Genomic DNA, 114,080 nt, shown 5'->3' with positions numbered 1-114,080 from the left:
GGGAGGCCGGGAAGTCGGACCGGGTGACGGCGGGTGCGTGGCTGGAGGTCGAGATGCCGGCGCCGCCGGCGCCGGTGCGGATCGTCGCCGAGCCGGTGCCCGGGATGACCGTCGTCTACGACGACGACCACGTGGTCGTCGTGGACAAGCCCGTCGGCGTCGCCGCCCACCCCAGCCCCGGCTGGAGCGGCCCCACGGTCGTCGGCGGCCTGGCCGCCGCGGGGTTCGCCATCTCCACCTCCGGCGCCGCCGAGCGGCAGGGCGTGGTGCACCGGCTGGACGTCGGCACCTCGGGGCTGATGGCGGTGGCCAAGTCGGAGCGCGCGTACACGCTGCTGAAGCAGCAGTTCCGGGAGCGTACGGTCGACAAGCGCTACCACGCGCTGGTCCAGGGCCACCCCGACCCGCTCAGCGGCACCATCGACGCCCCCGTGGGCCGCCACCCCGTGCACGACTACAAGTGGGCCGTCGTCGCCGACGGCAAGCCCAGCGTCACGCACTACGACCTCGTGGAGGCGTTCCGCGCCGCCAGCCTGCTCGACATCAAGCTGGAGACCGGCCGCACCCACCAGATCCGCGTGCACATGTCCGCCCACCGCCACCCGTGCGTCGGCGACCTCACCTACGGCGCCGACCCCACGCTCGCCAAGCGGCTCGGCCTGGACCGGCAGTGGCTGCACGCCGTACGGCTGGGCTTCGAGCACCCCGAGGACGGCCGGTGGGTGGAGTTCGAGTCGGGCTACCCCGAGGATCTGCGGCGGGCCCTGGACACCGTCACCGCGGACAGCGCCTGACGGCCGCGCCCGGGCGACCGCGATGGACCAGCTCACGCTGCTGCTGACCCTGGTGCTGGGCGCCATCGTCACCGTCCCGGTGGCCCAGCGCCTCGGGCTGCCGTCGCCGGTGCTGATGACGCTGCTCGGCGGGGTGCTGGCGCTGCTGCCCTTCGTTCCGAACGTCGAGATCCCGCCCGACTACATCCTGCCGCTGGTGCTGCCGCCGCTGCTCTACGCCGCCGTGCAGCGCACCTCCTGGCGGCAGTTCACCGCCAACGTACGCCCCATCCTGCTGCTCGCCGTCGCGCTGGTCTTCGTCACCACCGCCGCCGTCGCGGCCACCGTGCACGCCGTGGTCCCCGGGCTGCCGCTGGCCGCCGCCGTGGCGCTGGGCGCGCTGGTCGCCCCGCCCGACCCGATCGCCGCCACGTCCATCGCCGGGTCGCTGGGGCTGCCGCGCCGGCTGGTGTCGATCCTGGCGGGGGAGGGGCTCTTCAACGACGTCGCCGCGATCGTGCTGTACCACGTCGCGATCGCCGCGACGGTCACCGGCACCTTCTCGGTGGCCGGCGCCGCGGGCACGCTGGCGCTCTCCGCGGTGGTGGCGCTGGCGGTCGGCTTCGCGCTCGGCTGGGCCGCGGAGCGGCTGATGCGGCTGCTCGACGACCCCACGCTGAAGATCGGCTGCACGGTGGTGGTGCCGTTCGCCGCGTACGTGATCGCCGACGAGTTCGAGGGCTCGGGGGTGCTGGCGGTGCTCGTCACCGCGCTGTACCTGTCGGAGTACGCCACGGACCCCGACGACGTCCTCGGCCGGCTCGCCGAGCGCAGCTTCTGGGACGTCGTGGACACCCTCGTCACCGGCATCGCCTTCGGCCTGATCGGGCTGGAGCTGCACACGGTCGTCGGCTCCGGCGACTTCGACGGGGCGCTGGTGGGCGCCGCCGCGGCCGTCGTGGGCGTGGTGGTGGGCGTACGGCTGCTGTGGCTGCTGCCCGCCTCCTGGCTGGCGCAGCGGCTGCACCAGCGCGGCGGGCACCCGGACGACGCCGAGGAGATCCCCACCACCTGGCGGGAGACCGTCGTCATGTGGTGGTCGGGGATGCGGGGCGTGGCCTCGGTGGCGCTGGTGCTCGCGATCCCGGTCACCGTGGACGGCGGCGACCCGTTCCCGCACCGCGCCGACCTGCTGTTCATCGCCTTCGCCGTGGTCCTGGCCACCCTGGTCTGCCAGGGCCTGACGCTGCCCTGGCTGGTCCGGCGGCTCGGCGTCGGCGCCGACACCGAGGCCGAGCGGCAGTTGGAACGCCAGTTGGCGCTGCGGGCCGCGAAGGCGGCGCGGGCGCGGCTGGCGGAGATCGAGCAGGTGCAGGAGCTGCCGGAGGACATGGCGGAGCAGTTGCAGCGGGCCGCGTACGGCATCGCCACCCGCCTCTACCCCGACCTCGTCGACGAGGACCGCCGCGAGGCGCACGCCCAGCGCATGGAGCGGCTGCGCACCGGCCGGAAGATCACCGGCGAGCTGCTGTCCGCGGCCCGGCACGAACTGCTCGCCGCCCGCAGCGAGGGCTACGACCCCGAGATCGTCGACCGGGTCCTACGGCAGCTTGACGTCCGGAGCGTGCGCGGCGCCGTTTAGCGGCGCCTGCGCCGTCATCACCTTCGGCAGCGCGTACGGGTGCTTCTCCCGCAGCCAGGTGATCAGCTCCTCGCGCACCAGGCAGCGCAGGTCCCACAGCGCGTCCGCGTCCCGTGCGGTGGCCAGCGCCCGCACCTCCATCGTGGTCGGCGTGGTGTCCGTGACCACCAGGCTCCAGCCGCGCCCGTCCCAGTGCGCGCAGCCGAGCAGCACCTCGTGCAGCCGCTCGCGCAGCGCGGGCACCGGCGTGGAGTGGTCCAGGTGGAAGTAGACCGTGCCGGTCAGCTCCGGGCCGCCGCGCGACCAGTTCTCGAACGGCTGGCTGGTGAAGTACGACACGGGGATGGTGATGCGGCGCTCGTCCCAGGTCTTCACGGTCAGGAACGTCAGCGTGATCTCCTCGACCGTCCCCCACTCGCCCTCGACCACGACCGTGTCGCCGATGCGCACCAGGTCGCCGAAGGCGATCTGGAGCCCCGCGAACAGGTTGCCCAGCGTCGACTGGGCGGCGATGCCCGCGATGATGCCGATCACGCCGGCGGACGCGAGCATCGACGTGCCCACCGCCCGCATCTGCGGGAACGTCAGCAGCATGGCCGCCACCGCGACCGTGCAGATGACGAACATCACCACGCGCTGGATCAACGTGAGCTGCGTACGCACCCGCCTGCGGCGGGCGGAGTCGCGGGCCCTGGTCTTGTAGCGGTGGTACGTCAGCTCCACGGCCGCCGCGAGCACCTTCGTCACCAGCCAGGCCACGGACGCGATCAGCAGCAGCGTCAGGGCGTGGCCGAGGCCCGTACGGCTGCCGTCGCCGTGGGTCAGCTCCGTGCGCTTGTACGTGCCCAGCAGGATCGACGTCAGGATGACGAGCTGGAGCGGCACCCGGCAACTGCGCAGCAGGCCCCATATCGGGGTCTCGGGGTGCCGGGCGTCGGCACGGCGCAGCAGCAGATCGACCACGATGCCGGCGATCGCGGTGACCGCCACGGCGCCGCCGACGACCAGGACGGGCCGGAGCACCTCCTCGGTGGACACGTGAGCCTCCTTCGAACGCGGGTCTCCCCGACCGTATCTGTCACGATGGGCGCATGACGATTCTGCTTTTCCACTCCGTCTACGGAGTGCGTCCGGCCGTGCACGCGACGGCGGAGCGCTGGCGCGCCGCCGGGCACGAGGTGGTCGTCCCCGACCTCTTCGACGGACGCACGCCGGCGACGGTCGAGGAAGGCAGGGGGGTCAGGGACGAGATCGGCACGGACGAGCTGCTGGCGCGGGCCGTGAAGGCCGCGGCGCCGCACTCCGCGGGCGGGGTGCTGTACGCGGGCCTCTCGCTCGGCGGCGCGCTGGCGCAGAACCTGGCGCTCGCCGACGAGCACGCGCGGGGACTGCTGCTGATGCACGGCACGTCCGACGTCGCCGACGGGGCCACGGCCGCCTCCGGCGAGCTGCCGGTGCAACTGCACGTGGCCGACCCCGACCCGTTCGAGACGCACGACTGGCTGACGGCCTGGTACCTGCGGATGGGCCGGGCCGGCGCCGACGTGGAGGTCTTCCGTTACCGGGGCGCGGGGCACCTGTTCACCGACCCCGGCCTGGCGGACCACGACGCGGAAGCGGCGCGGTCCGCCTGGCGGGTGGCGGATGCTTTCGTGGCGGAGCTGGACGGGCGCTCCGCCACGTAGCACGGCGTGACCGGGCTCTTACGCGCCCAGCTTGTCCAGCTCGGTCGGGAGCACGTTGGTCTCGACCTTCTTGCCGTCGATCTTGATCGTCGGCGTGCCCTCGATGCCCGCGTCCTCGAAGCTGCTGATCATCTCCAGGGCCCACTTGTCGAACGTGCCCTTGTTGACGTTCTTCTGGAACTGCTTGTTGCCCTTCAGCTCGTCGACGTTCGCGGCGACGTCGAGCAGGTACTCGTTGTCGGCGAACTTGTCCTCGTTCTCCGGCGGGTGGTGCTCGGCCGAGTAGAGCAGCCCGTGGTACTCCTTGAACGCCTCCGGGCTGACGTCCAGGGCCGCGCCCAGCGCGCTGGCGGCGTTCTTCGAGCCGTCGCCGCCGAAGTTGCCGTCGATGATCGCGCCGAGGTGGACGCGCAGTTGGTACTTGTCGTCCTCGGCGCCCTTCTTGATCCGCTCGCCCAACTGCTGCTCGAACTGCGCGCACGCCGGGCAGCGCAGGTCCTCGTAGACGTCGACGGTCTTCTCGGCGTCCTTGCCGCCGAGCACGACGGTGGTGCCCTTCTCGCCCTCGGCGTTCGCGGGCTGGACGAGCTTGGCGTTCTTCGCCGCGCCCCAGTCCTTGTCGCTGCCGTCGTCGCCGCCCAGGGTGGTGACCGCGAAGGCGACGCCGCCGACGACGGCCAGCAGGCCGACGACGGCACCGCCGACGAAGAGCTGCCGGCGCACCTTCTCCTTCTTGGCCTGCTTCTCGCGCTCGGCGCGCAGCCGCTCGCGCGCGGCCCGCTTGGCTTCCTGGCTGTTTCGCTTGCTCATGGTGGGAGGTCCTCGTGTGTGGTCGGTGTGGCCGTGTCCGTGCTTCCGGGACGTGCTTCCGGGGCGTGCTGCCAGGATCAGGCAGCGGCCGGGCACGGCGGGCCACGCCGCAGGACCGAGTGCAGCAGGTGCGGCTGCGGGCGGACGGCGCGGGTACGGTCCCACCGGCGGCCGGGGCGGCCGGTGTTCCGTACCGGGGCGACGGTGACGGTCGCGACGGCCAGCAGCAGCGGCCGGAAGGCGACGGCCGCGGCGGCGCGCAGCAGTCCGGCGAGCGCCGCCTCGCCGCGGCGCAGCCAGGCGGCGGCGGCCAGGCCGACGCCGACGTGGCCGGCGAGCAGCAGCCACGGGCTGGCGGCGGTGCCCGCAAGGGCCTCGCCGCGGGCGGTCATCCGGGCCAGCGGGGTGCCGAACTCGCCGGAGCAGAGCAGGTCGAGCCCCAGGGAGCGCATGGAGCCGGCGACGGGGCCGCCGGACTGGCCGTAGCAGGTGTGCTGGCCGGTGGTGAAGACGGTGTCGGCCGCCAGCTCCAGCGGCACGAGCAGGGCCGCGATACTCCAGTAGCCGCGCTCGCGGCGGCCGGCGAGCAGGTAGGCGACGGCGAAGACGCCGGCGGAGAGCGCGGCGAGCATGCCGAGCGGCAGGGGGTTGGCGGACAGGAGCACGTGGGCGCCCGCGGACAGGCTGATGCACAGCGCGGTGAAGACCGCCGCGCGCATCACCCTGATCGTTACGGCTCCATGTTCCATCGGGCGTGATTCTGCCATGGCGGACGGTAAACCGCGGCTAAAGGGGAGGCCCGGCTTCGGGACGGCCGGGGCCCGTGGTGTCAGTGGCGCGTCCTAGACTTCCCAGCGTCCTGCCCGAGCCCTCGCGCCCGCCGTCTGCTGGAGGTCCTCCGTCGTGGCCAAGCCGCCTTTTACGCATCTGCATGTGCACACGCAGTATTCGCTGCTGGATGGGGCGGCGCGGTTGAAGGATATGTTCGCGGCGTGTCGTGAGATGGGGATGTCGCATATCGCGATGACGGATCATGGGAATCTGCACGGTGCCTATGATTTTTTTGCGCAGGCGTCGGCGGCGGGGGTGACGCCGATCATCGGGATCGAGGCGTATGTGGCGCCGGAGTCGCGGCGGAACAAGCGGAAGGTGCAGTGGGGGCAGCCGCATCAGAAGCGTGATGACGTGTCGGGTTCGGGTGGGTATACGCACAAGACGATCTGGGCGTCGTCTCGTACGGGTTTGCATAATTTGTTCCGGTTGTCGTCGGATGCGTACAAGGAGGGGTGGCTTCAGAAGTGGCCGCGGATGGACAAGGAGGTGATCGCCGAGCATGCGGAGGGGCTGATCGCTTCTACGGGGTGTCCGTCGGGTGAGGTGCAGACGCGGTTGCGGCTGGGGCAGTTCGACGAGGCGCTGGCGGCGGCGGCGTGGTATCAGGAGGTGTTCGGGAAGCAGCGGTATTTCCTGGAGCTGATGGATCACGGGATCGAGATCGAGCGGCGGGTGCGGGACGGGCTGCTGGAGATCGGGCGGAAGCTGGGGATTCCGCCGCTGGTGACGAACGATTCGCATTACACGTATGCGCAGGAGGCGGGGGCGCATGATGCGTTGCTGTGTATTCAGACGGGGAAGAACCTGTCGGATCCGGACCGGTTCAAGTTCGACGGGACGGGTTATTACCTGAAGTCGACCGAGGAGATGTATGCGGTCGATTCTTCGGATGCCTGGCAGGAGGGGTGTGCGAACACGCTGCTGGTGGCGGAGCAGATCGACACCGACGGGTGGTTCCAGAAGCGGGACCTGATGCCCAGGTTCGAGGTCCCCGACGGCTACACCGAAGTCACCTGGTTCCAGGAGGAGGTCCGCCGCGGCATGGCCCGCCGCTATCCCGGCGGCGTTCCCGAGGACCGCCAGAAGCAGGCGGAGTACGAGATGGACGTCATCATCCAGATGGGGTTCCCGGGGTACTTCCTGGTGGTCGCGGACTTCATCATGTGGGCGAAGAACAACGGGATCGCGGTGGGTCCCGGGCGTGGTTCGGCGGCGGGTTCGATCGTGTCGTACGCGATGGGGATCACGGACCTGGATCCGATCGAGCACGGGCTGATCTTCGAGCGGTTCCTGAATCCGGAGCGGGTCTCGATGCCGGATGTGGACATCGACTTCGACGAGCGCAGGCGGGCGGAGGTGATCCGCTATGTCACGGAGAAGTACGGTGCCGACAAGGTCGCGATGATCGGTACGTACGGCACGATCAAGGCGAAGAACGCGATCAAGGACTCCGCGCGGGTGCTGGGGTATCCCTACGCGATGGGCGACCGCATCACCAAGGCCATGCCCGCCGACGTGCTCGGCAAGGGCATCCCGCTGTCCGGCATCACCGACCCCGACCACCCCCGGTACTCCGAGGCCGGCGAGGTCCGCGGGCTCTACGAGAACGAGCCGGACGTGAGGAAGGTGATCGACACCGCGCGGGGGGTCGAGGGCCTGGTGCGGCAGATGGGCGTGCACGCCGCGGGCGTGATCATGTCCAGCGAGCCGATCGTGGACCACGTCCCGGTGTGGGTGCGGCACAGCGACCAGGTGACCATCACGCAGTGGGACTACCCCACGTGCGAATCGCTCGGCCTGCTGAAGATGGACTTCCTCGGCCTGCGCAACCTCACCATCATGGACGACGCCGTCAAGATGGTGAAGCAGAACAAGGGCAGGGACATCGAGCTGCTGTCGCTGCCGCTCGACGATCCCACGACCTTCGAACTCCTCGGCCGCGGCGACACCCTCGGCGTCTTCCAGTTCGACGGCGGGCCGATGCGCTCCCTGCTGCGCATGATGAAGCCCGACAACTTCGAGGACATCTCCGCGGTCTCGGCGCTCTACCGCCCGGGCCCCATGGGCATGAACTCGCATATCAACTACGCGCTCCGCAAGAACGGGCAGCAGGAGATCACCCCGATCCACCCGGAGCTGGAGGAACCGCTCAAGGAAGTCCTCGACATCACCTACGGCCTGATCGTCTATCAGGAGCAGGTGCAGAAGGCCGCGCAGGTCCTCGCCGGCTATTCGCTGGGCCAGGCGGACCTGCTGCGCCGGGCGATGGGCAAGAAGAAGCAGGAAGTCCTCGACAGGGAGTTCATCCCCTTCCAGAAGGGCGCCCGCGAGAAGGGCTACAGCGACCAGGCCATCCAGGCCGTCTGGGACGTCCTGGTCCCCTTCGCCGGTTACGCGTTCAACAAGGCGCACTCCTCCGCGTACGGCCTCGTCTCCTACTGGACGGCGTATCTCAAGGCGAACTATCCCGCCGAGTACATGGCCGCGCTGCTGACGTCCGTCCGCGACGACAAGGACAAGTCCGCGGTCTACCTCAACGAGTGCCGGAAGATGGGCATCAAGGTGCTCCCGCCGGATGTCAACGAGTCCGACGCGAACTTCACCCCCCGCGGTGATGACACGATCGTGTTCGGTCTGACGGCCGTGCGCAACGTCGGGCAGAACGTGGTGGAGTCGATCGTTCGCAACCGCAAGGCCAAGGGGCGCTACGCGTCCTTCCCCGACTTCCTCGACAAGGTCGACGCCGTCGTGTGCAACAAGCGCACCGTCGAGTCGCTGATCAAGGCGGGCGCGTTCGACGCCCTGGGCCACACCCGCAAGGGCCTCACCGCGCACTACGAGCCGATGATCGACAACGTCGTGTCGGTCAAGCGCAAGGAGGCCGAGGGGCAGTTCGACCTCTTCGGGGGGATGGGTGACGAGGCCGCGGCGGACGAGCCGGGTTTCGGGCTCGACGTGCAGTTCACGGACGAGGAGTGGGAGAAGTCGTATCTCCTCGCGCAGGAGCGGGAGATGCTCGGCCTGTACGTGTCCGACCATCCGCTGTTCGGTGTCGAGCACGTGCTCAACGACAGGGCCGACGCCACGATCGCCGCGCTCAACGGCGGTGACCACTCCGACGGCACGATCGTCACCATCGGCGGCATCATCTCCGGGCTCCAGCGCAAGATGACCAAGCAGGGCAACGCCTGGGCCATCGCCACCGTCGAGGACCTCGGTGGGTCCATCGACTGCATGTTCTTCCCCGCCACCTACCAGTTGGTCTCCACCCAACTCGTCGAGGACGCCATCGTCTTCGTCAAGGGCCGCCTCGACAAGCGCGAGGACGTCCCCCGGCTGGTCGCCATGGAACTCGCCGTCCCCGACCTGTCCGAGGTGTCCGCGAACGCGCCGGTGACGATCACCATCCCCACCGTCAAGGTCACGCCGCCGCTGGTGGAGAAGCTGGGCGAGGTGCTGTCGCAGCACCGCGGCGGCACGGAGGTGCGCGTGAAGCTCCAGGGCTCCCGCACCACCACCGTGCTCCGCCTCGACCGCCACCGGGTGACGTCGGACCCGGCGCTCTTCGGCGATCTGAAGGCCCTGCTCGGGCCGTCCTGCCTGGCGGGGTGACGCGCGGCGGGGCCGCCGGCCGGGGCAGACCCCGGTCCGGCGGCCGCGCCGGCGTGCGCGGGCGCGCCCGCAAGGGGTGCGCCCGCGGCGCCGCGCTCAGTTGTGCCCGAAGCGCTTTTCCTTGTGCTTCTGGGTCTTGTGGCTGCCGGATCCGGGGTTCACGGCCTCGCTGACCTGGTCGGCCGGCGCCCCGCCGGCGGGAGCGGAGGAGTCCTGCTCCACGCCGCGTTCTTCCTGCGGGGCGGCGACGCGTTCGCTCTGGCGGTTCCTGTTCTTACGGCTCATGGCGGCTCACCGCTCCCCGAGCCGGGGGCGCTGGTCGAGGTCGCCCGCGGGCACGTCGGCCCGGGCGTCGTCTCGCGGCGGGATCTCGTCGGGGGACTGCCGCCGGCCGCGGTCCGGTATGCCCGCGGGCGACCCGGCGTACTTGTCCCGGTGGGAATGCTGTTGCTGCTTTTTCTCGCGGTTCTTGCGCTTACCCATCACTGATCCTTTTCAGCAGCGGTCCCCCGCGGAGATCACCTTCGCACGGCCTGAGATGCCTCGCATGTCGGATAATTACCGTGCGTAGTACGCGCTGTTCATGGCCGGGCATCGGTGTCCGCCACGCCGATGATCGATGCCCTGCTGTTAACCACCCCTCAGTGGGGCAGACTCGAAGGCAACCCGACATGAACTCCGCGGCACGGGCCCGGAACCGGCTGAGAAGAGGGTGAATCGTGGACCGCTGCGTCGTTCTGGTGGACGCCGGCTACCTGCTGGGCGCCGCCGCGAGCCTGCTCGCCGGAGAACCCGCGCGCTCCCGCATCACCGTCGACCACCCCGCCCTCATCCAGGGGCTGCGGGAGCAGGCCGAGGCGGACACCGGGCAGCGGCTGCTGCGTATCTACTGGTTCGACGGCGCCCCCGACCGCGTACCGCAGCCGGAGCACCGGCGGCTGCGCGTGATGTCCCGCGTCACCGTCCGCCTCGGCGCGCTCACCCGCAGCGACGGCCGCTGGGCGCAGAAGGGCGTCGACGCCGCGATGCACGCGGAGCTGACCGAGCTGGCCCGTAACCGCGCCTGCGCCGACGTCGTGCTCGTCACCGGGGACGGCGACCTGCTGCCGGGGATGATGTCCGCGAAGGAGCACGGCGTCGCCGTGCACCTGTGGGCGGTCCAGGCCGCCGACGGCGACTACAACCAGTCCGAGGACCTGGTCGCCGAGGCCGACGAGCGGCGCGTGCTCGACCGGGTCTGGATCACCCGCGCCATGCAGGCCAAGGACCTCACCGGCATCTGCGCCCCCAGCCCCGTGCCGCGGCCCGAGATCGCCGCGATCCTCTCCGCCCCGCCCTCGGAGAACTCCGTCGCCGGCAAGCAGACCGTCGCCAACGGCAGCGCGCCGGCCGACCCGGTCACCGAGCGCCGCCACGACGACGCGGGTACGGCGCCCGACGCCGTACCCGAAGACGAGGACGACCCCGGCGGCAAGGGCGGCGTACCCACCCCGAAGGACCTCGCGAGCCTGGGCCGCCCCGCCGCGCCCGACGGCCGCCACGGGCCCCCCGTGGGCAGCGCCACCCTGCGATGGTCGTCCGACCGCGGCTGGGTGGAGCGGCCGGGCGCGGAGCCGCCGGACATCGCCGGGCTGCCCACGCTGGCCCAGCTCACCACGGCCGAGCAGCGCTGGGCGGACCGCGAGGAGGACATCACCGTCATCGGCGGCGACCCCTTCGAGGTGGGCCAGGTCTTCGCCCGGCGCTGGATGGAGCGGCTGGCGGACCAGGCGAAGCTGCGGCTGCTGGCCGGCCAGTACCCGCGCATCCCGCACCGCATCGACGGCGAGCTGCTGCGCTACGCCGCCCGCTTCGGGCTGCTGGCGCACAAGGACGACCAGATCGACGAGCGCGACCGGTATGCGATCCGGGCCGGGTTCTGGCGCGAGGTGGACGTCAGCTCGGCCGCGGAGCACGCGCAGGCGGCCGAGCCGGAGGCGTAGCGCCTCCGGGACAGACGGCGTTCTCCGGGCGCGCGGCGGCGGACCTGCCCGAGGGTGTCGTACGCGGCCGTGAGGCCGTCGTACGCGCCGGAGCGCCGCCCGGCTCAGCGGGTCGGCGAGCCCCAGCCCTGCCAGCCGCCCGTCGGCGGCGGGGGCACCTGCGGCTCGGGGTCGCGCGGCCCGAACAGCCCGGTCAGCACCAGGTGCACCGCCATCGCCGCCCCCGGCCACGCCAGCAGCGCGCCCTTGGCCTTCAGCTCCAGCGGCGCGTCGAGGCCGCCGCCGTCGCCGATCTCCCTGGCCCGCTGCGACACGTTCTCCGGCGGCCCCAGCCAGATGCCGAACTGCCAGGCCAGCACCGCCCCGAGCAGCGCGCCCAGGGCCAGCCCCAGCACCAGCGGCCACCCGCCGCGCCGCCGCCACAGGAACACCGCCAGCGCCGTCACCGCGCCGAAGGCCAGCCCGAGCAGCGCGAACGTGCCGTCGATGGAGATGGCGTCCTCGCTCTCGCTCTCCTTCAGCCACGCCTCGCCCCCGCGGACGACCAGCGGCACCCGCGGCGCCAGCCGCTCCCACAGGAAACCCAGCAGCAGGCCCAGCGCCGCCACCCCCACCAGGAGCAGGAACGCCTGCCACAGCTCCCCGGCGAAGTCGGTGTCGTCCTTCGCCCTGCGTCCGCCCTTCTGGTCCGCCACCCCGTCGGCGGCGCCGGATGCGGACGGGTACTGCCAGGGGTTGTGGGCCGGCCGCTCGGGCGGCGGCTGCTCGTGCGGTGTCAGGGGAGCGGTCACCCTGCCATCGTGCCAGGGGCGGGGCCTGCTGCCGTAGCCAGGACGGTCGTTCGGAATGTCGCCGTGACCGCCGCGGCTCACGAGCGCAGCGCCGCCCTGCGGTACGCCCACGTCGCCGCCGCCAGCGCCGGCACCCCGACGCCGGCGCAAACCCCCAGGTGGGCGAGGACCGCGAGCCAGTCGGGATCGGGCGCGAACGTCTCCATCAGCGCCTCTACGCCGTACGTGGACGGCAGCAGGTCGCGGGCGAAGGACACCGGCCCCGGCATCCGCTCGGCGGGCAGCACCCCCAGCAGCAGCGCGGCCGACATGCCGAGCTGGCCGCAGAGCGTGGCCAGCTCCGGCCGCGGCGCCAGCAGCCCGCACACCGCCCCGAGCCCGGCCAGCGCGGCTCCGGACAGCGGTACGACGGCGACGAGGATCCACAGGTGCGTCAGCGGCAGCCCGAACAGCAGGCTGCCCGTCACGGCCGTGACGACCGTGCCGGGCACCGTGAACGAGGCGTACGCGCCGGCCGCGCCGAGCACCACCGCGGCCGGCGGCACCGGGAGCGTCGCGTAGTGGTCGAGGCCGCCGGTGGCGCGCAACTGGCCGAAGTACTGGGCGAGCAGGTTCAGCGCCACGAACGCCACGATCAGCACCGTCGACCCGGCGACCACGGCGTGGGCCTCGGAGCTGCGGGCCTCGGCATCGACCACGCCGCGCATCAGGACCATGATCCCGATGGACTGGAAGGTGGCGACGAACAGCAGCGGCAGCCGGGCCACCCGGGCGCGGGAGAGCTGGGCGCGGTAGACGGCGGCGAGGGCCGGGAAGAGCGGTACGCGGGGCGCGAGCGGGACGGAGGCGGGTGCGGCGGGCGGGTGCGGGGCGGTCCCGTGCGACGCGGCGGTGCCGTTCGCCCGGGCGGACCCGGCCGCCGGTCCAGCCGGAGATCCCGTCACCGTTCCCGTCACCGATCCCGTCGCCGCCCGGCCCGTCGCAGGCGGTCCCGCCGGCGGCCCGGAGCCGTCGGGCGGGGCCTGCGCGAGGCCGAGATGTCCGTCCGTCATGCCTTCACCAGTCCCTCGTCCCGCCCGCCGAGGGCCAGGTACACGTCCTCCAGGCTCGGCGTCGTCAGCGTGAAGTCGTCCAGTGCGGCGAACGCCGGCCCGCCCGTGACCGCGGCGACCGCGGCGCGCGCAGCGTCCTCCGGCAGCCGCAGCGTCCAGCGCCGGCCGGTGCGCCGGGCGGTGCGGGCCAGCTCCGCGATCTGGGGCACGTCGAGCGGCGGCCGGTCGCGCCAGACCAGGTCCACCCGGACCTCCCCGCCCACCAGGGCCTTCAGCCCGGCGGGGGAGTCGCAGGCGATGACCCGGCCGCGGTCGAGCACGGCGACCCGGTCGAGCACGGTCTCGGCCTCGATGACGTTGTGGGTGACGAGCAGCACCGTGGCGCCGCGCTCGGCCCGGCGCCGGTCGATCGCCGCCCACACGGCGCGGCGGGCCACCGGGTCCATCGCGGTGGTCGGCTCGTCCAGCACCAGCAGGGGTCGCTCGCCGACCAGCGCCGCCGCCACGCACGCCAGTCGCCGCTCGCCGCCGGAGAGCCGGCGCAGCGGGCGGTCGGCGAGGCGGGCCAGGCCGAGTTCGTCGAGCACCGCGTCGCGCTCGGCGCGCGCCCCGGCCGCGGGCAGGCCGCGCAGCCGGGCGGTGGTCTCGGCGGCCAGCGCCACCGTCAGGTCGTCGAGCGCCGTGGACTCCTGGCCGAGGTACGCCAGCAGCCGCGCGGCCAGCTCGGGGCGGCGTACGAGGTCGTGGCCGAACAGCTCGATGCCGCCGGAGTCGGGCCGCAGCAGGCCGGTGAGCTGGCGTACGAGGGTGGACTTGCCGGCGCCGTTGGGGCCGAGGAGGCCGAAGATCTCGCCGGCGTGGATGTCGAGGCCGACGCCGTCGCAGGCGCGTACGGGCCCGGCGGGAGGCGCACCGGCGGCGGGCGTCTCCTTGCCCCGGCGGCCCGCCCTGCGCCGCATCCGCTTCTCGCGGGGGGCGGGGTAGGTCTTCACGAGATCGCGCACGGCGCACACCACCGCGCCCGGCGGGGTGGCGGTCCCGGCCGCGGCAGGACCCGCCGCTTCACTGCGCGTACTCACGAACTACGAGGGTACGCGGTGCCGAACGGCCCGGCCGTCGGGGGGAGGGCTGCGCGGAGCCTGGACGGATACCGTGCACTCCGGTATGACCTGGACATGTCGAAGAAAACGCGCAAGCGCAAGTGGCGTACCCGCAAGGGCAAGGCCAACCACGGCCGCCGCCCCGCCTAGCCGACAGCGGCCCGGATCGGCCGGCCCGGACCGCCCGGTCCGGATCGCCCCCGCGTCAGCGGCCGTCGCGCGCGATGGGCGCCACCACGGCGCCCGTCAGCTCCGCCAGCACCGTCGGCGACAGCTCCACCTCCAGCCCGCGCCGGCCCGCGGAGACGCAGACCGTCGGCCGCCCGGCGGCCGAGGAGTCCAGCACCGTCGGCAGCCGCCTGCGCTGGCCCAGCGGGGAGATGCCGCCGCGGACGTAGCCCGTGGTGCGCTCGGCGTGCGCCGGGTCCGCCATCACGGCCCGCTTGGCGCCGACCGCCGCGGCCAGCGCCTTGAGGTCCAGGGCGCCGGAGACCGGCACGATCGCGACGGTCAGCGCGCCGTCGACCTCGGCGACGAGGGTCTTGAATACCTGCCCCGGGTCGACGCCGAGGGCCTGGGCCGCCTCCTCGCCGTACGACGCGGCGGCGGGGTCGTGGGCGTACGCGTGCACGGTGAACTCGGCGCCGGCCTTCGTCAGCGCCACCGTGGCCGGGGTGGACCCGGTCTGCTTCTTCTTGGCCATGGGGAGAGGAGCGGGGCTCAGTTGGGGCTCGTCGGGGTCCGCGTCAGGTCGACCGCGGGCAGCGACGGGAGCTTACCCAGCACCGCGCTCTCGCGCCGCAGGATTTTCAGCTCCGCCGACAGCCGCGCCGCCGTGTCCCGCGCCTGGAGGAGCTGCTGCTTCGCGGGGGTGTCCAGCACCGCCGCGGCGGCGACGAGGTAGGACAGCACCGACGGCTCGTCCGGCAGCTCCGTGGCGGCGCCGAGCGTGCGCTCGCGGGCGCCGGCCAGCCGCTTCTGGTACGTCCTGAAGGCCCGTACGACCGCCGCGGACAGCACGCCCGCACCCTCGCCCGACCGCTCCGGCAGCGCCTCGACCTCGCCGGTCAGATACTCGCCCGTGGCGTCCACCGACAGCAGCCGGAACCGGCGGGTGCCGGTGACCAGCACCTCGTACCCGCCGTTGTCCTTCTCCCGGATCGTCGCCGCGTCCGCGACGACCCCCACGCCGTAGAACGCCTGCATCGGGTCGGTGCCGAAGCCGGCCGCCGGGCCGCGCTCGGGCAGCGACGTCGGGTCCGGCAGGCCGGGCCCCGTGGGCGCGACCTCGCGGCCGTCCCGGATCGCCACCACGCCGAACCGCCGCTCCGACTCGGGCAGCTTGCGCAGGTCGCGCATCATCGCCCGGTACCGCTCCTCGAACACGTTCAAGGGCATGACGAGGCCCGGGAACAGCACCGCGTTCAGCGGGAAGAGGGGAAGGCGCGCGGTGGTCACAGGCGGATCCTAACGGTCCCGGCCGGTACCTCACTGGCGGCGCAGCGCACGGGAGACGCCGGCCGCCACCGTGGTGGCGAGGACCCAGCCGGCGAGCACGAGCACCGTGGCCGTCCACTGGTAATGCCCCGACTGATGCCAGGCGTTGTCCTGCCCCAGGTCTATGACGGGCAGCAGCAGATCGAGCACGTAGAGCGGGGGGTTCCACTCGGGCCCCTCGCCGGGGCGCAGCGCGCGCGGCTCCTGCTGCCCGAAGTACAGGCTGCCCACCGCCCACAGCACCGCCATCCACACCACGGCGCGGGTGGGGCGGTAGCCGTAGGCGACCGTCCAGTCCTGGAGCAGACCCCACGCCTTGCCGGTCAGCGGCAGCGTCTCGCGCTGCCTGCGGTGCTTGGCGAGCATGACCTCGCGGGCCTCGTGGTCCTCGCCCGCGTTGCGCAGGACGGCGGCCAGCAGCTCGTACGGCTCGGGGGCGAACTCCGGGGTGGCGGCCTCCACCCACTCCAGCCGGTGCACCAGCGGGAAGGCGCCCACCGGTATCAGATGCTCGTAGAAGAAGCCGGCCATCGCCAGCCGGCCCGGTCCCGGCCAGCTCGTGTACTTGTCGCGGAGGTTGACGACCCGGGCGCCCGAGAGCACCACCTTGCCGCCCTCCGGCTCGCGCCCCATGAACCGCAGCTCCGGCGTCTGGATCCGGCGCATGGACATCTCCTGCTCCGGGTCCATCACGAAGCGCGCGCCGTCGAGGTCGACGGAGTCGCCGAAGCGGCCGTCGTCCAGCCGCAGCCCGCCGTGGCACTCGAAGCGCTGCATCCGCGTGCCGCGCGGCGGGGTGTGGCCGCTGATGCCGTACGGGGGCGTGGCCCCGCCCGTCGCGGCCTCGGGCACCGCCTCCGCGCCCATGTGCAGCGAGCGCTCCACGGTGAGCTGCGGCGCGTTGAGCGCGCGCTTGCCGTACGGGTTGCGCAGGACGCTGCCGCTCAGGTTCAGCGAGACGCCGACCGTCGCGCCGCGCATCCGCACCTCGCCGTGCGCCTGGAGCAGGTCGGCCTGGAGGTCCTGGCCGACGTTGATGCCGTCCGCGGCGATGGCCACGCCGCGCCGGTCACGGCCGACCGTGAGCTGGCTGAGCAGCAGATCCGTGCCTATCTGGGCGTCGGTGAGCCGGATGCCGCCGTCGAGGGTGCAGCGGGGCATGTGCATGTCGCCGCTGGTGGTCAGCCGGGCGGCCTCCAGCCGCGGGATGGAGCACTCCACCAGCCGCAGCGTGGCGAAGGAGCACTCGGGCAGCAGCATCTCGTTCTCGAAGCGGCAGTTGCGCAGCTCCACGTACGGATCGACGCGGCCGCCGGAGAGGTCGAGCGTGCCGGTGACGAGCGCGCCGGCCAGCTTCAGCGACGACACCCGGCCGGGCCGGGCCGGCGGGCCGTGCAGCAGGAGCCGGGCGAGTAAGGAGGCGCGCACGCTGCGCTCCGGCCCCCAGACGTGCAGTCCCGCCGGGTCGTTCTGCCCGGGGTCGCGCGAACGCAGATCGTATGTGGCTCCCTCCTGGAAGGCATCCCACAGCCCTCGCTCCGTCGCCGAAAGGTCCTCGGGCGCCTCCGCCCGGTCGTGCTGTACAGCGGTCAACGACACGCTCCCTGGTCTGCCCGCGTCCGTCCCGTACGGCTCTGATTCCCCTCGGGACGGCACACTGAACGCTAGTACCACGTACTGACAGTGACGAGTTTGCGGTCCAGCCTGTGGACAACCGGGCCGGGGGGCCGGGCCGTCTGAGAGACTTGGGCATGTGATCTCCCGAATCGATCTGCGCGGCTCCGCCGCCGCTTCCGACGCAGGCGGCGGCATCGACCGCGACCTGCTGCCCCGTGCCGAGCTGGACGTCGAGGCCGCCCTGGAGAAGGTGCGGCCCCTGTGCGAGGACGTCCGGCATCGCGGCACGGCGGCGGTGATCGAGATCACAGAGCGTTTCGACGGCGTGACCCTGGAGCGGCTGCGGGTGCCCGCGGAGGCGCTGGAGCGCGCGCTGGCCGAGCTGGACCCGAAGGTGCGCGCCGCGCTGGAGGAGTCGATCCGCCGTGCCCGCCTCGTCCACCGCGAGCAGCGCAGGAGCGACACCACCGTGCGGGTCGTCCCGGGCGGGACGGTCACGGAGCGCTGGCTGCCGGTCGCCCGCGTCGGGCTGTACGTGCCCGGCGGCCAGGCCGTGTATCCGTCGTCCGTGGTGATGAACGTGGTGCCGGCCCAGGAGGCGGGCGTGCCGTCGCTGGCGGTCTCCTCGCCGCCGCAGAAGGACGTGCCGAACTCGTGGGGCGCCGGCCTGCCGCACCCGACGATCCTCGCCGCCTGCGCGCTGCTCGGCGTGGACGAGGTGTACGCCGCGGGAGGTGCCCAGGCCGTCGCCATGTTCGCGTACGGGACCGAGGAGTGCGCCCCCGCCGACCTCGTCACCGGCCCGGGGAACGTGTACGTGGCCGCCGCCAAGCGGCTGTTGAAGGGCCGTATCGGCATCGACGCCGAGGCCGGCCCCACCGAGATCGCCGTCCTCGCCGACGACACCGCCGACGCCGCGCACGTCGCCGCGGACCTCATCAGCCAGGCCGAGCACGACGAGCTGGCCGCCGCCGTCCTCGTCACGCCCTCCGAGCGGCTCGCCGAGGCCGTCGAGGCCGAGCTGAAGACACAGGTGGCCGCGACCCGGCACGTCGCGCGGATCAGCGCCGCGCTGGGCGGCCGGCAGTCCGGCATCGTGCTCGTGGACGACCTGGAGGCCGGCCTGCGCGTCGTCGACGCCTACGCCGCGGAGCACCTGGAGATCCAGACCGCCGACGCCGCCGCGCTCGCCGCCCGGGTGCGCAACGCGGGCGCGATCTTCATCGGCCCGTACGCCCCGGTCTCGCTCGGTGACTACTGCGCCGGCTCCAACCACGTGCTGCCCACCGGCGGCTGCGCCTGCCACTCCTCGGGCCTGTCCGTGCAGTCCTTCCTCAAGGGCATCCACGTCGTGGACTACACGCGCGACGCCCTCGCCGAGGTCACCGCGCACGTGGTCACCCTCGCGGAGGCCGAGGACCTGCCCGCCCACGGCGCCGCGCTGAAGGCAAGGTTCGACTGGAAGGTGCCGCAGCCGTGACCAGCCGGCCGACCCCGACCCCGACTCCGCCCCCCGGCTCCGCGCCCGTCCCGGCCCCGGGACCGGCGCCGACCGCGATCGACGACCTGCCGATCCGCGCGGAGCTGCGCGGCAAGACCCCGTACGGTGCGCCCCAGCTCGACGTGCCCGTCCGGCTGAACACCAACGAGAACCCCTACCCGCTGCCCGAGCCTCTGGTCCGGCGCATCGCCGAGCGCGTCACCGAGGCCGCCCGCGACCTCAACCGCTACCCCGACCGGGACGCGGTCGAGCTGCGCACCGAGCTGGCGCGCTACCTGTCGCGCACCGCCGGGCACGAGGTCGGCACCGCCCACGTGTGGGCGGCCAACGGCTCCAACGAGGTCATCCAGCAGCTGCTCCAGACCTTCGGCGGCCCCGGCCGCACGGCCATCGGCTTCGAGCCGTCGTACTCGATGCACGGCCTCATCTCCCGCGGCACGGGCACCGGCTGGATCTCCGGCCCGCGGCGCGCCGACTTCACCATCGACGTCGACGCCGCCGAGCGCACCATCGCCGAGCGCCGTCCCGACGTGGTGTTCGTCTGCTCGCCGAACAACCCCACCGGCACCGCGGTCGCCCGCGAGACCGTCCTGCGGCTGTACGAGGCCGCGCAGGCGGCGGGTCCCTCGATGCTCGTGGTGGACGAGGCGTACGGCGAGTTCAGCCACCGCCCGTCGCTGCTGCCGCTGATCGAGGGCCGCCCGCGGCTCGTCCTCACCCGCACCATGTCCAAGGCGTTCGGCGCCGCCGGCCTGCGGCTCGGCTATCTCGCCGCCGACCCCGCGGTGGTCGACGCCGTCCAGCTCGTCCGGCTGCCGTACCACCTGTCCGCCGTCACCCAGGCCACCGCGCTCGCCGCCCTGGAGCACACCGATACGCTTCTCCAGTACGTCGAACAGCTCAAGCAGGAGCGGGACCGGCTGGTGTCGGAGCTGACCGCGCTCGGCTGCGAGGTCACCGAGTCCGACGCCAACTTCGTCCAGTTCGGCCGGTTCCCCGACGCGCACGCCGCGTGGGAACGGCTGCTGGACAAGGGCGTGCTGGTCCGGGACAACGGCGTGCCCGGCTTCCTGCGCGTCAGCGCAGGCACACCGGCGGAGAACGACGCGTTCCTCGATGCGGTGCGCGCGCTGAAGAAGGAGAGCAACTCATGACCCGCGTGGGCCGCGTCGAGCGCACCACGAAGGAGACCTCGGTCGTCGTCGAGCTGAACCTCGACGGCCGGGGCGAGGTCTCAGTGTCGACAGGCGTCGGCTTCTTCGACCACATGCTCGACCAGTTGGGCCGCCACGGCCTCTTCGACCTCACCGTCAAGACCGACGGCGACCTGCACATCGACAGCCACCACACCATGGAGGACACGTCGCTGGCCCTGGGCGCCGCCTTCCGGCAGGCCCTCGGCGACAAGCGCGGCATCGTGCGGTTCGCCGACGCCTCCGTGCCGCTGGACGAGGCGCTGGCCCAGGTCACCGTGGACCTGTCCGGCCGCCCCTACCTGGTGCACTCCGAGCCCGCGGGCATGGCCCCGATGATCGGCGCGGACTACGACACGACGATGACCCGGCACATCCTGGAGTCGTTCGTCGCCCAGGCGCAGGTCGCCCTGCACGTCCACGTCCCGTACGGGCGCAACGCGCACCACATCGTGGAGTGCCAGTTCAAGGCGCTCGCCCGCGCGCTGCGCTACGCCTCGGAGATCGACCCGCGGCAGACCGGTATCCCCTCGACCAAGGGCGCCCTGTAATGAACGGCCTGTCGATTCTGCTGATCTTCGTCGGGCTCTTCCTGCTCGGCGGCGTGATCTCCTTCGTCAAGCAGGGCCAGTCCAAGAACGTGACCGCCGTGCTCGCCATCGGCGCCGCGATGGCGCTCGCCGCCGGCATCCTGCGGCTGGGGGTGTGGGGTTGAGCGACAGCGCCGCGTCCAGCGCCTCCGCCGGCCCCGGGGCCACGGCGGCGCCGGCCGCCGTGCCCGCCGCCCGCCGCGGCGCGCAGCCGGGCGGGCGCAAGAGCGTCGTCGTCTTCGACTACGGCTTCGGCAATGTCCGCTCCGCCGAGCGCGCCGTCGCCCGGGCCGGCGCGGAGGTGGAGATCACCGGTGACTACGACCGGGCGATGGCCGCAGACGGCCTGCTGGTGCCCGGCGTCGGCGCCTTCGCCGCCTGCATGGGCGGCCTGAAGGAGGCCCGCGGCGACTGGGTCGTCGAGCGCCGGCTCGCCGGCGGGCGGCCCGTGCTGGGCATCTGCGTCGGTATGCAGATCCTCTTCGAGCGCGGCGTCGAGCACGGCGTGCGGACCGAGGGCATGGGCGAGTGGCCCGGCACGGTCGAGGCGCTGAAGGCCGACGTCGTGCCCCACATGGGCTGGAACACGCTCGACATCGCCGACGGCTCCCGGATGTTCGCGGGCGTCGACCCCGCGGAGCGCTTCTACTTCGTGCACTCCTACGCCGCCCGCCGCTGGGAGCTGGAGGTGCACAACCCGCGCATCAACCCGCCCGCCGTCACCTGGAGCACCCACGGCGAGCCGTTCGTCGCAGCCGTCGAGAACGGACCCCTGTGGGCCGCCCAGTTCCACCCCGAGAAGTCCGGCGACGCCGGTGCCCTCCTCCTCAAGAACTGGATCGAGACCCTCTGATGACGCCCCGCGAGATGACCACAGCCCTGGAGCTGCTGCCCGCCGTCGACGTCCGGGACGGCCAGGCCGTACGCCTCGTGCACGGCGAGTCCGGCACCGAGACCGGCTACGGCGACCCGCTGGAGGCCGCGCTCACCTGGCAGCGTGCCGGCGCCGAGTGGCTGCACCTCGTCGACCTCGACGCCGCCTTCGGCACCGGCGACAACCGCGCCCGTATCGGCGAGGTCGTCCGGGCGATGGACCTCAAGGTCGAGCTGTCCGGCGGCATCCGCGACGACGCCTCGCTCGCCGCCGCCCTGGCCACCGGCTGCACCCGCGTCAACCTCGGCACCGCCGCCCTGGAGTCCCCCGAGTGGGTCGCGCGGATCATCGCCGAGCACGGCGACCGCGTCGCCGTCGGCCTGGACGTGCGCGGCACCACGCTGCGCGGGCGCGGCTGGACCCGCGACGGCGGCGACCTCTTCGAGACGCTGGCCCGGCTCGACGCCGAGGGCTGCGCGCGCTACGTGGTCACCGACATCGACAAGGACGGCACCCTGCGCGGGCCCAACCTGCAACTGCTGCGCGACGTCTGCGCCGCCACCGACCGGCCGGTCGTCGCGTCCGGCGGCGTCTCCTCCCTCGACGACCTGCGGGCCATCGCCACGCTGGTTCCCGAAGGTGTCGAGGGCGCGATCGTGGGCAAGGCCCTCTACGCGAAGGCGTTCACCATGGAAGAGGCGTTGGAGGCGGTGTCCTGATGGCCGGTGGCGGCGTACGCCGAATCTCGTCCGGTGCCCCCTGGGAGGAGGAGTTCGGCTACTCGCGCGCGGTGGAGCTGCCCAACGGCCTCGTGCTGGTGGCCGGCTGCACCTCCGTCGTGGACGGCGTGGTCGTCGGCGAGGGCGATCCGCACACCCAGGCCATGACCTCCTTCGGCGTCGCGTTCGAGGCGCTGAAGAAAGTCGGCCTGGAGCGCGAGGACATCGTGCGCACCCGGATGTACCTCACCCACGCGCGCGACGTCGAGGCGGTCGGCGGGGCGCACAAGGAGCTGTTCGACGCCATCCGTCCGGCCGCGTCGCTGATCATCGTCTCCGGCTTCGTCGACTCGCGGCTGGTCGTGGAGATCGAGGTCGAGGCGTACCGCCCCGGCGGCTCCCGGGAAGCGGCCGGCGCATGACCCTGGCGGTACGGGTCATCCCCTGCCTCGACGTGGACGGCGGCAGGGTCGTCAAGGGCGTCAACTTCCGCAATCTGCGCGACGCGGGCGACCCCGTCGAGATGGCCAGGGTGTACGACGCGGAGGGCGCCGACGAGCTGACGTTCCTCGACATCACCGCGTCCTCCGGCGACCGCGAGACGACGTACGAGATGGTGCGGCGCACGGCGGAGCAGGTCTTCATCCCGCTGACGGTCGGCGGCGGCGTGCGTACGGTGGCGGACGTGGACCGGCTGCTGCGCGCGGGCGCCGACAAGGTCGGCGTCAACACCGCGGCGATCGCCCGGCCGGAGCTGATCCGCGAGATCGCCGAGCGCTTCGGCAGCCAGGTGCTGGTGCTGTCGGCGGACGCGCGGCGGTGCGGCGACGGCGCGGCGACGCCCTCGGGCTTCGAGGTGACGACGCACGGCGGGCGGCGCGGCACGGGCATCGACGCCGTCGAGTGGGCGCAGCGGGCCGCGGAGCTGGGGGCGGGGGAGATCCTGCTCAACTCCATGGACGCCGACGGCACCAAGGACGGCTACGACACGGAGATGATCGCCGCGGTGCGCAAGCACGTGACGGTCCCCGTCGTCGCCAGCGGCGGCGCGGGGCGGCTCGGCCACTTCCCGCCGGCGGTCGACGCGGGCGCGGACGCGGTGCTGGCGGCGTCGGTGTTCCACTTCGGGGATCTGCGGATCGGCGAGGTGAAGGAGACGCTGCGCGCGGCGGGCCACGCGGTACGGGGCGGGCCGGCCAAGGCCTGAGCGGCGCCTGCCGGGTGCCGCCTCAGCCGGCGCGCAGGACCCGGAAGCGGCCGGGCTCGGCCGGGTCCCGGTCGACGACCTGGACCGGCGGCCAGGCCCACTGCCACACGTCTATCCCGGGCACGCGCGAGAACCGGATCGGCCCGCGGGTCCCGTCGACCGCGACGTCCGCCCAGGCCGGGTCGGTACGCGCCGCGTCCGCACCCCGGCGGCGCAGCACGTCGGCGAGGACGGCGACGGTGTCGTAGCCCTCGAAGGCGACGAACGAGGGCGCCTCGGCGAGCCGTTCGCGCAGGGCCGCCTCGACGCGTACGCCCAGCGGCGTGGGGCTTTCGGGCAGGTAGCGCAGGAACGGGACCGCCGCGCCCTCGGCGCCCAGCAGCGCCGCCCACTCCGCGAACTCCGGCTGTCCGGCCGGGGCGCCGATCAGCATCCCGGCCAGGCGCGGGTCGCGGCGTACGGACCGGACGAGCGGGACCGCGGGCTCCGGGTGGCCGACGAGCAGCAGCAGGGCGGTCGCGCCGCTGCCGGCGAGTGCATCGCACACGGCCGCGGGGGTGAGCGCGCCCACGTCGAGTTCGGTCAGGGAGCCGCCGCGCGGGGCGAGATGGTCGTGCAGGATACGGGTCCCGGACGCCCAGTACACGCTCGGCTGGGCCGCCACGGCGAGCCGGCGGTGGCCGGCGTCGAGGAGGTGGTCCGCGTAGAGCCGCCAGCCGTGGGACTGCGCCGGGGCGATCCGCGCGACGCCGTCCGCCGGCTGCTCGGTGAGCGCGTCGAGGACCGCCGACGAGCACAGGAACGGCACGCCGAGGTTGTCGGCCCGGGCGGCGGCGGCGCGGGCGACGACGCTGTGGTACTCGCCGGCCAGCGCGGCGACGCCCAGCCCGGCCAGTTCGTCCACGGCCGCCGCGGCCCGCCGCGGGTCGGCCGCGGTGTCGCGTACCAGCAGCTCAAGGGGCCTGCCGGCGATCCCGCCGGCGTCGTTGACCTCGTCGGCGCCCAGTTCCAGACCGGCGATCAGATGCCGCCCGGCCTCGGTCCAGCCGGGCGGGGTGAGCGGGGCGAGGGCGCCGATGCGTACGGGCTCGTCGTCGCGCCGCGGGCGCGCCTGGGTGACCATGGCGGCCATTGGACCGGTCGAGGGACCGGGCGGCAACCGATTATCGGTCCGCGGACCGTTCACCCGGCGCGGGCCGCCGCCGCGCCGGGCAGCGCCGCCACCAGCCGGTCCACCTGCCGCAGCGACGCCGCGAGCACCGCGTCCGGGTCCGGCGCGTGCGCCACCGCCATCGCGCACTCGCACAGCGCCCCGAAGACCACCGACGCCATCGCGTCCAACTCCACCGCCGGCACGGAGCTTTCGCCGCCGGCGTGCACCGCCTGCTCCACCCCGCGCCGCGTCATCGCCCGGCAGTCCGCCTGCACCTCGCGCATCACCGCCCAGCCCAGCGCCCCCGGGGCGTCGAGCAGCGTGATCCGCTGCGTGCCGGGCTCGATGGAGCCGGTGAGGAACGCGCGCTGGCCCGCGCGCAGCCCGTCCCAAGGGTCCTGGCAGGCGCGGAAGGCGTCGGCGATGGCGTCGCGCAGCCGGTGCTGCTCGGCCTCGTAGACGGCGCGGAAGAGGGTCTGCTTGTTGCGGAAGTGGTGGTAGAGCGCGCCCTTCGTGATGCCCGCCTGCGCGCAGATCGCGTCGAGGGAGGCGGCGGCGTAGCCGGTCCGGGCGAAGTGCGCGCGGGCGGCGCCGACCAGGTCCTTCGTCGTCGCCGCCGTGCGCTCCTGCTGCGTTCTGCGGGTCTTCATGCGCGCATTCTAGGCGGGGCGTACCCTGTACATACGTACTCCCGGTATGTAACTCTTCGGTAGCCCGGTCGGGACGGGAACCTGCCGAGCAGAGCAGCGAGAGAGGGGCGTACGCCCATGACCACCACCGCAGTCGTCGTCGACGCCGTCCGCACCGCCTCCGGCAGGGGCAAGCCCGGCGGCGCCCTGTCCGGCGTCCACTCCGTCGACCTGCTGGCCGAGGTGCTGCGCGCGCTCGCCGACCGCAACGGCCTCGACCCCGCGCGGCTCGACGACGTGATCGCCGGCTGCGTCACCCAGGCCGCCGACCAGTCGTTCAACGTCGCCCGCAACGCCGTGCTCGCCGCCGGGTTCCCCGAGTCCGTGCCCGGCACCACCGTCGACCGGCAGTGCGGCTCCTCGCAGCAGGCCGCGCACTTCGCGGCGCAGGGGGTGATGGCCGGGGCGTACGACATCGCCGTGGCCGCCGGCGTCGAGTCGATGAGCCGGGTGCCGATGGGCACGGCCGCCGTCGGCCGGGACCCCTTCGGCGACCGCCTCGCCGCCCGCTACCCCGGCGGGCTGATCGCCCAGGGCCACTCCGCGGAGCTGATCGCGGCGCGGTGGGGCCTGGGGCGTACGGAGCTGGACGCCTTCTCGGAGCGCTCGCACCGGCTGGCGGTACGGGCGTGGGAGCAGGGCGTCTTCGACGCGGACGTGGTGCCGGTGGGGGAGCACCGCAGGGACGAGACCGTACGGCCGTCGACCACCCTGGACGGCCTCGCCGCGCTCAAGCCGTCCTTCTACGACCCGGCCGTCGCCGAGCGCTTCCCCGAGATCGGCTGGCACATCACCCCGGGCAACTCCTCGCCGCTCACGGACGGGGCCTCCGCCGTGCTGATCATGAGCGAGGAGCGGGCCGCGGACCTGGGCCTCAAGCCGCGTGCGCGGTTCCACTCCTTCGCGGTGACCGGCGACGACCCGGTGCTGATGCTGATGGGCGTCGTACCGGCGACCCGGAAGGTGCTGTCGAAGGCCGGCCTCACGGTGGCCGACATCGACGCCTTCGAGGTGAACGAGGCGTTCGCGCCGGTGCCGCTGGCGTGGCAGCGCGACGTGGGCGCCGACCCGGAGCGGGTCAACGTCCACGGCGGCGCGATCGCCCTGGGCCACGCGCTGGGCGCGTCGGGCACGCGGCTGCTGGGCACGCTGCTCGGCGCGCTGGACGCGGTGGACGGCCGCTACGGGCTCCAGGTGATGTGCGAGGCGGGCGGCCTGGCGAACGCGACGATCGTGGAACGGCTGAACTAGCCTCCGCCGCCCGGACCTTCGCCGTGTCGACCCTCACGCGGGTCGGCAACGCCCGTGGCCGATGCGCCTAGGTCCGGCAGGCGGTGATCGCGCGGATGAGTTCGTCCGTGTCCGGGCCGGCGAGCCCGTACCCGCCGTCGATCACCACCGTCGGCACCCCCGTGACCCCCAGTTCGCGGGCACGGGCCAGGTCGGCGGCGACGTCCGCCGCGTAGGCGGCGCCGGGCGGCAGGGCGGGCAGGCCCGCCTCCGACGCGATGGCGGCCAGGGTGGCGGGGTCGCCGATCCAGCGGCCCTCGACGGCGTACGCACGCATGAGCCGGTCGACGACGTCGTCGGCCGCACCCCGGGTCGCCGCGTGGTGGACGAGCCGGTGGGCGTCGAAGGTGTTCGCGACGAGGGCCCGGTCGAGTCGGTACTCCAGCCCCTCCCGGGCGGCCAGGGCGGTGACCATGGCCAGGCGGCGATCGTTCTCGGCACGGCTCACGCCGTAGCGGTTGAGGTGCGCCTCGGGCAGCGTCCACCGGACGCCGCCGGGGTAGTCGGGGTCGAGCTGGAAGCTGCGCCAGACGACGTCGGCCGGCTCACCCAGCCGTTCGAGCGCGGACCGGAGGCGGCGCTTCCCGATGTAGCACCACGGACAGACCATGTCGGAGAAGACTTCGATCTTCATGGAAAGCGAGGCTAGGCAGGTAACTCACCATCGGAAAGGACGTACCTTCGGGTAAGCCGTGCACCCCCGGGTACGCCTCCACGTCCGCGCGCCGCGGCGCGTGGACGATGTGTCACACGTCACTCGGTGGTCATGCGCCGGCGTCGTCGTCGTAACGCTCCTGCGCCCTCAGGATGTCGGGCGTGCAGCGGGTGACCCACCCCACCAGGGCCTGCACATGCCCGGCCAGCTCCGTCCCGAGCGGGGTGAGGGAGTACGTGACCTTCGGCGGGGAACTGGGCTCCACCTCGCGGGCGACCAGGCCGTCGCGGCAGAGCAGCCGCAGGTTCTGCGCGAGCATCTTCTCGCTGATGCCGCCGATGTGGTCGCGCAGCGCGTGGAAGCGCATCGGGCCGCTGCCCAGTGAGGTGATGATCAACGTGCCCCAGCGGCTGGCCACATGGTGGAGGACGACCCGGCTCGGACAGTCGTCGTCGAACGGCCCCCGCACCACGCGGGCTGCGGCCCCGCCCATCCCTCGCCCCTTCGTCCGGCCGGCCTGCCACGGCCCGGCCCGGTCGGACGACCGTCGGCGGCACCCTGCTCCGCACCGCGCCGAGCCCCGAGCCCGGACCCGTGCACGACTCTACCCACCCGTCCCGTCCGCGACCTTCCCCGGAGCCGGGCTCCTCTGCGGTAGGTGAAGGCGGTCGCGCCGGTCACCTGCCGGTGATCCCGGGCCGGCGACCGCCCCGCGGGGGCGTGGCGCCGCGGCGCCACGCCCTCCGGTGCCCGCCGCTAGGCGCCGAGCGCCTCCGCCGTGCGCAGGGCGCCCGTGGCCTCCTCGTCGCGGCCCTGGCGCTGGAGCGTACGGCCCAGCATCAGGTGGGCGTAGTGCTCGACCGGGTCGCGGTCGAGGACCGCGCGCAGCTCCGTCTCGGCGCGGCGCAACTGCGCGGAGTGGTAGTACGCCCGGGCCAGCAGCAGCCGCGGCGCGACCTGCTCGGGGTACTCCTCGACCACCGCGGCCAGCAGCTTCGCCGCGCCCGCGTAGTCCTTCGCGTCGAAGAGCGTCCCGGCCCGCTCCCAGCGGGACGCCGCGTCCGCCGCGTCCGGCGCCGAGAAGAGGGTCAGCGCGTCGCTCCAGCGGCTCGCCGCCGGCTCGCCGTCCGGGCCGTAGGCGTTGAAGCCCCGGAACTCCTCGGTCATGTCACTCCTTCCGGATGTCCGGCCGCAGTGCGGCCAGTTGCTGCTCGAACGGGACCACCTGCTCGGCGCCGCCGCCCGCCGGGCGGGGCTGGCGGCCGTGCATCAGCTCGGCCAGCTCGCCCGCCGCCCGGGCGATACGGGTGGGCAGGGTGTCGGTCAGCGGGTCGCCGCTGCCGCCCCAGTCGTCGGCCGCCGCGTAGACCCCGGTCGGCACGACGACGGACCGCAGGTAGGCGAAGAGCGGGCGCATCGCGTGCTCCAGCACCAGCGAGTGCCGCGCCGTCCCGCCGGTCGCCGCGACGAGCACCGGCTTCCCGGTCAGCGCGCCGTCGTCCGCCGCCCCGATCACGTCGAAGAACGACTTGAACAGCCCGCTGTACGAACCGGAGAAGACCGGCGTCACGGCGATCAGGCCGTCGGCGCCCGCGACCGCGTCGATCGCCTTGCCGAGGGCCGCGGACGGGAAGCCGGTGACCGTGTTGTTGGCGATGTCCGACGCCAGGTCGCGCAGCTCGACCACCTGCACCTCGACCTGCCGGCCGTCGTCGGCCGGCTGCCGCCGTACCGCCTCGGCCAGCCGGTCGGCGAGCAGCCGGGTGGACGACGGCACGCTCAGCCCGGCCGAGACCACGGTCAGCTTCAGCGCGGTCACTTCGCCACCTCCTCCTTCGCCTTGCCCTGCTCGTTCCTGTCGCTCTGCTCGCTCCTGCTGCTCTTCTCGGCCGCCGCCACGCGGGCCGCGTGGGTGGGGGCCTCCGGCACGCCCGCCGGGCGGTTCTTCGCGAACTCCTCGCGCAGCACCGGCACGACCTCCTCGCCGAGCAGGTCGAGCTGCTCCAGGACCGTCTTCAGCGGGAGCCCCGCGTGGTCGAGCAGGAAGAGCTGGCGCTGGTAGTCCCCGAAGGACTCGCGGAACGTCAGCGTCTTGTCGATGACCTCCTGCGGGCTGCCCACGGTCAGCGGCGTCTGCTCGGTGAACTCCTCCAGCGAGGGCCCGTGCCCGTACACCGGCGCGTTGTCGAAGTACGGCCGGAACTCGCGTACCGCGTCCTGCGAGTTCTTCCGCATGAACACCTGCCCGCCGAGGCCGACGACCGCCTGTTCGGGGGTGCCGTGCCCGTAGTGGGCGTAGCGCGTGCGGTACAGCTCGATCAGCCGCTGGAAGTGCTCCTTCGGCCAGAAGATGTTGTTGGCGAAGAAGCCGTCGCCGTAGTACGCGGCCTGCTCGGCGATCTCCGGCGAGCGGATGGAGCCGTGCCAGACGAACGGCGGCACGCCGTCCAGCGGGCGCGGGGTGGAGGTGAAGCCCTGGAGCGGGGTGCGGAAGCGGCCCTCCCAGTCGACGACGTCCTCGCGCCACAGCCGGTACAGCAGCGCGTAGTTCTCCACGGCCAGCGGGATGCCCTGCCGGATGTCCTGGCCGAACCAGGGATAGACGGGACCGGTGTTGCCCCGGCCCATCATCACGTCCACCCGGCCGTCCGCGAGGTGCTGGAGCATCGCGAAGTCCTCGGCGATCTTCACCGGGTCGTTCGTGGTGATCAGCGTGGTGGACGTGGACAGGATCAGCCGCTCGGTACGCGCCGCGATCCAGCCCAGCATGGTGGTGGGGGACGAGGGGACGAACGGCGGGTTGTGGTGTTCGCCGGTGGCGAAGACGTCGAGGCCGACCTCCTCGGCCTTCAGCGCGATCGCGGTCATCGACGTGATCCGCTCGTGCTCGCTGGGCACCCGACCCGTGGTGGGGTCCTGGGTGACGTCACCGACACTGAAGATCCCGAACTGCACCGGACTCACCCTCTCCGTGGTTGAAAGCTCAATCACACCGGAGAACGCGTGTCGGCGCAACCCTATTCCCCCGCCGTGTTACGGCAGGATCCCGGCAGGTCGGAGCCCCGGTACGGGTCCGCGCGGGGTCAGGGACGAAGGCCCGTACCGGGGCGTAGCGGGCGGCCGGGCCCGGCCTCCCGCACCGGGCCCGACCGGCGCCGGCGAGCCGGCCGGCGGCCCCGCGGTGCGGGGCCGGGTCCCGGCCGGCTCACCGCGTCAGGCGGACGGGAACAGCTCGGCGTACACCGCGAAGGCGATCGCCAGCCCCGCCTGCGCCCAGAAGCGGTGGTACGTGAACTCCGGCGCCGGCCCGCCGTCCAGGTGGGCCTGCACCTTCGGCCAGTCCGGGTCGTCGCGGTACCAGGAGCGCAGCTCGATGAACGTGACGCCCGGCTCGATGGTGTCGCCGTTCGGCATCGTCCCCGACCAGCCGTCCGGGACGTACACCTCGTCGGTGAAGCGCCCGTAGTCGGCGCGCGTCTCCGGCACCGCGATGCCCAGGCCGTCGGCGTTCGCGGCCAGCGCGTCCAGCAGCCGCTTGGCCACGTCGGCCGTCGCGGTGTCGCCGGCCTTGGCCGCGTAGTACGTCAGCGTCTTGGCCAGCGCCGAGGCGACGCCCACGTCCGTGCCGTACTCCGCGACCGAGACGTGCAGCCCGGCGTTGTCGCCCGGGCTCGCCGGGTCCCAGGTGTCCGGTGCGCCGTCCCACGACAGCGTCGCCGGGATCCGGAACGTGCCGTCGGCCTCCGCGGTGATCTCCGGGGTGACCCAGGCGACCCACTTCTCCAGCAGCTCCTGCGCCGTGGCGTTGCCCGAGGCGTAGTACAGCTCCGCGACCCGCTCCATGCCCCAGCACTGCATGCCGAACCAGTTGTTGCTGGGCGGGTCGTGGTAGACGGGCTGCCAGTCGTAGGCCATGCCGTAGAAGGTGGGCGTGCCGGCGGGCGGGGCGCCGTACTGGCCCTCCCAACTGTTGGTGCAGCCGCCGGCGATCCCGCCCTCCGTGGACTGGAGCCAGCGCAGGAACTCCAGTTGCCGGGTCAGGCTCGTCGACCAGTCGCTCTTCGCGGTGGGGGACTTGGGGGTCAGCTCGGGCACGGTGGACAGCGCCCAGGCGGCGAAGGGGTTCTGGTAGCCTTGGTGGGAGGCGCCGTCGCCGATGCGCCACGCCCAGCCGCCGCCACCGCCCGCGGCCCCGCCCCAGGCGTAGTACCAGGACAGCAGGTAGTGCTGCGAGCTGCGGCCGGAGCCGGCCGGGCAGCCGGTGGGGCTGGTGCAGTCGCCGATCTGCTTGAAGTACTTGTCGAACATCGAGTAGCGCAGGTAGTCGCCCATCTTCGCGGCGCGCTCCACCGACGCGGAGATCTGGCCCTCGTTGCCCTGCGCCGTGGCCCAGGTCAGCGCCCAGTACGCGGCCTGCACGGCGCGCGCGTCGGCGTCCGGGGCGTTGGTGTACTTCCACTGGCGCGCGTAGGAGGCGTCGCCGACGAAGAGGTCGAGGTAGCCGTTGGGGCCGCCGAACTCGAAGAGGTCCGTCGTCGGCTGCGGGATCGTCTCCCAGACGGACTCCTGGGAGCCGCGCTGGTAGCTGTTGATGTACGACGGGCCGGGGCCCGGGCCGTTCTGGCCGCCGGTGCCGGGCGTGTTGCCGTAGCCGTACGTGTTGTCGACATCCATCAGCCAGTGCATGCCGTAGATGTTCATCGTCCCGTGGGCGGAGGCCAGTTCGGCGGCGAGCGGGTCCTGGCCGACGGAGACGGACTGGTCGAGCTGGGCGGGGTAGTCCGCCGGGTCCGGGTGCTCGGGCGCATAGGTGGCGGGCGCGCTCGGGTTGTACGAGCTGTTGGTGGGCTGGTCGGCCTGGGTCGGGATGATGTACTGCTCGGCCGCCTCCCAGGAGGTGTTGAACGGGCCCCAGTCGCCGGTGACCCTGCCGTACACGGCCTCCAGCCACATCCAGTAGCTGAACGCCTCGGACGTTGTCTCGTGCCCGTGGTCGGGCGCCTCGACGATCAGCGTCTCGACGCTGTGGTACGGGATGCCGTCCGGGCTGAAGTACCCGTTGGCGGGGTCCTTGATCTTCTCGTACTGCGCGAGGAAGAGATCGTCGTACGGACCCTGCGGGGCCGCGACGGTGCTCTGCTCGGGGGCCGTGCCGGCCCGGGCGGCGGTGGGCGCTCCGACGGCCGTCGCGAAGGCGGCGCCGCCGGCCGCGGCGGTGAACCGCCGGCGGGACAGTGACTTGGACATGGGGGGTCTCCTCGGGGAGCCCGCGGGCGCGTGGCCCGGCGGGAGGGGTGGAGGGTGTGGGGATGCGCGGCTGCGGGGGTGGGGGGTGATGAACCCGGGGCCGGGCGGGCCGCACGGGGTCCGGCGGACGGCCGGTGGCCGCCCGGCGGACGGCCCGGCGGATGGCCGGTGGCCGGCCGGTGTACGGCCGGCGGAACGGCCGGTGTACGGGCCCGGACCGCCGGCGGTCGGACTGGCGGACGGGGCCGGCGGTCGTACCGGCGGTCGGGCCTGTGGATGCCCGGTGGCGGCCGTCCCGGGGGCCGCCACCGGGCCGCTCCGCCGCCGGGATCCGGCGGCCGGCGGCGGAGGGTGGGAGGGAACCCGCGCGTGCTAGTTCACCGGCGGGTTGGCGTTGGCCAGCAGCTCCTCGAACTGGGCCTGGAACCAGTGGCCGGAGATCGGAGCGCCGTCCAGGGCGCCCGACATGTTGTACTGGTTGCGGGCGTTGCCCTCGTACGTCGGGTCGCACATCCGGTCGAAGCCCTTGTCGTCGTCCGGGATCTCCTCGCTGGCGCCGTCCGACTCACCCGGGGGCTTGATCCAGGCGTAGGCGTGGATGTTGGGCGCGGGCGAAGCGGTCGGCCGCTCGCCGAGACCGGCACCGGACTGGTTGCACCAGTTGCCGAGGTGGATCCGGCGGTCGGTGCGGCTGTCGTTGACGTAGTCCTCACCGGGCCCGGAGATGTCGCCGGGGCCGGTGGGCCGGTCGGCGCCGCCCCAGCCGTTGCGCGAGGTGTCGATGATCGCGCCCATGCCGGACGGGAACCCGGCGTCCGGTATCGCCTCGGTCACGAACGCCTGCGCGAAGGACTGCTCGTCCACGTAGCGGTTCCAGTCCACCCACGAGCTGTGCCCCTCGCGGATGGGACCGTCGCCCGCCCTGTCGTCGATCGAGAAGTACGGCTCCACCGTGGCGCCGTAGTTCGCGGTGTTGGCGGCGAAGCCGGTGACGTCCTCGGGCGAGGCGCCCTCGGTGTTGGCGGCCTCGTAGAGCAGGTCGGCGGTCGCCTGGAAGTTGTCGTCCCAGCCGATCCAGCCGTGGTGGCCGATGTCGATGTAGTTGTAGACGTTGCCGTTGTCGCCCGTCGTGGCCAGGTTGTAGCCCACGCCCTTGACGTAGTTGCCGTTCGCCTTCATCACGTCGCACTCGGGCGTCCCCGTCGGGCGGCCGCTGACGTTGGTGATGAGGTTGGGCAGCGAGTCGATCTCGACGATGTTGATGATCTTGAGGCCCTCGTACGCCGGGTCGTCGAGGATCTCGTCGATCGGGTCGATGAACTCGTTCTTGTACCGGTCGATCTCCTCCGGGCCCAGCTCGCCCCGGGAGGCGAGCGCGGCGCAGTCACGGCCGGGCAGGTTGTAGGTGACGATCTGGATGGCGTCGGCACCCTGCGCCAGCGCCTCGTCCATGTGCTCGCGCAGACCCATGGTGTTGGAGCCCGCGGAGCCGCCCGTGATCGCCTCGATGCTGTCGAGCCACACGGCGGTCGGGGTGTCGGCGATGGCCGAACCGCCGCCCTCGGTGGCCGCGGCCGACCAGTCGGGGTTCACGTAGAGCTGGCTGCCCTCGTACGGGTTGTCGCCCGGGGCGGCGACCTCGGCCGCCGCGGGGGGTGCGGACAGCGAGTACACCAGCAGGGTGCCGGTGGCGGCCAGCGCGGCGGCGCTGACGCCGGTGATCTGGAGGCGTGACTTTCTCATCGGCTCTCCTTCCACGCCCGTGAGGGCGTTGGCTGTGGGGGGAGTGGGGGGTTGTGTGGGGGGCGGTGCAGGAGCGCGCGTTACTGACGAGTACATGTCAATACTTGACCTTCCCTCCGCGCGTCCCTCGCGGTGGTGTGTGAAGGGTGGGAGCGCTCCCATATCGCGTTGCGAGGCTAACAGCTCAAATAAGTGTTGTGAAGGGTCCGCCCGCGAGGACGGACGTCTTCACTGGTCGTAGGCGCACAACGGGCAGGCGGGGCAGGGTGCTTCGGCGCCGCGGCCCCGCCGTGTGCGCTACGTGCCCTCCGGGTGCCGGGCGTCCGCCGCGCTACCCGGCCGCCCGGGCCCCGATCTCCGCGACCAGCCGCTCCGCCACCGGCGCCGCGATCCCGTGCGTCCGCGCGCCGCGCAGCAGCGCGCCGCCGATGGCGTCGAGTTCGAGAGGGCGGCCCGCCTCCGCGTCGCGGAGCATCGAGGACTTCGTACGGGCCGGGAAGGTGTCGTACATCGCCGCGACCGCGTCCGCGTCCACCCGCGCCCCGCACGCGCCGGCGACCGCGGCGGTCTCCGCCAGCAGCGCCAGCATCTCGTCCCGGTGCGCGGTGCGTACGCCGCCGACGGGCAGGCCGTGGCGGGTGGTGAGCAGCGCCATGGGGGCGAGGAAGGCCATCTTCGTCCACAGGACGCTCGCCTCGTCGTCGAACACCTGCGTCTCCACCCCGGCGGCGGCCAGCACGCGCGCCACCGCCTCCAGCCGCTCGCGCGGCGCCGTCGCCGAGGCGAGCGAGACCTTCGTGAACGGGCTGCCGTGCTCGATCAGCCCGGGCGCGATCCGGGTGGACTCCACGGTGATGGTGCCGGCGGCGATCTGCCCGGGGCGGTAGCGCTCGCGCAGGGCGGCCATGTGGTCGACGCCGTTGAGCAGGGGCACCACGAGGCCGTCGCCGAGCACCGCGGGCGGCACCCGCTCCAGCGCGGCCTCGAAGGCGGTGGCCTTGACCGCGACGACGCACAGGTCCACCGGTGCGCGCAGCTCGGTGTCACCCGCCACGTGGGTGGCGAAGTCACCGAACTGCCTGCTGTTGACGGTGACCCCGTCCGCCTGGAGGGCGCTGGCGGTCCCGGTGCCGGCCAGCGCGGTCACCCGGTGCCCGGCCCGGGCCAGCAGCCCGGCGAGCAGCCCGCCGACCCCGCCGGGGCCGAGGACGGCAGCGTTCATCGTGTCCATGCGGAGCAGTAAAGGCCACCTGGCCGGTGGCGTCCACACCGCCCGCGGTCAGCTCCGCGGCGCCGCCGCGACGAGCTGGGCGAGGTGCACGGCGGCGTCGCGCAGCGGGGTGTCGTCCGCGGTCACCCGGGTCAGCAGCTCGGCGCCCTCCAGGGTGGCGATGACCGTACCGGCCAGCGAGCGGGCCGCCGCGGGATCGATGCCGCTCCGGGTGAGCTTCACCATGATCAGGTCACGCCAGTCGGTGAGCGCCCGGGTCGCGGCCTCCTGGAGCCCGGGGACGCGGCCGATGGTCTCCAGGGCGGTCACCGCGACCGGGCAGCCGTCGGTCCACTCCGACCGCCTGAGGTCCTCGGCGAGCAGCAGCGCGCAGGCGGCCGTGGCCTCCGCCGGGTCGGCGGCGGAGGCGAGGCCCCGCGCCAGCAGCTCGCCGAACTCGCGGGCGCCGTGACGCATCGCCTCGACGGCCAGCTCCTGCTTGCCGCCGGGGAAGAAGTGGTAGACGGAGCTGGGCGAGGCGTGGGCGGCGGTGGCGATGCGCTTGACCGACGTGCTCTCGTACCCCTGCTGCTGGAGCAGCAGGGACGTGGCCTGGATGATCCGGCGCCGGGTGCCGGCGTCGATCGCGCGGTCGCGCGGTGCGGTGGCTGCCATGGCGCCGAGTCTACTGGGTGGAACGTTCGATCCAATTGTGCCGTATGCTGTGGAACGAACGTTCCAACCAGAGTGATGGACGGTTATCGATGACAGCAGCAGCACCGGCGTCCTCGTGGGTGACCCACCCCGGCTACGGGCGCATGTTCGCCCCCGGCGAGCTGACCGTGGGACTCTTCCTGCCCCTGTGGCCCTACACCGGGGACATGGCGGGACTGCGCGGCCAGACGAAGATCGTCGAGGCGGCCGAGCGTGGGGACTTCGCCGCCGCGTGGGTACGGGACGTACCGCTGGCCGACCCCAACTTCGGCGACGTGGGGCAGGTGTACGACCCGTGGACCGCCCTGACCTGGCTCGCGGCGCACACCTCCCGGATCTCCCTGGCCGCGGGCAGCGTGATCTTCCCGCTGCGCCACCCCATCGACCTCGCCAAGCAGGCGGCCTCCGTGGACCACCTCAGCGGCGGCCGGCTCGTGCTCGGCGTGGCCTCCGGCGACCGCCCGGTGGAGTTCCCGGCCTACGGCCTGGACCACGCCGCGCGCGGCGCCCGCTACCGCGAGGCGGTCGGCTCCTTCCGCGAACTGCTGGGCGACGGCGTCCCGGACGGCGCGGGCGGCGCCCGCCTGCTGCCGAAGCCGGTGCACGGCGGCGTACCGCTGCTGGTCACCGGCTCCTCGCAGCAGTCTCCCGAGTGGATCGCCGAGTACGCGGACGGGTGGCTGGTCTATCCGTCCGCCACGGCCGACCCCGAGGGCCCCCGGCGCCTGGGGCGCAAACTCGCGGACTGGCGGGCCCTGGTCCCCGGCGGGGAGTTCCGCCCGGTCGCGACCAACGAGTGGATCGACCTGGTCGAGGACCCCGGCCACCCGCCCACCCCGCTGCGCGGCGGCTTCGTCCTGCGTACGGGCACGCGCGCTCTCGTCGAACTCCTCGGCCGCTGGCGGGACGCCGGGGTCAACCACGCCGCCCTCGGCGTCCAGCACGGCCGCCGCCCGGCGGCGGAGGCGGTGGCCCAGCTCGCCGAGGAGGTCCTGCCGCACTTCCCCGCCCTGGCGGCCCCGGCGCCGCTCGAACCCGCGTGGTAGTCCCGCTCCGCCCCGCGGACTCCGGCACGCCGGAGTCCGGGGCGGACCCCGGCGCGTACCGCGAGGCGATGCGCCACTGGGCGACGGGGATCGCGGTGGTCACGACGCGGGGTGCGCGGGGCGCGTACGACGCGGGAGGCGCTTGCGACGCCCGCGTCGTTTGCAGCACCCCGGCCGCCCGCGGACCGCACGGGATGACCGCCAACTCGCTGCTGTCGGTCTCGCTGCACCCGCCGACCCTGCTGATCTCGCTCCAGCGCGGCAGCCGCACGCGGGACCTCATCCGGGAGACGTGCGCCTTCACCGTGAACATCCTGGCCGCCGACCAGCGCGCACTGGCCGACCACTTCGCCCGGCGCGACGCCGTCGGCGACGAGTTCGCCGGGGTCGACCACCGGCCTTCGCCGCACGGCGGCGGACCGGAACTGGCCGGGAGCGCGGCGGTCCTGGCGTGCCGTACGACCGGCCACGTCGAGGTCGCCGACCACACGCTGATCATCGCGGAGGTCACCGCGGTCCGCTCCGGGGGGCCGGGGGAGCCGCTGCTCTATCTGGACCGGCGCTACCGCAGACTCGGCGCCGACCCCGGCTAGGGCGGGTGGTGCTGAGTGCCGGCCACCGGCCGAGGGCGGCGCGCGGTTCGCGGGCGAATCGCGCGCCGCTCGTCCGCGACCTGTCGAGCGCCACCATGATTACCCGCGCATCATGCGTCTCCGGCCCCGCCTACGCTTGGCCGGTGATCTGTTCGCGTTTCCGGTCCTTCAGCCTGCCCGTCGTCGCCGTGCTGCTCACCGCCGCCGGCTGTTCCTCAGACGATGACAGCGCCGCAGTGACGCCTCCCAGCCCGCACAAGGCGGTCACGAAGCTCTGCCGGAACCTGGACAAGGCGCTGCCCAAAACGGTGGACGGGCTGGCCCGCCGGGACCCGGCCCCCGCCTCCGCACTGACCGCGGGCTGGGGGAGCCCAGCGGTCATACTGCGCTGCGGTGTCCAGCGTCCGCCGAAGATGACCGACCCCGACGTCCCCCAGGGCAAGGACCCCGATGCGCTGGCCGGCGAGGTGAACGGCGTCGGCTGGCTGATGGAGAAACAGGGCGACGGCGCGCACCGCTTCACCACCGCGAACCGGGCCGGGTACGTCGAGATCCGGGTGCCCGGAGACCGGGACAGCTCCGCCGCCCTGGTCGATCTGGCCGCAGCCGTCAAGAAGACGATCCCCGAAGGAATCGCCGACTAGCAGCGGCTGTCAGACCGCGGTGCGGCTGCCGTCGTGCACGGCCTGCCGCTGCTGCTCGCCGAGGCCGGAGCGTCGGGCAACTGCGTGATGGGGTCGACGCATTCCGACCGGCCCGGGGCCCCGGATCGCGGCCGGCTCCCCGGACCCAAGCCGAATGAAGGCGGGCCTAGCGGGTGGTGGGGAAGGCGCCGGTTTTCACGTCGGCGATGAATGCCGCCCAGGCGTCGGCCGTGAAAGTGAGGGCGGGTCCGTCCGGGTTCTTGGAGTCCCGGACGGGCACGATGCCGGACGCGGCGAAGTCGGGCGCCCACTCGACGCAGTTACCGCCGTCACCGTTGCTGTGACTGGACCTGACCCAGCGGGCGCGGGACAAGTGAGGAGTGGTGCTCATGGGGAAAGCGCCTCCATAGCGGATCGGATCACCGCCGCCGTGTCTCGTGGCGACAGGGCGTAGGCCCTGAGTAGATCGTAGGCCCGTCGTCGCTTGCGAGCGCCTTCGGATGTCTCGATCAAGTGACCGGTCGTGATGCCCTCTTCGTAGGCCACCGGCAGATCGTCGATGGTGAGCAGCGTCAACGACCCGCCCATCAGGCCGTGTTCCCCATGTGCGAAGGGGAGAACCTGCACGACGGTGTTCAGGGTGTCAGCGAGCGGCAGCAACCCGGCGAGCTGGGCGCGCATCACGTCCGGGCCGCCGATCGGGCGTCGGATCACCGCTTCGTCAAGGATCACCGAGAGGTAGGGCGGGGCTGCCGACTTCAGGATCTGTTGGCGGCTCAGGCGCGCCGAGACCTTGTCCTCGATCTCGTCGTCACTCATCTCCGGGTTGGACGCGCGGAAGACCGCGCACGCGTACTCCTCGGTCTGGACCAGGCCGGGAACGATGTGGCCCGAGTACTCCTCGATGATTCGGGCCCGCTCTTCAAGCTGCATTCGGCGCTTGTACTTGTCGGGGTGCACCTCGTGCCGCGCAACGCCGTACAGGCGGCCGAAGTGCCCGTCCGTGCCGAAGCAGGCGTCCAGTTTCTCGCTCAGGTCCGGCGGCGGGACCACTTCCGCCGTCTCGATCCGTGACAGGTGTGCCCTGCTGTACATCACGACGCTGGAGAGGGCTTCCAGCGACATCCCGGCGTTGTTCCGGTACCGGCGGACCTCCGATCCGTACAGGTCGCGGGCGGAACGGTCCGGGTGCAACTCGCGCGGTTTGGCGGGCATGCGTAAACCCCCATGTCCTTCGCCTGGTTGGGGACATCAAGGTGCCCAGAGCTTAGCGCCGGACAGTCACCGTGCGATTACAATTCGTGACACTCTCGGGGGATCGCCGGAGGTCATGGTCGCAGGGCTTGGCCCGCGCCGGTGAAGCCCTCGCCGGCGGCGGGGTGACCGACCGCCCGGGCGGGCATCCCGGCCATCGTCGCCGCCCGTGCCGAGCCGCGGGCTCACCGGACCGTCCGGTGCTACGCCGACTTCCTTGCCGCGCGGAGGAATTCGCGGTTCAGGGACGAGATCGCCTGGAGTGGGATGCCCTTCGGGCAGGCCGTTGCGCACTCGCCGGTGTTGGTGCAGCCGCCGAAGCCCTCGTCGTCCATGCGGCCGACCATGTCCAGTACCCGCGACTCCCGCTCCGGTGCGCCCTGCGGGAGGGCGCTCAGGTGGACGACCTTTGCGGCCGTGAACAGCATCGCCGAGCCGTTGGGGCAGGCCGCCACGCAGGCGCCGCAGCCGATGCACTCCGCGTGTTCGAAGGCGGTTTCCGCCGCCGGCTTGGGGACCGGGGTGGCGTGGGCGTCGGGGGCGCTGCCGGTGGGGGCGGTGATGTAGCCGCCGGCGCCGATGATGCGGTCGAAGGCCGAGCGGTCGACGACCAGGTCCTTCACGACCGGGAACGCCGCCGCCCGCCACGGCTCGACGTCGATGACGTCGCCGTCCGCGAAGGACCGCATGTGCAGTTGGCACGCCGTCGTACGCTCCGGCCCGTGCGCCCGGCCGTTGATGACGACGCCGCACGCGCCGCAGATGCCCTCGCGGCAGTCGTGGTCGAAGGCGACGGGTTCGTCGCCGGCGAGGATCAGCCGCTCGTTGAGGGTGTCCAGCACCTCCAGGAACGACATCTCCGGCGTGACGTCCTCGACCTCGTACGAGACCATCTCGCCCGCTGCGTCGGGGCCCGGCTGCCGCCAGACCCGCAGGGTGACCTTCACTGATAGCTCCGTTGGGTGGGGATGACGTACTCGAACTCCAGGTCCTCGCGGTGCAGGACCGGTGCCTCGCCGGTGGCGGTGAACTCCCAGGCCGCCGCGTACGAGAACTGCTCGTCGTCGCGGGCCGCCTCGCCGTCCGGGGTCTGGCTCTCCTCGCGGAAGTGGCCGCCGCACGACTCGGCGCGGTGCAGCGCGTCGAGGCACATCAGCTCGGCCAGCTCCAGGTAGTCCGCGATGCGGTTGGCCTTCTCCAGCGACTGGTTCAGCTCCGCGCCGCTGCCCGGCACCTTGATGCGGCGCCAGAACTCCTCGCGCAGCGCCGGGATCCGCTCCAGCGCCTTGCGCAGCCCCGTCTCCGTACGGGCCATGCCGCACTCGTCCCACAGCAGCTCGCCCAGCTCGCGGTGGAAGGAGTCGGGGGTGCGGTCGCCGTCGATGGAGAGGAGGAGGTGCAGGCGGTCCTCGGTGTCCGCGACGGCCTCGGCGACCGCCGGGTGGTCGGGGGGGACCTGCTCGGGGCGGTGGCGGGCGAGGAAGTCGCCGATGGTGGCGGGGAGGATGAAGTAGCCGTCGGCCAGGCCCTGCATGAGCGCGGAGGCGCCGAGGCGGTTGGCGCCGTGGTCGGAGAAGTTGGCCTCGCCGATGGCGAAGAGGCCGGGGACGGTGGTCTGGAGGTCGTAGTCGACCCACAGCCCGCCCATCGTGTAGTGGATCGCCGGGTAGATGCGCATGGGCACCTGGTACGGATCCTCCGCGGTGATCCGCTCGTACATCTCGAAGAGGTTGCCGTAGCGCTCCTCGACCGCCGCGCGCCCCAGCCGCCTGATGGCGTCGGCGAAGTCGAGGTAGACGCCCTGGCCGCCGGGGCCGACGCCGCGGCCCTCGTCGCAGACGTTCTTCGCGGCGCGCGAGGCGATGTCGCGGGGCACGAGGTTGCCGAAGGAGGGGTAGAGGCGCTCCAGGTAGTAGTCGCGTTCGTCCTCCGGGATCGCGTCCGGCGGGCGGGTGTCGCCGTGCGCCTTCGGCACCCAGATGCGGCCGTCGTTGCGCAGCGACTCGCTCATCAGCGTCAGCTTCGACTGGTGCTCGCCGGAGCGCGGGATGCAGGTGGGGTGGATCTGGGTGAAGCAGGGGTTGGCGAAGTACGCGCCGCGGCGGTGGGCCCGCCAGACGGCGGTGGCGTTGGAGTTCTTGGCGTTGGTGGAGAGGTAGAAGACGTTGCCGTAGCCGCCGGTGGCGAGCACGACGGCGTCGGCGAGGTGGGTCTCGATCCGGCCGGTGACCAGGTCGCGGGCGACGATGCCGCGGGCCCGGCCGTCGACGACGACCAGGTCGAGCATCTCCGTGCGGGCGTGCATCTCCACGTTGCCGGCCTCGATCTGCCGGGAGAGCGCCTGGTACGCGCCGAGGAGGAGCTGCTGTCCGGTCTGCCCGCGGGCGTAGAAGGTGCGCGAGACCTGGACGCCGCCGAAGGAGCGGGTGTCGAGCAGGCCGCCGTACTCGCGGGCGAAGGGCACGCCCTGCGCGACGCACTGGTCGATGATCTCGACGGAGACCTGGGCGAGGCGGCGCACGTTGGACTCGCGGGCGCGGAAGTCGCCGCCCTTGACGGTGTCGTAGAAGAGCCGGTGTACGGAGTCGCCGTCGTTGCGGTAGTTCTTGGCGGCGTTGATGCCGCCCTGGGCGGCGATGGAGTGGGCGCGGCGCGGGGAGTCCTGGTAGCAGAACTGGACGACGTGGTAGCCCTGTTCGGCGAGCGTGGCGCCGGCCGCGCCGCCGGCGAGGCCCGTACCCACGACGATGACCTTGTAGCGGCGGCGGTTGGCGGGGTTGACCAGCCGGGCGGTGAAGCGGCGGCGGTCCCAGCGCTCGGCGATGTCGCCGGGCGGGGCCGCGGTGTCGGCGACGGGCTCGCCCTCGGTGTAGTGCGCGTATGTCGTCGGGGACATCTTCAGTTCACGACTCCCGTCATGACGGCCACGGGGATGGAGATGAAGCCGCAGGTCAGCACCAGCGCAAGGGTGTTGGTGACGGCTTTGAGGGCCCGCTCGCGGGCCGGGGTCGCGGCGCCGAGGGTCTGCACGGCGCTCCAGAAGCCGTGCCGCAGGTGCAGGCCCAGGGCGAGCATGGCGGTGATGTAGATGACGTTGCCGTACCAGGTGGAGAAGGTGGCCACGGTGTTCTCGTACGGGTGGCCGCTCTGGGCGTTCTCGTTCACGGTCAGCGTCGTCAGGTCGAGGATGTGCCAGACGACGAAGAGCCCGAGGATCACCCCGCCCCAGCGCATGGTGCGGGTGGCGTAGCTGGCGCGGCGGCGCTTGTGGACGTACGCGACCGGGCGGGCGGCGATGTCACGGCGGCTGAGCTGGTACGCGGCCACGCCGTGCAGCACGACGGCGACGACCAGCACGACGCGGAGCATCCACAGGGCCCACTCGTAGTGCAGGACCGGGCCGCCGAGGGTGCGCAGCCAGTGGCCGTAGTCGTTGAACTCCTCCGCGCCGAAGAAGATCTTGATGTTGCCGACCAGGTGGGCCACGAGGTAGCCGAGCATGATCAGGCCGGTGACGGCCAGCACCGTCTTCTTGCCGACGGTGGAGCGCCACAGCAGCGCGGGGAGCGACGGCGGGTAGGCCCGCGGGCGGGCCGGGTCCGGGGCGGGCTTGCCGGCGGTGGGCTTGGACGCCGACTTCGTGGTCAGGGCCATGACTGCGACGGTAGAGAGGCAGGGCGGCATCCGTCCAAGACATGAATTCGCTGCTTTCGATAGGCGCTGGCTATCGAGAGCTACGCTGGATCCATGCACCTCCAGCAGCTTCGCTACTTCGCCGCCGTCGCCGAGACCCGCCACTTCACCCGGGCCGCGGAGCGCGAGCACGTGGCGCAGCCGTCGCTGTCGCAGTCCGTACGCGCGCTGGAACGGGAGCTGGGCGCCGAGCTGTTCCACCGGGCCCGCGGCCACATCACGCTCACCGACGCCGGTGAGGCGCTGCTGCCGCTGGCGCGGCGGATCCTCGCCGACACCGAGACGGCGCGGCGGGAGGTCCAGGAGGTCGTGCACCTGCGGCGGGGGCGGGTGCGGCTGGGGGCCACGCCGAGCCTGTGCGCGAGCCTGGTGCCGGACGCGCTGCGCGCGTTCCACGGCCGCTACCCGGGCATCGAGCTGCACGTCCACGAGGACGGCTCGCAGGACCTCGTACGGACGCTGGCGGCCGGCGAGCTGGACCTCGCGCTGGTGATCACGCCCCTGGCGGGGCAGGCGCCCGCGCTGACGACGACGGAGCTGCTGCGCGAGGAGCTGGTCGTGGTCTCGTCGCCGGACGCGCCGCCGGTCACGGGGGCCGGCGGTGCGGGCCGGGGGATCCGGATCGCCGATCTGCGGGGACGCCCGCTGGCGATGTTCCGGCACGGGTACGACCTGCGGGAGCTGACGGTCGCGGCGTGCCGGGAGGCGGGCTTCGAGCCGGAGTTCGGCGTGGAGGGCGGGGAGATGGACGCGGTGCTGGGGTTCGTGCGGGCGGGGCTCGGGGTGGCGGTGGTGCCGAGCATGGTCGCGGAGCGCTCGGGGCTGCGGACGACGGCGTTCGCGGCGCCGGGGCTGCACCGGACGATCTCCGTGGCGCACCGGGGCGACGTGTCGCCGCCCCGGGCGGCGCGGGAGCTGCGCCGGCTGCTGATCAGCGCGGTGGGCGCGGGAGCCGGTGGCGGCGCGGCCGTGCCGCCGGGCGGCTGAGCGGGGGGCGGGGGAGGGTCCCTGACGGACCGGGCGCCCCTTCCCGTACGCGTACGCCCGTAGGGCACCCCCGCCGCGCCTGCGGTCCGAGGCGGGGGCCTCAGTACTCCAGACCGTGCCCCAGCGGGTACAGGTCCGTGCCCGTCGCCCCCGGTTCCGGGATCGCCACCGGCAGCCGACCCGTCGGGCGCAGGTCGCCGTAGAGCGCGTCGACCGCCCGGGTCAGCACCCCCGCCCCCGTGCCGTACGTGCACAGGTACGCCGGCGCCTCCGGGAACCGCCGCACGTCGTACGGGTTCCGCACCGCCACCACCGCGACCGGCGTCCCCGACGCCAGCAGTGCCCGCACCAGCGCCGCCTGCGCCGCGCCCCGCTCCGCCACCGGCTCCGCGCCGGCCGCGGCGTTGGTGCCGACCAGCACCAGGTCGTGGGCCCGAGCCGCGGCCACCGCCGCGTCGATCACCGCCTGCGACGGCGTGCCGCCGGTGGCCAGCACCGTCGCCGTCTGCCCGCTGCGCGCCGCGACGGCCTGCGCCAGCCGGTCCAGCGCCGGCGCCGACGACGTCTGCCACCCGGCGACCAGCACCCGCCGCGCCCCGGCGGCCAGCGGCAGCAGCCCGGCGTCGTTCTTCACCAGCGTCACCGCCCGTCCGGTGAGCGCCCGCGCGTCCGCGACGTGCGCCTCGTTCCCGACGATCCGCTCCGCCCGGCGCTCGTCGACGAACGGGCCGAAGAACAGCCCTTCCTCGATCTTGCGCGCCAGGATGCGCACCACCGACTCCTCCAGCCGCCGCGCGCCGATCTCCCCGCCGCGTACGGCCGCGAGCATCGCCTCGTACGCGACGTCCATCTGCGGCGACAGCACCAGCATGTCCGCGCCCGCCGTGAACGCCGCCACCGGCGCCCGGTCCGGCGGGTACTGGCCCGTGGCGCCGCCCATGTCCAGCGCGTCGGTGACGATCAGGCCGTCGAAGCCCAGCTCCTCGCGGAGCAGCCCGGTCAGGATCCGGTGCGACATGGTCGCGGGCACGCCGTCGTCGAGCGCCGGGACGAGGATGTGCGCGGTCATCACCGTGTCCAGGCCCGCGGCGATCGCGGCCCGGAACGGCGGCAGGTCCAGCTCGTGGATCTGCTCCAGGGTGTGCTCGATGCGCGGCAGCAGGAAGTGGCTGTCCTGGCCGGTGTCGCCGTGGCCGGGGAAGTGCTTGGCGGCGGAGGCGACGCCGCCGCGCCGCTGGCCGCGTACGGCGGCGGCGACCATGCGCGAGACCTGCCGCGGGTCGGCGCCGTAGGAGCGCAGGCCGATGACGGGGTTGTCGGGGTTGACGTTGACGTCGGCGACGGGCGCGTAGTTCTGGTTGATGCCCAGCGCCGCCAGCTCCCGCCCGGTGATCTCGGCGGCGCGCATGGCGTCGGCGGTGGAGTAGGTGGCGCCCAGCGCCATGCTGCCGGGCAGTTCGGTGGCCGGCGGGGTGGGCAGCCGCTGGACGAGGCCGCTCTCCTGGTCGGTGGAGATGATCAGCGGGATGCCGCGGCGGTGCGCGAGCGAGGCGCGCTGGAGGCCGTTGGAGAGCCGGGCGATCTGGCGGGAGTCGCGGAGGTTGTCGTCGTTGCGGGCGCTGAAGTAGATGACGGCGCCGGGGCGGTACTTGCGTACGACGTCGGCGGGGGTGCGGACGCCGTAGCGCCGCTCGTTGACGGCGGCCGCGGCGTCGGTCACCTCGTCCGCGTCCTGGCCGGCGACCTCGACCACGAAGAGCTGGCCGACCTTCTCCTCCAGTGTCATCCGGCGGGCCAGCGCCCGGGCCAGCAGCCGGGCGTACGAACCGGAGCCGGCCCCGCCGCCGGAGCGGGCCGCGGCGGGGCCGGCGGCGGACGCGCCGGCGCCGAGCGCCGCCGCGGTGCCGAGGAGACCGGTGACTGCCTGTCTGCGCGTGGTGGTTGACCGCATGTGAGAACACTCCTCAGCGCATCGGGTGTGCTGCATGGGCATCGGTGGCCGGCCGACGGGGCTGCTCCCCCATGGAGGGCCGCCGAGGAGAAACTCGGCCGCGGAGTCTGGCAACGGCACAGGGGCACGTCAATACTTCTGCACGTGCAGTGCCAGATTCCTGTCACATCCCCCAAAACCGGGTTATCCGGTGCACGGTGCTCCGCACAGGGCGTTCACCAGGCCAGACCGGCCGCCACCGGCAGATGGTCGCTGTCCGTGGCCGGCAGCAGCCACGCGCTCCTCGGCTCCACGCCGCGCACCAGGATCTGGTCGATCCGCGCCACCGGGAAGCCCGCCGGCCAGGTGAAGCCGAAGCCGTTGCCCGCCTCCTCCTGGACCGAGCGCACCTGGCCGGTGAGGCCGTCGAACGCGCGGTCGTCCACGGTGCCGTTGAGGTCGCCGAGCACCACCACCCGCTCGTTCGGCTCGGCGGCGACCGCCGCGGCGAGGGCCTGCGCGCCGCCGTCGCGCTGGGCCGTCGACATGCCCGCCCGGGGGTTCACGCGCACGGACCCCAGGTGGGCCACGTACACCGCCAGCGGCCCGCGCTCGGTGGCCACCGTGGCCCGCAGCGCGCGGGGCGGCTGCATCATGACGTCGACCGGCCGGGTGTCCGACAGCGGCAGCCTGCTCCACAGCCCGACCGTGCCGCGCACGGTGTGGTACGGGTACGTCTTCGCCAACTCCGCCTCGTACAGCGGCTTCGCCGCCGGGGTGATCTCCTGGAGCGCCAGCAGGTCCGCGCCGGAGGCGGCCAGGTCGCGGGCGGTGCCGGCCGGGTCGGGGTTGGCGGCGCCGACGTTGTGGCCGGCCACCGTGAGGTCGCTGCCCGGCCGGGACTTGTCCGTGAGCAGCCCCCCGAAGAGGCTCAGCCACACCGTGACCGGCAGCACCAGCGCGACCGCGGCGGCGGCGGAGCGGCGCCACAGTGCCCCGGCGAGCAGCGGGAGGACGAACAGGCCGAACCACGGCAGGAAGGTCTCCACCAGGCTGCCGGCGTTCTTGGCGCCGCCGGGGATCCGCGCGTGCAGCGCCATCAGCAGGCCGAGCAGCAGCGCCAGCGCCGCGAACACCGGGCCCCGCCGCCAGGGGTCCGGCCGGCGCAGCGCGCGGGCCGCCCGGCGCAGGACCGCGGGCGGGGTGCGCCGCCGCCGGGTGCGGAGGGTGTCCGCCGAGCCGGCGGTCTCGCCGGAGGCCGCGGCGCCTGCGGTGGCCGGGGTGCCTGCGGTGGCTGCGGCGCCTGTGGTGGCGGGGGTGTCTGCCGTGTCCGGCCGCCTCATCGTGGGAACTCGCTCACTCAACTCTGCATCCTCGGGTCCTGGGTCGGGTCTGCGTACATGGGCGGGCAGCGGCTGCCGACCGCGTCGGCGCGCAGCTCGTAGTGCCAGGGCTCGTTCCGGTAGACCGGGCACAGCCCGTAGGCGGCGCCGTGCTCGAAGAGCCACGTCTGCGCGTCGGACTCCCCGATGTCGACCGCGTCGCCCGACACGTGCGGCGACGTCTCCGGGGTGGCCACCCACCGGGCGGCCTCTTCTTCCGAGCCGTATTTCCCGATCGCCTCGCGCAGGAGCTGTTCCTGGTACGCGGGAGAACGCCAGCCGCTATTGACCCGGAAATCGACTCCGTAGGCCGAGGCCTCCGTCGCCGCTTCGCGCAGCGCCGTCAGTAAACCGGCGTCGAGTTCGGCCACGGCCGCAATCCCGTCGTCGAAAACGGTCGTGCCGTCGGGGACGACACCGTCGCCCTCGTCGACCGGGCCGACGCGCTCGCGCTCCGGGGGCGCGGCGTCCTCGGCGCCCGAGGCGCCCGGTGACGCCGGGGAATCCGAGGCCGGCGAGGTGGCCGGGGCGGCGGAGCCGGCCGGTGACTGCATCGACCGGTAGCCGAGCGGCGCGACGACCGCCACCAGGAGAGCGATCAGGCCGATGCCCAGAAGGCTGCGAATCCGGAGGGTTCTTCGGCGCGCCGATCGTCGGGTTCGAGTCATTCCGCCAGTCAAGGCAGCGGGGCGTTGCCGGTGCGTATGCCGTTTTCTATACGCGGACGATATGCACGCGCTCGTAGCATCGACGCATGCGCGTGCTGATAGTCGAGGACGAGCCCTTTATGGCGGAGGCCATCCGCGACGGCCTCCGGCTGGAGGCGATCGCGGGTGACATCGCGGGCGACGGCGACACCGCCCTGGAACTGCTGGGCGTCAACACGTACGACATCGCCGTCCTGGACCGCGACGTTCCCGGCCCCTCCGGCGACGAGATCGCCCAGCGCATCGTCGCCTCCGGCAGCGGGATGCCGATCCTGATGCTCACCGCGGCCGACCGGCTCGACGACAAGGAGACCGGCTTCGGGCTCGGCGCCGACGACTACCTCACCAAGCCCTTCGACATCCGCGAACTGGCGCTGCGCCTGCGCGCCCTCGACCGCCGGCGGGCGCACGTCCGGCCGCCCGTGCGGGAGATCGCGGGGCTGCGGCTCGACCCGTTCCGCCGCGAGGTCTACCGGGACGGCCGGTACGTGGCGCTGACCCGGAAGCAGTTCGCCGTCCTCGACGTCCTGGTCGCCGCGGAAGGCGGGGTGATCAGCGCGGAGGAGCTGCTGGAACGCGCCTGGGACGCCAACGCCGACCCGTTCACCAACGCCGTACGCATCACGGTCTCGGCGCTCCGCAAGCGGCTCGGCGAGCCCTGGCTGATCGCCACGGTACCCGGCGTCGGCTACCGCATCGACACGGCGTCCGCCGGTGACGAGGGAGAGCCCCGTGCCTAGGCGCCCCGGACTGAGCGTCCGGATGAAGCTCACCCTCAGCTACGCGGGATTCCTCATGCTGGCAGGTGCCCTGCTGCTCGCCGCCATGGGTGTGTTCCTCCTGCGGGAGGGGTGGTTGCGGACCAACGACGAGGGGGCGTGGAGAGCGTCTCCGGGTACCGCCTTCGTGCGCGGTTTCGCCCCGACGGCGGCCGCGGTCATGCTGTTCCTCCTGGTGTTCGGCCTCCTCGGGGGGTGGTTCCTCGCCGGCCGCATGCTCGCCCCGCTGACCCGCATCACGGACGCCACCCGCAAGGCCACCAGCGGATCGCTCTCCCACCGGATCCGGCTGCCGGGCCGCGGCGACGAGTTCCGCGAGCTGGCCGACGACTTCGACGCGATGCTCGCCCGGCTGGAGGCGCACGTCGCGGAGCAGCAGAGGTTCGCCGCCAACGCCTCGCACGAGCTGCGCACCCCGCTCGCCATCTCCAAGACGCTCCTGGACGTGGCCCGCACCGATCCGCACCAGGACACCGCCGAACTCCTCGCCCGCCTGCGCACCGTCAACACCCGGGCCATCGACCTCACCGAGGCGCTGCTCCTGCTCAGCCGTGCCGGCCAGCGGTCCTTCACCCCCGAGCACGTCGACCTGTCCCTGCTGGCGGAAGAGGCCGCGGAGACGCTGCTCCCGCTTGCGGAACAGCACGGCGTCACGCTGGAGACCGGCGGCGACATCACCCCCGCGAGCGGATCGCCGGCGCTGCTCCTCCAGCTCACCACCAACCTCGTCCACAACGCGATCGTCCACAACCTGCCCGCCGGCGGCGCCGTGCGGGTCACCACCGGCGTCCGCCCCACGACCGTCGCGCTCACCGTCGAGAACACCGGCGAGCGGATCGACCCCCGGCTGGCCGCCATGCTCACCGAGCCCTTCCAGCGCGGCACCGAGCGCATCCGCAGCGACCACGCGGGCGTCGGCCTGGGCCTGGCCATCGTCAAGACGCTCACCGAGGCGCACCACGGCAGGCTCACCCTCACCCCGCGCCCGGCCGGCGGGCTGCGCGTCACCGTGGAGCTGCCGGGGGTTGCGAAAGAAGTATTGCGCAATACTTCTTTCGTATCTACGGTGCCGGCATGGGGCGAGAACCGGAGCGGATCACCGAGCTGGAGCAACTGAAGGCGTTCACCCACCCGCTGCGCATCGAGCTGTACCGGCTGCTCATGGCGGCCCGTACCGCCACCGCGTCGCACCTGGCCGAGCAGGCCGACGAGGCGGTGTCGCTGGTCAGCTACCACCTGCGCAAGCTCGCCGGGCACGGCTTCATCGAGGAGGCGGATGAGCAGGGCAGGGACGGGCGGGAGCGCTGGTGGCGGGTCTCGCAGGAGCGGTCGTTCACCTTCCGGGCCGCGGACTTCGACGACACCCCGGAGGGCACGGCGGCGCTGACGGGCGTCACCCGCGAGCTGCTGGCGACCCGGACGCGCACGTACCTCAACTACCTGGACCAGCAGGCCGGGTGGGGGCGGGAGTGGACGCGGGCGGCGTTCAGCTCGGAGTACACCCTGCGGCTGACGGCGGACGAACTCCAGGAGCTGGCGGAGGAGATGGGCGCGCTGTCGCGGCGGTGGCGCGAGCGGAGTGAGGCGGCGCAGGCGGCCGAGTCGGCGGAGGCGGCCGAGTCGGCGGAGGCGGCCGAGCAGGCGGGTGCGGAGAACGACGGCGCCCGCTCCGGGCGCGAGACCGTCGCCCTGCACTTCTACGGCTTCCCCTTCCGCCCCTGAGCCCCGGGCCCGCGCGCATGCCCGCCGCCGAGCGCCCGCCGCCCGCCCACCGCGACCCCGGCGTCCTGCGGTGGCTCCTCGCGTACGCCCTCTCCGTGCTCGGCGACGGCGTGTTCTTCCTCGCCCTCGGCTGGGCCGCGCAGCGGGTCGCGGGCCCCGCGGAGACCGGGGTGGTGATGGCCGTCGGCTCGGTCCCGCGTGCGGTGCTGCTGCTCGGCGGGGGAGTGGTCGCCGACCGCTTCGGGCCGCGCCGGGTCGTCATCGGCGCCGACGCGGCGCGCTGCGTCCTCATCCTGGGCGCCGCCGCGGCCGTGGGGATCGCCGCGCCCGGACTGTGGCTGCTGGTCGCCGTGGCGCTGGCGTTCGGCGTGGTCGACGCGCTGTTCCTGCCCGCGGTCGGCGCGCTGCCGGCGCGGATCGCGCCGCCGGAGGAGCTGGGCCGTATCGCCGGGCTGCGGGCGCTGGCCCTGCGCCTCGGCGGTGCCGCGGCGGCGCCGGTCGGCGGGTACGCCCTGGTGCTGGGCGGTCCGGCGGCGGCGTTCGCGGCGGCGGGGCTGCTGTTCGCCGCCTCGGTGCCGCTGCTGCTGACGCTGCGCGTACGCCCCCTGCCCGACCCGTCCGCGAGGGCCGCGCCGCGGCAGCCGGAGGGCGCCGGGCGGGAGGTGCGCGAGGGGCTGCGCTACGTGCGCGGCCACCGGCTGATCGGGCCGCTCGTGCTGTCCGGCGCCCTCTGCGAGTTGGGCCTGAACGGCCCGCTCAACGTCGGCCTCGTCCTGCTCGCCGCCGAACGCGGCTGGGGCGCCGGAGGACTCGGCCGGCTCGTCGGCGCCTTCGGCCTCGGCGCCGGGGCCGGCGCGCTGCTCCTCGCCGTCGCGGGCCGGCTGCCGCGCCCCGGACTGGTCCACGTCGCCACGCTCGTCGCCTCCGGCGCCGCGCTCGGCTGCGTGGCGCTGGCGCCCTCCCACGGGCTCGCGGTCGCCGCCTGCGCACTCGGCGGCCTCGCCGGCGGCGTCTGCGGGGGACTGGCGTTCGCGCTGATCCAGACGTCCGCCGCGCCCGCCTACCTCGGCCGGGTCACCGCCGCCACCAGCCTGACCGGCCTGGGCCTGGCGCCGCTGTGCTACCCGGTCGTGGGCGCGGCCGTCGGCGCCTGGGGCAGCGCGCCGGTCTTCCTGGCCTGCGGCGCGTTCAGTTGCCTGGGTGCCGTCGTCTGCCTCGCCGCGCCCGCCGTACGCCGGGCCGAACTGCCCCGCGCCCGCCGCCCACAACGAAGCCGCGGCGCCGGTACGGGCCCGCTGCCCGACTCGCTGCCGGACCCGCCGCCCGCCCCGGCCCCGTAGCGGAACGGGGGCTGCCGCCCCGCGCGACCAGGGCCGCCCCGCGGCAACTCGCCGCGGCGCGGCGTCAGATGCCGAGCGGCGCCGTCCGCGCCTGCGCCACGGCGTCGTCGTCGCCCTCCAGCTCCACCTTCGCCGCGTCCTGCCGTCCGGTGGCGAACAGCAGCAGCTCCGCCGGCTCCCCGGTCACCGTGACCACCGGTCCGCCCCGGCGGGCCACCGCCGTCTGCCCGTCGGGGCGGCGCAGCACCAGCCCCACGGGCGACTTGCGGCCCATCATCCGGGCGCCGCGCTCCAGCCGCTGCCACAGCGTGTCGGAGAAGACGGCGTCCAGCTCGCGCGGCGTATAGCCGGGCCGGGCGCGGCGGACGTCCTCGGCGTGGACGTAGAACTCCACGACGTTCGCGGCCTCGTCGACCTGCTTCAGCGCGAACGGCGAGAACCGCGGCGGCCCGCTGCGGAGGAGCTGCACCAGCTCCTCGTAGGGCCTGCGCCGGAACTCCGCCTGCACGCGCTCCAGCCGGTTCTGGAGGGGCTTGAAGAGGATGCCGCCCGCCGCGTCCTGCCGGCGCTCGCGCACCACCACGTGCGCGGCCAGGTCGTACGTCGTCCAGCCCGCGCACAGCGTCGGCGCCTCGGGCCCGGCACTCTCCAGCAGATCGGCGAGGAGCAGCCGTTCCCGTTTCGCATGGGTCGTCATGCGGCCACCCTACGGCCGCCGGCGACGCGGGGGCACGCAATGCCGCGCCGGGAGCCGCCGCCCGCGGGTCACCCGCCGGGCAGGCGTGCGTCAGCGGGAGTTCACGGCAGCGGACGGAGCAGCTTCGGCCCGTCGGGCTCGGTGCTCAGCGTCAGCGCGCAGGAGATCTCGTCCTGGCTCTGGTACTCGTACGTCGTCAGCGTCGGGTACAGCGCGTAGTAGAAGTAGTGCCGCCCGTCGGCCGGCATCGTCTCCAACTTCTCCTCCGCCGCCCGCTGGCAGAGCCCCAGCGCCTGGTCGTCGAGCGCCTCGCCGTCCGGGAAGTCGCCGCTGAGCGTGCGGTTGCCGATGACCTCGCCGTCGTGCGGTCCGGCGCAGGAGCGGGTCTCGACCGAGTCGACCGAGGTGTCCAGCGACGGGTGGTCGAAGCACTCGCCGGTCCGCAGCACCACGTACGGGATGTGCGACTCGCTCGGCTCCAGATCCACCCGCGTACCCGCGGCGCCCGCCGAAGCCCCCGCGCTCGCGCTCTTCGTCTCCGCCGCGCCGCCCTCGCCGTCGTCCCCCGCCGCCCGCTCCGCGCTGCCCTGCGGCCGCGGGCCGCCCGCCTGCGCCCCGCCGCCGTCGTCGCCGCCGCGCAGCGCGAGGAAGGCGGCCACGGCCACGGCGACGAGCAGCGCCGCGGCCACCGCGACGGTGACGGCGGTCTGCGGCACGCGTGGCCTTGCGGGCGGTTCCGGAGGAGGGTTGGTCATGGGCGAAGCATGCCCTATCGACGCGTTCCGATGTACGGGAAGGGGCATCCCCGCCCGCGCGCGTCGCACCGTCCGACACCGCGGTGTGTCCGTCCGTGTTGGCACAATGGCCCCCATGACCGGCAACCGGCCCCCGCGGCCCTCCGACCTCGATCCCGCCGTCGCGGCGCGCCTGAAGCGGAACGCCGACGGCCTGCTGCCCGCGGTCGTGCAGCAGTACGACAGCGGCGAAGTCCTCATGCTGGCGTGGATGGACGACGAGGCGCTGCACCGCACGCTGACCACCGGCCGCGGCACGTACTACAGCCGCAGCCGAAAGGAGTACTGGGTCAAGGGCGAGACGTCCGGTCATGTGCAGCACGTGAAGTCGGTCGCGCTCGACTGCGACGCCGACACCGTGCTCGTCCGCGTCGACCAGGTCGGCCCCGCCTGCCACACCGGCAGCCGCACCTGCTTCGACGACCGCGAGCTGACCGTGGGCGGCGCCGAGTGACCTCCCCCGACCGCGAGACGTTCCGCACGCTGGCCAAGGACCGCCGCGTCATCCCCGTCGTGCGCCGGCTGCTCGCCGACGGCGACACCCCCGTGGGGCTGTACCGCAAGCTCGCGGGCGAGCGCCCCGGCACGTTCCTCCTGGAGTCCGCGGAGAACGGCCGCACGTGGTCGCGGTACTCGTTCGTCGGCGTGCGCAGCGACGCGACGCTCACCGAGCGCGACGGCCGCGCCCACTGGCTCGGCACCCCGCCCGTCGGCCTGCCGACCGGCGGGGACCCGCTGGCCGCCCTGCGCGCCACCGTCGAGGCCCTGCACACCCCGCGCGACCTGCACGAGCGCAGCGACGGCCGGGACACGCTGCCGCCCTTCACCGGCGGCATGGTCGGCTACCTCGGGTACGACACGGTGCGGCGGCTGGAGCGTATCGGCGACAGCACCGCGGACGACCTGCGGCTGCCCGAGATGACGATGCTGCTCACCTCCGACCTCGCCGTCCTCGACCACTGGGACGGCAGCGTGCTGCTGATCGCCAACGCGATCAACCACAACGACCTCGACACGGGCGTCGACGAGGCGTACGAGGACGCGGTCGCCCGGCTCGACGCGATGACCGCCGACCTCGCCCGCCCCACCGCCGCGAGCGCGGCGCCGCTGCCGCCGTCCGCGCTGCCGGAGTACGGGGAGCTGTGGGGCGGCGCAAAGTTCCGGGCCGCGGTCGAGGACATCAAGGAGCGGATCAGGGCGGGCGAGGCGTTCCAGGTGGTGCCCTCGCAGCGGTTCGAGACGCCGTGCGCCGCGAGCGCCCTCGACGTCTACCGGGTGCTGCGGGCCACCAACCCCAGCCCGTACATGTATCTCATCCGGCTGCCCGACACCGCGGGCGGCGGGAGCGCGTTCGACATCGTCGGCTCCAGCCCCGAGGCGCTGGTCAAGGTCGAGGACGGGCGCGCGCTGCTGCACCCCATCGCCGGTACGCGCCCGCGCGGCGCCACCCCGCAGCAGGACGCGGCGCTGGCCGAGGAGTTGCTCGGGGACGAGAAGGAGCGCGCCGAGCACCTGATGCTCGTCGACCTCGGGCGCAACGACCTCGGCCGGGTCTGCGAGCCCGGCAGCGTCGAGGTCGTGGACTTCATGTCCGTCGAGCGCTACAGCCACGTCATGCACATCGTCTCCACGGTCACCGGCCGGCTCGCCCCCGGCCGCACCGCGTTCGACGTGCTCACCGCCTGCTTCCCCGCCGGGACGCTGTCGGGGGCGCCGAAGCCGCGGGCGCTCCAGATCATCGAGGAGCTGGAGCCCACGCGGCGCGGGCTGTACGGCGGCTGCGTCGGGTACCTGGACTTCGCCGGCGACGCGGACACCGCCATCGCCATCCGCACCGCGCTGCTGCGCGACGGCACGGCGTACGTGCAGGCGGGCGCGGGCATCGTCGCGGATTCCGACCCCGAGGCGGAGGACACGGAGTGCCGCAACAAGGCGGCGGCGGTGCTGCGGGCGGTAGCGGCGGCGGGCCACCTGTCGCGCGCGGGCCGGGCGGGCACGGGCCCGGCAGCGGCGGACTAGCGGACTAGCGGACTAGCGGAGAAGCGGAGAAGCGGAGAAGCGGAGAAGCGGAGAAGCGGAGAAGCCTCGGGGGAGGAGCGGCGGGAGCAGTGGGGCGTACGGGCGCGGGCGGATCCGGCGTGCGCGCCCGGGCCCCCGCGCCCCCCTGCCGGACCGGGGCCGGGCGGGTGCGAGACACTGGCCGGGTGACAGCTCAGTCCGGCTCTCGTGCCCCCCTCGCCGCCGCCCTGCTCTCCGGCGCGCTCGGAGCCGCTGTCGTCCTCGTCGCCGCCGGCCGCACCTGGGCCGAGGGCGAGGCCGCCACCCCCGTCGCGGACGCCGTGCTGCCCGTCACCGCCGGCGGCCGGGACGTCACCGGCCTGCCGTCCGCGCTGGCCATCGTCGGCCTCGCCGCGCTGGTCGCCGTCTTCGCCGTCCGCCGGGCCGGCCGCACCCTGGTCGCCGCACTGCTCACGCTCTGCGGCGTCGGCGTGGTCGTCGCCTCCGCGATGGGCGCCTCGGACACCGCCGCGCTGGACGACCAGGCCGCCGACGCCGCCGGCCTCGCCGACGCCGCCGTCGGCGCCGTCAGCCACACCGCCTGGCCCTGGGTGAGCCTGGCCGGCGGCGTGCTGCTGCTCTTCGCCGGGCTGCTCGCGCTGCGCTACGGCCCCGGCTGGCCGGCGATGTCCGGGCGCTACGAGCGCCCCGGCGGCGCCGGCCCCGCCGCCCGCCCGCGGCGCGCCGCACCCGTGGACCCGGAGCGGCCGGAGGAGCTGTGGAAGGCCCTGGACCGCGGCGAGGACCCCACCCGCGAGAGCTGACCGCCCCCCGTCGTCGGGGGCCTGAACCGATCGGGGAGAATGGCCGCGTCTGGTGATATGAGCGGTTGCACGTTTCAAGGAGCGCAGTGATGGCGGAGAGCCACGACCACGGACACACGCCGGCCGCATGGACCGCGGTGGTCATCATCTTCATCGGGTTCTGCGTCTCGGGCGCTCTGATGGTGATGGACCAGCCCCTGCTGTTCTGGCTGAGCCTGATCATCATCCCCATCGGCGGCGTGGTCGGTGCCGTGATGCGCGGCATGGGCATGGGCAAGAAGCCGGTGCCGCCGGTGCGCGTCGCCGAGTAGCACGTACGACCCGCGTACGGCCCGCGGCCGGGGCGCGCCGCGGATGCGCCGCCGCCCCGCCGCCGGGACAATCCGGGTGTGTCCGCCCGTACCGCCGCGACCGCCCCGCTGCGGCGCCTCGCGCCCCCGCTCGCCGCGCTGGCCTGCGCGGCCGCCGGCCTGGCCGCGGTCGGCGCCGTCGACCCGAACGAGCCCGGCACCTACCCGCCCTGCCCCCTCCTGGCGTACACGGGCCTGGCCTGCCCCGGCTGCGGCGGCCTGCGCTGCGCGCACGCGCTCGCCCACGGCGACCTGCCCGCGGCCCTCGGCGCCAACGCCCTCGTGGTCGCCGGCGCGGCCGTCCTGGCCCTCGTCCTGGCGCGGTGGCTGCTCCTGGCCGTACGCCCCCGCCCGCGCGCGATCCGGCGCCCCGGGCTCGCCGTGCGGGCGCCGGTTTCCGTGGGATCGGCGCTGTTCGCCCTGGTCGCGGCGTTTACGCTGCTGCGGAACCTGCCGTTCGGGGCGGTGCTCGGACCGTAGCGGCACCGCGTCCGACCCGTGGGACGGAGAAGGTCCGGATTCGGGGCTTCCGCCCGGTGCCGGATACCATCGCAGATACCCGAACAGCCGCCCGTCGGCGGCCGGCGCCCGGCGCCGGCCGGGACCGGCGCCAGCAGAAAGGGGTCCGCTCGCGTGAGTGTGCTCGACGAGATCATTGACGGCGTGCGCGAGGACCTCGCCGAGCGGCAGGCCCGGGTCGGGCTCGACGAGCTGAAGGAGCGCGCCGCCAGGGCCCCCCAGGCCCGGGACGGGGTGGCCGCGCTGCGCGGCGACAGCGTCACCGTCGTCTGCGAGGTCAAGCGCTCCAGCCCGTCCAAGGGCGCGCTCGCGGCCATCGCCGACCCGGCCGCCCTCGCCGCGGACTACGAGGCGGGCGGCGCCGCCGTCATCAGCGTCCTGACCGAGCGGCGCCGCTTCGGCGGCTCGCTGGCGGACCTGGAGGCCGTGCGCGCCAAGGTGGACCTGCCGGTGCTGCGCAAGGACTTCGTCGTCACGGCGTACCAGCTCTGGGAGGCGCGGGCGTACGGCGCCGACCTGGTGCTGCTGATCGTCGCCGCGCTGGACCAGGAGGCGCTGGTCTCGCTGGTGGAGCGGGCCGAGTCCATCGGGCTGACGCCGCTGGTCGAGGTGCACGACGAGGAGGAGACCGAGCGCGCGGTGGCCGCCGGGGCGAAGATCATCGGCGTGAACGCGCGGAACCTCAAGACCCTTGAGGTGGACCGCGGCAACTTCGGCCGGGTGGCCCCCGAGATCCCCGACCACATCGTCAAGATCGCCGAGTCCGGGGTGCGCGGCCCGCACGACCTCATCGCGTACGCGAACGACGGCGCCGACGCCGTGCTCGTCGGCGAGTCCCTGGTCACCGGCAAGGACCCGCGCGCCGCGGTCGCCGACCTCGTCGCCGCCGGCGCCCACCCCGCGCTGCGCCACGGGCGGGGCTGACGCCCCGTGACCGTGGACGTGGTCCGGCCGCACCCGCCCCGCGCCCCGCGCGGCGGCGGTGCGCACCGGTCCGCGGCGGCGGGCCGCCGTGCCGCGGGCACCGCCGTTGCCGCGGCCGGAGGCGTCCTCGCCCGCGGCTGCCGGCCGCGCGGCTGCCGGGCCCCGGCGCGGCGCGTGCGCGGCCGGCGCGTGCGCTACCACATCGGGGCCGAGCCCGGTCAGATCAACGGCATGCGATGGCAGGCGGCGTGTCCCCACGCCGACCACCATCCGTTCCGACCGAGGATCAGCCATGCCCGCAGACTTCTTCATCCCTGACCCCGAACGTCAGGTGCCGAACGCCGACGGCTATTTCGGCGCGTACGGCGGCAAGTTCATCCCCGAGGCGCTGCGCGCGGCCGTCGACGAGGTCGCCGTCGCGTACGAGAAGGCCAAGGGCGACGAGACGTTCGTCGCCGAGCTGAACGACCTGCTGGTCAACTACACCGGCCGGCCCAGCCCGCTCACCGAGGTGCCGCGCTTCGCAGAACAGGCCGGCGGCGCCCGGGTCTTCCTCAAGCGCGAGGACCTCAACCACACCGGCTCGCACAAGATCAACAACGTGCTGGGGCAGGCCCTGCTCACCCGCCGCATGGGCAAGACCCGCGTCATCGCCGAGACCGGCGCGGGCCAGCACGGCGTGGCCACGGCCACCGCCTGCGCCCTTCTCGGCCTGGACTGCACCGTCTACATGGGCGAGGTCGACACCGAGCGGCAGGCGCTCAACGTCGCCCGGATGCGGATCCTCGGCGCCGAGGTCGTCCCGGTGAAGTCCGGCAGCCGCACCCTCAAGGACGCCATCAACGAGGCGTTCCGCGACTGGGTCGCCAACGTCGAGCACACCCACTACCTCTTCGGCACGGTCGCGGGCCCGCACCCCTTCCCCGCGCTCGTACGCGACTTCCACCGCGTGATCGGCATCGAGGCCCGGCAGCAGTTGCTGGACCGCACGGGCCGGATGCCCGACGCGGCCGTCGCCTGCGTCGGCGGCGGCTCGAACGCCATCGGCCTCTTCCACGCCTTCCTGCCGCACCCCGCCGTGCGCCTCGTCGGCTGCGAGCCCGCCGGCCACGGCCTGACCAGCGGCGAGCACGCCGCCACCCTGAGCCTCGGCGACCCGGGGATCCTGCACGGCTCGCGGTCGTACGTGCTCCAGGACGAGGACGGCCAGATCACCGAGCCGTACTCGATCTCCGCCGGGCTCGACTACCCCGGCGTCGGCCCCGAGCACGCCTACCTCAAGGACGCCGGCCGCGCCGAGTACCGGGCCGTGACCGACGACGAGGCCATGCAGGCGCTGCGGCTGCTGTCGCGCAGCGAGGGCATCATCCCGGCCATCGAGAGCGCCCACGCGCTGGCCGGGGCGCTGGAGGTCGGCCGCGAGCTGGGGCCCGACGGCCTGATCGTCGTCAACCTCTCCGGCCGCGGCGACAAGGACATGGACACCGCCGCCCGCTACTTCGGGCTCTACGACGCCGAGGAGGCGGACCGGTGACGGGCAACATCGCGCGGCTCGACGCCGTGCTCGCCGCCGCGAAGGCGGAGAACCGGGCGGCCCTCATCGGCTACCTGCCGGCCGGCTTCCCCGACGTGGACACGGGCGTACGGGCCATGACCGCCATGCTCGAAGGCGGCTGCGACGCCATCGAGGTCGGCCTGCCGCACAGCGACCCGGTGCTGGACGGCCCGGTGATCCAGACCGCCGACGACATCGCGCTGCGCGGCGGGCTGCGCATCAGGGACGTCATCCGCACGGTCGGCGAGGTGCAGTCCGCGACGGACGCCCCGGTGCTCTGCATGACGTACTGGAACCCGGTCGACCGCTACGGCCCCGAGCGCTTCGCCGAGGACCTGGCGGCGGCGGGCGGCGCGGGCTGCATCCTGCCCGACCTGCCCGTCGAGGAGTCGGGCCCGTGGCGGCAGGCGGCCGACAAGCACGGCCTGGGCACGGTCTTCGTGGTCGCGCCCAGCAGCCGCGAGCAGCGCCTCGCGGTCATCACGGCGGCCGGCAGCGGCTTCGTCTACGCCGCGTCGCTGATGGGCGTCACCGGCACCCGCGAGTCCGTGGGCCGCGAGGCCCAGGACCTGGTCCGCCGCACCCGCGCCACCGAGGCGGTACGCGACGGCCTGCCGGTCTGCGTCGGCCTCGGCGTCTCGACGGCGGAGCAGGCGGCCGAGGTCGCCGCGTTCGCCGACGGGGTGATCGTCGGCTCGGCCTTCGTCAAGCGGCTGCTGGCCGCCGGCGACGACCACGAGGCCGGCCTCGCGGCCGTCCGCGAGCTGGCCGGCGAGCTGGCCGAAGGGGTACGCCGCCGGGCCTGACGGCCCCGGCCGGGGTTGTCCACAGGGCCCTCCGCCGTGCGTACGGACGTGCGATCCTTGAAGGGGAGCAGTCCGTGCCGCACAGGGGAGGGCCCGATGGCCGGCAAACAGCCCGGCGCCGATGATGAACCGCGCCTGCCCGAGGACGTCTGGGAGCGATTCCAGAAGGACTCCCTGGGGCAGATAGATCACTCCGCGCCCAAGGAGCCCTCCGCGCGGTGGTACGAGGTCACGGAGCGGCTCGCCGCCGAGGACGCGCGGCGCGCGGCCGCCCCCCGCCCGCGCCGGTCGCGCCGCCTCCGGCCGCGGATGCCGCAGGCGCCGGTGCCGCGCGCCTTCGCGGTCGGCTTCGTCCTCGTCTCGGTCGTGCTGGTGCTCTCCGCCGCCGCCGCATACGTCCAGTACGGGCACGTGTTCTGATCCGTCACCGGGCGGCGGGTCCGTCGTTATAGCCGGGCGTGAGCGAGAACAACCCTGAGGGAAAGCGCACCGCCCGCGAGCGGCTCCAGGCCGAGCGCGAGCGGCAGAAGTCCAAGGACAAGCAGCGGCGCATGCTCGTCGTGCTGGCCGCCGTGGTGGGGGTGCTCGCCGTCGTCACGGTGGTCGGGATCCTCATCGGCGGCCTCGGCGGCGACGATGACGACGACAAGCCCGTGGCGTACCCCAAGGGCGCCGTCGGCAAGGACCGCCTCGCGCTGCCCGCGGGGAAGGCGGACGCCCCGGCCGACCTCACCGTCTACGAGGACTTCCGCTGCCCGGCCTGCGGCCAGTTCGAGGCCGGCTTCAGCAAGACGATCAACGAGCTGGAGGAGGCCGGGAAGCTGCGCACCGAGTACCGGCTGGTCAAGCTCATTGACGGCAACTTCGGCGGCTCCGGCTCGCTGAACTCCGCCAACGCCGCCGCCTGCGCCCAGGACGCCGGGAAGTTCGTCCCGTACCACGACGTGCTCTTCGCCAACCAGCCGCAGGAGAGCGACGACGCCTTCGCCGACAAGGGGCGGCTGAAGGAGCTGGCGGGCAAGGTCGACGGGCTGCGCGGCAAGCGCTTCGACGCCTGTGTGGACGACGGGAAGTACGACGGCTGGGTCGGCGCCTCCGACGAGGCGTTCGGCAAGTCCGGCCACAACTCCACGCCCACCGTCCTGCTGGGCGGCGAGAACATCTACGGCCAGGGCTCGAACCTCACCCCGGCGAGCTTCAAGCAGCTCGTCGAGGACGCCGGCAAGGACTGAGCCGCCGCGGGTGCAGCGCCGTACTCGCGCAGAGTTACGGAGCCGTTGTCCCCGCGGGCTCCCCGCGCCGCGCCGCGGCGCGGTACCGTCGGTGCTGCTATGGATCTCGCATACATCCCCAGCCCTTCCGACGGTGTGTGGCACCTCGGACCCCTCCCGCTGCGCGGCTACGCCCTCGCCATCCTGCTCGGCATCTTCGTCGCCATCTGGCTCGGCGGACGCCGCTGGATCGAGCGCGGCGGCCGACCGGGAACCGTCGCGGACATCGCCATCTGGGCCGTGCCCTTCGGCCTCGTCGGCGGCCGGCTCTACCACGTCGTCACGACGCCCGAGCCGTATTTCGGCGAGGGCGGCGACTGGGTCAAGTCCTTCGAGATCTGGGAGGGCGGCCTCGGTATCTGGGGCGCCATCGCGATGGGCGCGCTGGGCGTGTGGATCGGCTGCCGGCGGCGCGGCATCCCGATGCCGCCGTACGCCGACGCCGTCGCGCCCGGCATCGTGCTCGCGCAGGCCCTGGGCCGCTGGGGCAACTGGTTCAACCAGGAGCTGTACGGCAAGCAGACCGACGTCCCCTGGGCCGTCGAGATCGACGCGGACCACTCCGTCACCGGCACCGCCGAGACCTTCCACCCGACCTTCCTGTACGAGTCGCTGTGGTGCGTCGGCGTCGCGGTGCTGGTGATCTGGGCCGACCGGCGCTTCCGCCTCGGCCACGGCCGGGCCTTCGCGCTCTACGTCGCGGGGTACACCGCGGGCCGCGGCTGGATCGAGTACATGCGCGTGGACGAGGCCCACGAGGTCCTCGGGCTGCGGCTCAACGTCTGGACGTCGATCCTCGTCTTCGCCGCCGCGGTGGCCTACATCGTGGTGTCGGCGAAGAAGCGGCCGGGCCGCGAGGAGGTCGTGGAGCCGGGCGCGCAGGACGACTCCGGCGACGGCGACACGGACGCGGACGGCGCCCTGAAGAAGGCGGACGACGCGGAGGACGGTGAGAAGGGTGCGGCGGCCGAGCCGGGCGCCGGGACCGCCACCGCCGACGTACCCGAGCCCGCGGGCGCGGCCGAGGCCAAGACCCCCGGCGACGCCCCCGCGGGCGAGCGCGGCCGGCACACCTAGCCGCCCGCGCACCCGGGCCGCCCGGCACACCACACGCACGGCAGGGCCGTCACCGCACCCGCGGTGACGGCCCCGCCCGTGTCCGGCCCGGTAATCCCGGCCGGATCGTCCCTTGGAGTCTGTCCGGCCAGTCCGGCCGCGGAACCCCGGGACCCGGCCCGTGCGCGCAGCACCCCGGGGGAGTCCGCCGCCGAGGTGAGTACGGCCTGCCTTGCTGGCGGGCCCCCGGGACCCCGCGTATCGTCGAACGCAAGATCGACGAGGGGAGCGCGATCCATGTCCGCGGGGCTTCAGCCGGGCCGGCCTGCCGAGCGGCACGGCCACACCCACCGCGACGTCACCGGCGGCTGGCTGCGGCCCGCCGTCTTCGGCGCGATGGACGGTCTGGTGTCGAACCTCGCGCTGATCACCGGCGTGGCCGGCGGCTCGGTCTCCTCCACGACCGTCGTGCTGACCGGCCTCGCGGGGCTGGCGGCCGGCGCGTTCTCGATGGCCGCGGGGGAGTACACCTCGGTCGCTTCCCAGCGCGAGCTGGTCCTCGCCGAGCTGGACGTGGAGCGGCGCGAGCTGCGCCGGCACCCGCAGGACGAACTGCGCGAGCTGAGCGAGCTGTACGAGTCCCGCGGCGTGGACCCGGAGCTGGCCGCCGAGGTGTCGAAGCAGCTCATGCGGGACCCGGAGCAGGCGCTGGAGATACACGCCCGCGAGGAACTGGGCGTCGACCCGGGCGACCTGCCGTCGCCGACGGTGGCGGCGCTGTCGTCGTTCGGTTCGTTCGCGGTGGGCGCGCTGCTGCCGGTGCTGCCGTACCTGCTGGGCGCCACGGCGCTGTGGCCCGCGGTGCTGCTCGCGCTGGCCGGGCTCTTCGCCTGCGGGGCGGCGGTGGCCAGGATCACGGCCCGTAGCTGGTGGTACAGCGGCCTGCGGCAACTGCTGCTCGGCGGGGCCGCGGCGGCGGTCACGTACGGCCTGGGCGCTCTCTTCGGGGCCGCCGTCGGGGGCTGAAGGCCCGGGCTGCGGGTCCGGCCGAATCCCGTATCCTCGAAAGCGACCGGCCCCGCACTCCTGATCTATTACCGCGGCGTTTCGAACCGGAACTCCGCGGGCATGTGTCGGGGACCGCGGGCAGTGCCGCCCGTGCTCTCTCCTGCACTGACCGTGCAGATCCCCCGCGTGGCGGGGCACACCTCCCCGACCAGGGGTGTCCGGATACTGATACGGAGTATCCGCTTCCTGAGCTCCGGGTCATCATGTAACCTGCACGAAATTTCGGCCAGGGCCAACGTCGTCCCTCGGCACGCATCACTGCCACGACGACGACGGGAGAGCCGATGCGGCACGCATCCCAGGCGGCCCGCCCTGTAGCGCAGGGGCTGTACGACCCCCGGTACGAGCACGACGCCTGCGGGGTCGGCTTCGTCGCCACGCTCAGCGGGGAGGCCAGCCACGCACTCGTCCAGCAGGCGCTGACGGTGCTGCGCAACCTGGAACACCGCGGTGCCACCGGCTCCGACCCCGACACCGGCGACGGCGCCGGCATCCTGCTCCAGGTCCCGGACGCCTTCCTGCGCGCCGCCGTGGACTTCGCGCTGCCGGCCGCCGGCTCGTACGCCGTCGGCATGGCCTTCCTGCCCGTGGCCGAGGACGAGGCCGCCGCCGTACGGGAGCGGGTCGGCGCCATCGCCGCCGAGGAGGGCCTCGCCGTCCTCGGCTGGCGCGAGGTGCCCGTCGCGCCCGGACTGCTCGGCAGCGGCGCCCGCGCCACCATGCCGTCGTTCGCCCAGCTCTTCGTCGAGAGCGCCGACCCGGCGGCCCGCAAGAGCGGCATCGAGCTGGACCGGTCCGCGTTCGTGCTGCGCAAGCGCGCCGAGCGCGAGACCGACGTGTACTTCCCGTCGCTCTCCTCGCGCACCCTGGTCTACAAGGGCATGCTGACCACCGGACAGCTCGAACCGTTCTTCCCCGACCTGTCGGACCGCCGGCTGACCACCGCCATCGGCGTCGTCCACTCGCGGTTCTCCACCAACACCTTCCCGAGCTGGCCGCTGGCCCACCCGTACCGCTACATCGCGCACAACGGCGAGATCAACACGGTCATGGGCAACCGCAACTGGATGCGCGCGCGCGAGTCCCAGCTCTACTCGGAGCTGTTCGGCACGCACGAGCTGGAGCGGGTCTTCCCCATCTGCACCCCCGACGCCTCCGACACCGCCTCCTTCGACGAGGTGCTGGAGCTGCTGCACCTGGGCGGGCGGTCGCTGCCGCACGCGATGCTGATGATGATCCCGGAGGCGTGGGAGAACCACGAGTCCATGGACCCGGCCCGGCGGGCGTTCTACCAGTACCACTCCACCGTCATGGAGCCCTGGGACGGCCCGGCCGGCGTCAGCTTCACCGACGGCACCCTCGTCGGCGCCGTCCTGGACCGCAACGGCCTGCGCCCCGGCCGCTACTGGGTCACCGACGACGGCCTGGTCGTGCTGGCCTCCGAGGTCGGCGTGCTCGACTTCGACCCGGACCGCGTCGTACGCAAGGGCCGGCTCCAGCCGGGCCGGATGTTCCTGGTCGACACCGCGCAGCACCGCATCGTCGAGGACGACGAGATCAAGGCGGAGCTGGCCGCCGAGCACCCGTACGGGGACTGGCTCGACGCCGGCATGCTGGCGCTGCCGGAGCTGCCCGAGCGCGAGCACATCGTGCACACCCACGCCTCGGTCACCCGCCGCCAGCAGACCTTCGGCTACACCGAGGAGGAGCTGCGCGTCCTGCTCACGCCCATGGCGCGCACCGGCGCGGAGCCGATCGGCTCCATGGGCTCCGACACCCCGCTCGCGGGCATCTCGGACCGGCCGCGGCTGATCTTCGACTACTTCACGCAGCTCTTCGCGCAGGTCACCAACCCGCCGCTGGACGCGATCCGCGAGGAGCTGGTCACCTCGCTGCACTCCGCGCTGGGCCCGCAGGGCAACCTGCTCGAACCCACGCCCGCGTCCTGTCGTACGGTCACGCTGCCCTTCCCCGTCCTGGACAACGACGAGCTGGCCAAGCTCATCCACATCAACGCCGACGGCGACATGCCGGGCTTCACCTCCGTGACGCTCTCCGGCCTGTACCGCGTGCACGGCGGCGGCCGGGCGCTCGCCGACCGGCTCGCGGAGATCTGCGCCGAGGTCGACGCCGCGATCGACTCCGGCGCCCGGCTGCTGGTCCTCTCCGACCGGCACTCCGACGCCGAGCACGCGCCGATCCCGTCGCTGCTGCTCACCTCCGCCGTCCACCACCACCTGATCCGCACCAAGCAGCGCACCCAGGTCGGCCTGCTGGTCGAGGCGGGCGACGTGCGCGAGGTGCACCACGTCGCGCTGCTCATCGGCTACGGGGCCGCCGCGGTCAACCCGTACCTGGCGATGGAGTCCGTCGAGGACCTCGTCCGCGCCGGTACGTACCTGGAGGCCGGCCCGGACGGCGACTCGCAGGCCGCCATCCGCAACCTGATCAAGGCGCTCGGCAAGGGCGTGCTGAAGGTGATGTCCAAGATGGGCATCTCCACCGTCGCCTCGTACCGGGGCGCGCAGGTCTTCGAGGCCATCGGCCTGGACCAGGGGTTCGTGGACACCTACTTCCACGGCACCACGTCGAAGATCGGCGGCGCCGGCATCGACGTCATCGCCCGGGAGGTCGCCGCCCGGCACGCCAAGGCGTACCCCGCCTCCGGCATCGCCCCGGCGCACCGCAACCTGGAGATCGGCGGCGAGTACCAGTGGCGCCGCGAGGGCGAGCCGCACCTGTTCGACCCCGACACGGTCTTCCGGCTCCAGCACTCCACCCGCACCCGCCGCTACGACGTCTTCAAGCAGTACACGCAGCGCGTGGACGAGCAGTCCGAGCGGCTGATGACGCTGCGCGGTCTGTTCCGGCTGGCGTCCGACCGCACGCCGGTGCCGCTGGAGGAGGTCGAGCCCGTCTCCGAGATCGTCAAGCGGTTCTCCACCGGCGCCATGTCGTACGGCTCCATCTCGCGCGAGGCGCACGAGACGCTGGCCATCGCGATGAACCAGCTCGGCGGCAAGTCCAACACCGGCGAGGGCGGCGAGGACGCCGACCGGCTGTACGACCCGCGGCGGCGCTCGGCGATCAAGCAGGTGGCCTCCGGCCGCTTCGGCGTCACCAGCGAGTACCTGGTCAACGCCGACGACATCCAGATCAAGATGGCGCAGGGCGCCAAGCCCGGCGAGGGCGGCCAACTGCCCGGCCACAAGGTGTACCCGTGGGTGGCCAGGACCCGGCACTCCACGCCCGGCGTCGGCCTCATCTCGCCGCCGCCGCACCACGACATCTACTCGATCGAGGACCTGGCGCAGCTCATCCACGACCTGAAGAACGCCAACCCGCAGGCCCGCATCCACGTGAAGCTGGTCAGCGAGGTCGGCGTCGGCACGGTCGCGGCCGGGGTGTCCAAGGCGCACGCCGACGTGGTGCTGATCTCCGGCCACGACGGCGGCACCGGCGCCTCGCCGCTGACGTCGCTGAAGCACGCCGGCGGCCCGTGGGAGCTGGGCCTCGCCGAGACGCAGCAGACACTGCTGCTCAACGGCCTGCGCGACCGGATCGTCGTGCAGACCGACGGCCAGCTCAAGACCGGCCGTGACGTGGTCGTCGCCGCGCTGCTGGGCGCCGAGGAGTTCGGCTTCGCGACCGCGCCGCTGGTGGTCTCCGGCTGCGTGATGATGCGCGTGTGCCATCTGGACACCTGCCCGGTCGGCATCGCCACCCAGAACCCCGTGCTGCGCGAGCGCTACAACGGCAAGGCCGAGTTCGTCGTCAACTTCTTCGAGTTCGTCGCCGAGGAGGTCCGCGAGCTGCTGGCCGAGCTGGGCTTCCGCAGCCTGGACGAGGCCGTCGGCCACGCCGAGATGCTGGACGTCACCCGCGCCGTCGACCACTGGAAGGCGCAGGGCCTGGACCTGGCCCCGCTGCTGTACGTCCCGGAGCTGCCGGACGGCGCCGCGCGCAACCAGGTCACCGGCCAGGACCACGGCCTGGAGAAGGCCCTCGACAACGAGCTGATCAAGCTCGCCGCCGACGCGCTGGCTGCGCCGTCCGCCGCGGAGGCCCACCCCGTACGGGCCAGGGTCGCGATCCGCAACATCAACCGCACGGTCGGCACCATGCTCGGCCACGAGGTGACGAAGAAGTTCGGCGGCGAGGGCCTGCCCGACGACGCGATCGACATCACCTTCACCGGCTCCGCCGGCCAGTCGTTCGGCGCCTTCGTGCCGCGCGGTGTCACGCTGCGGCTGGAGGGCGACGCCAACGACTACGTCGGCAAGGGCCTGTCCGGCGGCCGGCTCGTGGTCCGCCCCGACCGCGGCGCGGACCACCTCGCCGAGTTCAGCGTCATCGCGGGCAACACCCTCGCGTACGGCGCCACCGGCGGCGAGATCTTCCTGCGCGGCAAGGTCGGCGAGCGGTTCTGCGTACGCAACTCCGGCGCGCTCGTCGTCGCCGAGGGCGTCGGCGACCACGGCTGCGAGTACATGACCGGCGGCCACGCCGTCGTGCTGGGCGAGACCGGCCGCAACTTCGCGGCCGGCATGTCCGGCGGCGTCGCGTACGTCGTCGACCTCGACCCCGACAACGTCAACGACGGCAACCTCGCCGCCGTCGAGAAGCTGGACGACGCCGACAGGCAGTGGCTGCACGACGTGGTGCGCCGCCACCACGAGGAGACCGGCTCGACCGTCGCGGAGAAGCTGCTCGCCGAGTGGGACGCCCCCGACGCGGGTGTCGCCCGGTTCAGCAAGGTCTACCCGTCCACGTACAAGGCAGTGCTCACCGCCAAGGAAGCCGCTGAGCGGGCCGGCCTCACCGAGGCCCAGACGCACGAGAAGATGATGGAGGCTGCGCTCCATGGCTGACCCCAAGGGCTTCCTGACCACCGGCCGCGAGGTCGCCGAGACCCGGCCCGTCGACGAGCGGGTCCGCGACTGGAACGAGGTCTACGTCCCGGGCTCGCTGCTGCCCGTCATCAGCAAGCAGGCCGGCCGCTGCATGGACTGCGGCATCCCCTTCTGCCACAGCGGCTGCCCGCTGGGCAACCTCATCCCCGAGTGGAACGACTACGCCTACCGCGGGGACTGGACCGCCGCCAGCGAGCGGCTGCACGCGACCAACAACTTCCCGGAGTTCACCGGGCGGCTGTGCCCGGCGCCGTGCGAGACGGCCTGCGTGCTGGGCATCAACCAGCCGGCGGTGACCATCAAGAACGTCGAGGTCACCATCATCGACAAGGCGTGGGAGGCGGGCGCCGTCACCCCGCAGCCGCCGGAGCGGCTGTCGGGCAAGACGGTCGCCGTCATCGGCTCGGGCCCGGCGGGTCTGGCCGCGGCCCAGCAGCTCACCCGGGCCGGGCACACGGTCGCGGTCTACGAGCGGGCCGACCGGATCGGCGGGCTGCTGCGGTACGGCATCCCCGAGTTCAAGATGGAGAAGCGGCACATCAACCGGCGCGTCGAGCAGATGCGCGCGGAGGGCACCAAGTTCCGTACGGGCGTGGAGATCGGCCGCGACATCGACGGCGCCAAGCTGCGCAAGCGCTACGACGCCGTGGTCATCGCCGCCGGCGCCACCACCGCCCGCGACCTGCCGGTGCCGGGGCGCGAACTGGCCGGCATCCACCAGGCGATGGACTACCTGCCGCTGGCCAACAAGGTCCAGGAGGGCGACTACGTCGCCCCGCCGATCTCCGCCGAGGGCAAGCACGTCGTGGTCATCGGCGGCGGCGACACCGGCGCCGACTGCGTCGGCACCGCGCACCGGCAGGGCGCGGCCTCCGTGACCCAACTGGAGATCATGCCGCGGCCGTCGGACGAGCGCCCCGAGGGCCAGCCGTGGCCGACGTACCCGATGACGTACAAGGTGACCTCCGCCCACGAGGAGGGCGGGGAGCGCGTGTACGCCGTCTCCACCACCCACTTCGAGGGTGACGCGGAGGGCAACGTGGCCTTCCTGCACCTGGTCGAGGTGAAGTTCGCGGACGGCGGGTTCAAGCCCGTGCCGGGCACCGAGAAGAAGATCCCGGCCGAGCTGGTCACCCTGGCGATGGGCTTCACCGGCGTGGACCGGGAGAACGGTCTGGTCGAGCAGTTGGGCCTGGAGCTGGACGCGCGCGGCAACGTCGCCCGCGACGCCGACTACGCCACCAGCGTTCCCGGGGTCTTCGTCGCCGGCGACGCCGGGCGCGGCCAGTCGCTGATCGTCTGGGCGATCGCCGAGGGCCGTTCGGCGGCGCGCGGCGTGGACCGTATGCTGACGGGCACCAGCGAGCTGCCGGCGCCGATCCGGCCGACGGACCGGGCGCTGACCGTCTGACGCCCGGCTCCGCAGCACGCAGGACCGCAGCACCGCAGCACCGCAGCACCGCAGCAAGAAGATGTCCTTGGGATGTCCCGTACAACGAGGTACGGAACAGCAAGACCCGTGGCGCCTGCCTCTCCCCGACCGTTGAGGCGGGCGTCTCGGTGTGTCCGCTGGGCACGGTGGGGCCGGTGGGGTGCATGCCGTCTGGTGCGGCGGGGGCGTAGCGGATACCTTCCGGGAAGGTGCGCTGTCATGCAACTCCCGTACACAGCACAGGAGTCCACATGCTCAGACGCTGGACCGTACCCCTGTTCCTCACCTCAGTACTTGCCCTGTTCGCCCCCCTGACGGCTGCCGCCGCCCCCGAACCGACCGTCACCGGTTCCGGCACGGCCGCCGACGTACCGCTGGAGGAGCTGGCGGTGACCACCACGCAGGTGGCCTCCGGACTGCGCCGCCCCATCGACATCGCCGCGCCCGACGACGGCAGCGGCCGGCTGTTCATCGCCGAGAAGCGCGGCACCGTCCGCGCGTACCACCCGGACACCGGGCTCGCCCCGGATTTCGTCGCCGACCTCACCGACGTCGTCGACGAGTCCGGCAACGAGCGCGGGCTGCTCGCCATCGTCCCCGACCCCGCGTTCCCCGCGGTGCAGGACCTGTACGTCGTCTACAGCGCGAAGCCCGACGGCGCGATCACCCTGGCCCGCTACGGGCTCGACGACGGCGGCCTGGAGGTGCTGCTCGCCCAGGAGCACGCCGAGTACTCCAACCACAACGGCGGCACGATCGCCTTCGGCCCCGACGGCTACCTGTACTGGACCATCGGCGACGGCGGCGGCGCCGGCGACCCGTTCGACAGCGGCCAGCGCCTCGACACCCTGCTCGGCAAGCTGCTGCGCATCGACGTCAGCCGGACCTGCGGCGACCTGCCGTACTGCGTGCCCGAGGACAACCCGTTCACCGGTGTCGCGGACGCCCGCCCGGAGATCTGGGCGTACGGGCTGCGCAACCCCTGGCGGTTCTCCTTCGACCCGGCGGACGGCTCGCTGTGGCTAGGCGACGTCGGCCAGGGCCGCTGGGAGGAGATCGACCACGTCGCCCGTACGGAGCAGGCCGGCGCGAACTTCGGCTGGTCCTGCCGCGAGGGCTTCGAGGTCTTCGACGAGGCCCAGTGCGCCGGTGACGCCGACTACACCGACCCCGTCTTCACCTACTCCCCGCAGACCGGCGGCTGCGCCGTCGTCGGCGGCCGGGTCTACCACGGCGAGCAGTACGCCGACCTGCTCGGCGGCACGTACATCGGCACCGACTACTGCTCCTCCGCCGTCTGGGCGCTGCGCGAGGACGGCGAGGGCGGCTACCGGCAGGCGGAGATCGGCCAGTTCCCCACCCAGATCACGGACGTCGGCGAGACGGTCGACGGCGAGTTCTACGTCGTCAACGACCTGCCCGGCGGTCTGCACAAGGTCGCCTTCGAGCGGCAGCAGCCGACCTGCCGCCTCGACGTCGCGTCGAAGACCTGGGGCGGGGGCCTGACCGCGGACCTGACGATCACCAACACGGGCAGTACGCCGATCGACGGCTGGACGCTGAAGTTCCCGCTCGCGGCGGGCCAGAGCGTGGTCTCGGACTGGAACACCGACCTCTTCCAGGGCGGTGACATGATCACGGCGGCCAACGCCCCGCACAACGCGGTGATCGACCCGGGGGAGAGCGTTTCGTTGGGCTATCTGGCGAGCCACACGGGTGACATTTCGCCGCCGAAGCGCGCCGTGCTCAACGGCGACGCCTGCACGCTGACCGCTTCCCGTACGGCCGCGGGCTGACGACCCGCCGCTAGCAAGCGCTTCCACGCACGCCCCCGGTCGCACGCCGGGGGCGTGCGGCACAAAAATGGCGATGATAGTTTCGGCTGCACAGCGTGCAACGCCAATGGTCGGACAATTGTCGGACGGACGCTTTGGCGACGGCTCAGACAACGGTTCGGCATCACCTCGAAGCCACCCTTGACCCTGGTTAAACCACTCCATACCGTCCTGCTGGTCTAGACAAGTTCAGGTTCGGCTCACTGAGGAGCGGGAGCGGTTCATGCGGAAGTTCGTCATCGGCGCAGTGAGCGCCGCAATGGTGCTGGGGCTCGCCGCTTGTGGCAGCGACTCCGATGATGAGGGCGGTGGCGGCGACGCGCTGGACGGCAAGGGCAAGACCCTCGACGTCTGGATCATGAAGGGGACCAACCCCGACGCCAAGCCGTTCTTCGACAAGCTGAACGCAGAGTTCGAGAAGAAGACCGGCGCCAAGGTCAACATCGAGGAACAGCAGTGGGAGAGCGCCCAGCGCAAGTTCACCACTGCGATCGAGGGCGGCCCTGACCAGGTGCCGGACGTCGCCGAGGTCGGCACCACCTGGGTGCCGCAGTTCGCCGAGACCGGCGGCCTGGTGGACGTCACCGACAAGGTCAAGGAGGCCGGCCTCGACCAGGACCTGGTCGAGGGCCTGAAGGACGCGGGCACGCTGGAGGGCAAGCAGTACGGCATGCCCTGGTACGCCGGTGTGCGCGGCCTCGTCTACCGCAAGGACATCTTCGACAAGCACGGTCTGAAGCCCCCGACGACCTGGGAAGAGCTTCGTGACGTCGCGCTGACGCTGAAGAAGGAGGAGCCGGACATGATCTCGTTCCCCGTCGCCGGCGGGGCCGAGATGTTCGCGATGCCCTTCGTCTGGGGCGCGGGCGGCGAGCCGGCCGTGCAGGACGGCGACACCTGGAAGTCCGCCATCAACTCGCCGGAGTCCGTCGAGGGCCTGACCTTCTACACCGACCTGGCGACGAAGGACGGCCTGTCCCCGGCGAAGGTCACCACCTGGCGCGAGGACGAGGTGGCCCAGGAGTTCACCAAGGGGAACGTCGCCATGACGATCTCCGGCAACTGGACCCCCAAGACCTTCATCGACGAGGCCCCCGAGCTGAAGGACAAGCTCGGCGCCGCGCCGATCCCCGGCAAGGACGGCGGCATGAGCCCGTCGTTCCTCGGCGGCTCCTACCTGTCGACCTTCGACAGCGACAAGAAGGACCTGGCCTGGGAGTACGTCAAGATGGCCACCACCGGCAAGTACGCCGCCGAGTGGGCCGAGCAGACGAACTACTTCCCCGGCACCAACACCGAGCTGGAGAAGATCGCCGCCGAGGGCGACCCGCTGGTCGAGCCGTTCGCCAAGCAGATGCTGGAGGCCGGCGCCACCGTCCCGAAGACCACCTCCTACGGCGAGATCCAGGCCAGCCAGGTGGTGCTGAAGCTGGTGCAGTCCGTGCTCAAGGGCGACCAGAGCGTCCAGGAGGCCGCGGACAAGGCCGCCGGCGAGATGGACGACATCTTCGCCAAGTCCGAGTAGAACCGCACGCCGGACAAGGACACGGGAACACACCGTGAAGGAATCGCTCACCGCCGAGGCCGCGCTGGCTCCCCCCAAGGAGCCGACGCGGCCCGGCCGCACCTCCGCCGACGCCGCGCGCCGCCGCAAGCGGCTGGTGACGCTGACCCGGCCGTGGCTGCTGCTGGCACCCTCGCTCCTGGTGCTCGCCGGGCTGCTGCTGTGGCCGCTGATCGAGGTCGGCAAGCTGTCGCTCCAGGAGTACGAGGTCAAGTTCGGCGGCGGCGTCGGCACCTGGACCGGCTTCGACAACTACGCCGACCTCCTCACCAACGACCTGCTGTGGCGCACGGTCCTGCCGAACACGGCGTTCTTCGCGTTCGCCTGCGTCATCCTCACCGTGGCGTTCGGCACCCTGGTCGCGCTGCTGCTGAACCGCCTGGGCACCCTGTGGCGGGTGATCTGCTCCACCGCGATCATGGCCGCCTGGGCGATGCCGGCGGTCACCGGCACGTACGTCTGGGTGTGGCTGTTCGCGCCGGAGGACGGGCTGATGAGCCGGATCGCCGGCGGCCTCGGGCTGATCGACCCGGAGACCACCAACTGGTTCACCGAACGGCTCGGCTTCTACGCCATCGCCACCCTGAACGTCATCCACCACGGCTTCCCCTTCGTCGCCATCACCGTGCTCGCGGGCCTGATGACCGTGCCGAAGGAGCTGTACGAGGCCGGGATGATCGACGGCGCGAGCGCCTGGCAGCGGTTCTGGCGCATCACCGTGCCGGCGCTGCGGCCGATCTTCCTGGTCGTGACCATCCTCTCCACCATCTGGGACTTCAAGGTCTTCACCCAGATCTTCCTCATGCCCGGCGGCAGCGGAAGCAACGAGGAGGTCATGAACCTCGGCGTCTACTCGTACATCGAGGCGTTCGCCAAGAACGACTACGGGGCCGGCGCCGCCGCGGCCGTGATGCTCACGCTGCTGCTCATCGCCATCACCCTCGTCTACATCCGCACGCTCTTCCGGCAGGGGGAGGAGGACCTGTGAAAAGCACCTCGATCGGCTCGCGCATCGGCCTGCCGGCCGCCGTCGCGGGACTGCTGATCTTCACCCTCTTCCCCGTCTACTGGATGATGAGCACGGCCCTGGACCCGCGGGCCTCCTCGCGCGGCTCCGACCTGCTGCCCAGCGGGATCTCGTTCGAGCACTTCAGCCGGGTGTGGAACGAGGGCGACTTCGACCGCTACCTGCTGAACTCGGCGATCGTCGGCCTCGGCACCATCCTGGCCGCCGCCGCGCTGTCGCTCTTCGCGGCCGTGGCCGTGGCGCGCTTCCGCTTCACGTTCCGCACCTCCGTGCTGATCATGATCCTGATCGTGCAGATGGTGCCGCTGGAGGCGCTGGTCATCCCGCTCTTCCTCCAGATGCGCGACTACGAGATGCTCAACAGCCTGCTCGGGCTGACGATCGTCTACATCGCGCTGTCGCTGCCGTTCGCGATCTGGACGCTGCGCGGGTTCGTCGCCACCGTGCCCAAGGAGGTCGAGGAGGCGGCGTACATCGACGGCTGCTCCTGGCCGCGGATGTTCTGGTCGGTGCTGCTGCCGCTGGTGGCGCCCGGTCTGGTGGCCACCAGCGTGTTCGCGTTCATCACCGCCTGGAACGAGTTCGTCTTCGCGTACACGTTCATGAAGGACAGCGACAAGTACACGGCGGCCGTCGGGATCTACCAGTTCTTCGGCGAGAACGACACCGCGTGGGGGCCGGTCATGGCCAGCTCCACGCTGATCACGCTGCCGGTGCTGATCTTCTTCGTGATCGTGCAGCGGCGGCTGGCCTCCGGGCTGGCGGCCGGCGCGATCAAGGGCTGAGGGCGCGGCGCGTACCGGCGGGCGGGCCGGTCACGTGTCGCACTCCAGCACCGCCTTGCACAGCCCGCAGCGCGCCCGTACGTGTCCGCGCACCGGCACCCGGATCCGCTGGTGGCAGACGGGGCACGGGAACGACACCCGCAGCGGGGGGCCGTCCTCGAAGGCGTAGCCGTCGACGGGGACGGCCGTCGTCGTCAGCCCGCCGCCGCCCGCCCGCGCGAACAGCTCCTGCGCCCGCCTGCGGTCCCGGGTGTACCGGTGCCGCCCCAGGCGCCCGCTCCCCGTCAGCGGCGGGCGGCGGGCGTCCCGGCGGGCCAGGCGCATCCCGGCGGTGTACGCCTCGTACGCCTGCGGGCTGGTGAACCAGATCTCAGGGTTCTCGCCGAAGGCGAGGGCGCGCTTGGCGACGACGTAGCCGAACTCCTCGGGCGTCAGGTAGCCGAACCGCTGCGAGGCGCCGCCGCCCTCCCGGAAGGCGTCCAGGAGCAGCCAGCCCGCGCCGAGGTAGGCGGTCGCGGTGTCGGTGAGGATCTCGTTGTCGGCGGTGCCGGGGAAGGACAGGCCGAGGCGGTCCAGGTAGACGTGCATCACCTCGTGCGCCAGCGCCCCGCCGATGTCCCGGCGGTGGTCGCGGAAGCGGGGGTTCAGCTCGACGAAGTACTCCGGGCCCGCGGCCAGCTCCACCACCGCCGCCTCGGGCATCTCCCGGAAGCCGACGATCATGCGCGCGTCCGGCAACTGGAGATGCTGCACCAGCGTGCGCGCCACGCGCTGGACGCCGAGGTGCAGATCCTCGTCGGCGTCCAGGGCCACGTCCGCCGGGGGGACGCTGACCGCGAAGTTGGCGTGCAGGAAGTCCGCCGTGATCTGCCGGTACAGCGCCGTCAGGGCCGACCGCACGGTCCGCAGATGCGGAAAGCCGTGCACGACCTCGCTCGCGCTGTCCACCGGCGACCCCCAGGGTGTCCGACTCCAGCCCACTGTACGGGCCGGCGCCCCGCGCCCACCGGCGACGTATCGTGAAGCGCATGAGTCCGAACATCGCCACCAACACCCGCGTCGACCTCGCCGGGCTGCTGGACTTCGTACGGCCCAGGCACCGGGCCCTGCTGCTCACCCGGCGGGCCGACGGCTCGCCGCAGGCGTCGCCGCTGACCTGCGGGGTCGACGACGCGGGGCGGATCGTGGTGTCCACGTACCCGGAGCGGGCCAAGACGCGCAACGCGCGGCGGGACCCGCGGGTCGGCGTCGTGGTGCTGTCCGACGAGTGGAACGGGCCGTGGGTGCAGGTCGACGGCGCCGCGGAGGTCATCGACGCGACGGCGGACGTGGAGCCGTTCGTCGAGTACTTCCGCAACATCTCCGGGGAGCACCCGGACTGGGACGAGTACCGCGAGGCGATGGTGCGGCAGGGCAAGTCGCTGATCCGGATCACCCCGGAGCGGTGGGGTCCGGTGGCCACCGGAGGCTTCCCGGCGCGGCTGTCGGAAGGCGCGTAGGCGCGTCGGCGGCCGGTGCGGCGGCGGTCAGTCCGGCGGTCGGCCCCGCGACGGCCGGTCCGGCGGGGCTCAGTCCGGCGGGGCTCAGTCCGGCGGCGGGCCGAGCAGCGGCTCGCCGCCCGGCTCGACCAGCTCCAGAAGCAGCACCTCGTTGGCGCCGGTGCGCAGCACGGGGCCCGGGACGTACAGCGAGCGCTGCGGTCCTGCGGCCCAGTAGCGGCCCAGGCAGAAGCCGTTCACCCACGCCCAGCCCCGGCCCCAGCCGGGCAGCTCCAGCGCCGCGTCCCCGGGCTCGGCGACCTCCGCGGACGCCCGGTAGAGGCCCGCGTCGCCCGCGTCCGGCGGGCCGTACGGGAGCGCCGCCACCGCCTCCGCGTCGTCGAAGGCGTCGAGGCGCAGCCCCCGGGCCCGTACGCCGTGCACGTACTGGCGCTCGTGCAGCAGCCCGCCGGTGATCCCCTTCGGCTCCCCCAGCCGCGGGCCGTAGTTGACCCGGCCCAGGGACTCCACCCACACCTCGACCTCGGCCGGGCCCGGCACGTCCCCGAGCGGCGCCTCCTCGCCGGCCAGCGCGATCCGCCGCTCGCCTGCCGCGTCCCGCACGTACGAGACGGCCACGTCCCGCAGCCCGGTGACCAGCAGCGGGTACGGCCGCCGGGGGCCCGGGACGCGGAAGCGGTAGCGGACCAGCCCGCGGTCGACGTCCAGCTCCTCGAACGTCGGCGGCACCCCGGACTCCGCCTCCGGGCCGCCCAGCGCCGCCAGCACCCGCGCCGCCGGCACGTACCCGTCGACCGGCGCCGGCACCGCCGCGGGCAGGGCCGGGGGCGCGGGCGGCGGCTCGGGGAGCGGGCCGTCCGCGTACCGGGCCAGCACCTTCCGGAACGCCGCGAACTTCGCAGTCGCGCGCCCGTACTCGTCGACCGGCGCGCCGTAGTCGTACGACGTGACGTCGGGCTGGAGCGCGCCGCGGTGCAGGTCGCCGGCGCGGTTGGCGCCCGCCCAGCCGCCGAAGCTGGTGCCGCCGTGCGCCATGTAGAAGTTCACCGACGCGCCGCAGCCGAGGATCTCCGCCAGCGTCGCCACCGCGTCCGCGGGCTCCCGTACGACGTGCTCCTCACCCCAGTGGTCGAACCAGCCGCACCAGAACTCCGCGCACATCAGCGGCCCCTCCGGCCGGTGCCGGCGCAGCGTCGCGAACGCCTCCCGGGCGCCGGAGCCGAAGGTCAGCCCGGCAGCCACGCCGGGCAGCGTGCCGGCGGTGAGCATGTGGTCCTCGGGCCCGTCCGCCGTGAACAGCGGTACGGTCACGCCGCGCGCCCGCAGGCCGTCGGCGAGATGGCGCAGATAGGCGCGGTCGCTGCCGTACGAGCCGTACTCGTTCTCCACCTGCACCATCAGCACCGGACCGCCCCGCGTCACCTGCCGGGCGACGACCTGTGGCAGCGCGGCGTCGAACCAGTCGTCCACCGCGCCCAGGAACTCCGCATCGCGCGTGCGCACCCGCGCGCCCAGCGGGCCGGTCAGCCAGTGCGGCAGGCCGCCGTTCTCCCACTCGGCGCAGATGTACGGGCCGGGGCGGACGATCACCCACAGCCCCGCCGCCTGGGCGGCGTCGATGAAGCGGCCGGCCGCCGCCACATCCTCGTAGCGGCCGGGGCGCGGCTCGTGCAGGTTCCACGGGACGTACGCCTCGACGCAGTTCAGGCCCATCGCGCGCAGCATCGCCAACCGGTGGCCCCACTGCGCCTCGTGCACCCGGAAGTAGTGCATCGCCCCGGACAGCAGCCGCACCGGCCGCCCGTCCAGCACGAAGTCGTCCCCGTCCACCGTGAACTCAGGCACCCGATTCCCGCCGTTCGCCGCCGATTGCCGGGCAGATACTCTCGCCCCCTGGCCACCTGCCCGTCCATGGACAAAGATCGACGGTGCTTGGACTCGGCGCGCGGGCCCGGCGGCGGCGCGGCAGGGAGCGGCGAGGCAAGGAGGGGCCGGCGATGAGCTACCACACGTGGATGCGCTACTTCACTCCCGGCCCGGTGCACCGCAAGCTCGGCCTGGTCTGCCTGGGCGTCGGCCTCCAGTACGGCGACCTGCCGGTCGTCGGGCCGCGCACGCTCGACCACCACGTCGCCGTCGTCATCAGCAGCGGACGCGGCTGGTTCCGGGGCGGCGACGGGCCGGTGCTGGACGTCGCGGCGCCCGCGCTGCTGTGGCTCACCCCGGGCTCCGTCCACCACTACGGGCCCGACCCGGCGACCGGCTGGGACGAGGCGTTCGTCGACTTCACCGGGTCCGCCGTGGCCGCGTACACCGAACTGGGCTACGTCCAGCCGGAGCGGCCCGTGGTGCCGCTCAGCGACGCCACCGGCCCGCGCACCGTGGTCACCCGCATCGCGCGCGCCGCCCGCCGCGGCAACCCCATGCTGGAGGTCGAGACGTCCGCCGCCGTGCACGAGCTGCTCGTGGCGCTGCGGCGGACGCGCGCGGACATGGCCCCGGACGGCGACCCGGTGCTGCCCGCGCTGGCGCGCGACGCCTTTCTGCCGCTGTCCGTCGCCGAGCACGCGGCGCGGCACGGGATGACGACGGCGGAACTGCGCTCCGCGGTGCGCCGGGCGGCGGGGTGCAGCCCGAAGGACTACCTGCTGGGGATACGGCTCGGGCGGGCGAAGGAGCTGCTGGCGGCCACGGAGCTGCCGATCGCGGCGGTCGCCCGGCGGGTCGGGTACGACGATCCGGCGTACTTCTCGCGGCTGTTCACGCGCCGGGTCGGGGTCGCGCCGGTGCGCTTCCGCGACCAGCAGGGGCGTACGGTGCCGGGCGGCTGGAGCGACCGGGTCCCGGACGCGGGGGACCCGCCGGTGGTGGAGGGCGCGCCGGGCGGGGGGCCGGCGTAGGCCCGTAGGTCCGGAGAGCCGCCGTAGGCCGGCCGGTGCGCACGCGGCGGAACGCCCTGGGCGGGGCCGGTCGGGTCAGTCCGGTCGTACGAGACGGGTGTCGTACGCGAAGATCACCGCCTGCACGCGGTCGCGGGCGCCGGTCTTGCCGAGGATCCGGCCGATGTGCGTCTTGACCGTCGACTCCGCGAGGTGCATCCGCTCGGCGATCTCGCCGTTCGTCCAGCCCAGCGCCACGGCCCGCAGCACCTCCCGCTCCCGGTCGGTGAGCACGGCCAGCCGGGGGTCGGGCCCGGCGGGCGCGGGCTCGCCGCGGGCGGGCAGCAGGTGGGCGTAGCGCTCGATGAGCCGGCGGGTCAGCGCCGGGGCGACCACCGCCTCGCCGGAGGCCACCGCGCGTATCCCGGCCAGCAGTTCGTCCGGCAGCGCGTCCTTGACGAGGAACCCGCTGGCGCCGGCGCGCAGCCCGGCGAAGGCGTACTCGTCGAGGTCGAACGTCGTGAGGATCAGCACCCGGGTACGGCCGCCGGAGGCGGCGATGCGGCGGGTGGCCTCGATGCCGTCGAGGCCGGGCATGCGGACGTCCATGAGGACGACGTCGGGCCGCAGTTCCGCGACCAGCCGCACCGCCTCGGCGCCACCGCCGGCCTCGCCGGCGACGGCCATGTCGTCCTGGCTCTCCAGCAGCATCCGGAACCCGAACCGCTGGAGGGCGTGATCGTCGGCGATCAGCACACGGGTCACGGGGCCGCCTCCGGCGCGGGCGGCTCGACGGCCGGGGCGGGGCCGTGGGTGGTGGGTGAGTGGGCAGGGCGGAGTGGGGGAGCGGCGGCGGGTGCGGGGCCGGTTGCCGGCGGGGGTGGCGATCCGGGCGCGGGGGCGGCGGGGTGCGCAGGTCCGGGTACGGGCGAGGAGTTGCCGCTCGGCACGGGACCGTCCGCCTGCGTGGGACCGGACCTCCGCGCGGGACCGGGCCCCCGCCCGGGGGCGGCCGGCCTGCGACGGCGCCCGGCGGCGGGGGGCGGTTCGGCCGCCGGGGCGGGGGGCAGCGTGGCGTACACGCCCCAGCCGCCGCCCGGGGCTGGGCCCGCGGCGAGGGTGCCGTCGTAGACGGCGGCGCGCTCGCGCATGCCCGCGATGCCCCGGCCCCCTGCCGTGTCACCGCCGTACGGGGAGGCCCCCGCACCCGTGGATCCGCCGCCGTCCGGCCACCTGCCTCCGGCGCCGCCACCGGCTCCGGCCCGGGGCCCGTGCCCGATCGGCGCGTGGCCGCTCCGGCCGCCCACCGGGGCCGGCGCCGCGGTGTCCCCGCCGCCGCGACCGGCCGCCGCGCCACCGCCGTACGGCGGTGGTGCCCCGGCCGCGGGTCCGCCGGCCCCGGGCCCTCGTCCGCTCCCGTGGTTTGCGTCCCGCCGCACGTGTCCGGCCCCGCTCCGGCCCTCGGCCCGGCCCTCGGTCCTGCCCTCGTCCCCGCCGTTCCGCCCGGCGGGCGTCCCCGTGTCCGTCACCGCTATCTCCACCCCGCCCGCCGCGCAGTCGAGCCGCACCTCGGCCGTCGCCCCCGCGCCCCCGTGCTTCAGCGTGTTCGTCAGCGACTCCTGCACGATCCGGTAGACCGTCAACTGCCGCCCCTCGGACAGCGTTCCCGAGTCCCCGCGCACCGTACAGCGCACCGGCAGCCCCGCCTCCCGCACCCGCTGGAGCAGCGGCTCCAGCTCGGCCAGCCCCGGCTGCGGCGCGAGGTGCGCGGGCCCCGGGCCCCGCTCGTGCAGCACGCCCAGCAGCCGGCGCAGCTCGCCCAGCGCCTCCCGGCCGGTGGCGGAGATCGCCTCCAGCGCCTGCGCGGGCCGCTCCGCGGCCCCGTCCTGCGGCCGGTCGCCGGCGCCCTTCGCCGCGGCGCGGCCGGCGCCTCGGGCCGCGTACGCGCCGCCGTCCGCGAGGCCGACGATCACCGAGAGGTTGTGCGCCACGATGTCGTGCATCTCGCGGGCGATCCGCGCGCGTTCGGCCGCGGCGGCGAGCCGCGCCCGGTGGTCGCGCTCGACCTCCAGCCGCTCGGCCCGGTCCAGCAGGGAGGCGACGTACTCGCGTCTGGTGCGTACGGTGATGCCGCTCATGATGATGGTCGCGACGACGGCGACCGCCGGCAGGTACGCGCGGAGGTAGTTCTCCGGCGGCTCGCGCAGCGCCTCGGCGCCGATGTTCACCGCCAGGACCGCGGCGACCCACAGCAGCCGCGACAGCGGCTGCCGCAGCGCGACGTTGTGCAGGGCCACCCCGATGGCGATCACGGACGCGAGCGCCATGCCGTACGCGTCGTGGACGAACGTCAGCGCGGCGACGCCGCAGAACACCGCGAACGGGTGCCGCCGGCGCCACGGCATCGCCAGCACCATGCCCGCCCAGAGCAGCCACGGCACGGCCGCCGGTACCGACACCAGCTCGACGGGGTCGACGCCCGGCTCCTCCCGGCTCTCGCCCGACGTCAGGCCGCCGGCCGGGTCGACGCCGCGCTGGGCCTGGGATTCCTCGCGCCACTCGCCGACGAGGAGTTGGACGAGACCGGGGAGGGCGACGAGGGCGGCCAGCCCGGCGTCCCACACCCACGGATGCCGGCTGTCGAAGGCCCGTACGCGCTGCGCGGCGGCGTGGATCCGGTGCGTGGCCGACGGCGCGGGCCCCGCGCCCGCGGTTGCCTTCGCCGCCTGCCGCGCCGTCACTTCCCGCGTCATCCCCGCCATCCCCGCCGACCCCGCCGTCCCCGTCATCGCCGCCGCCCCCGCTGCTCCCGCCGCCCCGCCGTCCGCGTCGCCCGGCGCCTGCCGGGCCCCCGGTCACGGCCCCGCGGCCCCGCGGCCCGCGCGGCTCCCGGCCCATCGTCGCCCGCGGGCGCTCAGACGTCACTACGCCGCAGCCGCAGCCCCGCCGCCGCCAGCCCGGCCGCCGCCCAGAGGGCCACGCTGACGAGCGCGGCGCCGATCCCCGGCAGGTCCGGCCGCGGGTCGGCCGCCGCCAGCGGTTCCATGGCGGCCAGCGGCGTGTACGCCACCGCGTCCTCGATCCACGCGTACGGCAGCAGCGGCGCCACGTTCGGCACCACCATCAGCACGGCCACGAACGCCCCGATCGACGCCGGGATGCTGCGCAGCAGCGCCCCGACCGCCACCCCGAGCACGGCGATCAGAGCCGCCCCCGCGGCCGTCGTGACCAGCGCCCGCGTCACCCCGGGATCCCCGAGGCCGGCGGCGATGGGAGTGTCGGCGAGGAACGCCTGCGCCAGCGGGAACGTCGTGAACGCCGTCGCCAGCAGCAGGACGAAGCTCACGGCGCCGAACACCGCCGCCTTGGCCCACAGCACCGGCAGGCGGCGCGGCACCGCCGCCATCGTGGCCCGCACCATGCCCGTCGACCACTCGCCCGCGGTGGTGAGGATGCCCAGGACCGGCAGGATCAGCAGGCCGAAGTTCAGGCCGAGCAGCGTGGTGTCGACGGGATCGCCGGGGCCGTCGCCGCCGCCGTCGGTGTACGTCGCGCCGATGGCCAGACCGATGCCGACGGCCAGCACGACGACGGCGGCCAGCGAGTACCAGGTCGAGCGCAGCGACCACAGCTTCGACCACTCCGAGCGCAGCACGCGCGGGTACGTCACGCGGTAGCCGGCGCCGCGGGCACCGGTGCTCGCGCCGCCCGGGCCGGGCGCGGTCAGGGACGCGGTGCTCATGCGGCCACCTCCTCCTTCCGCCCCGCGGCGGAGGCGTGGAACTCGACGGCGTCCCGGGTCAGCTCCATGAACGCCTCCTCCAGCGACACCCGGTGCGGCGTCAGCTCGAACAGCGGCACGGCGTGCGCGGCGGCCGTCAGTCCGATGTCCTCGGCGCCGACGCCGCTGACCCGCAGTTCGCCCGGTGCGTCCGAGGTGACCGTGACACCGGGGCCGGCCAGCAACTCCCGCAGCAGGCCCGCCTGCGGCGACTTCAGCGACACCTCGTCGCGCCCCGCGGACCGTACGAACTCCGCCACCGTCGTGTCCGCGAGCAGCCGCCCGCGGCCGACGATGACCAGGTGCTCCGCGGTCAGCGCCATCTCGCTCATCAGGTGCGACGAGACGAACACCGTGCGGCCCTCCGCCGCCAGCTCCTTGAGCAGGTTGCGGATCCACAGCACGCCCTCGGGGTCGAGGCCGTTGACCGGTTCGTCGAGCACGACGGCCGCCGGGTCGGCGAGCAGCGCGGCGGCGATGCCGAGCCGCTGCCCCATGCCCAGCGAGAACCCGCCGGCGCGCTTGCGCGCCGCCCCGGCCAGCCCCACCGCCTCGATCACCTCCTCCACCCGGCCGCGCGGGATGCCGTGGGTCAGGGCGAGCGCGAGGAGGTGCTTGTACGCGCTGCGTCCGGTGTGCACCGACCGTGCCTCCAGCAGCGCCCCGATCTCCGCCAGGGGCGCCGGATGCTGTGCGTACGGGCGCCCGCCCACGGTGACGGAGCCGCGGGTGGGCGCGTCCAGGCCCACGATGAGGCGCATCGTGGTGGACTTGCCGGCGCCGTTGGGCCCGAGGAAGCCGGTCACGGTGCCCGGGTGCACGGTGAAGGTCAGGTCGTCGACGGCGGTCTTCTCGCCGTACCGCTTGGTCAGGCCGCGTACTTCGATGGTCATACGGGCGACGCTAGGCCGCGCGGGCACGCCGATCGTCCGACCACGGCGCGCATCCGCGCGACGCCGTAGTACCACGGGAGGACCCCCGCTACGGCCCGGGCACACCCCCGCCGCCCGGCATGCTCAGCACGGCTTCTCCTCCCGCGCCGACTCCCCGGCCGCATCGCCCGCCGGCTCCGCGGCCACCTCCCCGGCCTCCGGCGCCGCACCGACCCCCGCCGCCCCCGCAGCCCCGGCCGCCGACGCCGTACCGCCCGAGGCGACGACGCCCCCGCCGCGGCGTATGCCCCGCCGCCGCGAGACGGCCACCCCCGCCAGGCACAGCGCGCCGCCCAGCAGCGTCGGCACCTCCGGCACCTCGCCGAGTGCCGCCCAGGACATCAGCACCACCAGCGCCGGCACCGCGTACGTCGTGGCGCCCATCTTTCCCGCCGTGGTCCGCGCCAGCGCGTACGCCCACGTCGTGAAGGCCAGCGCCGTCGGGAAGATGCCGAGATACACCACGTTGGCCGTGGCCGAGAGCGGCGCGTCGCCGAGCTGCCCCGCCAACTGCCCGGCGAACGGCAGGCACAGCACCGCGCCCGTCATGCAGCCGTAGGCCGTGACCTGGAGCGGCGAGGCGTGCGCCAGCGCCGGCTTCTGGCTGACGACCCCGCTCGCGTACGTCGCCGCGGCCAGCAGGCACAGCAGCACCCCGCCGAGCGAGGAACTGCCCCCGTCGGACATCGATATCCCGACCACCACGGCGCCCGCGAAGGACACCCCCAGGCCGGCCAGCAGCATCCGCGGGAAGCCCTCCTTCAGCAGCCAGCCGCTGAGCAGCGCCACGAGCATCGGCCCGACGTTGACGACCATGGCGGCCGTGCCCGCGTCGACCAACTGCTCACCCCAGTTGAGCGCCACCATGTACACCCCGAACCAGAGCGTGCCCGAGACCGCGATGCCCGGCCACGCACCCCGCGGCGGGAAGCCCTCCCGGCGCACGGCCAGCAGCACCGCCAGCGCGGCGGAGCCCGCCAGGAGCCGCCCGAGCGCCAGTGCGCCGGGGCTGAAGTGCTCGCCCGTATCCCGGATCGAGACGAACGCCGACGCCCACAGCACCACCGTCACCGCCGCCGCGGCCATCGCCCGCCGGTCCGCCCCCGCCTGCACGTATCCCGCCATACCCAGGAACGTAACAGGCGGCACCGACAACGCGCCCGCCCCTGTTACGGTGGCCCGATGACCGACCACTCCACGTCCCCGTCGGCCATGGACGGCCTCCCCGACTCCGCCGTACGAGCCGAGCTGGACCGGCTCCGCGAAAGCATCGACAACATCGACGCGGCCGTCGTGCACATGCTGGCCGAACGCTTCAAGTGCACCCAGCAGGTCGGCCGTCTCAAGGCAGCCCACCACCTGCCGCCCGCCGACCCCGCCCGCGAGGCCCGCCAGATCACCCGCCTCCGCGAACTGGCGGAGAGCGCGAGGCTCGACCCGGCATTCGCGGAGAAACTTCTCAACTTCATCATCGCCGAGGTCATCCGCCACCACGAGACCATCGCCAACTCCGCGGCCCCGGAGCCTCCCGCGGCCCGCTGACCCGCGCACCGGGCTCCCGGTCAGGCGCCCCGCGTCGCGTCGTACGCCGCGAAGACCGCCTCCGGCAGCAGCCAGCCCTCCTCGCGGAAGATCCGCGCCCCCGCCTCCCGCACCCCCGCGTCGCCGCCCGCGCGGGTGACCCAGTCGCCGGGCGTCGGGCCGAGGAGGTCGCGCAGGCGGGTCGAGGCGGCAAGCAGGCGGGTCAGGAGCGCGGGCTGGTCCGCGGTGTGGGCCAGCGGGCGGCGGTGGGCGTCGGACAGGATGCCGCGGGCGTTGTAGTAGACGTACGTGTCCGCCGGCCGCTCGCCGGTGGACAGCCGCACCGGGAACTCGGCGCCCGGCAGCAGCGCGCGGCCGTAGTTCGGCATCTCCGTGCCGTCCACGGCGCGCAGTTGCTCCTCGTCCAGCCACGTGACCCACAGCCGCGAGGCCGCGCTCCCCTTCGCGTACGGGGCCGCCGCGACGTACCCCGGCCGGCTGATGTGCGCCGAGACGCCGACGCCGATGCCGCGCACGGTGGCCGGCGTGACCGGCACGACGGCGGGCAGCCCGAGGTGCGTGAGCTTGTGGCGCAACTGCCCCGGCGCCGCGTTGGACCCCAGTGCCAGCACCGCGAACCGCTCCGCGACCGGCGCCCGCCCCAGCGACCCCAGCGCCTCGTCCAGCCCCGTCTCCGCACCGCCGTCGACCAGAGCCCCGGCCCCGGCCTCGTCCAGACCACCGGCCGCGCCCCCGGCCACCCGCCACCGCCCCACCCCGCCCGGCGCGGGCCGCAGCGGCAGCAGCCGGCCGCCGGCGAGCAGCGCGGGACCGGGCACCGGCGGCCCCGGATAGGCCAGCGGCTCCAGCAGGGGCACGGTCGCGAGGCCCAGCGCCTCCAGGGTTCTGTCCGGCACGCCGAGCAGGGTAGCCGCGCGGCCCCGGGCCGCCGCCGACTCCGGGCCGCCCCCGGCCCCGGACGCGAGTTCGAGGCTCGACGCCCCCGGGTGTCGTCGTACCCGCAGGTGGTGAGGCAGCATATGCCCCATGCCCGCACTCACCCGCGCCGAGGCGCAGCTCCGCGCCGGCCTTCTGGACGTCCGCCACTACGCCGTCGACCTCGACCTGACGCGCGGCGAGGAGGTCTTCGACAGCAGCACGGTCATCACCTTCGCCGCCCACGCGGCGGGGGAGACGTTCGTCGAGGTCAGGCCCGCCGAGCTGGTACGGGTCACGCTCGACGGCCAGGAGCTGGACACCGGCGCGCTCGACGACAACCGCCTCGCGCTGCAACTCGGCGAGGGCGAGCACGAACTGCGCGTCGAGGCCGCCATGCGCTACTCGCGCACCGGTGAGGGCATGCACCGCTTCACGGACCCCGCCGACGGCGAGACGTACGTCTACAGCCAGCTCTTCCTGGACGACGTGCAGCGCGTCTTCGCCGCCTTCGACCAGCCCGACCTCAAGGCCGTCTTCGACGTCTCCGTCACCGCGCCCGCCGGCTGGACCGTCCTCGGCAACGGCATCGCGCACCAGGACACCGCCGGTCGGGAAAGCGCCGGCAGGGAACACGACGCCGATCCCGAAGCCGGCGTCCGCTGGCGGCTGACCACCACCCCGCCGCTGGCCACCTACCTCGTCGCCGTCGCCGCCGGACCCTGGCACTCCGTCCACACCGAGCACGCCGGGCTGCCCTTCGGCCTGCACTGCCGCCGCTCGCTCGCCGCCCACCTCGACACCGACGCCGACGAGCTGTTCGACATCACCCGCCGCTGCTTCGACCGCTACCACGAGCGGTTCGCCGAGCCGTACCCCTTCGACTCCTACGACCAGGCGTTCGTCCCGGAGTTCAACGCCAACGCCATGGAGAACCCGGGCCTGGTCACGTACCGCGACGAGTTCGTCTACCGCTCCGCCGTCACCGACACCGAGCGCCAGACCCGCGCCATGGTGATCGCGCACGAGATGGCGCACATGTGGTTCGGCGACCTGGTCACGCTGCGCTGGTGGGACGACATCTGGCTGAACGAGTCCTTCGCCGAGTACATGGGCTACCAGATCCTCAGCGAGGCCACCCGCTTCACCGGCACCTGGACTGACTTCGCCATCGCCCGCAAGAGCTGGGGCTACGACGCCGACCAGCGCCCCTCCACGCACCCCGTCGCCCCGCCGCGCGTCGCCGACAGCGCCTCCGCGCTCCAGAACTTCGACGGCATCTCGTACGCGAAGGGCGCGAGCGTCCTGCGCCAACTCGTCGCCTGGATCGGCGAGAAGGACTTCTTCGCCGGGCTCGACGACTACTTCGCCCGGCACCGCTTCGCCAACGCCTCCCTCGCCGACTTCATCGAGTCCATGGCCCGCGCCTCCGGCCGCGACGTGCCCGAGTGGGCCGACGACTGGCTGCGCACCACCGGCGTCGACACCTTCCGGCCGGAGACCTGGGAGGGCGAGGACGACGTGTGGGTGCTGGAGGTCGAGCACGCCGGGCGCCGCCCGCACCGGCTGGACATCGGCCTCTACGACGAGGTCCCCGACGAGCCCGGCCGGATGGTGCTGCGCGAGCGGCTGGAGCACGAGTTCACCGCCGACCTCGGGCTGAAGTCCGTGTCCGCGGAGGGCCGGACGCCCGACCTCGTCCTCCTCAACGACGGCGACCTCACCTACACCAAGATCCGCCTGGACGAGCGCTCCTGGGAGACCGCGCTGCGCTGCCTGTCCGGCATCCCCGACCCGCTCAGCCGGGCCGTCCTGTGGAACGCCGCCCGCGACATGGCCCGCGACGCCGAACTCCCGCCCGCCGACTACCTGCGGGCCGCCGCCGCGCACCTGCCGGCGGAGGACGACCTCGCCGTCGTCCAGGGAGTGCTGGCCTTCGCCCGCGGCCCGCTCGCCACCACCTACGTGCCCGACGCGGACCGGCCCGCGGCCCGCGCGACCGTCGACGGCATCTGCCGCGAACTGCTGCGCCGCACCGACGAGAACGCCGACCCCGGGCTGCGGCTCGCGGCCGTACGCACCCTCATCGAGACCGCCGACCAGCCCGACGAGGTACGCGACTGGCTCGCCGCCGGCACCGTCCCCGGCGGCCCCGTCCTCGACCCCGACCTGCGCTGGCGCTGCCTGGCCCGGCTCGCCGTCCTCGGCGCCGCGGGCCCCGAGCGGATCGAGGCGGAGGTCGCCCGCGACCCCGGCGCCTCGGCGCAGGAGGGCGCGGCGCGGTGCCTGGCCGCGCAGCCGGGTGCCGAGGCGAAGGCGGCGGCCTGGGAGTCGATGTACGGGGACGGGGGCGCGGCCGGCGGCGAGCCCTCCAACTACCTCTTCACCGCCACCGCCCTCGGCTTCTGGCAGCCGGAGCACCACGAGGTGCTGGCGCCGTACGTGGCGCGCTGGTTCGCCGAGACGCCGGCGCTCGCCGCGCGCCGCGGCCCCGCCATAGCCGCGGCGGCGGGGCGCTGGGGGTTCCCGCGGGGGTTCGTGGACGGGGAGACGCTGCGGCTGGGCGAGGAGTGCCTGGAGCACGGCGAGCCGGTGCCGGCGCTGCGGCGGCGACTGGAGGACCAGCTCGACGACCTGGGCCGGGCGCTGCGCGTACGCGAGGCGGCGGAGAACGCGGGCGAGTAGCGGCCGGAGGCCGGGCGCACGGCCGGACCGGCGGCGCGCCCGGCTTCGTGAGCAGACGTCCCCTAGCAGATCGGGGAACGCGTCCCTCCGCGTCCTCGCGCGTTCCCACGTACGGGCGAACTCCCGGGCAGAACGGCACGTTTCGGAGAAAAGTCGGCAGTAGGTTAGGGCCGCCTCACCTCACCACACCGGTTCTCCGAGACCGGCGCCCACAGGAGCCTGCATGCCCGTTGCCGCCGAAGCCGCCCTCGCGGGTGGCCCCGCCGGCCCCCGCGCCCTCCGCCCGTACCTCGACACCGTCCTCGCCGCCCTCGGCGACGGCGCCGCCCGCCGCCGCGGCCCGCTGCCCGCCGGCGGCCCCCGCGCCGTCGCCGCGCGGGTACGCGAGGCCGTCCGCCCCCTGCTGCCCGACACCGGCGTCGGGGCCGAGGCGGCCCTCGCCCGCCTCGTACGCGTCCTCGCCGAGGGCGCCGCCGACCCGGCGGACCCGCACTGCGCCGCCCACCTGCACGCCCCGCCGCTCGCCGTCGCCGTCGCCGCGGACCTCGCGGCGAGCGTGCTCAATCCCTCGCTGGACTCCTGGGACCAGGCCCCGGCCGCCTCCGAGCTGGAGGCCGAGGTGGCCGCCGCCGTCGCCGCCGAGGTCCACCCCGGCGCCGCCCGCCCCGACGCGCTGGTCACCACCGGCGGCACCGAAGCCAACCAGCTCGCGCTGCTGCTCGCCCGCGAACTCCTCGGGCCCGGCGTGCAGGTGGTCACCGGCGCCAACGCCCACCACAGCGTCCGCCGCGCCGCGTGGCTGCTGGGCATGCGTGCCCCGCACGTCGTGCCCACCCCGCGCGGCGTCCTCGACCCCGCCGCCGTACGCGACGCGCTCGGCCTGCTCCGCGGCCCCGGCCCCGGCGCCGCGCCCGGCCCGGCGCTGGTCGTCGGCACCGCCGGCACCACCGACGCCGGCGCCGTCGACCCGCTGCCCGCACTCGCCGACGCCGCCGTGGCACACGGCGCCCGGCTGCACGTGGACGCCGCGTACGGAGGGCTGCTCCTGCTCGCCCCCGGCCGCGCGCACCTCGTCGCCGGGCTCGACCGGGCCCACACCGTCGCGCTCGACCTGCACAAGCTGGGCTGGCAGCCGATCGCCGCCGGCTTCCTGGCCGTACGCGACGACGCCGACCTGGCCCCGCTCGCGTACCGCGCCGACTACCTCAGCGCCGACGACGACACCGAGGCGGGCCTGCCCGACCTGCTGCACCGCTCCCTGCGCACCACGCGCCGCGCCGACGTGCTCAAGGTCGCCGTCACGCTGCGGGCGCTGGGCCGGGCCGGGGTCGCGGAGCTGGTGGAGGGGGCGTTCGCCGCGGCGGCCCGGCTCGCGGAGCTGGTCGAGGAGGACCCCGAGCTGGAGCTGTACGCGCCGCCGACGCTGACCACGGTCCTCTTCCGGCCCGCGGGCGCCGGCGACGCCGCCGTGGCGGCGCTGCGGCGGCGGCTGCTCGCCGACGGGCACGCGGTGCTCGGCCGCGCGGAGGCGGGCGGGCGGCGCTGGCTGAAGGCGACCCTGCTCAACCCGCACGTCCAGCCCGGAGACCTGCGCAACCTGCTCAAACTCGTCACCGAGGCCCACCGGGCGGGACCGGCACACCCCCCGGCCTTAGCCGAAGCCTCACCACCGGCCGCCGCCCCCGGCCCGGCCGTTCTCGCGGACAGCGCGCCGCGCCGCGAGAACGGAACCGCCCCCGATGCCCGCTGAGCAGCCCGGCCACCTGCGCCCCCTCGACCTCGCCGGGATCGGCATCGGCCCGTTCAACCTCTCCCTCGCCGCGCTCGCCGCCCGCGTCCGGGGACTGACCAGCGCCTTCTACGAGCGCCGCGCCGAGTTCCGCTGGCACCCCGGGCTCCTCATCGAGGGCACCACCCTCCAAGTGCCCTTCCTCGCCGACCTCGTCACGCTCGCCGACCCCACCAGCCCCTTCAGCTTCCTCAACTACCTGCGCGTCCGCGAGCGGCTCTACCCCTTCTACTTCGCCGAGCGCTTCCACGCCCACCGCGCCGAGTACGACGCGTACTGCCGCTGGGTCAGCGGGCAGGTCCCAGGACTGCACTTCGGCCACCAGGTCGAGGACGTCCGCTGGAACGCGGAACGCGGCCTGTTCGAAGCCGACTTCACCCAGCTCGACGCCGCCGGCGGGGCCGCGGCGCTCGGCCGCGCCCACGCCCGGCACCTCGTCGTCGGCGTGGGCACCGAGCCGTACGTGCCGGAGGCGCTGCGCCCGCTCGCCGCCTCGCCCACCGCCGACGTCGTGCACGCCGCCGACTACCTCACCCACCGCGCCCACCTCATCGCCGCCGGGCACGTCACCGTCATCGGCGCGGGACAGTCCGGCGCCGAGGTCTTCCTCGACCTGCTGCGGGCCCGGCCGGCGGGCGCCGAGGGGCTGCACTGGCTGGCCCGTACCCCGGCGTTCGCGCCGATGGAGTACAGCAAGCTGGGCCTGGAGCAGTTCACGCCCGACCACGCGCGCTACTTCCACGGGCTCCCCGAGGACGTACGCGACGAACTGCTGCCCCGGCAGTGGCAGTTGTACAAGGGCATCGACCACGAGACCATCGCCGCCGTGCACGACGAGCTGTACCGCCGCACCCTCGGCGGCGGCTGGCCCGACGCCGTCCTCACCCCCGGCGTCACCGTACGCACCGCCGGGCGCCTCGGCTCGCACCGCATCGAACTGCACCTGGAACACGCCGCGCAGGGCGCCCGCGAGACGCTGCACACCGACGCCGTGGTGCTCGCCACCGGCTACCGGGAGCGCTCGCTCGACGGCCTCCTGGCCCCGCTGGAGCCGCTGCTGCGTCGCGACGCCGCGGGGCGTCCTGAGGTCGACGAGGGGCACCGCCTGGTCCTCGACCCGGCCGTCACGGGCCGGATCTACGTCCAGAACGCCGAGCGGCACACGCACGGCGTCGGCGCGCCCGACCTGGGCCTCGCCGCCCACCGCAGCGCCGCCATCCTCAACGACGTCACCGGCGCGGAACCGTACCCCCTGCCGCACCGCACCGCGTTCACCACCTTCGGGCTCCGCAAGCCCCCGCGCGAACGGCCCGACGAGCCCGACGAGCCGGCGCACGGGGTCCCGCGTGCGCCGGACCCTGGCACAGTGAGGGCATGACGAACCCGCCCCCCGCCCTCTCGTCCTCTCCCACCCCCAACGGTCCCACCCCCTACGGCACCGCCGACGAGCCGCGTCTCGCCGTCCGCGGCGAGGCCCGGCTCGAAGTCGACCCGGAGATCGCCCGGATCGCCGTCACCGTCGGCGTCCGCGGCACCGACCGGCGCGGCGCGCTGGAGGACCTGACCCGCCGCAACGCCGAGGCGCGCGAGCTGATCAGGTCGTACGGCGACGCGGTCGAGAAGCTGGAGACCGGGTCGCTGCTCGTGACGCCCGAACTCGGCCGGCACGGCCGCGGGGAGCGGGTGCGCCGCTACCTCGGCCGCGTCCGGCTGACCGCGACGCTCAGCGACTTCACCGCCCTCGGCGAGCTGAGCACCCGGGCCGCCGACCTCGACCTGGCGACCGTCGAGGGGCCGTGGTGGGCGCTGCGCCCGGACTCCCCGGTGCACCGCCAGGCACGGCAGCAGGCGGTACGGGAGGCGGTGACCCGCGCCCGCGAGTACGCCGAGGCGCTGGGCGCGGGGCTGACGGCCGTCGTCGAGATCGCCGACGAGGGTGCGGAGCAGCACGAGCCGTGGATGGCCACGGAGATGGCCCGCGGTTTCGCCGGCGCCGCCGCCCCGGGCGGGGAGGCGGCGCCCGCGCTCGACCTCGAACCTCAGCGACAGTCTGTCTACGCACGGGTGAACGCAAGGTTCATCATGACCCGTCCGCAACTCTGAAAGCGCTCATCAGAGCAGCGCCCCGCACGTTTTATTAGTTGTCGGCTCTCCCTCAATAGACCTTCAACCAAATGTCGTTGGAGAATGGCCAATACCCGGTTCCCTACCTGCCGGTAAGTCATAGAGTCGAATACATGCGCCGAGCGAAGATTGTCTGCACCCTGGGTCCTGCGACCGACACATACGACCAGATCAAGGGCCTGGTCGAGGCGGGAATGGACGTCGCCAGGTTCAATCTCAGCCATGGCACTTACGCTGAGCACGAGGAACGTTACGCACGGGTACGCAAGGCGGCCGACGAAACGGGGCGCAGCGTCGGCGTACTCGCCGACCTTCAGGGCCCGAAGATCCGGCTGGGCACCTTCCGGGAAGGTCCTGTATTTCTCGAACGGGGCGATGAATTCACGATCAGCGTCGACCCGGTCGAAGGCGACCGCCAGTGCTGCGGTACGACGTACCCCGGGCTGGCCGCCGACGTCGGGCGGGGCGAGCGCATCCTCGTCGACGACGGCCGCGTCACGCTGGAGGTGACCGCCGTGGACGGGCCCCGGGTCCGCACCATGGTCATCGAGGGCGGCATGGTCTCCGACAACAAGGGCCTGAACCTGCCCGGCGTCGCCGTCTCCGTCCCCGCGCTCTCCGCCAAGGACCGCGACGACCTGCGCTGGGCGCTGCGCACGGGCGCGGACATCATCGCGCTGTCCTTCGTACGCTCCGGGCAGGACGTCCGCGACGTCCACCGGATCATGGACGAGGAGGGCCGGCGGGTCCCGGTGATCGCCAAGGTGGAGAAGCCGCAGGCGGTCGAGAACCTGGAGGGCATCGTCGACGCCTTCGACGGGCTCATGGTGGCCCGCGGCGACCTCGGCGTGGAAATGCCGCTGGAGCAGGTGCCGATGGTGCAGAAGCGGGCGGTCAAGCTCGCCAAGCGGAACGCCAAGCCGGTCATCGTCGCCACGCAGATGCTCGAATCGATGATCGAGGCGTCCCGGCCGACCCGCGCGGAGGCGTCCGACGTCGCCAACGCGGTGATGGACGGCACGGACGCGGTGATGCTCTCCGGCGAGACGAGCGTCGGCAAGTACCCGATCCAGACGGTGCGGACGATGGGCCGGATCGTCGCGGCGGCGGAGGAGGAGCTGCTCGCCAAGGGCCTGCCGCCGCTGACCGAGCGCAGCAAGCCGCGCACGCAGGGCGGCGCGGTGGCGCGCGCCGCGGCGGAGGTCGGCGACTTCCTCGGGGCGCGCTACCTGGTGGCGTTCACGCAGTCCGGCGACACGGTGCGGCGGCTCTCGCGCTACCGCTCGCCGATCCCGGTGCTGGCCTTCACCCCGGACCGGGCCACGCGCAGCCAGCTCAACCTGACGTGGGGCGTGGAGACCTTCCTCGGCCCGATGGTGCAGACGACCGACGAGATGGTGGCGCAGGTCGACGAGCAGTTGCTGAAGATCGGCCGCTGCCGCAGGGGGGACGTGGTCGTGATCACCGCCGGCAGCCCGCCCGGCATCCCCGGCTCGACCAACCTCGTCCGCGTCCACCACATCGGCGAGGACGACCCCGCAAGCTGAGACGCCCCGCCGGCCGGGACGCCGCGCACGGGGGCGCCCGGAAGCCGGTACGACACCTCAGGCCGAGCGATCCTCCACGCCGGGACGATCCCTCAAGCCGACGGGGCCCCGGTCCGCCGGGACACCGGGCCGCCGGGCCTCCCGGCGGCCCGCTGCGCGGCGTTCAGTGCGCCGCCGACTCCCAGTCCGCCCCGACGCCCACCGCGACGTCCAGCGGCGCCCGCAGGGCCACCGCGCCGGCCATCTCGCGCCGCACCAGCTCCTCCACCCGCTCGCGCTCGCCCGGGGCGACCTCCAGCACGACTTCGTCGTGCACCTGGAGCAGCAGCCGGGTCTCCAGCGACGCCGCCGCCAGCGCGCGCTCCACCCGCAGCATGGCGAGCTTCACGATGTCCGCCGCGGTGCCCTGGATCGGCGCGTTGAGCGCCATCCGCTCCGCCATCTCGCGCCGCTGGCGGTTGTCGCTGTTGAGGTCGGGGAGATACCGGCGCCGGCCGAACATCGTCTCCGTGTAGCCCGTGGCCCGGGCCTCGTCCACGACGCGGCGCAGATAGTCCCGTACGCCGCCGAAGCGCTCGAAGTAGTTCTCCATCAGCTTGTTGGCCTCGGCGGCCGCGATGCCGAGCTGCTGCGAGAGGCCGAACGCGGACAGCCCGTAGGCCAGCCCGTACGACATCGCCTTGATCTTCCGCCGCATGTCGTGGTCGACCTCGGTGCGCGGCACCGAGAACACCTGCGAGGCGACGGTGTCGTGCAGGTCCTCGCCGGAGGCGAACGCCTCGATCAGGCCCTCGTCCTCCGAGAGATGGGCCATCACGCGCAGCTCGATCTGGCTGTAGTCGGCGGTCAGCAGCGACTCGTACCCCTCGCCGACGACGAAGCCGCGCCGGATCGCCCGGCCCTCGTCCGTACGGATGGGCACGTTCTGGAGGTTCGGATCGGTGGAGGACAGCCGGCCGGTGGCGGCGACGGTCTGGCTGAACGTGGTGTGGATCCGGCCGTCCGCCGCGATGGTCTTGATCAGCCCCTCGACCGTGGAGCGCAGCCGGGCCTGCTCGCGGTGGCGCAGCATGATGACCGGCAGCTCGTGGTCGGTCCGGGTGGCGAGCCAGGCCAGCGCGTCGGCGTCCGTGGTGTAACCCGTCTTGGTCTTCTTGGTCTTCGGCAGGCCCAGCTCGCCGAAGAAGACCTCCTGCAACTGCTTGGGCGAGCCGAGGTTGAACTCGTGCCCCACCGCGTCGTGCGCCTCCCGGACGGCCTGCTGCACCGCGCCGGCGAACTGCTCCTCCATGGCCTCCAGATGGGCCCGGTCCACCGCGACGCCGGCCCGCTCCATCCCCGCCAGCACCGCCGAGACCGGCAGCTCCATGTCCCGCAGCAGCTCCGCCGCGCCGACCTGCGCCAGCTTCTCCGACAGCGCCTCGCCGAGGTCCAGGACCGTACGGGCCGTACGCATCAGCGCGTCCCGCTCGGCGGCCTCCTGGTCGCCCTCCTCGCCGTCGAGGCCCAGTTCGAGCTGGCCGTCGGCGGCCGGGGGCTCCAGCTCTCGGCCCAGATAGGCGATCGACAGCGCGTCGAGCGCGAACGTCCGCCGGCCGGGGGTGACGAGGTAGGCGGCCAGGGCCGTGTCCATCGCGACGCCCTCGACCGTCCAGCCGTGCTCGGCCAGGACGCGCATGGCGCTCCTGGCGTCGTGCACCGTCTTGGGGCGGTCGGCGTCCGCGAGCCAGCCCGCGAACGCCTGCTCGTCCGCGGCGTCCAGCCGGGCCGGGTCGAACCACGAGGCCGGCCCCTCCGCGGTGGCCAGCGCGACCTCGGTGACGCTGCCGACGCCGAGCTGCCAGGTGCCGACGGTCGCCATGCCGAGCGGCACCGCGCCGTGCTCGGCGAGCCACGGCGCCAGCTCGCCGGTCTCCAGCACGCGGCCGTCGACCTGCACGCCGGGCTCGGGCTCGACCTCCTCCTCGCCGGCGCCCGGGTCGGCGTTGAACAGCCGCTCGCGGAAGTTGGGGTTGCGGAACTCCAGCGCGTCCATGATGACCTGGAGCGACGTCCGGTCGTACGGCCTGCGCTCCAGGCCCTCGGGGCCGGTGGAAAGCTCGACGGCGCGGTCCAACTCGGTGAGCCGGCGGTTGAGCTTCACCGCGTCCAGGTGGTCGCGCAGGTTCTGCCCGGCCTTGCCCTTGACCTCCTCGGCCCGCTCGGCCAGCTCCGCGAACGAGCCGAACTGCCTGATCCACTTGGCCGCGGTCTTCTCGCCGACGCCGGGGATGCCCGGCAGGTTGTCGGAGGGGTCGCCGCGCAGGGCGGCGAAGTCCGGGTACTGCGCGGGCGTCAGCCCGTACCGCTCCTCGACCTTCGCCGGGGTGAAGCGGGTCAGCTCGGAGACGCCCTTGGTCGGATACAGCACCGTCACGTGGTCGGAGACGAGCTGGAAGGAGTCCCGGTCGCCGGTGACGATCAGCACGTCGAACCCGGCCGCCTCCGCCTGCGTGGCCAGCGTGGCGATCACGTCGTCCGCCTCGAAGCCCTCGACGGCGAAGCGCGGCACGTTCATCGCGTCCAGCAGCTCGCCGATCAGCTCGACCTGGCCCCGGAAGTCGTCGGGGGTCGAGGAGCGGTTCGCCTTGTACTCCGCGAACTCCGCGGAGCGCCACGTCTTGCGGGAGACGTCGAAGGCGACGGCCAGATGCGTGGGCGCCTCGTCACGCAACGTGTTCGACAGCATCGATGTGAAGCCGTAGATCGCATTGGTGACCTGCCCGCTGGTCGTGGAGAAGTTCTCCGCGGGCAGCGCGAAGAACGCCCTGTAGGCCAGGGAGTGTCCGTCCAGCAGCATCAGGCGGGGGCGATGGGTCTTCGACGCGTTCTCAGCCACGGCTCCGATCCTGCCATGCCGCACCGACAACGGAGCCGTGACGGTGCGGCATGGCAGGATCGGTCCCCGTAGACCCGCCACGAGAAAGGGCGACCGCCATGGCCGGCAAACCGCCCGTCGGCGACCCCGTACAGGACGCCCCCGAGGTCACCCCGCCCCAGGAGTCCGCCGTCGGCGCCGCCGCCATCGCGCACGCGCTGCGTACCGGGCAGGAACAGATGGGCGTACGGCGTACGGCCCGGACCCTGCTGCGCGTCAACCAGCACGACGGCTTCGACTGCCCCGGCTGCGCCTGGCCCGAGCCGGACCGCCCGCACACCTTCGAGTTCTGCGAGAACGGTGCGAAGGCCGTCGCCGAGGAGGCGACGCTGCGCCGCGTCACCCCCGAGTTCTTCGCCGCGCACCCCGTCGCCGACCTCGCCGGCCGCAGCGGCTACTGGCTGGGCCAGCAGGGCCGGCTCACCCACCCCGTGTACCTCGCCGAGGGCGCCGAGGCGTACGAGCAGGTGTCCTGGGAGCGGGCGTTCGCCATCGTCGCCGAGGAGCTGACCGCCCTCGACTCGCCCGACGAGGCGGTCTTCTACACCTCCGGGCGCACCGGCAACGAGGCCGCGTTCCTCTACCAGCTCTTCGCCCGCGAGTTCGGCACGAACAACCTGCCCGACTGCTCCAACCTGTGCCACGAGTCGTCCGGTTCCGCGCTCACCGAGACCCTGGGCGTCGGCAAGGGCAGCGTCCTGCTCGACGACATCCACCGGGCCGACCTGATCATCGTCGCCGGCCAGAACCCGGGCACGAACCACCCGCGCATGCTCAGCGCCCTGGAGCGCGCCAAGGACAACGGCGCCCGCATCGTCACCGTCAACCCGCTGCCCGAGCCCGGCATGGTCCGGTTCAAGAACCCCCAGACCGTACGGGGCCTGGCCCGCGGCGGCACCGCGCTGACCGACCTGTTCCTCCAGGTCCGCGTCGGCGGCGACCAGGCGCTCTTCCGCGCCCTGGCCCGGCGCGTCCTCGCCGCGCACGACTCCGGGGCGCGGGCCGTCGACGAGGAGTTCGTCGCGGAGCACACGCACGGCTACGAGGAGTACGCGGCCGCCGCCCGCGCCTACGACGACGCCGAGGCCGAACGCGCCACCGGGCTGGCCGCCGCCGACATCGACCGCGCCGCCGAGCTGGTGCTCGGCGCCGAAAGGATCGTCGTCTGCTGGGCGATGGGCCTGACCCAGCACAAGCACGCCGTGCCCACCATCAAGGAGATCGTCAACTTCCTGCTCCTCGGCGGCCACGTCGGCCGCCCCGGCGCCGGCGTCTGCCCCGTGCGCGGCCACAGCAACGTGCAGGGCGACCGCACCATGGGCATCTTCGAGCGGCCCGCGCCCGCCTTCCTGGACGCGCTGGAGAAGGAGTTCGGTTTCGCCCCGCCCCGCCGGCACGGCTACGACGTCGTACGCGCCATCCGCGCCCTGCGCGACGGCGCCGCCAAGGTCTTCTTCGCCGTCGGCGGCAACTTCGTCTCCGCCTCGCCCGACACCGAGGTCACCGAGGCCGCGATGCGCCGCGCCCGGCTGACCGTGCACGTCTCGACCAAGCTCAACCGCAGCCACGTCGTCACCGGCGCCCGCGCGCTCATCCTGCCCACCCTGGGCCGCACCGAGCGCGACCGGCAGCCCGGCCCCGACGGCCGCGGGCACGAGCAGTTCGTGACCGTCGAGGACTCCATGGGCGTCGTGCACGCCTCCCGCGGCCGGCTCGCGCCCGCGAGCGACGCGCTGCTGTCGGAGGTCGCCATCGTCTGCCGGCTCGCCCGCGCCGTGCTGGGGGCCGACAGCGCCACGCCCTGGGAGGAGTTCAGCAGCGACTACGCGCGCATCCGCGACCGCATCGCGCGCGTGGTGCCCGGCTTCGAGGACTTCGACGCCCGCGTCCGCCGCCCCGGCGGCTTCACCCTGCCGCACGCCCCGCGCGACGAGCGGCGCTTCCCCACCGCCACCGGCAAGGCGAACTTCACCGCCGGCCCCGTGACGTACCCGCAGGTGCCCGCGGGCCGGCTGCTGCTCCAGACGCTGCGCAGCCACGACCAGTACAACACCACGATCTACGGCCTGGACGACCGCTACCGCGGCGTGCGCGGCGGCCGTCGCGTCGTCCTCGTCCACCCCGACGACGCCGCGGACCTCGGCCTCGCCGACGGGGCGTACACGGACATCGTCAGCGAGTGGCGCGACGGCAGCGAGCGGCGCGCGGACGGCTTCCGCGTCGTGCACTACCCGACCGCCCGGGGCTGCGCGGCGGCGTACTACCCGGAGACCAACGTGCTGGTGCCGCTCGACTCCACCGCGGACACCAGCAACACCCCCACGAGCAAGTCCCTGGTGGTCAGGCTGGAGCCGGCCGCGTCTACGGTGGAGCCCGACACGACGGTGCAGGTGTAAAGGACGGAGCCGGGCGTTCATGGGCGAGCACACCACGAAGTTCCCCCGCGAGATCCTCGACGAGTTCGCCGGCGTCGGCGTCGACCTGGAGAAGCTGTTCTCCGCCGGCGCCCTCGGGCAGCGCATGGGCCTCAAGGTGCTGGAGGCGGCGCCCGAGCGGGTCGTGGGCACGCTGCCGGTGGAGGGCAACACCCAGCCGTACGGGCTGCTGCACGGCGGCGCCTCCGCGGTCCTCGCCGAGACCCTGGGCTCCGTCGGCGCGATGCTGCACGGCGGCCCGGCGAAGGTCGCCGTCGGCGTCGACCTCAACTGCACCCACCACCGGGGCCTGCGCGCCGGGGTGGTCACCGGCGTCGCCACGCCGGTGCACCGCGGCCGGTCCACCGCGACGTACGAGATCGTCGTCAGCGACGAGGAGGGCCGACGGGTGTGCACCGCACGGCTCACCTGCCTGCTGCGCGACGCCTGACCCGCGGCGGACCGGCCCACGGCGGCGACCGGAGCGACCAGCGCCCCGGCCGGTCGAGCGCCCCGGCCGTGACCAGCCGGCCCGGGCGACCGCCCGGACCGGCTGACGGTCAGCCGGTCCGGGCGGTCGCCGATCGTCGCCCCAGGGGTCAGCGGCGCGGCGCCTTCCGCCCGTCCACGAGGACGACCTTCTTCACCGGCTTGCGGTCCGCGCGGTGACCGGGCCGCTTGGTCTGCTTGCAGTGCCCCCGGGGCGCGTCCTTCACGTGCACCCGCTTCGTGCCCGCCGAGCCGTCCTTTCCGTGCACGACGTGCTTGCTCTGGGCGCACGGCCGGTGCGGCGCGGCGTGGCTCCCGGCGGCGCTCGCCGCCCCCGCGGTACCCAGCAGGACCGACAGCGCCGCGACCGCGGTGACCGCGGCGCGCTTCATCGTGATGCTCATAGCGAAATATCCCTTCCGTGCCGGTCCGTCCGGCACGGGCACCACGATCGACTGCTGCCCCCTCCCACTCGAACTCCCGGCGCCCGCCCGCGTGTCCCGCCGCGGGACAGCCGCCGGGGCCCCAGGATGAGAAGCGGATGAGAATCGCTCACCCGATACGCTCAGACCGGGCGCCTCCGGGGCCGTTCCCTCTCATCCCGCTCTCATGGTTCTCAGCAGCCCCTCACCCCCGGCGGTGCCGACGTCCCGTGCGGAATTCACCCGTCCGGGCGGTGCACGGCAGTGCCCGGGACGGGATCCCGCAGGTCTGCACGGGGCTGCCGAGGTCGCTGTGACCAGCGCCACTCCGCGTCAATCAAACTAGCTATGACCTGCACGTTTAGCGAACATGCCGCGCGGGTACGTTGCCCGTCTCACAAACGCCTTCTAGCCTCGGGGCGCATGAACCTCCTCCGGAAGCTGAATCACAAGCTCGGCGCAACCACGGGTTTCGAGATCCGTAAGGCCGGGCTGCCGCATGCGCCTGCCCCAAAACCCTCCGCGGGGACCAAGGAGTCCGCCCCGGAGCCCAAGCCCGCCGCGCAGGTCGCGTACCGCCCCCCGGAGGATCCCGAAGTCGACCGGCTGCTGCGGCGGCCCGTCTTCATCATGTCGCCGGTACGCTCCGGCTCCACCCTGCTGCGCCTGCTCCTCAACGCGCACTCGCGCCTGCACTCCGCGCACGAACTCCACTTCCGCCGGCTGGAGGTCAACGCCTCCACCAAGCTCGCCGAGCGCGCCATGCAGGAGCTGGGCCTGGAGCGCGGCGACCTGGAGCACCTGATCTGGGACCGGGTGCTCCACCGCGAGCTGGTCCGCTCCGGCAAGGACTTCCTGGTCGAGAAGACGCCCAGCAACACCTTCGCGTACAAGCGCATCGCCGCCTGCTGGCCCGACGCCCGGTTCATCTTCCTGCTCCGCCACCCCGCCTCCATCGCCCGCTCCTGGTACGAGGCCGACCCGGAGAAGCGCACCGAGGAGGAGGCCGCCCTCGACGCCCTGCGCTACATGCGCGCCACGGAACGTGCCCGCCAGGCCCTGCCGGGGCACGTCGTGCGCTACGAGGACCTGACCGACGACCCCGAGTCCGCCATGAAGGGCATCTGCTCCTACCTGGAGATCGACTTCGAGCCCGGCATGCTCGACTACGGCTCCCGGACCCAGGGGAGCTACAAGAAGGGCCTCGGCGACTGGAAGGACAAGATCCGCAGCGGCCAGGTGCAGGCCGGCCGCGCCCTGCCCGCCGCCGAGGAGATCCCCGAGCCGCTGCGCGAGATCAGCGCCGCCTGGGGCTACCTCGAAGGCGAGGGCCCGGACGGCGCGGCCGCCCGCGAGCCGCACGCCGAGATCGCCGAGGTCTGGCCCCGCGACGGCGCCGTACGCCTCACCGGCAGCCTGCACGGCATCGACGAGGACGCCGGCGGCAGCCCCTGGGAGATGCTGCTCGTCCGGCGCGACCACGAGGACCAGCAGTTGCGCTACCCGGCGGAGCTGGCGGACGGCGGGTTCGACGTCACCGTGCCCGTGGCCGACCTGGCGCCCGCGGGGCTGACCCCCCCGGCCCAGTGGGACATCCACCTGGCCGCGGGCAAGGGCGACGCGGAGGTCCGGCTGCGCGCCGGCCGCCACCTCGACGGGATCACCGGCAAGAAGAACATCATGGTCTTCCCCGGCCAGCCCGCCCGGATCGACGGCGCGGACGTCGAGGTCAAGCCGTACTACACCATCAAGGACAACCTCTCCGTCGAGGTGCTGCCGGCCCCATGAAAATCCGCTACCTGCTCATGCACGCCTACGGCACGGGCGGAACCATCCGCACCGTGTTCAACCAGGCCGGTTCCATGGCCGCCGCGGGCCACGACGTCGAGATCGCCAGCATGCAGCGCGGCCGCGACGAGCCCCACTTCCCCCTCCACCCCAAGGTCAAGATCACCACACTGGTCGACCAGCGCCCCAGCGCCCGCGAGGCGGAGCTGGCCGCGGCCGGCCCCCGGGCCGCCGAGCGGCGCACCGAGCGCGAGGCGCAGCCGCCCCGGCACATCCCGCCGGGGGAGTTCGCGTACGAGCGCTACAACCGCCACATCGAGGACACCGTCATCGGCTGGCTGGAGCGGCAGCGCGACGCCGTGATCGTCCCGACCCGCCCCGGGCTGAACTTCCTGACGGCCAGGTTCACGCCGCGCACCTGCCGGAAGATCGCCCAGGAGCACATGAACCTGGGCACCCACCCGTCGGACATCCGCACCGCCATCCGGCGCGAGTACCCCCGCTTCGACGCCGTCGCCGTCCTCACCCACGGTGACCGCGCGGACTACCAGGAGCTGCTGCCGGACACCCGCGTCGTACGCATCCCGAACGCCGTGCACACCGGCGACAAGAAGCTCACCACCTACGCCAACCACATCGCCGTGGCCGCCGGCCGGCTCTTCCCCCAGAAGGGCTTCGACATGCTGATCCCGGCGTGGGCGCAGCTCGTGGAGAAGTTCCCCGACTGGCAACTGCGCATCTTCGGCACCGGCGAGAAGAAGGCGGAGCTGCGCCGGCAGATCAATGAACACCACCTCTACAACCACGTCTTTCTGATGGGGCACACCCACAAACTGGACGACGAACTTGCACGAGCATCCTTTTATGTGCTCAGCTCGCGGTTCGAGGGCCTGCCCATGGTGATGATCGAATCGATGACCCACGGACTCCCCGTGGTCAGCTTCGACTGTCCTACGGGCCCCGCCGACGTGCTCACCCACGGGAAGGACGGCCTGCTGGTGCCCCGCAAGGACGTGGACGGCCTCGCCGAGGCAATGGGCCAGCTCATGGACGACGAGGGCCTGCGGGCCGACATGGGAGCGGCGGCACTTCAGACGTCGCGCTCCTACACTCCCGACGCGGTCCATCCGCAGTGGGAGGCACTGTTCGAGGAGATTCACGGGAGTGGGAGTGCCTGACAACGCACCCGGCGCCGGCGACGTACACGCGCGCGGCGCCACGATCTGGCTCACCGGCCTGCCCAGCGCGGGCAAGACGACCCTGGCGCGCGCCTTCGGCGAGCGGCTCCGGGACGCCGGCCACCGGGTGGAGGTGCTGGACGGCGACGAGATCCGGGAATTCCTCACCGCCGGCCTCGGTTTCTCCCGGGGGGACCGCGACACGAACGTGCAGCGCATCGGCTTCGTCGCCGAGCTGCTCGCCTCGCACGGCGTCAAGGTTCTCGTACCGGTGATCGCCCCGTACGCGGACAGCCGCGAGGCGGTGCGCAAGCGCCACCAGACGGAGGGGACGACGTATGTGGAGGTACACGTGGCCACGCCCGTCGACGTCTGCGCCGAGCGGGACGTGAAGGGCCTCTACGCCAAGCAGGCGGCCGGCGAGATCTCCGGCCTCACCGGCGTGGACGACCCGTACGAGCCGCCCGCGGACCCCGATCTGCGCATCCCCACACACGAGCAGAGTGTCGAAGAATCCGCGGCGATGCTGCACGCCGCACTGGTGGAACGAGGTCTCGCATGAGCCAGGTCGAGCAGGCCGCCGCCCAGGACTTCCAGTTGCCGCATCTGGACGTCCTGGAGTCCGAGGCGGTGCACATCTTCCGCGAGGTCGCGGGGGAGTTCGAGCGTCCGGTGATTCTCTTCTCCGGCGGCAAGGACTCCATCGTGATGCTCCACCTGGCGCTGAAGGCGTTCGCGCCGGCCCCGCCGCCCTTCGCGCTGCTGCACGTCGACACGGGGCACAACTTCCCCGAGGTGCTGGAGTACCGCGACCGCGTCGCCGCGCAGCACAACCTGCGGCTGCACGTCGCCTCGGTCCAGGACTTCATCGACCGCGGCGAGCTGAAGGAGCGCGCCGACGGCACCCGCAACCCGCTCCAGACGGTGCCGCTGCTGCGCGCCATCGAGGAGGGCCGCTACGACGCGGTCTTCGGCGGCGGGCGCCGGGACGAGGAGAAGGCCCGCGCCAAGGAGCGCATCTTCTCCCTGCGCGACGAGTTCGGCGGCTGGGACCCGCGCCGCCAGCGCCCCGAGCTGTGGCAGCTCTACAACGGCAAGCACGCCGTCGGCGAGCACGTCCGGGTCTTCCCGCTGTCCAACTTCACCGAGCTGGACGTCTGGCAGTACATCGCCCGCGAGAAGATCGTGCTCCCGGAGATCTACTACGCGCACCGCCGCGAGGTCTTCCTGCGCAGCGGCATGTGGCTCGCCCCCGGCGACTGGGGCGGCGCCAAGCAGGGCGAGCGCGTCGAGACCCGCACGGTGCGCTACCGCACCGTCGGCGACATGTCCTGCACCGGCGCCGTCGACTCCGACGCCGACACCATCGAGAAGGTCATCGCCGAGATCGCCGCCACCCGCCTCACCGAGCGCGGTGCCACCCGGGCCGACGACAAGCTCTCCGAGGCCGCCATGGAAGACCGCAAGCGCGAAGGTTACTTCTGACATGACCGTGAACCCACCCGCCACCTCCACGGAGCCGGCCGCGCTCGCCGAGGTCTCCCTGCTGCGCTTCGCCACCGCGGGCAGCGTCGACGACGGCAAGTCCACCCTCGTCGGCCGGCTGCTGCACGACTCCAAGTCGGTCCTCGCCGACCAGTTGGAGGCCGTCGAGCGCGCCTCCGCCAGCCGCGGGCAGGACGCCCCCGACCTGGCGCTGCTCACCGACGGCCTGCGCGCCGAGCGCGAGCAGGGCATCACCATCGACGTGGCGTACCGCTACTTCGCCACCCCCCGGCGCCGCTTCATCCTCGCCGACACCCCCGGCCACGTGCAGTACACCCGCAACATGGTCACCGGCGCCTCCACCGCCGAGCTGGCGGTGATCCTCGTGGACGCCCGGCACGGCGTCGTCGAGCAGACCCGCCGGCACGCCGCGGTCGCCGCGCTGCTGCGGGTGCCGCACGTGGTCATGGCCGTCAACAAGATGGACCTCGTCGGCTACGCGGAGGACGTCTTCGCCGCGATCGCCGCCGAGTTCACCGAGTACGCCAAGGCCCTCGGCGTGCCCGCCGTGACCACCATCCCCATCTCGGCGCTGGAGGGCGACAACGTCGTCACCCCGTCGGCCGTGATGGACTGGTACGCGGGCCCCACGGTGCTGGAGCACCTGGAGACCGTACAGATCGACCACGACCCGCGCGGCCGCGTGACCCGCTTCCCCGTGCAGTACGTGATCCGCCCCCAGACCCCGGAGCACCGCGACTACCGCGGCTACGCCGGGAAGATCGCCTCCGGCATCTTCCAGGTCGGCCAGCCCGTCACCGTGCTGCCCTCGGGCCACACCTCCAGCGTCGCCGCCATCGACGTGCTGGGCGAGAGCGTCGACGCCGCGTGGGCGCCGCAGTCGGTCACCATCCGGCTCGCCGACGACATCGACATCTCCCGCGGCGACATGATCGCCCCCACCGAGCAGGCGCCCGGGGCCACGCAGGACATCCAGGCCACCGTCTGCCACCTGCACGACACGCCGCTCACCCCCGGCGCCCGGGTGCTGCTCAAGCACACCACCCGGACCGTCAAGGCGATCGTCAAGCAGATCCCCGACCGGCTCACGCTCGACGACCTCTCCCACCACCCCTCCCCGGGGGCCCTGGAGGTCAACGACATCGGCCGCGTCGTGCTCCGCACCTCGGAGCCGCTGCCGATGGACGCCTACGGCGACTGCCGGCGCACCGGCTCGTTCCTGCTGATCGACCCGGCCGACGGCTCCACCCTGGCCGCCGGCATGGCGGGCGCCGCGTTCGCCGGTGCGGACAGCGCGAAGCGGGCCGAACTCAACGACGCGGAGTGGGACTTCTGACCGCACTCGGCCCGGCCGCCGGCCCGACGGGACGCTGACGGCGTCCCGTCGGCCGGCCCCGGGCCGCGTACGGCGACGGCGGCGGGAGCGGGCGCGCAGCCCGACTCCCGCCGCCGTCGCGTACGTTCGGTAGTCGGACGAAGAGGGGTACGGCCCGCTGCGCTCGGCGGGCGTACGCCCTTACCCTGTCCGCCATGACCGCGCCCACCCGGCCCGACCCCGGCCCCGAGCCGGACCCCGGCCCGCCCGCGGAGGTCCTCGGCGGCGGCTCCGCCGGACCGCGCCTCGGCGAGCGCTGGACCGCGCTGCCGCCCCGCTCCCGCCGGCTCGCCGTCGCCGGCGCCGGCCTCGCCGCGCTGGCCGTTCTCGGCACATACCTGCTGGCCACACGGCCGGAGCCGGAGCCGGCCCCGCCCGTGCCGTACCCGATTCAGTCGACCGACTTCGCCTTTCTCGGGATAGAAACCCCCAAAGCAGGCGATACCACTTTTGACGCCCAGCTCACCGCCACCTCGGACACCGGCGCCTCCCTGGAGAAGATCACCCAGGGGTACGGCGGTCTGAAGCTGTCAGTCCGGCCTTCGCTGCCGCTGCTCCTGCCCGAAGGCCAACCCACCCGGGTCGCCGTCAGGTTCGCCGTCGTCCGGTGCGCCGGCCTCCCCCTCGACGCGAGCCTGCCCTCCCTGCGTGTAACGCTGCGTAACAAGCGCGCAATACAGGACTACAGCTCCATCCTCGGCGGCACCTACGCCGCGGAACTGTCCCGGGCGCTGCGTACGATATGCGAACCCACCCCGCGGGCCGCTTCCGGCACATAGGACATCAGCAGCGGCTTCGCGCCCGTTCGGGCGTCCGGACTCCGTGGATCCGGCACAGATCACCCCCGCCGACACGGAAGCCGTGTGTAAGGGTCATAACAAGAGAGTCACAGCATTGCCTGCCCCTCTGCCCCCTCGACCCGGGGCGGCTTAGAGTCACGCCCAGTCACCGCGCAGCAGGTCACCTTCCGACGCCTGCCGCGTGCACCGGCCCACTCTGCGCAGTCGAGGCCGCGCCAGGGGAAAGGACTGATCGTGCGTCACCGTTCCTTGCTCATACTCACCACTGCGGTCACCGCAGGGGCTCTCACGCTGTCTGCCTGCGGTTCCCGCGACGACGACAGCGAAGGCGGGGGCGGTGGCGACGGAACGACCGTCGTTATCGGCCTCGACGCCCCGCTGACCGGCGACCTCTCGGCCCTGGGCATCGGCATCCAGAACTCCGCCGAGCTCGCCGTGAAGACGGCCAACGAGAACGAGGAGGTCAAGGGCGTCACGTTCGAGCTCGAGCCCCTCGACGACGTGGCCCAGGCCCAGCAGGGCCAGCAGAACGCCACCAAGCTCGTCGGCAACGAAGACGTCATGGGCGCCGTCGGCCCGCTGAACTCCGACGTCGGCCAGTCCATGCAGAAGGTCTTCGCAGACGCCGACCTGGTCCAGGTCTCGCCCGCCAACACCAACCCCGCCCTGACCCAGGGCGAGGAGTGGCAGTCCGGCGAGAAGACGCGGCCGTTCGACACGTACTTCCGCGTGTCCACCACCGACGCGATCCAGGGCCCGTACGCGGCGCAGTACCTCTTCAACGAGAAGAAGCTGAAGAAGGTCTTCGTCATCGACGACAAGAAGACCTACGGCGCCGGCCTCGCCGGCACCTTCGCCGACGAGTTCGAGAAGCTCGGCGGCAAGGTCGTCGGGACCGACCACGTCAACCCCGACGACAAGGACTTCGCGGCCATCGCCACGAAGGTCAAGAACTCGGGCGCCGACTTCGTCTACTACGGCGGCGAGTACCCGGCCGGCGCCCCGCTGGCCGCCCAGGTCAAGAAGGCCGGGGCCAAGATCCCGACCGTCGGCGGCGACGCGCTCTTCAGCGCCGAGTACGTGGCCCTGGCCAAGGAGAACGCCGAGGGCGACATGGCCAGCTCCGTCGGCGCGCCGCTGACCGAGCTGGACACCGCCAAGGAGTTCATCAAGAACTACGAGGCGGCCGGCTACGAGGACGCCTACGAGGCGTACGGCGGCTACTCCTACGACTCCACCTGGGCCATCATCCAGGCCGTGAAGGCCGTCGTCGACGAGAACGACGGCGAGCTGCCCGGTGACACGGACGAGGCGCGCCTGGCCGTCACCGAGGCCATGAAGGACGTTTCCTTCGAGGGAGTGACCGGCACCGTCGGCTTCGACGAGTTCGGCGACACGACCAACAAGCAGCTTTCGCTGTACGAGGTCAAGGACGGCGAGCACGTGCCGCTGACCAGCGGCGAATTCGAAGGCTGACCAGGGCGACCACCACCGCCCATCGATCACACAGACCGCACGCGGCGCGGGGGGCGCACACAGCGCCCCCCGCGCGGCCATATCTGACACCCACTCGGAGGCCCAGCGGTGAACGATCTGCCGCAGCAACTTGCCAACGGCCTGCTACTCGGCGCCTTGTACGGGCTCATAGCCATCGGCTACACGATGGTGTACGGCATCGTCCAGCTCATCAACTTCGCCCACGGCGAGATATTCATGATCGGCGGCTTCGGCGCCCTGACGATGTGGTTGTGGATGCCCAACGGCACCAGCCTGCTCGTCGCCCTGCCGCTGATGATCCTCATGGCCGTCATCTGTTCCGTGCTCGTCGGCGTAGGCGCCGAGCGCTTCGCCTACCGGCCACTGCGCGGCGCACCCCGCCTCGCCCCGCTCATCACCGCGATCGGCCTGTCCATCGCCCTCCAGCAGGCCATCTGGGCCTGGTACCCCGAGGCCACGAAGTCGCGGCCCTTCCCCGAGTTCTCCGGCCCGCGCATCGACTTCGGCGCGTTCACCATCGAACGCGGCGAGCTGTACCTGCTCATCGCCGCCCCCGTCTGCATGATCGCCCTCGGCTTCTTCGTCTCCAAGACCCGCACCGGCCGCGCCATGCAGGCCACGTCGCAGGACCCGGACACGGCCAAGCTCATGGGCATCAACACCGACCGCATCATCGTCATGGCCTTCGCCATCGGCGCCGCCTTCGCGGCCATCGCGGCCATCGCCCACGGCCTGCGCTACGGCGAGGTCAACTTCAAGATGGGCTTCATCGCGGGCCTCAAAGCCTTCACCGCCGCCGTACTCGGCGGCATCGGCAACATCTACGGCGCCATGATCGGCGGCGTAGTCCTCGGTCTCTCCGAGGCCATGGCCACCGCCTACATCGCCGACATCCCCGGCATGGAGCAGCTCGGCGGCGGTGCCTGGAAGGACGTCTGGGCGTTCGTCCTGCTCATTCTCGTACTGCTCTTGCGGCCACAGGGCCTGCTGGGCGAACGCGTCGCGGATCGGGCGTGATAGCGATGACCACCCTTGAGAAAGACACCGCATCCGCCACCGCCCCCGCGGGCGGCGCGCTGCCCCTGTCGCCGGGCACCGCCCGGCTGCTCGCCTACGGCGGCACCGTCGGCACCTTCATCTCCACCTTCCTCTCGTGGACCTACACCGAGGAGTTCCCGGGCAACCTGACCGTCTACGGATACCCCGGCGGTCTCCAGCTCCTCACGCTCAGCGGCGCACTGCTCACCCTGCTGTTCCTGCTCTCCGCTAGCGGCGTGCGCGGGCTGCGCTGGCTCACCCCCGGCGGCGCCAACAGCGCCGTCCGGCTGCTCGCGCTCGGCACCCTCGGCGTCACCGGCTACACCGTCGGCGCCATCGTCAAGAACCTCGGCGGCCTGGTCAACGTCGACCCCGGCGGCTACATCGCCGTCGCCATGGCCCTGATCGGCGCCGTCGGCGCCCTCGGGCTGCCGTTCGACCTCCCCCCGGACGCCGAGAACCCCCCGGCCAACCCGTGGGCCCAACTGGTGCACTCGCTGAAGGCGCCCGTCCCGGAGCGGCTGCGGGACCTGCCCGGCTGGGCGGAGATCCTCATCATCTCCGCCTCCTTCGCCCTCGGCCTGTACATCTTCACCTTCGGCATCGACACCGACTACGCCGAACTCTTCATCGGCTACATGGTGCTCGTCTCCTTCGCGTTCCCCGCCGTGGGCCGCGCGGGCCTCACCCGGCGGCTGGGCCAGCTCACCGCCAAGCACAAGAACGTGACCGTGACCGCGGCCTTCGTCGCCGCGTTCGCCTTCCCGTTCACCCAGAGCAACGACGCGTACGCCAGCATCGGTACGAACATCCTCATCTTCGCCACCGTCGCGCTCGGCCTCAACGTCGTCGTCGGCCTCGCGGGCCTCCTCGACCTCGGCTACGTCGCCTTCCTCGGCGTCGGCGCCTACACCGCGGCCCTGGTCTCCGGCGCACCCACCTCCAGCATCGGGGTCACCTTCCCGTTCTGGGCGGCCGTGCTCACCGGCGCCGCCGCGTCGCTCGTCTTCGGCGTGCTCATCGGCGCCCCGACCCTGCGGCTACGCGGCGACTACCTCGCCATCGTCACCCTCGGGTTCGGCGAGATCTTCCGCATCGGCGTACAGAACCTCGACGGCGACTCCGGTCCCGACGTCACCAACGGGCCCAACGGCATCCCGAACATCCCCGAGCTGGAACTCTTCGGCTTCAACCTCGGCGAGGAACACACGATCCTCGGCACCGAGCTGGGCCGGTTCTCCAACTACTTCCTGCTCATGCTGCTGTTCACCGTCGTGATCGTCACGATCTTCCGGCGCGCGGACCAGTCGCGCATCGGCCGCGCCTGGGTCGCCATCCGCGAGGACGAGACCGCCGCCCGCGCCATGGGCATCAACGCCTTCCGGCTCAAGCTCCTGGCCTTCGCGCTCGGCGCCACCCTGGCCGGCATGGCGGGCACCGTGCAGGCGCACGTGACCTACACCGTCACACCCACGCAGTACAAGTTCGTCGAGGCCGTACCGCCGAACTCCGCGTTCCTGCTGGCGGCCGTGATCCTCGGCGGCATGGGCACCGTCAGCGGCCCGCTCATCGGCGCGTCGCTGCTCTACCTCATCCCCGCCAAGCTCCAGTTCGTGCAGGAATACCAACTGCTGCTCTTCGGCGTGGCACTCGTCCTGCTCATGCGTTTCCGCCCGGAGGGCCTCATCGCCGACCGCCGGAAGCAACTGGAGTTCCACGACACCGGCCAGCTCGACGTGCCCAAGGAAGATACCGGCATCAGCAAGGTGGGGGTGTGACACCGATGGCCAGCGACACCATCCCCGCCAAGGGAACGGCGGGCGCCGCGACCGTCCTGGACGCCCGCGGCGTCACCATGCGCTTCGGCGGCCTCACCGCCGTACGCAACGTCGACCTCACCGTCGACCAGGGCGAGATCGTCGGCCTCATCGGGCCCAACGGCGCCGGCAAGACCACCTTCTTCAACTGTATGACCGGGCTCTACATCCCCACCGAGGGCACGGTCCGCTACAAGGGCACCGTCCTGCCGCACCGCTCCCACCGCGTCACCGAGGCGGGCGTCGCCCGTACCTTCCAGAACATCCGTCTCTTCGCCAACATGACGGTCCTGGAAAACGTCCTCGTCGGCCGGCACACCCGTACCCGCGAAGGGCTGTGGTCCGCGCTGCTGCGCGGCCCCGGTTTCAAGAAGGCGGAGACGAAGTCCGAAGCGCGCGCCATGGAGCTGCTGGAGTTCACCGGGCTGGCCGCCAAGCGCGACCACCTCGCCCGCAACCTCCCCTACGGCGAACAGCGCAAGCTGGAGATCGCCCGGGCGCTGGCGAGCGAACCCGGCCTGCTGCTCCTCGACGAGCCGACCGCGGGCATGAACCCGCAGGAGACCCGGGCCACCCGCGAGCTGGTCTTCGCGATCCGCGAGCAGGGCATCTCGGTGCTCGTCATCGAGCACGACATGCGGTTCATCTTCGGACTCTGCGACCGCGTCGCCGTCCTCGTCCAGGGCGAGAAACTGGTCGAGGGCACCGCGGAAGTGGTGCAGAGCGACGACCGCGTCGTCGCCGCGTACCTCGGGACACCCTTCGAGGGCGTCCCCGAGGACGAGGCCGTCGACGAGGTCACCGCCGCCGAGAGCGCGCTCGGCAAGAACACCGGGAGCGGCAGCACCCCCGAGAAGAGCAAGGAGGGCGACGCGTGACCGCGCTACTACAGGTCGAGGACCTGAAGGTCGCCTACGGCAAGATCGAGGCCGTCAAAGGCATCTCGTTCAGCGTCCAGAGCGGCGAGGTCGTCACCCTCATCGGCACCAACGGCGCCGGCAAGACGACGACCCTGCGCACCCTCTCCGGACTGCTGAAGCCCTCCGGCGGCAAGATCTTCTTCGACGGCAGGCCGCTCAACGGCGTCGGCGCCCACAAGATCGTCGCCATGGGCCTGGCCCACTCCCCGGAGGGCCGCCGGCTCTTCCCCCGCCTCACCATCACCGAGAACCTCCAACTCGGCGCCTTCCTCCGGAAGGACACGGCGGGCATCGAGCAGGACATCAAGATGTGCTACGACCTGTTCCCCATCCTCGGCGAACGGCGCAAGCAGGCCGCCGGCACCCTGTCCGGCGGCGAACAGCAGATGCTCGCCATGGGCAGGGCACTGATGTCCCGGCCCAAGCTGCTCATGCTCGACGAACCCTCCATGGGCCTCTCGCCGATCATGATGCAGAAGATCATGGAGACGATCCGGGAGCTGAAGTCCCAGGGCACCACCATCCTGCTCGTCGAGCAGAACGCCCAGGCC

The 114,080-nt window shown here is 73.3% G+C and carries 104 protein-coding genes (2 of these 104 running past the window's edge); 62 read left to right on the top strand and 42 right to left on the bottom strand.

Annotated features, from left to right (window positions below):
* A protein-coding gene (locus QBL21_RS24320; protein ID WP_407564343.1) for an RluA family pseudouridine synthase crosses the window boundary here: on the top strand, window positions 1–794 show its 3' portion. The gene continues 148 nt to the left of window position 1, outside the view; 794 of the gene's 942 nt are visible here — the last part of the coding sequence; its start codon lies off the left edge, out of view; its stop codon occupies window positions 792–794.
* Between the two features lie 22 nt (window positions 795–816).
* Window positions 817–2,415: a Na+/H+ antiporter gene (locus tag QBL21_RS24315; protein ID WP_407564342.1), complete on the top strand. Its 1,599-nt coding sequence runs from the start codon at window positions 817–819 to the stop codon at window positions 2,413–2,415.
* Here QBL21_RS24315 and QBL21_RS24310 read toward each other — a convergent pair.
* Complete coding sequence (locus QBL21_RS24310; RefSeq protein WP_407564341.1) at window positions 2,374–3,453, bottom strand: mechanosensitive ion channel family protein; 1,080 nt, start codon at window positions 3,451–3,453, stop codon at window positions 2,374–2,376. The two genes, QBL21_RS24315 and QBL21_RS24310, sit on opposite strands and share 42 nt — an antisense overlap.
* A gap of 53 nt (window positions 3,454–3,506) precedes the next feature.
* Here QBL21_RS24310 and QBL21_RS24305 point away from each other — a divergent pair, with 53 nt between their 5' ends.
* On the top strand, window positions 3,507–4,100 hold the full coding sequence (locus QBL21_RS24305; RefSeq protein ID WP_407564340.1) for a dienelactone hydrolase family protein: 594 nt from the start codon (window positions 3,507–3,509) through the stop codon (window positions 4,098–4,100).
* A gap of 18 nt (window positions 4,101–4,118) precedes the next feature.
* Here QBL21_RS24305 and QBL21_RS24300 read toward each other — a convergent pair whose 3' ends face one another.
* Window positions 4,119–4,910 carry a thioredoxin domain-containing protein gene (locus QBL21_RS24300; protein ID WP_407564339.1) on the bottom strand — a complete coding sequence of 264 codons (792 nt, stop codon included), beginning with the start codon at window positions 4,908–4,910 and terminating at the stop codon, window positions 4,119–4,121.
* A gap of 77 nt (window positions 4,911–4,987) precedes the next feature.
* Window positions 4,988–5,629: a hypothetical protein gene (locus QBL21_RS24295; protein WP_407566544.1), complete on the bottom strand. Its 642-nt coding sequence runs from the start codon at window positions 5,627–5,629 to the stop codon at window positions 4,988–4,990.
* 184 nt (window positions 5,630–5,813) lie between these two features.
* On the opposite strand from QBL21_RS24295, the gene dnaE reads away from it, so the two are divergent.
* On the top strand, window positions 5,814–9,356 hold the full coding sequence (dnaE, locus tag QBL21_RS24290; RefSeq protein WP_407564338.1) for a DNA polymerase III subunit alpha: 3,543 nt from the start codon (window positions 5,814–5,816) through the stop codon (window positions 9,354–9,356).
* A gap of 96 nt (window positions 9,357–9,452) precedes the next feature.
* On the opposite strand, the gene QBL21_RS24285 is transcribed toward dnaE, so the two are convergent.
* Entirely contained in the window at window positions 9,453–9,641 is a 189-nt protein-coding gene (locus QBL21_RS24285) for a hypothetical protein (RefSeq protein ID WP_407564337.1), read from the bottom strand.
* 6 nt (window positions 9,642–9,647) lie between these two features.
* Complete coding sequence (locus QBL21_RS24280; protein ID WP_407564336.1) at window positions 9,648–9,839, bottom strand: hypothetical protein; 192 nt, start codon at window positions 9,837–9,839, stop codon at window positions 9,648–9,650.
* A 236-nt stretch (window positions 9,840–10,075) separates the two neighbouring features.
* Between QBL21_RS24280 and QBL21_RS24275 the strand changes: the two genes are divergently transcribed.
* Window positions 10,076–11,338, top strand: coding sequence for an NYN domain-containing protein (locus tag QBL21_RS24275; protein WP_407564335.1), 1,263 nt, complete (start codon window positions 10,076–10,078; stop codon window positions 11,336–11,338).
* 104 nt (window positions 11,339–11,442) lie between these two features.
* Here QBL21_RS24275 and QBL21_RS24270 read toward each other — a convergent pair whose 3' ends face one another.
* The 6 genes from QBL21_RS24270 to QBL21_RS24245 all read right to left on the bottom strand — a co-directional run bounded on the left by QBL21_RS24270 (window position 11,443) and on the right by QBL21_RS24245 (window position 17,371).
* Window positions 11,443–12,129, bottom strand: coding sequence for a hypothetical protein (locus QBL21_RS24270; protein WP_407564334.1), 687 nt, complete (start codon window positions 12,127–12,129; stop codon window positions 11,443–11,445).
* A 77-nt stretch (window positions 12,130–12,206) separates the two neighbouring features.
* A complete protein-coding gene (locus QBL21_RS24265; RefSeq protein ID WP_407564333.1) occupies window positions 12,207–13,181 on the bottom strand; it encodes an ABC transporter permease in 975 nt (324 codons plus the stop codon).
* Entirely contained in the window at window positions 13,178–14,185 is a 1,008-nt protein-coding gene (locus QBL21_RS24260; RefSeq protein WP_407566543.1) for an ABC transporter ATP-binding protein, read from the bottom strand. Before QBL21_RS24260 ends, QBL21_RS24265 begins: the two co-directional genes overlap by 4 nt.
* Before the next feature lie 301 nt (window positions 14,186–14,486).
* Window positions 14,487–14,984, bottom strand: a complete 498-nt coding sequence (gene ybaK, locus QBL21_RS24255) for a Cys-tRNA(Pro) deacylase (RefSeq protein ID WP_407564332.1) — start codon at window positions 14,982–14,984, stop codon at window positions 14,487–14,489.
* Between the two features lie 17 nt (window positions 14,985–15,001).
* Window positions 15,002–15,739: an LON peptidase substrate-binding domain-containing protein gene (locus QBL21_RS24250; protein ID WP_407564331.1), complete on the bottom strand. Its 738-nt coding sequence runs from the start codon at window positions 15,737–15,739 to the stop codon at window positions 15,002–15,004.
* Window positions 15,740–15,769: 30 nt separating this feature from the next.
* Window positions 15,770–17,371: an oxidoreductase gene (locus tag QBL21_RS24245; RefSeq protein ID WP_407564330.1), complete on the bottom strand. Its 1,602-nt coding sequence runs from the start codon at window positions 17,369–17,371 to the stop codon at window positions 15,770–15,772.
* 160 nt (window positions 17,372–17,531) lie between these two features.
* Here QBL21_RS24245 and hisD point away from each other — a divergent pair, with 160 nt between their 5' ends.
* The 8 genes from hisD to hisF all read left to right on the top strand — a co-directional run bounded on the left by hisD (window position 17,532) and on the right by hisF (window position 23,479).
* Window positions 17,532–18,875: a histidinol dehydrogenase gene (hisD, locus tag QBL21_RS24240; protein WP_407564329.1), complete on the top strand. Its 1,344-nt coding sequence runs from the start codon at window positions 17,532–17,534 to the stop codon at window positions 18,873–18,875.
* 77 nt (window positions 18,876–18,952) lie between these two features.
* Window positions 18,953–20,050 carry a histidinol-phosphate transaminase gene (locus tag QBL21_RS24235; protein ID WP_407566542.1) on the top strand — a complete coding sequence of 366 codons (1,098 nt, stop codon included), beginning with the start codon at window positions 18,953–18,955 and terminating at the stop codon, window positions 20,048–20,050.
* Entirely contained in the window at window positions 20,047–20,640 is a 594-nt protein-coding gene (hisB, locus tag QBL21_RS24230; protein ID WP_407564328.1) for an imidazoleglycerol-phosphate dehydratase HisB, read from the top strand. The genes QBL21_RS24235 and hisB overlap by 4 nt, the downstream gene beginning before the upstream one ends.
* The gene (locus tag QBL21_RS24225; protein ID WP_407564327.1) at window positions 20,640–20,804 is read left to right on the top strand and encodes a hypothetical protein; all 165 of its coding nucleotides are present in this window, start codon (window positions 20,640–20,642) and stop codon (window positions 20,802–20,804) included. The genes hisB and QBL21_RS24225 overlap by 1 nt, the downstream gene beginning before the upstream one ends.
* 59 nt (window positions 20,805–20,863) lie before the next feature.
* A complete protein-coding gene (gene hisH / locus QBL21_RS24220; RefSeq protein WP_407566541.1) occupies window positions 20,864–21,532 on the top strand; it encodes an imidazole glycerol phosphate synthase subunit HisH in 669 nt (222 codons plus the stop codon).
* Complete coding sequence (gene priA, locus QBL21_RS24215) at window positions 21,532–22,272, top strand: bifunctional 1-(5-phosphoribosyl)-5-((5-phosphoribosylamino)methylideneamino)imidazole-4-carboxamide isomerase/phosphoribosylanthranilate isomerase PriA (RefSeq protein WP_407564326.1); 741 nt, start codon at window positions 21,532–21,534, stop codon at window positions 22,270–22,272. The genes hisH and priA overlap by 1 nt, the downstream gene beginning before the upstream one ends.
* The gene (locus tag QBL21_RS24210) at window positions 22,272–22,694 is read left to right on the top strand and encodes a Rid family hydrolase (protein WP_407564325.1); all 423 of its coding nucleotides are present in this window, start codon (window positions 22,272–22,274) and stop codon (window positions 22,692–22,694) included. Before priA ends, QBL21_RS24210 begins: the two co-directional genes overlap by 1 nt.
* Window positions 22,691–23,479 carry an imidazole glycerol phosphate synthase subunit HisF gene (gene hisF, locus QBL21_RS24205; protein WP_407564324.1) on the top strand — a complete coding sequence of 263 codons (789 nt, stop codon included), beginning with the start codon at window positions 22,691–22,693 and terminating at the stop codon, window positions 23,477–23,479. The genes QBL21_RS24210 and hisF overlap by 4 nt, the downstream gene beginning before the upstream one ends.
* A gap of 22 nt (window positions 23,480–23,501) precedes the next feature.
* On the opposite strand, the gene QBL21_RS24200 is transcribed toward hisF, so the two are convergent.
* Both QBL21_RS24200 and QBL21_RS24195 read right to left on the bottom strand, forming a co-directional pair.
* The gene (locus QBL21_RS24200) at window positions 23,502–24,611 is read right to left on the bottom strand and encodes an ABC transporter substrate-binding protein (protein ID WP_407564323.1); all 1,110 of its coding nucleotides are present in this window, start codon (window positions 24,609–24,611) and stop codon (window positions 23,502–23,504) included.
* Between the two features lie 50 nt (window positions 24,612–24,661).
* Complete coding sequence (locus tag QBL21_RS24195) at window positions 24,662–25,282, bottom strand: TetR/AcrR family transcriptional regulator (RefSeq protein WP_407564322.1); 621 nt, start codon at window positions 25,280–25,282, stop codon at window positions 24,662–24,664.
* A 117-nt stretch (window positions 25,283–25,399) separates the two neighbouring features.
* On the opposite strand from QBL21_RS24195, the gene QBL21_RS24190 reads away from it, so the two are divergent.
* Window positions 25,400–26,572, top strand: coding sequence for a thiolase family protein (locus tag QBL21_RS24190; protein WP_407564321.1), 1,173 nt, complete (start codon window positions 25,400–25,402; stop codon window positions 26,570–26,572).
* A gap of 67 nt (window positions 26,573–26,639) precedes the next feature.
* Here the strand turns inward: QBL21_RS24190 and QBL21_RS24185 are convergent, their stop codons facing one another.
* From QBL21_RS24185 to QBL21_RS24145, 9 genes are all read right to left on the bottom strand, one after another.
* Entirely contained in the window at window positions 26,640–27,245 is a 606-nt protein-coding gene (locus QBL21_RS24185) for a DsbA family protein (protein ID WP_407564320.1), read from the bottom strand.
* A 130-nt stretch (window positions 27,246–27,375) separates the two neighbouring features.
* Window positions 27,376–27,759 carry a winged helix-turn-helix transcriptional regulator gene (locus tag QBL21_RS24180; protein WP_407564319.1) on the bottom strand — a complete coding sequence of 128 codons (384 nt, stop codon included), beginning with the start codon at window positions 27,757–27,759 and terminating at the stop codon, window positions 27,376–27,378.
* A 263-nt stretch (window positions 27,760–28,022) separates the two neighbouring features.
* Window positions 28,023–28,433 carry a tetratricopeptide repeat protein gene (locus tag QBL21_RS24175; protein WP_407564318.1) on the bottom strand — a complete coding sequence of 137 codons (411 nt, stop codon included), beginning with the start codon at window positions 28,431–28,433 and terminating at the stop codon, window positions 28,023–28,025.
* Between the two features lies 1 nt (window position 28,434).
* Window positions 28,435–29,085: an FMN reductase gene (locus QBL21_RS24170; protein ID WP_407564317.1), complete on the bottom strand. Its 651-nt coding sequence runs from the start codon at window positions 29,083–29,085 to the stop codon at window positions 28,435–28,437.
* Entirely contained in the window at window positions 29,082–30,221 is a 1,140-nt protein-coding gene (locus QBL21_RS24165) for an LLM class flavin-dependent oxidoreductase (RefSeq protein ID WP_407564316.1), read from the bottom strand. The genes QBL21_RS24170 and QBL21_RS24165 overlap by 4 nt, the downstream gene beginning before the upstream one ends.
* A 258-nt stretch (window positions 30,222–30,479) precedes the next feature.
* The gene (locus tag QBL21_RS24160; protein WP_407564315.1) at window positions 30,480–32,513 is read right to left on the bottom strand and encodes a glycoside hydrolase family 48 protein; all 2,034 of its coding nucleotides are present in this window, start codon (window positions 32,511–32,513) and stop codon (window positions 30,480–30,482) included.
* Between the two features lie 372 nt (window positions 32,514–32,885).
* Window positions 32,886–34,256 carry a glycoside hydrolase family 6 protein gene (locus QBL21_RS24155; RefSeq protein WP_407564314.1) on the bottom strand — a complete coding sequence of 457 codons (1,371 nt, stop codon included), beginning with the start codon at window positions 34,254–34,256 and terminating at the stop codon, window positions 32,886–32,888.
* Window positions 34,257–34,587: 331 nt separating this feature from the next.
* A complete protein-coding gene (locus QBL21_RS24150) occupies window positions 34,588–35,478 on the bottom strand; it encodes a ketopantoate reductase family protein (RefSeq protein WP_407566540.1) in 891 nt (296 codons plus the stop codon).
* A gap of 57 nt (window positions 35,479–35,535) precedes the next feature.
* A complete protein-coding gene (locus tag QBL21_RS24145; protein WP_407564313.1) occupies window positions 35,536–36,141 on the bottom strand; it encodes a TetR/AcrR family transcriptional regulator in 606 nt (201 codons plus the stop codon).
* Between the two features lie 89 nt (window positions 36,142–36,230).
* Between QBL21_RS24145 and QBL21_RS24140 the strand changes: the two genes are divergently transcribed.
* The 3 genes from QBL21_RS24140 to QBL21_RS24130 all read left to right on the top strand — a co-directional run bounded on the left by QBL21_RS24140 (window position 36,231) and on the right by QBL21_RS24130 (window position 38,463).
* Complete coding sequence (locus tag QBL21_RS24140; RefSeq protein WP_407564312.1) at window positions 36,231–37,226, top strand: LLM class oxidoreductase; 996 nt, start codon at window positions 36,231–36,233, stop codon at window positions 37,224–37,226.
* Complete coding sequence (locus QBL21_RS24135; protein ID WP_407564311.1) at window positions 37,220–37,819, top strand: flavin reductase family protein; 600 nt, start codon at window positions 37,220–37,222, stop codon at window positions 37,817–37,819. Before QBL21_RS24140 ends, QBL21_RS24135 begins: the two co-directional genes overlap by 7 nt.
* 173 nt (window positions 37,820–37,992) lie before the next feature.
* Complete coding sequence (locus QBL21_RS24130; RefSeq protein ID WP_407566539.1) at window positions 37,993–38,463, top strand: DUF3515 domain-containing protein; 471 nt, start codon at window positions 37,993–37,995, stop codon at window positions 38,461–38,463.
* 166 nt (window positions 38,464–38,629) lie between these two features.
* Here QBL21_RS24130 and QBL21_RS24125 read toward each other — a convergent pair whose 3' ends face one another.
* The 5 genes from QBL21_RS24125 to QBL21_RS24105 form a co-directional block, all read right to left on the bottom strand.
* The gene (locus QBL21_RS24125; protein WP_407564310.1) at window positions 38,630–38,854 is read right to left on the bottom strand and encodes a DUF397 domain-containing protein; all 225 of its coding nucleotides are present in this window, start codon (window positions 38,852–38,854) and stop codon (window positions 38,630–38,632) included.
* Window positions 38,851–39,678, bottom strand: a complete 828-nt coding sequence (locus tag QBL21_RS24120) for a helix-turn-helix transcriptional regulator (RefSeq protein WP_407564309.1) — start codon at window positions 39,676–39,678, stop codon at window positions 38,851–38,853. Before QBL21_RS24120 ends, QBL21_RS24125 begins: the two co-directional genes overlap by 4 nt.
* A gap of 242 nt (window positions 39,679–39,920) precedes the next feature.
* Entirely contained in the window at window positions 39,921–40,664 is a 744-nt protein-coding gene (locus QBL21_RS24115) for a succinate dehydrogenase/fumarate reductase iron-sulfur subunit (protein WP_407564308.1), read from the bottom strand.
* On the bottom strand, window positions 40,661–42,613 hold the full coding sequence (locus tag QBL21_RS24110; protein ID WP_407564307.1) for a fumarate reductase/succinate dehydrogenase flavoprotein subunit: 1,953 nt from the start codon (window positions 42,611–42,613) through the stop codon (window positions 40,661–40,663). Before QBL21_RS24110 ends, QBL21_RS24115 begins: the two co-directional genes overlap by 4 nt.
* Window positions 42,614–42,615: 2 nt before the next feature.
* The gene (locus QBL21_RS24105) at window positions 42,616–43,371 is read right to left on the bottom strand and encodes a succinate dehydrogenase (RefSeq protein WP_407564306.1); all 756 of its coding nucleotides are present in this window, start codon (window positions 43,369–43,371) and stop codon (window positions 42,616–42,618) included.
* A gap of 93 nt (window positions 43,372–43,464) precedes the next feature.
* Here QBL21_RS24105 and QBL21_RS24100 point away from each other — a divergent pair, with 93 nt between their 5' ends.
* Window positions 43,465–44,397, top strand: coding sequence for a LysR family transcriptional regulator (locus QBL21_RS24100; protein ID WP_407564305.1), 933 nt, complete (start codon window positions 43,465–43,467; stop codon window positions 44,395–44,397).
* Between the two features lie 100 nt (window positions 44,398–44,497).
* On the opposite strand, the gene QBL21_RS24095 is transcribed toward QBL21_RS24100, so the two are convergent.
* The 3 genes from QBL21_RS24095 to QBL21_RS24085 all read right to left on the bottom strand — a co-directional run bounded on the left by QBL21_RS24095 (window position 44,498) and on the right by QBL21_RS24085 (window position 48,377).
* Window positions 44,498–46,348: a glycoside hydrolase family 3 protein gene (locus QBL21_RS24095; protein ID WP_407564304.1), complete on the bottom strand. Its 1,851-nt coding sequence runs from the start codon at window positions 46,346–46,348 to the stop codon at window positions 44,498–44,500.
* Between the two features lie 215 nt (window positions 46,349–46,563).
* The gene (locus QBL21_RS24090) at window positions 46,564–47,670 is read right to left on the bottom strand and encodes an endonuclease/exonuclease/phosphatase family protein (RefSeq protein ID WP_407566538.1); all 1,107 of its coding nucleotides are present in this window, start codon (window positions 47,668–47,670) and stop codon (window positions 46,564–46,566) included.
* A 17-nt stretch (window positions 47,671–47,687) separates the two neighbouring features.
* A complete protein-coding gene (locus tag QBL21_RS24085) occupies window positions 47,688–48,377 on the bottom strand; it encodes a M15 family metallopeptidase (RefSeq protein WP_407564303.1) in 690 nt (229 codons plus the stop codon).
* Between the two features lie 86 nt (window positions 48,378–48,463).
* Between QBL21_RS24085 and QBL21_RS24080 the strand changes: the two genes are divergently transcribed.
* The 4 genes from QBL21_RS24080 to QBL21_RS24065 are packed head-to-tail and all read left to right on the top strand — an operon-like array spanning window position 48,464 to window position 52,257.
* On the top strand, window positions 48,464–49,156 hold the full coding sequence (locus tag QBL21_RS24080; RefSeq protein ID WP_407564302.1) for a response regulator transcription factor: 693 nt from the start codon (window positions 48,464–48,466) through the stop codon (window positions 49,154–49,156).
* Window positions 49,149–50,312 (top strand): sensor histidine kinase, encoded by a 1,164-nt coding sequence (locus tag QBL21_RS24075; RefSeq protein ID WP_407564301.1) that lies wholly within the window; start codon window positions 49,149–49,151, stop codon window positions 50,310–50,312. The genes QBL21_RS24080 and QBL21_RS24075 overlap by 8 nt, the downstream gene beginning before the upstream one ends.
* Window positions 50,270–50,917: an ArsR/SmtB family transcription factor gene (locus tag QBL21_RS24070; protein ID WP_407564300.1), complete on the top strand. Its 648-nt coding sequence runs from the start codon at window positions 50,270–50,272 to the stop codon at window positions 50,915–50,917. The genes QBL21_RS24075 and QBL21_RS24070 overlap by 43 nt, the downstream gene beginning before the upstream one ends.
* Window positions 50,918–50,934: 17 nt before the next feature.
* Entirely contained in the window at window positions 50,935–52,257 is a 1,323-nt protein-coding gene (locus tag QBL21_RS24065; protein WP_407564299.1) for an MFS transporter, read from the top strand.
* A 64-nt stretch (window positions 52,258–52,321) separates the two neighbouring features.
* Here the strand turns inward: QBL21_RS24065 and QBL21_RS24060 are convergent, their stop codons facing one another.
* The gene (locus QBL21_RS24060) at window positions 52,322–52,954 is read right to left on the bottom strand and encodes a TIGR03085 family metal-binding protein (RefSeq protein ID WP_407564298.1); all 633 of its coding nucleotides are present in this window, start codon (window positions 52,952–52,954) and stop codon (window positions 52,322–52,324) included.
* 101 nt (window positions 52,955–53,055) lie between these two features.
* Window positions 53,056–53,709 carry a hypothetical protein gene (locus QBL21_RS24055; RefSeq protein WP_407564297.1) on the bottom strand — a complete coding sequence of 218 codons (654 nt, stop codon included), beginning with the start codon at window positions 53,707–53,709 and terminating at the stop codon, window positions 53,056–53,058.
* A gap of 115 nt (window positions 53,710–53,824) precedes the next feature.
* On the opposite strand from QBL21_RS24055, the gene hisI reads away from it, so the two are divergent.
* From hisI to QBL21_RS23960, 19 genes are all read left to right on the top strand, one after another.
* Entirely contained in the window at window positions 53,825–54,202 is a 378-nt protein-coding gene (gene hisI, locus QBL21_RS24050) for a phosphoribosyl-AMP cyclohydrolase (RefSeq protein WP_407564296.1), read from the top strand.
* Window positions 54,199–55,767 (top strand): anthranilate synthase component I, encoded by a 1,569-nt coding sequence (locus QBL21_RS24045; RefSeq protein WP_407564295.1) that lies wholly within the window; start codon window positions 54,199–54,201, stop codon window positions 55,765–55,767. The genes hisI and QBL21_RS24045 overlap by 4 nt, the downstream gene beginning before the upstream one ends.
* 185 nt (window positions 55,768–55,952) lie before the next feature.
* Window positions 55,953–56,570: a TIGR02234 family membrane protein gene (locus tag QBL21_RS24040; RefSeq protein ID WP_407564294.1), complete on the top strand. Its 618-nt coding sequence runs from the start codon at window positions 55,953–55,955 to the stop codon at window positions 56,568–56,570.
* A gap of 89 nt (window positions 56,571–56,659) precedes the next feature.
* On the top strand, window positions 56,660–56,881 hold the full coding sequence (locus QBL21_RS24035; RefSeq protein WP_407564293.1) for an HGxxPAAW family protein: 222 nt from the start codon (window positions 56,660–56,662) through the stop codon (window positions 56,879–56,881).
* A gap of 78 nt (window positions 56,882–56,959) precedes the next feature.
* Window positions 56,960–57,400, top strand: coding sequence for a DUF2752 domain-containing protein (locus tag QBL21_RS24030; RefSeq protein ID WP_407564292.1), 441 nt, complete (start codon window positions 56,960–56,962; stop codon window positions 57,398–57,400).
* 153 nt (window positions 57,401–57,553) lie between these two features.
* A complete protein-coding gene (gene trpC / locus QBL21_RS24025) occupies window positions 57,554–58,363 on the top strand; it encodes an indole-3-glycerol phosphate synthase TrpC (protein WP_407564291.1) in 810 nt (269 codons plus the stop codon).
* Window positions 58,364–58,375: 12 nt separating this feature from the next.
* The gene (gene trpM / locus QBL21_RS24020; protein ID WP_407566537.1) at window positions 58,376–58,681 is read left to right on the top strand and encodes a tryptophan biosynthesis modulator TrpM; all 306 of its coding nucleotides are present in this window, start codon (window positions 58,376–58,378) and stop codon (window positions 58,679–58,681) included.
* Complete coding sequence (gene trpB, locus QBL21_RS24015; RefSeq protein WP_407564290.1) at window positions 58,656–59,897, top strand: tryptophan synthase subunit beta; 1,242 nt, start codon at window positions 58,656–58,658, stop codon at window positions 59,895–59,897. Before trpM ends, trpB begins: the two co-directional genes overlap by 26 nt.
* Entirely contained in the window at window positions 59,894–60,724 is an 831-nt protein-coding gene (trpA, locus tag QBL21_RS24010; protein WP_407564289.1) for a tryptophan synthase subunit alpha, read from the top strand. The genes trpB and trpA overlap by 4 nt, the downstream gene beginning before the upstream one ends.
* Before the next feature lie 96 nt (window positions 60,725–60,820).
* Window positions 60,821–61,144: a hypothetical protein gene (locus QBL21_RS24005; protein WP_407564288.1), complete on the top strand. Its 324-nt coding sequence runs from the start codon at window positions 60,821–60,823 to the stop codon at window positions 61,142–61,144.
* A 38-nt stretch (window positions 61,145–61,182) separates the two neighbouring features.
* On the top strand, window positions 61,183–61,956 hold the full coding sequence (locus QBL21_RS24000) for a DsbA family protein (RefSeq protein ID WP_407564287.1): 774 nt from the start codon (window positions 61,183–61,185) through the stop codon (window positions 61,954–61,956).
* A 99-nt stretch (window positions 61,957–62,055) separates the two neighbouring features.
* Entirely contained in the window at window positions 62,056–63,072 is a 1,017-nt protein-coding gene (lgt, locus tag QBL21_RS23995; protein ID WP_407564286.1) for a prolipoprotein diacylglyceryl transferase, read from the top strand.
* A gap of 276 nt (window positions 63,073–63,348) precedes the next feature.
* Window positions 63,349–64,077 carry a VIT1/CCC1 transporter family protein gene (locus QBL21_RS23990; RefSeq protein WP_407564285.1) on the top strand — a complete coding sequence of 243 codons (729 nt, stop codon included), beginning with the start codon at window positions 63,349–63,351 and terminating at the stop codon, window positions 64,075–64,077.
* 326 nt (window positions 64,078–64,403) lie between these two features.
* A complete protein-coding gene (gene gltB / locus QBL21_RS23985) occupies window positions 64,404–68,990 on the top strand; it encodes a glutamate synthase large subunit (protein ID WP_407564284.1) in 4,587 nt (1,528 codons plus the stop codon).
* On the top strand, window positions 68,983–70,443 hold the full coding sequence (locus tag QBL21_RS23980; RefSeq protein ID WP_407564283.1) for a glutamate synthase subunit beta: 1,461 nt from the start codon (window positions 68,983–68,985) through the stop codon (window positions 70,441–70,443). Before gltB ends, QBL21_RS23980 begins: the two co-directional genes overlap by 8 nt.
* 272 nt (window positions 70,444–70,715) lie before the next feature.
* Window positions 70,716–72,260 (top strand): PQQ-dependent sugar dehydrogenase, encoded by a 1,545-nt coding sequence (locus QBL21_RS23975; RefSeq protein ID WP_407564282.1) that lies wholly within the window; start codon window positions 70,716–70,718, stop codon window positions 72,258–72,260.
* A 262-nt stretch (window positions 72,261–72,522) separates the two neighbouring features.
* Window positions 72,523–73,824, top strand: coding sequence for a sugar ABC transporter substrate-binding protein (locus QBL21_RS23970; protein ID WP_407564281.1), 1,302 nt, complete (start codon window positions 72,523–72,525; stop codon window positions 73,822–73,824).
* Window positions 73,825–73,858: 34 nt separating this feature from the next.
* Entirely contained in the window at window positions 73,859–74,851 is a 993-nt protein-coding gene (locus QBL21_RS23965; RefSeq protein WP_407564280.1) for a carbohydrate ABC transporter permease, read from the top strand.
* Entirely contained in the window at window positions 74,848–75,675 is an 828-nt protein-coding gene (locus tag QBL21_RS23960; RefSeq protein ID WP_407564279.1) for a carbohydrate ABC transporter permease, read from the top strand. The genes QBL21_RS23965 and QBL21_RS23960 overlap by 4 nt, the downstream gene beginning before the upstream one ends.
* A gap of 30 nt (window positions 75,676–75,705) precedes the next feature.
* Here the strand turns inward: QBL21_RS23960 and QBL21_RS23955 are convergent, their stop codons facing one another.
* The gene (locus QBL21_RS23955) at window positions 75,706–76,623 is read right to left on the bottom strand and encodes a hypothetical protein (protein ID WP_407564278.1); all 918 of its coding nucleotides are present in this window, start codon (window positions 76,621–76,623) and stop codon (window positions 75,706–75,708) included.
* An 80-nt stretch (window positions 76,624–76,703) separates the two neighbouring features.
* Between QBL21_RS23955 and QBL21_RS23950 the strand changes: the two genes are divergently transcribed.
* Window positions 76,704–77,174, top strand: a complete 471-nt coding sequence (locus QBL21_RS23950) for a PPOX class F420-dependent oxidoreductase (protein ID WP_407564277.1) — start codon at window positions 76,704–76,706, stop codon at window positions 77,172–77,174.
* A gap of 84 nt (window positions 77,175–77,258) precedes the next feature.
* On the opposite strand, the gene QBL21_RS23945 is transcribed toward QBL21_RS23950, so the two are convergent.
* On the bottom strand, window positions 77,259–79,019 hold the full coding sequence (locus QBL21_RS23945) for a glycoside hydrolase family 35 protein (RefSeq protein ID WP_407564276.1): 1,761 nt from the start codon (window positions 79,017–79,019) through the stop codon (window positions 77,259–77,261).
* Between the two features lie 152 nt (window positions 79,020–79,171).
* Here QBL21_RS23945 and QBL21_RS23940 point away from each other — a divergent pair, with 152 nt between their 5' ends.
* Complete coding sequence (locus QBL21_RS23940; RefSeq protein WP_407564275.1) at window positions 79,172–80,074, top strand: helix-turn-helix domain-containing protein; 903 nt, start codon at window positions 79,172–79,174, stop codon at window positions 80,072–80,074.
* 75 nt (window positions 80,075–80,149) lie between these two features.
* On the opposite strand, the gene QBL21_RS23935 is transcribed toward QBL21_RS23940, so the two are convergent.
* The 5 genes from QBL21_RS23935 to QBL21_RS23915 form a co-directional block, all read right to left on the bottom strand.
* Window positions 80,150–80,818 carry a response regulator gene (locus tag QBL21_RS23935; RefSeq protein WP_407564274.1) on the bottom strand — a complete coding sequence of 223 codons (669 nt, stop codon included), beginning with the start codon at window positions 80,816–80,818 and terminating at the stop codon, window positions 80,150–80,152.
* Window positions 80,815–82,806 carry a sensor histidine kinase gene (locus tag QBL21_RS23930; protein ID WP_407564273.1) on the bottom strand — a complete coding sequence of 664 codons (1,992 nt, stop codon included), beginning with the start codon at window positions 82,804–82,806 and terminating at the stop codon, window positions 80,815–80,817. Before QBL21_RS23930 ends, QBL21_RS23935 begins: the two co-directional genes overlap by 4 nt.
* A gap of 161 nt (window positions 82,807–82,967) precedes the next feature.
* Window positions 82,968–83,795, bottom strand: coding sequence for an ABC transporter permease (locus tag QBL21_RS23925; RefSeq protein ID WP_407564272.1), 828 nt, complete (start codon window positions 83,793–83,795; stop codon window positions 82,968–82,970).
* Window positions 83,792–84,727 (bottom strand): ABC transporter ATP-binding protein, encoded by a 936-nt coding sequence (locus QBL21_RS23920; protein WP_407564271.1) that lies wholly within the window; start codon window positions 84,725–84,727, stop codon window positions 83,792–83,794. The genes QBL21_RS23925 and QBL21_RS23920 overlap by 4 nt, the downstream gene beginning before the upstream one ends.
* Before the next feature lie 123 nt (window positions 84,728–84,850).
* Window positions 84,851–85,852: a DMT family transporter gene (locus QBL21_RS23915; protein ID WP_407566536.1), complete on the bottom strand. Its 1,002-nt coding sequence runs from the start codon at window positions 85,850–85,852 to the stop codon at window positions 84,851–84,853.
* Window positions 85,853–85,948: 96 nt separating this feature from the next.
* Here QBL21_RS23915 and QBL21_RS23910 point away from each other — a divergent pair, with 96 nt between their 5' ends.
* Entirely contained in the window at window positions 85,949–86,308 is a 360-nt protein-coding gene (locus tag QBL21_RS23910) for a chorismate mutase (protein ID WP_407564270.1), read from the top strand.
* Between the two features lie 20 nt (window positions 86,309–86,328).
* Here QBL21_RS23910 and QBL21_RS23905 read toward each other — a convergent pair whose 3' ends face one another.
* Complete coding sequence (locus QBL21_RS23905) at window positions 86,329–87,204, bottom strand: hypothetical protein (RefSeq protein ID WP_407564269.1); 876 nt, start codon at window positions 87,202–87,204, stop codon at window positions 86,329–86,331.
* A gap of 130 nt (window positions 87,205–87,334) precedes the next feature.
* Between QBL21_RS23905 and pepN the strand changes: the two genes are divergently transcribed.
* From pepN to pyk, 5 genes are all read left to right on the top strand, one after another.
* Complete coding sequence (pepN, locus tag QBL21_RS23900) at window positions 87,335–89,908, top strand: aminopeptidase N (RefSeq protein ID WP_407564268.1); 2,574 nt, start codon at window positions 87,335–87,337, stop codon at window positions 89,906–89,908.
* Between the two features lie 223 nt (window positions 89,909–90,131).
* Window positions 90,132–91,658, top strand: a complete 1,527-nt coding sequence (locus QBL21_RS23895; RefSeq protein WP_407564267.1) for a pyridoxal phosphate-dependent decarboxylase family protein — start codon at window positions 90,132–90,134, stop codon at window positions 91,656–91,658.
* A complete protein-coding gene (locus QBL21_RS23890) occupies window positions 91,648–93,075 on the top strand; it encodes a lysine N(6)-hydroxylase/L-ornithine N(5)-oxygenase family protein (protein WP_407564266.1) in 1,428 nt (475 codons plus the stop codon). Before QBL21_RS23895 ends, QBL21_RS23890 begins: the two co-directional genes overlap by 11 nt.
* Window positions 93,072–93,800: an SIMPL domain-containing protein gene (locus QBL21_RS23885; protein ID WP_407564265.1), complete on the top strand. Its 729-nt coding sequence runs from the start codon at window positions 93,072–93,074 to the stop codon at window positions 93,798–93,800. Before QBL21_RS23890 ends, QBL21_RS23885 begins: the two co-directional genes overlap by 4 nt.
* Window positions 93,801–93,934: 134 nt before the next feature.
* On the top strand, window positions 93,935–95,368 hold the full coding sequence (gene pyk, locus QBL21_RS23880) for a pyruvate kinase (protein ID WP_407564264.1): 1,434 nt from the start codon (window positions 93,935–93,937) through the stop codon (window positions 95,366–95,368).
* A gap of 163 nt (window positions 95,369–95,531) precedes the next feature.
* Here the strand turns inward: pyk and polA are convergent, their stop codons facing one another.
* A complete protein-coding gene (gene polA, locus QBL21_RS23875) occupies window positions 95,532–98,207 on the bottom strand; it encodes a DNA polymerase I (protein ID WP_407566535.1) in 2,676 nt (891 codons plus the stop codon).
* 137 nt (window positions 98,208–98,344) lie between these two features.
* Between polA and QBL21_RS23870 the strand changes: the two genes are divergently transcribed.
* Entirely contained in the window at window positions 98,345–100,681 is a 2,337-nt protein-coding gene (locus QBL21_RS23870) for an FdhF/YdeP family oxidoreductase (protein ID WP_407564263.1), read from the top strand.
* A 19-nt stretch (window positions 100,682–100,700) separates the two neighbouring features.
* Window positions 100,701–101,150: a PaaI family thioesterase gene (locus QBL21_RS23865; protein WP_407564262.1), complete on the top strand. Its 450-nt coding sequence runs from the start codon at window positions 100,701–100,703 to the stop codon at window positions 101,148–101,150.
* Window positions 101,151–101,298: 148 nt separating this feature from the next.
* On the opposite strand, the gene QBL21_RS23860 is transcribed toward QBL21_RS23865, so the two are convergent.
* A complete protein-coding gene (locus tag QBL21_RS23860; protein ID WP_407564261.1) occupies window positions 101,299–101,592 on the bottom strand; it encodes a hypothetical protein in 294 nt (97 codons plus the stop codon).
* A gap of 441 nt (window positions 101,593–102,033) precedes the next feature.
* Between QBL21_RS23860 and QBL21_RS23855 the strand changes: the two genes are divergently transcribed.
* The 11 genes from QBL21_RS23855 to QBL21_RS23805 form a co-directional block, all read left to right on the top strand.
* A complete protein-coding gene (locus tag QBL21_RS23855; protein ID WP_407564260.1) occupies window positions 102,034–103,398 on the top strand; it encodes a sulfotransferase family protein in 1,365 nt (454 codons plus the stop codon).
* Window positions 103,395–104,576, top strand: a complete 1,182-nt coding sequence (locus QBL21_RS23850; protein WP_407564259.1) for a glycosyltransferase family 4 protein — start codon at window positions 103,395–103,397, stop codon at window positions 104,574–104,576. The genes QBL21_RS23855 and QBL21_RS23850 overlap by 4 nt, the downstream gene beginning before the upstream one ends.
* Window positions 104,569–105,138 carry an adenylyl-sulfate kinase gene (gene cysC, locus QBL21_RS23845; RefSeq protein ID WP_407564258.1) on the top strand — a complete coding sequence of 190 codons (570 nt, stop codon included), beginning with the start codon at window positions 104,569–104,571 and terminating at the stop codon, window positions 105,136–105,138. The genes QBL21_RS23850 and cysC overlap by 8 nt, the downstream gene beginning before the upstream one ends.
* Complete coding sequence (cysD, locus tag QBL21_RS23840) at window positions 105,135–106,061, top strand: sulfate adenylyltransferase subunit CysD (RefSeq protein WP_407564257.1); 927 nt, start codon at window positions 105,135–105,137, stop codon at window positions 106,059–106,061. Before cysC ends, cysD begins: the two co-directional genes overlap by 4 nt.
* A 1-nt stretch (window position 106,062) precedes the next feature.
* Window positions 106,063–107,418, top strand: coding sequence for a sulfate adenylyltransferase subunit 1 (locus QBL21_RS23835; protein ID WP_407564256.1), 1,356 nt, complete (start codon window positions 106,063–106,065; stop codon window positions 107,416–107,418).
* Window positions 107,419–107,612: 194 nt separating this feature from the next.
* Window positions 107,613–108,236, top strand: a complete 624-nt coding sequence (locus QBL21_RS23830; protein WP_407564255.1) for a hypothetical protein — start codon at window positions 107,613–107,615, stop codon at window positions 108,234–108,236.
* A gap of 255 nt (window positions 108,237–108,491) precedes the next feature.
* Complete coding sequence (locus tag QBL21_RS23825; protein ID WP_407564254.1) at window positions 108,492–109,733, top strand: branched-chain amino acid ABC transporter substrate-binding protein; 1,242 nt, start codon at window positions 108,492–108,494, stop codon at window positions 109,731–109,733.
* A 108-nt stretch (window positions 109,734–109,841) separates the two neighbouring features.
* Entirely contained in the window at window positions 109,842–110,771 is a 930-nt protein-coding gene (locus QBL21_RS23820) for a branched-chain amino acid ABC transporter permease (RefSeq protein ID WP_101425117.1), read from the top strand.
* 5 nt (window positions 110,772–110,776) lie between these two features.
* Window positions 110,777–112,570 (top strand): branched-chain amino acid ABC transporter permease, encoded by a 1,794-nt coding sequence (locus QBL21_RS23815; RefSeq protein ID WP_407564253.1) that lies wholly within the window; start codon window positions 110,777–110,779, stop codon window positions 112,568–112,570.
* 5 nt (window positions 112,571–112,575) lie between these two features.
* A complete protein-coding gene (locus QBL21_RS23810) occupies window positions 112,576–113,487 on the top strand; it encodes an ABC transporter ATP-binding protein (RefSeq protein WP_407564252.1) in 912 nt (303 codons plus the stop codon).
* A protein-coding gene (locus QBL21_RS23805; RefSeq protein WP_407564251.1) for an ABC transporter ATP-binding protein crosses the window boundary here: on the top strand, window positions 113,484–114,080 show its 5' portion. The gene runs 120 nt beyond the window's last position; only the first 597 of its 717 coding nucleotides appear in the window; it begins with the start codon at window positions 113,484–113,486; its stop codon lies beyond the right edge, outside the window. The genes QBL21_RS23810 and QBL21_RS23805 overlap by 4 nt, the downstream gene beginning before the upstream one ends.

It is taken from the genome of Streptomyces sp. 184, from assembly GCF_045781775.1.
Classification (GTDB): domain Bacteria; phylum Actinomycetota; class Actinomycetes; order Streptomycetales; family Streptomycetaceae; genus Streptomyces.
This window is presented reverse-complemented; position numbering and strand designations above follow the sequence as displayed.

Excerpts from the sequence above, each read along its gene's own strand:
- QBL21_RS24315 (WP_407564342.1), top strand. The coding sequence starts at position 817 with ATGGACCAGCTCACGCTGCTGCTGACCCTGGTGCTGGGCGCCATCGTC.
- QBL21_RS24305 (WP_407564340.1), top strand. The coding sequence starts at position 3,507 with ATGACGATTCTGCTTTTCCACTCCGTCTACGGAGTGCGTCCGGCCGTG.
- QBL21_RS24300 (WP_407564339.1), bottom strand. The coding sequence starts at position 4,910 with ATGAGCAAGCGAAACAGCCAGGAAGCCAAGCGGGCCGCGCGCGAGCGG.
- QBL21_RS24295 (WP_407566544.1), bottom strand. The coding sequence starts at position 5,629 with ATGCGCGCGGCGGTCTTCACCGCGCTGTGCATCAGCCTGTCCGCGGGC.
- QBL21_RS24285 (WP_407564337.1), bottom strand. The coding sequence starts at position 9,641 with ATGAGCCGTAAGAACAGGAACCGCCAGAGCGAACGCGTCGCCGCCCCG.
- QBL21_RS24280 (WP_407564336.1), bottom strand. The coding sequence starts at position 9,839 with ATGGGTAAGCGCAAGAACCGCGAGAAAAAGCAGCAACAGCATTCCCAC.
- QBL21_RS24265 (WP_407564333.1), bottom strand. The coding sequence starts at position 13,181 with ATGACGGACGGACATCTCGGCCTCGCGCAGGCCCCGCCCGACGGCTCC.
- ybaK (WP_407564332.1), bottom strand. The coding sequence starts at position 14,984 with ATGGCCAAGAAGAAGCAGACCGGGTCCACCCCGGCCACGGTGGCGCTG.
- hisB (WP_407564328.1), top strand. The coding sequence starts at position 20,047 with ATGACCCGCGTGGGCCGCGTCGAGCGCACCACGAAGGAGACCTCGGTC.
- QBL21_RS24225 (WP_407564327.1), top strand. The coding sequence starts at position 20,640 with ATGAACGGCCTGTCGATTCTGCTGATCTTCGTCGGGCTCTTCCTGCTC.
- priA (WP_407564326.1), top strand. The coding sequence starts at position 21,532 with ATGACGCCCCGCGAGATGACCACAGCCCTGGAGCTGCTGCCCGCCGTC.
- QBL21_RS24210 (WP_407564325.1), top strand. The coding sequence starts at position 22,272 with ATGGCCGGTGGCGGCGTACGCCGAATCTCGTCCGGTGCCCCCTGGGAG.
- hisF (WP_407564324.1), top strand. The coding sequence starts at position 22,691 with ATGACCCTGGCGGTACGGGTCATCCCCTGCCTCGACGTGGACGGCGGC.
- QBL21_RS24200 (WP_407564323.1), bottom strand. The coding sequence starts at position 24,611 with ATGGCCGCCATGGTCACCCAGGCGCGCCCGCGGCGCGACGACGAGCCC.
- QBL21_RS24195 (WP_407564322.1), bottom strand. The coding sequence starts at position 25,282 with ATGAAGACCCGCAGAACGCAGCAGGAGCGCACGGCGGCGACGACGAAG.
- QBL21_RS24190 (WP_407564321.1), top strand. The coding sequence starts at position 25,400 with ATGACCACCACCGCAGTCGTCGTCGACGCCGTCCGCACCGCCTCCGGC.
- QBL21_RS24185 (WP_407564320.1), bottom strand. The coding sequence starts at position 27,245 with ATGAAGATCGAAGTCTTCTCCGACATGGTCTGTCCGTGGTGCTACATC.
- QBL21_RS24180 (WP_407564319.1), bottom strand. The coding sequence starts at position 27,759 with ATGGGCGGGGCCGCAGCCCGCGTGGTGCGGGGGCCGTTCGACGACGAC.
- QBL21_RS24175 (WP_407564318.1), bottom strand. The coding sequence starts at position 28,433 with ATGACCGAGGAGTTCCGGGGCTTCAACGCCTACGGCCCGGACGGCGAG.
- QBL21_RS24160 (WP_407564315.1), bottom strand. The coding sequence starts at position 32,513 with ATGTCCAAGTCACTGTCCCGCCGGCGGTTCACCGCCGCGGCCGGCGGC.
- QBL21_RS24155 (WP_407564314.1), bottom strand. The coding sequence starts at position 34,256 with ATGAGAAAGTCACGCCTCCAGATCACCGGCGTCAGCGCCGCCGCGCTG.
- QBL21_RS24150 (WP_407566540.1), bottom strand. The coding sequence starts at position 35,478 with ATGAACGCTGCCGTCCTCGGCCCCGGCGGGGTCGGCGGGCTGCTCGCC.
- QBL21_RS24145 (WP_407564313.1), bottom strand. The coding sequence starts at position 36,141 with ATGGCAGCCACCGCACCGCGCGACCGCGCGATCGACGCCGGCACCCGG.
- QBL21_RS24140 (WP_407564312.1), top strand. The coding sequence starts at position 36,231 with ATGACAGCAGCAGCACCGGCGTCCTCGTGGGTGACCCACCCCGGCTAC.
- QBL21_RS24125 (WP_407564310.1), bottom strand. The coding sequence starts at position 38,854 with ATGAGCACCACTCCTCACTTGTCCCGCGCCCGCTGGGTCAGGTCCAGT.
- QBL21_RS24120 (WP_407564309.1), bottom strand. The coding sequence starts at position 39,678 with ATGCCCGCCAAACCGCGCGAGTTGCACCCGGACCGTTCCGCCCGCGAC.
- QBL21_RS24110 (WP_407564307.1), bottom strand. The coding sequence starts at position 42,613 with ATGTCCCCGACGACATACGCGCACTACACCGAGGGCGAGCCCGTCGCC.
- QBL21_RS24105 (WP_407564306.1), bottom strand. The coding sequence starts at position 43,371 with ATGGCCCTGACCACGAAGTCGGCGTCCAAGCCCACCGCCGGCAAGCCC.
- QBL21_RS24100 (WP_407564305.1), top strand. The coding sequence starts at position 43,465 with ATGCACCTCCAGCAGCTTCGCTACTTCGCCGCCGTCGCCGAGACCCGC.
- QBL21_RS24095 (WP_407564304.1), bottom strand. The coding sequence starts at position 46,348 with ATGCGGTCAACCACCACGCGCAGACAGGCAGTCACCGGTCTCCTCGGC.
- QBL21_RS24090 (WP_407566538.1), bottom strand. The coding sequence starts at position 47,670 with ATGAGGCGGCCGGACACGGCAGACACCCCCGCCACCACAGGCGCCGCA.
- QBL21_RS24085 (WP_407564303.1), bottom strand. The coding sequence starts at position 48,377 with ATGACTCGAACCCGACGATCGGCGCGCCGAAGAACCCTCCGGATTCGC.
- QBL21_RS24080 (WP_407564302.1), top strand. The coding sequence starts at position 48,464 with ATGCGCGTGCTGATAGTCGAGGACGAGCCCTTTATGGCGGAGGCCATC.
- QBL21_RS24070 (WP_407564300.1), top strand. The coding sequence starts at position 50,270 with ATGGGGCGAGAACCGGAGCGGATCACCGAGCTGGAGCAACTGAAGGCG.
- QBL21_RS24065 (WP_407564299.1), top strand. The coding sequence starts at position 50,935 with ATGCCCGCCGCCGAGCGCCCGCCGCCCGCCCACCGCGACCCCGGCGTC.
- QBL21_RS24060 (WP_407564298.1), bottom strand. The coding sequence starts at position 52,954 with ATGACGACCCATGCGAAACGGGAACGGCTGCTCCTCGCCGATCTGCTG.
- QBL21_RS24055 (WP_407564297.1), bottom strand. The coding sequence starts at position 53,709 with ATGACCAACCCTCCTCCGGAACCGCCCGCAAGGCCACGCGTGCCGCAG.
- hisI (WP_407564296.1), top strand. The coding sequence starts at position 53,825 with ATGACCGGCAACCGGCCCCCGCGGCCCTCCGACCTCGATCCCGCCGTC.
- QBL21_RS24035 (WP_407564293.1), top strand. The coding sequence starts at position 56,660 with ATGGCGGAGAGCCACGACCACGGACACACGCCGGCCGCATGGACCGCG.
- trpB (WP_407564290.1), top strand. The coding sequence starts at position 58,656 with ATGCCCGCAGACTTCTTCATCCCTGACCCCGAACGTCAGGTGCCGAAC.
- QBL21_RS24005 (WP_407564288.1), top strand. The coding sequence starts at position 60,821 with ATGGCCGGCAAACAGCCCGGCGCCGATGATGAACCGCGCCTGCCCGAG.
- lgt (WP_407564286.1), top strand. The coding sequence starts at position 62,056 with ATGGATCTCGCATACATCCCCAGCCCTTCCGACGGTGTGTGGCACCTC.
- QBL21_RS23990 (WP_407564285.1), top strand. The coding sequence starts at position 63,349 with ATGTCCGCGGGGCTTCAGCCGGGCCGGCCTGCCGAGCGGCACGGCCAC.
- gltB (WP_407564284.1), top strand. The coding sequence starts at position 64,404 with ATGCGGCACGCATCCCAGGCGGCCCGCCCTGTAGCGCAGGGGCTGTAC.
- QBL21_RS23980 (WP_407564283.1), top strand. The coding sequence starts at position 68,983 with ATGGCTGACCCCAAGGGCTTCCTGACCACCGGCCGCGAGGTCGCCGAG.
- QBL21_RS23975 (WP_407564282.1), top strand. The coding sequence starts at position 70,716 with ATGCTCAGACGCTGGACCGTACCCCTGTTCCTCACCTCAGTACTTGCC.
- QBL21_RS23970 (WP_407564281.1), top strand. The coding sequence starts at position 72,523 with ATGCGGAAGTTCGTCATCGGCGCAGTGAGCGCCGCAATGGTGCTGGGG.
- QBL21_RS23950 (WP_407564277.1), top strand. The coding sequence starts at position 76,704 with ATGAGTCCGAACATCGCCACCAACACCCGCGTCGACCTCGCCGGGCTG.
- QBL21_RS23940 (WP_407564275.1), top strand. The coding sequence starts at position 79,172 with ATGAGCTACCACACGTGGATGCGCTACTTCACTCCCGGCCCGGTGCAC.
- QBL21_RS23930 (WP_407564273.1), bottom strand. The coding sequence starts at position 82,806 with ATGACGCGGGAAGTGACGGCGCGGCAGGCGGCGAAGGCAACCGCGGGC.
- QBL21_RS23925 (WP_407564272.1), bottom strand. The coding sequence starts at position 83,795 with ATGAGCACCGCGTCCCTGACCGCGCCCGGCCCGGGCGGCGCGAGCACC.
- QBL21_RS23920 (WP_407564271.1), bottom strand. The coding sequence starts at position 84,727 with ATGACCATCGAAGTACGCGGCCTGACCAAGCGGTACGGCGAGAAGACC.
- QBL21_RS23915 (WP_407566536.1), bottom strand. The coding sequence starts at position 85,852 with ATGGCCGCGGCGGCGGTGACGGTGGTGCTGTGGGCGTCGGCGTTCGTC.
- QBL21_RS23910 (WP_407564270.1), top strand. The coding sequence starts at position 85,949 with ATGACCGACCACTCCACGTCCCCGTCGGCCATGGACGGCCTCCCCGAC.
- pepN (WP_407564268.1), top strand. The coding sequence starts at position 87,335 with ATGCCCGCACTCACCCGCGCCGAGGCGCAGCTCCGCGCCGGCCTTCTG.
- QBL21_RS23895 (WP_407564267.1), top strand. The coding sequence starts at position 90,132 with ATGCCCGTTGCCGCCGAAGCCGCCCTCGCGGGTGGCCCCGCCGGCCCC.
- QBL21_RS23890 (WP_407564266.1), top strand. The coding sequence starts at position 91,648 with ATGCCCGCTGAGCAGCCCGGCCACCTGCGCCCCCTCGACCTCGCCGGG.
- QBL21_RS23885 (WP_407564265.1), top strand. The coding sequence starts at position 93,072 with ATGACGAACCCGCCCCCCGCCCTCTCGTCCTCTCCCACCCCCAACGGT.
- pyk (WP_407564264.1), top strand. The coding sequence starts at position 93,935 with ATGCGCCGAGCGAAGATTGTCTGCACCCTGGGTCCTGCGACCGACACA.
- polA (WP_407566535.1), bottom strand. The coding sequence starts at position 98,207 with ATGCTGCTGGACGGACACTCCCTGGCCTACAGGGCGTTCTTCGCGCTG.
- QBL21_RS23870 (WP_407564263.1), top strand. The coding sequence starts at position 98,345 with ATGGCCGGCAAACCGCCCGTCGGCGACCCCGTACAGGACGCCCCCGAG.
- QBL21_RS23865 (WP_407564262.1), top strand. The coding sequence starts at position 100,701 with ATGGGCGAGCACACCACGAAGTTCCCCCGCGAGATCCTCGACGAGTTC.
- QBL21_RS23860 (WP_407564261.1), bottom strand. The coding sequence starts at position 101,592 with ATGAGCATCACGATGAAGCGCGCCGCGGTCACCGCGGTCGCGGCGCTG.
- QBL21_RS23855 (WP_407564260.1), top strand. The coding sequence starts at position 102,034 with ATGAACCTCCTCCGGAAGCTGAATCACAAGCTCGGCGCAACCACGGGT.
- QBL21_RS23850 (WP_407564259.1), top strand. The coding sequence starts at position 103,395 with ATGAAAATCCGCTACCTGCTCATGCACGCCTACGGCACGGGCGGAACC.
- cysD (WP_407564257.1), top strand. The coding sequence starts at position 105,135 with ATGAGCCAGGTCGAGCAGGCCGCCGCCCAGGACTTCCAGTTGCCGCAT.
- QBL21_RS23835 (WP_407564256.1), top strand. The coding sequence starts at position 106,063 with ATGACCGTGAACCCACCCGCCACCTCCACGGAGCCGGCCGCGCTCGCC.
- QBL21_RS23830 (WP_407564255.1), top strand. The coding sequence starts at position 107,613 with ATGACCGCGCCCACCCGGCCCGACCCCGGCCCCGAGCCGGACCCCGGC.
- QBL21_RS23815 (WP_407564253.1), top strand. The coding sequence starts at position 110,777 with ATGACCACCCTTGAGAAAGACACCGCATCCGCCACCGCCCCCGCGGGC.
- QBL21_RS23810 (WP_407564252.1), top strand. The coding sequence starts at position 112,576 with ATGGCCAGCGACACCATCCCCGCCAAGGGAACGGCGGGCGCCGCGACC.